Below are 95,690 nucleotides of genomic sequence, written 5' to 3'. Positions count from 1 at the left end.
CGTTACCTCGGCATGCACTTCTTCACGAACGAAGCCGGCGGCAACGCGATGCTGTACCTGAACCTGATCTGGGCGTGGGGCCATCCGGAGGTGTACATCCTGATCCTGCCGGCGTTCGGCATCTTCTCGGAAGTCATCGCGACGTTCTCGAAGAAGCCGCTGTTCGGCTACAAGACGATGGTGTACGCGACCTGCGCGATCATGGTGCTGTCGTTCCTCGTGTGGCTGCACCACTTCTTCACGATGGGCTCGGGTGCCAACGTGAACGCGTTCTTCGGCATCATGACGATGATCATCGCGATCCCGACCGGCGTGAAGGTGTTCAACTGGCTGTTCACGATGTATCGCGGCCGGATCGAATTCACGACGCCCGTGCTGTGGACGATCGGCTTCATGGTCACCTTCACGCTCGGCGGCATGACCGGCGTGATGATGGCGATCCCGGGCGCGGACTTCGTGCTGCACAACAGCCTGTTCCTGATCGCGCACTTCCACAACGTGATCATCGGCGGCGTGCTGTTCGGTTATCTCGCGGGCTTCAACTACTGGTTCCCGAAGGCGTTCGGCTTCAAGCTGAACGAGAAACTCGGCAAGGCTGCGTTCTGGTTCTGGCAGGTCGGCTTCTACGTCGCGTTCGTGCCGCTCTACGTGCTCGGCTTCATGGGCATGACGCGGCGTCTGAACCACTACGACAACCCGGCGTGGCATCCGTGGCTGCTGGTCGCCGCGTTCGGCGCCGTGCTGATCGCGATCGGCATCGCTTGCCAGCTGCTGCAACTGGTCGTCAGCATCCGCAATCGGAACCTGCCGGCGTACCGTGACACCACGGGCGATCCGTGGGGCGGCCGCACGCTGGAATGGGCGACCTCGTCGCCGCCGGCCGACTATAACTTCGCGGTGATCCCGCAAGTGCGCACGCTCGACGCGTACGCCGACATGAAGGCGCGCGGCGATGGCCGGCCGAACCCGGCGGCGATCCGCGACATCCACATGCCGTCGAATACGTGTGCGGGCCTCGTGGTCGCGATCTTCAGCCTGGTGCTGGGCTTCGCGCTGGTATGGCACATCTGGTGGATGGCGATCGGCGGCCTGGTCGGCATCGTCGCGACGCTCGTGATCTACAGCTCGCGTGACAACGACGGCTACTACATCCCGGCGACGAAGGTGCGCAAGATCGAAGAGAAGCAACCGGCGGCGCGCGTGGCCACGCGTGTCGACGACGTGGAACTGGAGGCCAACTGATGTTGCAGAAAACCTTGAGCGCAACCCTGCTCGAACACGACGACCATCCGCCGTCGCACTCGGTGTTCGGCTTCTGGCTGTACCTGATGACCGACTGCGTGATCTTCGCGGCGCTGTTCGCGACGTTCGCGGTGCTCGGCAACCAGTACGCGGGCGGTCCGACCGCGAAGGACCTGTTCGACATTCCGGGCGTCGCGGTGGAAACCGCCGCGCTGCTGCTGTCGAGCATCACGTACGGCTTCGCGATGCTGGCCGCGTACAAGCAGCGGCGCGGCGCGCTGCTCGCATGGCTCGCGGTGACGTTCGTGCTCGGCGCGGCGTTCCTCGCGATGGAGCTGCGCGAGTTCTCGCACCTGACCGCGGAAGGTGCGGGCCCGCAGCGCAGCGCGTTCCTGTCGGCGTTCTTCACGCTGGTCGGCACGCACGGGCTGCACGTGACGGCCGGCCTGCTGTGGATGATCGTGCTCGCCGGGCAGATCGTATTGCGCGGCGGCGACCTGACCGATCGCGACCTGCGGCGCCTGACGTGCCTGAGCCTCTTCTGGCACTTCCTCGACATCGTGTGGATCTGCGTGTTTTCCTTTGTCTATCTCGCGAGCGTGATCTAAATGGCTCATTCGCATTCGTCTCAACTCGAAGAAGGGCACGGCAGCGTCGGCGGCTATGTCGCGGGCTTCATTCTGTCGGTGCTGCTCACGGCCGCGTCGTTCGGCCTCGTGATGGGCGGCGTGCTGTCGCCGCACGCATCGCTGATCGCGCTGGCCGCGCTCGCGTTCGTGCAGATCGTCGTTCACCTCGTGTACTTCCTGCACATGAACGGTTCGTCGGGTCAGCGCTGGAACGTGATGGCGTTCAGCTACACCGTGCTGACCGCGGCGATCCTGATCGTCGGCACGCTGTGGGTGATGCACAACGTCAGCATGAACATGATGTCGCGTTGACATTGCGACGACGCACCGGCAGACCTGTTTGACCAAAAAATGGCTGATCCGACCTAGCGGCAATAGATGCCCGTTGGGCGAAATCATCGCAACTGGCCGGCAAGACCTCGACGCCTAGCCTTGAGCTTATCCCAAGTACCACGTGTAGTCCCTATGGTTCGTCAGTTAAACCGATCACCAGCTCTTGGGCAACACGTGAAGACGCAGTACAGATATGTTCTGAAGGAGAGTCATATGAGTATGCTGTTTCCGACGACACCTGAATTTGTCGGGCTTTACGAACCAAGCCGTGTTGAGGCCGACGTTGTGGATCTTGAGGTCGAAGGATCTCTGCCGGAGAGTATCAAAGGAGTCTTCTACCAAGTGGCTCCCGATCCGCAGTATCCCCCGATGCTTGGCGCCGATATCTTCTTTAACGGTGACGGTGCCGTCAGCGCATTTCGGTTCAGTGACGGTAAAGTCAGTCTGAAACGGCGCTACGTGCAAACCGAAAGATTGCTTGCCCAACGTCGGGAACACCGTTCCCTCACCGGGGTTTATCGTAACGTCTTTACGAACGACCCTTTGGCAGCGCGGAACAACAGCACTGCCAACACGACAGTGGTGAAGCACAATGGTGTCCTGTTGGCGCTCAAGGAAGACAACCTTCCATACGCGATGGATCCCGACACTCTTGAAACCATCGGCGTATGGGATTTCGGAGGGCAGGTGCGATCGGCCACGTTTACTGCCCATCCCAAAGTGGACCCGGAAACCGGTGACTTGCTGTGCTTCGCCTACGAGGCCAAGGGCGAGGGTACACCGGATATCGCGTACTACGAGATCGCCGCGTCAGGTGAGGTGAAGCGCGAAGTCTGGTTCAAAGCGCCGTATGCTGCAATGATTCACGATTTCGCCGTTACCGAGAACTACGTCGTATTTCCGGTGATCCCTTTAACTGTCGATCTCGAGCGAATGAAAAGGGGTGGCCAGCACTTTCAGTGGCAACCCGACCTTCCGCAACTCTTTGGAGTTCTTCCTAGACGCGGCAACGAAAGAGATGTGCGTTGGTATTACGGGCCGGCAAATGGGTTTCAGGGACACACGCTGAACTCCTTCGAAGAAGGAAGCCGCGTTTTCGTGGACATGCCGGTCGCGGACGGGAACGCTTTTTATTTTTTCCCGCAGGAAGACGGCTCATTCCCGCCACTCGAGACCCTCAAGGTGTCATTGATGCGTTGGACGTTCGATCTTGAATCGGAGATCGATGACGTTGAACCCGAAGCGCTGACGGACTTCCCGTGTGAGTTTCCGCGCTGCGATCCTCGATACATGGGAAAAACATATCGACACGGGTTTGTGCTCAAATTCGATCCGTCCTTGCCATATGATGGGAAGTCGCTTGGCGCACCCCCGTTCCAGTTTTTTAACACGCTGGCGCGAGTCGATGTCGTATCGGGCGATACTGAGGCGTGGTTCGCCGGCGACGCGGAGTGTTTCCAAGAGCCGATCTTCGTCCCGCGCAGCCCGGACGCGCCCGAAGGTGACGGATTTGTCATGAGCGTTCTCAACCACCTGCGATCTAAAACGACCGAACTTGTGGTACTTGACGCGATGAAATTGTCATCGGGGCCTGTAGCGCGTATCAAAATCCCGTTCCGGCTGCGAATGTCATTGCATGGCACCTGGTCACCGCTCTGACCCACCACTGTAAACCGCTTCCATTCTGATGTTTGAAAATGGAAGCGGTGACAAGTCTCCTCGCTATGCAGCGGCGGCCGCGTTCATGGCAGAATCGGCACCGCTGCTCCAATCGACAACAGCCATCCCACTCCGCTCGTGACCGTATTGGATCAATTGATTGGGAACCCGTGCCGCATTGCACCGGTGCAGCGTACGCAATCTCGGCTTACTCGTATGTAGCTGAGGCGTGAGGGGAATCACGCCGAACTCCCAATGCGCGCACCGTCTGTTAAAGTTTCTCAGTGCAGCCACGTCATCAAGATAGTCGCGAAGACGACCATCGCCGCACCGCCGATGCGTGTGGAAATCTGCGCGAAGGGCATTAGGCCCATTCGATTCGAAGATGACAAGATCGCCACGTCTCCCGTTCCTCCCAGTCCACTGTGGCATGCGGTGACAATCGCGGACTCTACTGGATACATCTTGAGCCAAGCACCGACGAAGAAACCGGAAGCGACCATCGAGAGGACAACCGATGTGCAGATCACAAAATAGCCGGGCGAGAAGGCGCTAACGAGCTTGTCCCAGGAGACGAACAACGCACCGAGCCCAACCAGAATGGAGAAAGTGAGATTCGTCGACATGAACTTGTACATTTGATACGCACCGACTTCCATCGACTCGGGAATCGCGCGGCACACTTTCAGTAGTGCTGCGGCGATGATCATGAGGACGGGGCCGGGTATTCCGGTCAGCGGTGCAAGAAGGCCACCCACAATAAAGAGCGTGCAGGAGAGGAGCAAACCCAACCCCATCAGTCGCAAATCCAATGCAGCTTCCGCTTTCTGCGCCTTCAGCAGTTCCTGGTCCTCGCCGGTTTTCACCAGCATTCCGTCTCCGCTGAAATGACGGTGTTTCTCGCCGAATCGGCTGAGAACACCGCTGGAGAGAATGGCAACGACGTTGCCGATCAGCGCAGCTGGCACCATAGTCGCGATGAGATGCCCCTGGGCTGCGCCGGTAATCTCCGAATAGCCGATGGAAAGCGGCAGAATGCCTTCACCGATGCCGCCACCAAGAATCGGCATAACGATGTAGAAGAACGTGTGCTTCGGGTCGTAGCCGAACATCAGGCCGGCAGCGACGCCCGCTGCGATCGCTGCAATGGTTCCTACGAGGAGCGGCACGAACATCTTCAGGAAGCCCTGAATCAGGATCTTCCGGTTCATTCCTAGGATGCTGCCCGCGACAAGACAGGCGATATAGAGATATTGAAGATTGGCGGTCTTCATGGTAGTTGTGATCGCCTTCATCGCGGCCTCGTCCATGAGCTTGTAGCCAAGCAGAGCTGATGGCACGAACAGACAGAGAATGGCAGGACCGCCTATATGCCGAAGAAGCGGAACTCTCCGGCCTATTTCTCCGAGCAGCATTCCTGATAGCATGAGCACCGCAAAGCCACCGATCATGTCGTTGGGCAGTTTCTTCGTCATGGCCGCCGCCGCAGTGACAACCACAAGCACGGCGAACATCGGAGCCGGCATGCCGCCGATTCTGAAGTTGACGACCGTCGAGCGTCGCGCTATCGGCGGAGAGCTTGTATCGGCACGAGAGGATTCCATCAGATGTCTCCAATATTTATATCTACATCGCCTGGCTAGCAGAGCCAGGCGGAACAGCATCTCAGTGCGTCTATGCACAACGCACCTGGCTGGAATCCGGTCAGGCGGTGCGTTGCTGCCGGGGCAGGTCGATCTTCATCCACGAATGATCTGCGTAGTGGCGGCGTTCGAACGCAGCGATGGCATCCTCCTCGCTGAGCGTCATGCCGATCATGTCTAGCCCTTCGACGAACATTCGCTTCTGCCGGGCCGGCAACTGGAACGGGTACTCGCTGCCGTCGAAGGTCCGGACTACTTGACGCTGCACATCAATCGTCAGCGCGGCCGTTGCGGCGTTTTCGGTCCGTTCGATGAGTTGCGACACGACGGACGGGGCCAGCATGATGAGCAGCAACCGATTGTTGAGCGCATTGAAATAGAAGATTTCGCCGAAGCTCGGTGCGATAACCGCCTCGAAGCCAGCCTGTTGCAGGCCCCATACCGCATGCTCCCGGCTAGAGCCGCACCCGAAGTTTGCTCCCGCCACGAGGATGTTTGCACGTTCATACCCGGGACGGTTCAGCACGAAGTCCTGTCGTGGCTCGCCGGATGGCTCGTAACGAAGGTCGTAAAGAACCCCGCGTGCAAGACCTGACTTGTCGATGCCGAATAGGAACTGCTTCGGCATGATCTGATCGGTATCGAGGTTGTTCAGCGGAAGCGGTGCCGCAACGCCTCTGATGGACACGTGTTTAGTCATGGCTGAATTCCTTGCGTACGTCTACGATGCGTCCGGCCAGCGCGGCGGCTGCCGCCATCGCGGGGCTCATCAGATGTGTGCGTGCCCCGCGGCCCTGACGGCCCTCAAAGTTTCGATTGGTCGTCGATGCGCAGCGCTGGCCGGGTTGAAGAATGTCGTCGTTCATCGCGAGGCACATCGAGCAGCCGGGTTGGCGCCATTCAAATCCGGCGTCAATCAGGATCTGCGCGATGCCTTCGCGCTCGGCCTGCTCGCGAACAAGGCCTGAACCGGGTACGACCATTGCACGCACCTCTTGCGCAACCTTTCGCCCTCGCACGATCTCCGCGACGGCGCGCAGATCCTCGATTCGCGCATTGGTGCAGGAGCCGATGAATACATGGTCGACTGGGAGGCCGTCGATGGGTTGTCCGGCATCGAGGCCCATGTAGGCGAGTGCCTTGGATGCGTTGCCGCGCTCGACAGGTTCATCTGACAGCGGCGGGATCTGTTCGGTCACCGCGATGGCCTGATCGGGACTGGTGCCCCAGGTGACGAATGGCGCGACGTCACTTGCGTCGAAACTATGCGACACGTCGAAGGTCGCGTCGGCGTCAGACTTCAGCTCCTTCCACTGTTCGGTCGCACGGGCGAGCTCCGTTGGTGAAAGATCCTTGATGCGTTCCGCGACGTAGGTCACCGTTGTGTCGTCAGGTGCGATCAGCGCGCCGCGTGCCCCGGCTTCGACGGTCATGTTGCACAGGGTCATGCGGGCTTCCGCGCTCAGCGCCGCGATCGCGGGCCCAGAGTATTCGACGACAAAACCTCGCGCACCCTGAGCGCCGATCTTCGAAATGATGTAGAGCACCAGATCCTTCGACGTCGTGCCGCGGGGCAAAACCCCCTCCACGTGGATGCGCATGTCGCGTGCGACGCGGTAGATCAATGTCTGCGTCGCGAGTACGTGTTCGACCTCAGACGTCCCGATACCGAAGCCCAATGCGCCGAGCGCGCCATAGGTGGTCGTGTGGCTGTCGCCGCACAGCACCACCATGCCGGGCCGGATTAGGCCGAGCTCCGGCGCGACTACGTGCTCGATGCCTTGCTCGCGGTCTTGTACGTCGAACAAATGAATGCCGTGTGCCCGGCAATTGCGCGTGAAATTGGCCGCCTGATGCGCCGCTGCATCGATGAGGATGGTGCGGTCCTGAACCGGCACCGGATGCGTCGGAATCACGTGGTCGACGATGCCCATCTGCTTCTCCGGACAACGGACGGAGAGTTTTTTTTCGCCGAGCCCGGCAAATGCCTGGGGGCTCGTGTACTCGTTCATGATATGCAGGTCGGCGTACAGGGCGACGTGCTGCTCGTCGACGTCGAAGACCGTATGGCGTGTCACGATCTTCTGGTAAAGCGTCTGTCCCATCTTTCCTCCAGTCTCCGTATCCCGTTGATGCGGATGTCCAACGAAGTGTAATTGGGCGACTGGAGCAGTAAAATGGATGACCACTTAACCTATTATTAAATATAACTTTAAAATGGACCCAATCGCAGACCTCGAATTCTTTGCACGGCTGGTGACACAGGGCAGTCTGTCCGCGTTGGCTCGCGATCTCGGTGTGACGCCGCCGGCCGTGAGCGCGCGACTGAGTCAACTGGAGCGCCGTTTGGGCGTGAAGCTGCTGAATCGGACCACGCGTCGGCTTGCGATGACGCACGAGGGAGAGTTGTATCTTTCGACTGGATCGAAGCTGCTCGAGCAGGTTCAGGAACTGGAGCGGATGGTGTCGAGCAGTCGCGAGCAGCCTCAAGGCCTGTTGAAGGTCAATGCGACATTCGGTTTTGGACGACGCCACATCGCTCCCGCACTATCCGAGTTTCGGCGGCAGTATCCGGAAGTGGATGTTCAACTGGAACTGACCGATCGCCCGATGAACCTGGCCGAACTGGCCTATGACGTCGGCATTCGTTTCGGAGAGCTACCGGATCAGCGGCTCGTGGGCAGAAAGCTCGCGTCGAACCGGCGCTTCGTCTGCGCGTCCCCCACGTACCTCAAGAAACACGGCATCCCGAAAACCCCCGGAGAATTGCGCAACCAGATGTGCATCGTCCTGAGGGAAAACGATACCGCGTATGGCACCTGGCACTTCACAAAGGGCAAGCGCCACGAACTTGTCAAAGTGCACGGCGCGATGAGCAGCAACGATGGGGAGGTCACGCTCCAATGGGCCATCGACGGTCATGGAATACTGGTCCGGTCCGAATGGGACGTACAGACGTCGATCGATTCCGGCAAGCTGACGCGCGTACTTGCCGACTGGTCGTTACCGTCGGCGGACATCTATGCGACTTATCCGGAGAGGTTGAACCTGTCGGCAAAGGTCCGCGTGTTTGTCGATTTCCTGGAGACCCACATCAAGCCGTAGATCGCGGCATTCGAGAGATGCATGTGACGTGCGGCTGCGATGAACAGGAGGTCGGCTCGAGAATCGCACGATACGTCGGAACGAGTGACGATGACTGAAGCGGCGGCCGAACTGATAGCTAGTTGATTCGGCAGCGCGGCAAGCGTGCAATGACCGTGAGACCGCCTCCTTCGCGCGGCGCGGCATGAATATCACCGTCGTGCAATGCGATTGCGCGACGGGCGATCGCTAGACCCAAGCCGGTACCCGACACAGATTGCATGATTGCATCTCGTTGCTGCGGCTCGAGGCGATGGAATGGTTCAAAGATGTCTTCGCAGGACCCGGCGGGTACGCCCGGCCCCCTGTCGCTCACGCGGACTTCGAGCCAGTCGGATTTCTCGCCTGCCTCGAATGACGTCAACGTACGTGCGCATACTTCGACGGCGGTGCAGGCCGCGGTGTACTTGATTGCATTGCGCACGACGTTTTCGAGTGCGCGATAGAGCGGTTCTCCGGCGACTTCCGCCACAAAGCTGACGGGTGCATCTAAGGTCACGATGCAGCCGCGTGACTGGGCCTCGAAGGCGGCATCCTGCACGATATCAGCCAGCAGTTCTATGATGTCAACACGCTCGCGCGGAGGCGACATCGCGCCGACCTCCAGTTTGTGCAGGGTCAGTAGTTCTTCGATGAGTTGGTTGAGCCGCTCCGTTTCGCGGCTAATGCGCTCTACCATGCCGGGCGCTGATTTCGCGTCCTGCTGCATGAGGCCGATCGCCGCCTGAATGCGGGCCAGCGGGGAGCGCAACTCGTGCGACACGTCATGAAAGAGTTGCCGCTGCCGCATCGAGGCATGTTGCAGGCGCGCGGCCATTTCATCGAACTCGCGGGCCAGGAACGTGAACTCATGAGGGCCACGGTTTCCGAGCGCGGGCAGGACGCGCACGTCGAAGCGAGCCTGAGCAGCGTCTCTCAGTGCCTGACTCAAATGGCGCACCGGCGTGGAGATATACCATGCCAATCCGACCGCGACGGGTAGGCTCACTGTGGCACCGGCAAGCAGCAGGATTAGCGCCATTGAAGGCGATCGATCGTCGGGCGGGTGGTGTCCGCTTGCGTAGAGATAGAGTCCACCGAATGCAAACGCCATGATCACCGCAAGCCAGAGCAGGAAGAAGATAGGCCAGAACAGGTGCCTGAAGCGCAATTGCATGGCTTAGTCCGTCAGAAGCTGGTAGCCCATGCCGCGCACGCTGACAATCCACGGCTGGCCGTCGGGGCGCGGCCCAAGCTTCTGGCGGATGCAGCTTATATGCACGTCGATGCGTCGGTCGAAACGCGTCAGTGGCTGCTCGAATGCCTGCAACGAAATTTCTTCCTTACTGACAAGTCGGCCAGCATGACGGGCCAGCACCTTGATCAGGCTGAATTCCGTTCCTGTCAGATCGAGCGGCATACCTTGCCAGGTGGCGCTGCGATTGGAGGGCCACAGCGAAAGCGGACCGGCGTGGATCGGGCCGATGGCACCGGCCGCGCTCGCGCCCCGCGCTCGCCGAAGAATTGCTCGCAGGCGGGCGACCAGTTCGCCGGGCGTACACGGCTTGGGCACATAGTCGTCGGCGCCGAGATTGAGGCCGGAAATCCGATCGATATCATCGCCGCGAGCAGTCAGCATCAGCACCGGCACCGGGCTAGCCACGCGGATGCGGCTCAGTGCCTCGATGCCCGACAGTCGCGGCATCATCACGTCGAGTACCACGATGGCAAAACGCCCCGACAGCGCATGGGCCACGCCGGTTTCTCCATCGTGCGCAATCTCGGCAGCAAAACCTTCGTTGGCCAGATACTGCGCCAGCATGCTGGTCAGCTCGGCGTCGTCGTCGACCAGCAGCACCGGTGTCAAGGAGGAGGGGACAGCGTTCGTCATATGGTCAGGATGCCATGTTAGTGATGCCGATCATAGCTAAGCGCCAGATTTTTACCCAACTTAACCCAGCCTTACGGCACTGAATCTTCCGCTGCGGACAATGGCGTGCATCGGCTCAGGACCGGGCCGGGGAGCTTGCATTGATGAGAGAATTGGAGCGACGACGGCCCCTCGCCATCTGGCTAGGCATGGTCATCGGCAGTGTGGGAGTATGCGCCTGCGCATTGCAGCCGGCTTACCTGCCGCCGCCGACGACCACGGCCACCGGCTGGCACGCCGAAGTGGCCCACGGCGGCAAGGTTGAAAACCTGATCGACTGGTGGAGCCGTTTCGACGACCCAGCGGTGGGCGAGTTGATCCGCGTGGCCGAGGCCGGCAGCCCGACGCTGGCCAAGGCGGTAGCCCGTATCAGCAGTGCACGTGCCACCCTGGCATCGAACAGCGCCGATGCGTGGCCGACGCTCACAGGCAGCGCCTCCATCGCGCGGGCCAAGTCCAACGTCTCCACGGGTAGCGCCACGTTTACTACCCTGGCGACCACTCGCAGCGGCGGGCTGGACGCGTCGTGGGAACTCGATCTTTTCGGCAAGGCACGCTCGGCGCGCGAATCGTCGCAGGCGCTCCTGCAAGCCCGTATCGACGATTGGCACGATGCTCGTATCTCTCTGGCTGCCGAGGCGGCGGACGATTATGTGCAATATCGTGCATGCCGCCAGCTCGTGCGTGCCTACCAACAGTCGGCGGCGTCGTATGCGAAAACCGAAAAATCGACGAACGCGGCGGTCACAGCCGGCATGTCGGCAGCCTCGGATGGCTACCTTGCGGAAGCCAACACGGCTGATATGACTCCCGCTGTCAATCGGGATTGGTGTTCGGGTTTTCCACGCGTTATTGTTCAAATTTCCTGAGGGCGGCGCAGCAGTACGTCTCGACGGTGGATCACGCTGATATCCGCGGGTTGGCTACCGCATTACAGAGGTCCGCCTGATGAGCCTGCCGCTATCTAGGGACGCAAATCGAATTGGATCCGTTGCGTAGCCGTGGCGCGGGTTACTCGTGTGCCGGGCTACGCCGCCCTCAGGAAACTCCTTGATTGATGGGTAAAGACTCTCGCTCGCCTGCTCAAGCCGCGTGCTTCTGCGGTTGCAACGCAAGTGACATGGCGAGTTGGCTAATGTCCCAGATAAACCCGCTTAGTTCGCGGGCGACCGCGACCACGGCGATGTTCTTCTGTTTACCGCGTGCCACAAGCGTTCGATAGCGTCGACACAGGCGCACCTGCGCATCCCAAGATCGATCCACGATGGGTTTAGGAATCCCTTCGTGGCGGCGCTGAATCTCGGGACTCACGCGCGCCGGATGCCGATAACTCCATGCCGATTCGACGAGCAGCTTTCTCGCGTAACTGTTGCCGTTCTTGGTGATGCTGCCCTGACGGCGTTTCTCGCCCGACGAGTGTTCGCTCGGTGTTACCCCCAGCCACGCCATCAACTGGCGCGGATGAGTGAAGCGTGACAGATCACCCAACTCAGCAAGCATGCCGACCGCCGTGGTGAACTGCATGCCGCGCATCGTTTGCAGACCCAGTACTGCCGGATAAAAACGCCAGGCAACCACGGCCTCGCGCAGCGCAGCTTCCAGTCGATCGCATTGCGCAAGACGATCCTCGATCGCGCGTCGATGCTCTTCGAACGCTAACTGCTGCCATGTGCTGTCGAACGCAAACGTGCTCAGCCAGCGCCGGTGTGCTGCCCTCCAGTCGGCGCGGCCGGTATAGCTGACCCCATGCGAAAGCAGAAAGGACTTCAGCCGCTGCCGCGCACGCTTCAGATCATCCTTGGCACTCACCCATGCCCGTGCCAGATCGCGAAAGGCTTCGTCTTCGACGGTAGGGACAAAGACCTCCGACAGGTCGCCAGCCCTGAGAGAACGCACCAGTTTGATCGCGTCACGCCGATCGGTCTTTACGCGTTCCCCCGGCTTCCTTGGAATCAGAGACGGTGCACACACCATGCAGTCGATTCCCTTCTGCTGAAGTTGACGGTAAAGTCCGTAACCACATGGGCCCGCCTCATAGACAATACAGATACGCGACGCCTTCGATTGCAGGCGCTTGCATAAGCGATCGATATCCGTCTTCGTGGTGCCAACCTTGCCGAGCAGTTCAACCTCGCCCATGCCGAACGCATAGGCGGCCGTGATCGACTCCTTATGGACATCGAGCCCGACGTACAGCGTGCTATCGTGTTCCATGCTGGCCTCCGTGCCGGAAATCGCCAGGTGCGGCCCTGTCCGCACCGTGCGGCTCTGGCAGCAATGCTAACCCGCGCTTGATTCCTCACGGCAGGCCAGCCTTTGCCCCGCGGGAGTCATACTGACTAGCGCGAATGCCACGGCTACGCAGCAGAAGGTAGCCTGCGAGGAACTGGTCAAGTCGCTGGCGGCGCTCACGGGGGCCGACGAGCCGACCTTGCGCGGAATTATCGACCGGCCGGGCGCCCCCGAATTGCCGGAGTCGGCAGCCTTCAGCGTGGAAACCATCCCGATCGATCTGGTTCGACAGAGGCCGAGCCTCGCATCGTCAGAACGTACGCTGGCTTCAGCCTATGCCGAGATCGGGAAAGCCCGCGCGGATCGCTTGCCGAATATTTCGTTGTCCGGTTCGGTCACGTTGTCCGCCACCAATCTGACTTCTCCACTTTCAGCCTGGTCGCTCGGGCCGAGCCTGTCAATCCCGATGTTCGACGCTGGCAAGCGCAAAGCAGCGGTAGATTCGGCAAGGGCCAGCTATGAGGCGCAACTTGCCGACTACCGTAGCTCCGTGCTCACAGCGATTAAAGAGGTCGAGACCGCGCTGGTCGATCTCGATGGCGCGGCCCATCGTAGCGATGATGCGCGACGTTCAGTCGAACAATACCGCCGTTACGAGCGGGCCACGGAAGCCAACTGGCGCGGCGGCTTCGACACACTACTGACGCTGGAGCAGGCGCGACGTTCGTTGACCAGCGCGGAAATCTCCTATATCGAACTGCAGCGGGATCGCGTCCGGAGCTGGATCGCGCTCTACAAGGCGCTGGGCGGCGGTTGGCAAACCGGCGGCGCTTCGACGTCGACTGCTGCTGCCGAGGCCGCCGCGATCGCCCCTGACGTTCAAGCCCTCTTGCAAGGAACCACCCCGTGAAGCTGACTCCCCGGAGCGCCGCATTGGCTGCCTTCATCATAGTTGCCGGAGCCGCCGCGTGGTGGCTGAGGTCTGGCGCGCTCGCACGCGCTGAAACGCAACCGCCGCCGGCCGCGCTGACCGTCAGCCTGGTCGCCCCCCGTTCTCAGGACTGGCCGCAGACCATCGAGGCCAATGGCACTACGACCGCCTGGCAGGAAGCGGTGATCAGCGCCGAGATCGGCAGCCTGCGCATCACGGAATTGCGCGTGGATGTCGGCAGCGAGGTCAAGCGCGGTCAACTGCTTGCGCGTTTGGCGGATGCCACGGCAACCGCAGACCTACGCAAGCAGGAGGCAGCCGTCGCTCAGGCCCGCTCAAACCTGGAGCAGGCCCAGGCAGATCTGAAGCGTTCCAGGCAAGTCGCCGATAGCGGCGCCGTGGCCGCTCAGAAACTCGACGAATACCGCATCACGGAAGCGGTGGATCGGGCCGCGCTGGCGTCGGCCGAGGCCGAGTTGCAGAACAAGCGAACCGTGCTGTCGCAAACGCGCATCATGGCCGTAGACGATGGCATCATTTCGTCGCGCGCGGCCCTGCTGGGCAACGTTGTCAGCGCCGGGACGGAGATGTTCCGGCTCATCCGGCAGGGGCGGATCGAATGGCAAGCCGAGGTCGATGCGCAACAGTTGGCGCGAATTCGCCCGGGCCTACCTGCGCGCGTGACCTTGCCGGGTGGCAAAGTGATCGACGGCAAGGTGCGGCTGGTGTCACCCACGCTGTCGACCAGTACTGGCCGCGCCATCGTCTACGTGGCGCTGGACGGGCATGACGCCCAGCCCGGCATGTTCGCAGGCGGAAGGATCGCACTGGGTACTACGCCGGCGCTGACGTTGCCGGAATCGGCGCTGGTGCCGCGCGATGGCCGCACCGACCTGTACGTGCTCAATTCCGACGGCGCCACGGTGACTCGGCGCACCGTCGTCACCGGACGTCACCAAGATGGGCGTGCCGAAATCCTCTCCGGACTCGATGCGGGCACACGCGCACGGGTGGTGGCTAGCGGAGGCGGTTTTCTGTCGGATGGCGCACACGTGAGGGTGTCGACGCAGAAGGATGCCGGGGGCGGGCAGGGGGGGCTGCTGTGAACATCTCGTCGTGGTCGATCCGCAACCCCGTCCCCGCGTTGCTGTGCTTCACTCTACTGACCGTCTTCGGGTTGATCGGATTTCACAAACTTCAGATCCAGGATTTTCCTGACATGGATCTGCCGACCATCAACATCTCTGCTTCGCTGGAGGGCACTGCGCCGTCGCAGTTGGAAAACGAGGTGGCGCGCAAGATCGAAGACAAGCTGACTTCGCTGTCGAAGCTAGACCACATCACCACCAAGATCACCGACGGCTCGGTCAGCATCAGTGTGACATTCAAGCTGGAGAAAGACCCGCAGGCTGCCCTCAGCGAAGTGCGCAACGCCGTGGATAGCGCGCGTGCCGACTTGCCCGGCGAGATGGCTGCCCCGACGGTGTCGAAGAACGATGCCGCAGGCTCGGCACTACTGACTTATACCGCAAAATCACGGTGGATTTGCGAGAATCGGGCGAGACGTGCAGCCGTCACCGCGTGTTCCGGTTAATGCGGACAGAAGGTTTGCGCGCCGAGGTTGGCTACGGCAGCAAGCCTCGCTATCGTGGCGGTCCGGTCGGCGTGGTGGCCAATGTCCTAAATCGGGAGTTCGCCCCCGACGCGCCGAACAGGGTCTGGGTTACCGACATCACGTATATCCGAACCTATGAAGGCTGGCTGTATCTGGCGGCGGTCATGGATCTGTACTCGCGTCAGATCGTCGGCTGGGCCACGCGATCAACGATGACCAGCGACCTGGTATTGCAGGCTTTGCTGGCTGCAGTCTGGAAACGCAAACCGGGCCTCGGCGTTATGGTGCATTCGGATCAGGGCAGTCAGTTCACCAGCGATGACTGGCAGTCATTCCTGAGGGCTCACCATATGGTGCCGAGCATGAGTCGTCGCGGTAATTGCCACGACAACGCCGTTGCCGAAAGCTTCTTCAGCGCATTGAAGAAGGAGCGAATTAAGCGGCGCATCTACCCGAACAGGGCTACTGCTGCCACGGACGTATTCGATTACATTGAGATGTTCTACAACCCGATTCGCCGGCATGGTTCCGCCGGCGACCTGTCACCTGTAGAGTTTGAGCGGCGCTACGCGCTAAACGGCTCGTGAGTGTCTATGAAACTCTGGCCGGTCCAAGCAGGCAAACGGGGATGTCGTTTGCGGGGTGTCTTCTAGACGCAGCTTCGCGACCGGCTCCTTGAGCCGCTCGTTCTCATCCTCGAGTTGCTTCAGTACGCGGACCTGGTTCGATTCCAGGCCCGCGTACTTGCTTCTTCCATCGATAATACGGCTGCTCTGATAGCCAGCGCTGCTCCTCGTGCGCGGCTGCAATCAATTGCTCGCCCAGACTTCGATCCTTCTCCGGTTGCTTAACCGTATAGGTCGCTACCCGGCGGCGCACTCCCGGGTAGCAACATGCCTTGCGTGCGCCCCCACCGAGTCTTCATCAAGTTCTTCTGATTTCTAGGGTAAGAGAGAACTCACTGGCCGGATGGCTACAAGAAACGTCCCAGGGCATGTTGAGTTGAGCTAGAGACAACGACGATAACCTTTGCAGAATTGCTTTGTTAGAAATTTGGCAATGGAAACGTATAGTTGGCCATCAGAGCCTACGTGAGTGTTTCATAGGCACGCGCTAGTTTCGCTCCCGAAGAATAAAGACAGACCGGTCTTTCTTCTTGTTTGGCATCGCATGATGGCAGCGATACCCCGCATGCGGGAGCGGATTGATTTGAATCGCTGTTTTCAGCATTGAAAGACCGAGAAGTCATGTCCGATTTCATCATTGTCGACACCACGCCTGCCGATCATCGTGCACGGCCGTTGATTGAAGCATTGATCGACGAGTATTCGACTCGTTATGCGCCGTACCGGGTAGATAGTCGGGGCGAGGCCGAGCACGAACTGGCGCGTTATCCGGCCGAACTATTTTTACCACCCGACGGCGCGTTCATTCTTGTCATCCGCGATGGGGAAACCGTTGGGGGCGGCGCTTTCAAGCGGTACGATGCGCAGACGGTCGAACTGAAGCGGGTATGGACACACCCTGAGTGGCGCCGACAAGGGCTGGCGCGGACGATCGTCGCAGCGCTCGAGCAGCGGGCAAAGGAGCAAGGGTATCGTCGCGCGTATCTGACAACGGGTGTCAGGCAACCGGAAGCGTGGGCGCTTTATGTCGATACCGGTTACACACCGTTCTTCGACGTTTCCAACGTACCTGAAATCGATGTCAGTCTCCCGTTTGGCAAGGATCTCCTCGATCCCCAGCGGACTGATTCGCTTTCCGATCTGACCGCACGGGGGTTCCAGAAAGCGACGCGCTGATACACGTTCTTTTACTCACCATCAAAAAAATGTGCTGAACAGAGCATTAAAAATTAAGGAATACATATGACAAAAAAGAAATGGATCGCCGGTATCGTGGCGAGAACATCGATTTTCGCGATGATTTGTGTTAGTGCCGCTGCAACGGCAGCAACGTTCGATCTCAGTCCGGAGCAGAACGGCCGGCCTCGAGCCCCAGTAGACCCGGTTGCCCTGCGTGCGTTGCCCGCTACAGCTAAGTTTGCGCAACCGGACACGTTGACGGTAGCGATCGGTGCGTACTTGCCCCCTCTGAGCACATACGCTACCGATGCGCGTACCGTGGTCGGATTCGATCCCGATCTAGCACAGCTTGTAGCAGACAGTCTCGGACGCAAGTTGAAGATTGTCCCGGTCGCATGGGCGGACTGGCCGCTGGCCCTCGAATCGGGGAAGGTAGATATCGTACTGTACAACGTGACAGTCACCGAGGAACGGAAGGAGAAATTCGACTTTTCGACGTACAGGAGGGATCAGCTCGGATTCTATGTGAAGTCGAACAGCAAGATCCCTGCGATTCGTGAGCCGAAGGACGTTGCGGGCTTGCGAGTCATCACGGACGCCGGCACAAATCAGGAGAAGATCCTGCTCGACTGGGATCGTCAAAATGTTACGCACGGCCTGAAGCCGATCTCGATCCAGTACTACGACGATTATGCGACTGCCGGGGTAGCGCTGAGGGCAGGGAGAGCCGACGCAATCTTCAGCGTGAATGCACAACTGGCCTACCAGGCTGCGCTTCGGGGAGATATCCGTCTAGTAGGTACCGTCAACGGCGGCTGGCCGCGCACGGCCGATATTGCAATAGCGTCTCGCAAGGGAAGCCGGCTGGCTGAGCCCCTGACCCTGGTGCTAAACGATTTGATCAAGGATGGCAAGTACCGTCAGGTCCTGGACCGATGGAGCCTTGCATCCGAAGCCATTGACACGGCACAGACAAATCCTCCCGGACTCCCTAAGCAATGATCGGTTTTGTGCTTGGTGACCAGTTGAACTGAACTTCAGTCACGTCTTATGACATATTCACTTTCCCTGCTGGACAAGAGCCCAATCGCCGACGGTGCGACCGCCGCCGACGCGCTGCGCTTCACGACGACCCTCGCGCAGCGTGCCGAACAGCTCGGCTACGCGCGCTTCTGGGTCGCCGAGCATCACGGCGCGCCGGGCTTCGCGAGCTCCGCGCCGGAGGTCGTCGTCGCGCACCTGCTCGCGAATACGTCGCGCATTCGCGTCGGCTCGGGCGGCGTGATGCTGCAGCACTACAGCCCGTTCAAGGTCGCCGAGACGTTCAAGCTGCTCGCCGCGCTCGCGCCGGGCCGCGTCGATCTCGGCATCGGCAAGGCGCCCGGCGGGCTGCCGCTGACCACGCGCGCGCTGCAGTGGTTTCACGACAAGGCGAAGAAACCCGACTTCGCGGGCCAGCTCGCCGAGCTCGACGCGTTCCTCGGCTGGGGCGTCGCCGAAGATCACCCGCTCGCCGGCGCGGTCGCGATGCCGGTGCCGCCGCACGCGCCCGAACGCATCCTGCTCGGCGGCTCGCCCGATAGCGGCGCGCTCGCCGCCCGCAACGGCTGGCGCTTCTGCTACGCGGGGCACTTCAACGGCGACGATGCGAATCTCGAACGCTCGCTGGCCGCGTACCGCGACGCAGGCGGCACGCGCCCGCTCGTCGCGCTGTACGCCGTCGCCGCACCGACCCGCGACGAGGCCGAGCAACTGATCGGGCCGCTGAAGATATTCAAGCTGCAATTCGCCGGCGGCCCGAGCTTCAACCTGGCGAGCGCGCAGGCCGCCGCCGAATTCGCGCGGCAAAGCGGCGCATCCGACTACCGGATCGACGAGTTGCGCCCGGCCGTGCTGGCCGACACGCCCGAGCGCGTGCACCGCGCGCTCGACGCGCTGAGCCGGCGGCTCGACGTCGACGCGTTCGTGATCGACTCGCCGGTGACCGATTATGCGGCGCGGCTCGCGTCGGCCGAATGGCTCGGCGGCGCGCAGTCGATCACGCCGCTGCAGGCGGCCCTCGCGGCCGACCATTCGGACCATTCCCTTTCCCCCGACCAGAACACGTGACGCGCCCATGACCACCCGACGATCGATTCCCTTCGGCCTGATGCTGCAAGGCGCAGGCAGCCACATGAACGCGTGGCGACACCCGAGCAACCCGCCGGACGCGAGCATCAACCTCGACTTCGCGATCGGCATCGCGCGCAAGGCGGAAGCCGCCGGCATCGCGTTCGCGTTCGTCGCGGACGGCCTCTACATCAATGAGAAGTCGATCCCGCACTTCCTGAACCGCTTCGAGCCGCTGACCGTGCTGTCGGCGCTCGCGGTCGCGACGAGCAAGATCGGGCTCGCGGGCACGATCTCGACGTCGTACAGCGAGCCGTTCACGGTCGCGCGCCAGCTCGCGTCGCTCGACGCGATCAGCGGCGGGCGCGCGGGCTGGAACGTCGTGACGACGCCGCTCGAAGGCACCGCGAAGAATTTCGGCAAGGCGCATCCCGAGCACGCGTTGCGCTACGAGATCGCCGACGAATACCTCGACGTCGTGCAGGGGCTGTGGGACAGCTGGGACGACGACGCGTTCGTGCGCGATCGCGCGACCGGGCGCTTCTTCGATCGCGACAAGCTCCACACGCTCGACCATCACGGCCGCTTCTTCCAGGTCGCGGGCCCGCTGAACATCCAGCGCTCGCCGCAGGGGCAGCCGGTGATCTTCCAGGCCGGCTCGTCCGACACGGGCATCGGGCTCGCGGGCAAGTATGCGGATGCCGTGTTCACGCATTCGCCGTCGCTCGACGAAACGGCCGCGTTCACGCGGCGCGTGAAGCAGAGCGCGGTCGAGCACGGGCGGCAGCCCGGCGACGTGAAGATCTTCCCCGGCGTCGGCCCGATCGTCGGCCGCACGGCCGCCGAGGCGGAAGACAAATATCAGGCGATCCGCGACCTGCTGACGATCGACGAGGCGCTCGCGTATCTCGGCCGCTATTTCGATCACCACGATTTCACGCAGTACGCGCTCGATGCGCCGTTCCCCGAACTCGGCGACCTCGGCCGCAACAGCTTTCGCTCGACCACCGACCGGATCAAGGCCGACGCGAAGCGCAAGCAGCTCACGTTGCGCGAGACGGCGCTCGCCGTCGCGACGCCGCGCCCGAACTTCATCGGCACGGCCGAGCATGTCGCCGACGAGCTGATCCGCTGGCACGACGCGGGCGCCGGCGACGGCTTCATCCTCGGCTTTCCAGTGCAGGCGCAGGGCGTCGACGACTTCGTCGACCTCGTGATTCCGGTACTCGAGGCACGCGGCCGCTACAGCCGCGACCTGCCGGGCAGCACGCTGCGCGACCACCTCGGCCTGCCGCGCAAGGCGAGCCGCCATGCGGCGCCCGGCGCGGTGCAGAAACAGGACGACGCGGCCGAAGCGCACGCGTGACGCCGACGCGCCGCTACGCGCGGCGCGTCCGACCGACCCGATCGAGGACCTTCACCGACATGAGCGACACGACCCATCTCGGCGGCGCACTGCCGCCGCTTCCTTCGTCCCGCGTCCGCGACGCCGGCACGCGCCTGCGCATCGTGCCGGCCCGCCACCGCTCGCGCACGGCCGGCACCGTGCTCGCGCTCGTGCTGATCGCGCTCGCGCTGCATTCGATCCTCGGCAACCCGCAATGGGGCTGGCCGGTATTCGCCGAATGGTTTCTGTCGCCGCCGGTGCTGTCCGGGCTCGCGCGCACGCTGGTGCTGACGCTGCTCGGCGCGGTATTCGGCTTCGCGCTCGGCGCGTTCGTCGCGCTGGCGCGGCTGTCGCGTTCGCGTCTGCTCGCCGCGAGCGCGTGGACCTTCGTGTGGCTGTTCCGGTCGATTCCGCTGATCGTGCTGCTGCTGATCCTCAACAATATCGGCTACCTGTACGAACACGTGCGGCTCGGCGTGCCGTTCACCGACATCGTGTGGTTCGACACGCCGACCACCGACCTGATCAGCCCGTTCCTCGCGGCCGTGCTCGGCCTCACGCTGAACCACGCGGCGTTTTCCGCCGAGGTGATCCGCGGCGGCATTCTCGCGGTCGACCAGGGGCAGCTCGAAGCCGCCGCGGCGCTCGGCCTGCCGCGCGGCCGCCAGACCACGCGGATCGTGCTGCCGCAGGCGATGCGCGCCATCCTGCCGACCGCGTTCAACGATCTCATCTCGCTCGCGAAAGGCACCTCGATGGTGTACGTGCTCGCGATGCCCGAGCTGTTCTATACGGTGCAGGTGATCTATCGCCGCAATCTCGAAGTGATTCCGCTGCTGATGGTCGCGACCGTCTGGTACCTGATCATCCTGACCGTGCTGTCGGCGATCCAGGTTCAGGTCGAGCGCCACTACGCGCGCGGCGCGCTGCGCAACCCGCCGCCGTCGGCGCTGACGTTCGTGCTGGCGCGCATCGGTGCGCTGTGGCGGCGTGCCGCGGCACGCCACGCGACAGCCACCGCAACGGCCCGCGGCGACGACGCGACCGCTCCGCTACCGAGCGCCGGCGGCGAAGTCGCCGTGCACAACGTATCGAAGCAGTTCGGCATGCAGCGCGTGCTCGACAACGTGTCGTTCGTCGCCCCGCGCGGCAGCGTGACGGCGATCATCGGGCCGTCCGGTTCGGGCAAGTCGACGCTGCTGCGCACGATCAACCATCTCGAACGCGTCGACGACGGCTTCATCGATATCGACGGCGAGCTGATCGGCTATCGGCGCGACGGCGACGTGCTGCACGAGCTGAAGGAGCGCGACGTGCTGAAGCGGCGCAGGGCGGTCGGCATGGTGTTCCAGAACTTCAACCTGTTTCCGCACTTGACCGTGCTCGAGAACCTGGTGGAAGCGCCCGTCGCCGTCGCGGGCATCACGCGCGAGGCCGCCGAGCGCACCGCTCGCACGCTGCTCGCGCGCGTCGGCCTCGCGGACAAAGCCGATGCCTACCCGCGCCAGCTGTCCGGCGGCCAGCAGCAGCGCGTCGCGATCGCGCGGGCGCTCGCGTTGCGCCCGAAGGTGCTGCTGTTCGACGAGCCGACGTCGGCGCTCGATCCCGAACTGGTCAACGAAGTGCTCGACGTGATCAAGGAGCTCGCGCGCTCTGGCACCACGCTCGTGATCGTCACGCACGAGATCGGCTTTGCACGCGAAGTCGCGGACAACGTGCTGTTCATGGAGCGCGGCCGCATCGTCGAGTCGGGCCCGCCCGCCGTCGTGCTCGACGCGCCGGCCCATCCGCGCACGCGCGCGTTTCTGTCGCGAGTGTTGTAGGCGACGCAAACGGTGGATTCATCAACCGCCCGCTATATTCAACTTTGGCCGAAGTACAATTGCCGCTCACGATCTCTGTCTATGCATTCGATGAACGCGTCTTCCAGCATACGTGACCATATCCTCGCTGTAGCGAGCGGACTATTTTACGAGCACGGGATCCGGTCTGTAGGAGTCGATTGGGTGATCAAGGATGCTGAAGTTGCGAAGGCGACGCTTTATCGTCACTTCCCCAACAAGGAGGAACTTGTTCTGGCCTATCTCGAAGGGAGGAGGGCCGCGGCGTTATCGGCGATCCGCGACACGATCGCAGCGGCTGGAGACGACCCCGTTAGGCGTGCAGTTAGTATTTTCGACAGATTGGCTATCGTGGCGCGGCACGGATTTCGTGGTTGCGCTTTTTTGCGCGCGCAGGCGGAACATCTCGAGTCCGGACCAATTCATGCGGTCGTCAAGTCCCACAAGGACGCCATCAAGGGAGTATTCGAGGAGGCCATTGCCGATTTTCCCGTCACGAGAACTCAGCGGCGCGAACTGGCGGCTATCCTTGCACTGATCTACGACGGCGCTTTGGCGGTCGTGATGGTCCAGCAAGATATCGCCGCGATCGAGTTCGCGCGGCGCGCGGCGCTCGCGGTGTTGTGCGCAGATCATGGCACTACCGCCCGATCCTGAAGATCGGGCGACTCATCATCCCCTTATTTCACGGCAATTCGCTCGATCTCGATCAATGCCGCCCCGAAGCCCACTCTGTCGCCGTCCGCGACGGCTATCTTGCCCAGACGGCCGCGAAACGGTGCGACAACTGGGAACAGCATGGAATCGACTTCGATGTAGGCGATATGCTGCCCCTCGTTCACAACGGTGTCTGCACCGGCCACTGGCTGATCACGGAACGGATGGACGCGGGCAAAATGTCCGCTGCACGGTGCACGAACATAGCTAAACGAAGGATCACCGTCTCCTGACATATGAGTGCCCCAAGACCCGCGATCCTCGTTCGCAATCGGACTTGTGTGACAATCGAATTCCAGCCGGATAGTTTGATTTCCAATGGTATAAACGCATTCCGCGACTCCCGCATGCTGCAGTGTCGCAATCAGTCGCTCAATGCGCTGAAGGTCCATCATCGTACCGCTCCCTGTAATGTGCCGTTTGCGAGGACGCGCTCGAGATGATGGATATCGAATCCGCCTTCTGAGAACGATCGCTCCTTCATCAGCGCCTGATGAAGCGGGATCGACGTGTCGACTCCACCGATCACGATCTCGTCCAGTGCGACGCGCATCCGTGCGATGGCCTCGTCACGCGTACGTCCGTGGGCGAGCAGCTTCGCTATCAGGGAATCGTAGTGCGGCGGGATTTCGTATCCGGGATACAAATGCGATTCAACGCGGATACCGGGGCCGCCGGGCGCGAGCCACGAGTCGACGCGTCCGGGCGACGGTGCGAACGTCCAAGGATGTTCGGCCGTCACACGACATTCGATCGCATGACCGCGCGGTTGAATGTCTTCTTGTGAGAAAGATAGAGGCAGGCCCATTGCGATTCGGATCTGTTCAGTTACGATGTCGACGCCAGTCACCATTTCCGTGACTGGGTGTTCGACTTGCACGCGCGTATTCATTTCGATGAAGTAGAACGCGCCATCTTCGTAGAGAAACTCGAAGGTGCCTGCACCGTGATAGCCGATGCGCAAACATGCCTGCGTGCACAGGGTGCCGATGCGTGCGATGTCGTCTCGGGAAACGCCCGGCGCTGGCGATTCTTCGATCACTTTCTGATGACGCCGTTGCATCGAACAATCTCGTTCGCCGAGCCAGATCACGTGGCCGTGCATATCGGCGATTACCTGAATTTCGATATGACGCGGATGTTCTAGAAATCGCTCGAGGTAGACCTCGGAGTTTCCGAAGGCTGCTGCAGCTTCCTCTCGCGTCGTCGACACGGCTAGCAGCAGCTCAGCGGGCTCGCGGACCACGCGCATTCCTCTGCCGCCGCCACCGCCGGCCGCCTTGATGATCAACGGATAGCCGACAGCGTCCGCCATCTCAATGATGAGTCGCTCATCCGTCGGTAATGCGCCCGGGGAGCCAAGTACGCATGGCACGCCGGCCGCTTGCATCTCGCGCTTCGCACTGACCTTGTCGCCCATCATGCGAATGGCTGTCGAGCTCGGCCCAATGAAGGTCAGTCCGGCCCGCTCGACCGCTGCGGAAAAATCGGCGTTTTCGGACAGGAAACCGTAGCCCGGGTGGATTGCATTCGCGTTCGTCAATTGCGCGGCGATGAGAATCTCGCTAGCTCGAAGATAACTCCGGGACGACGGTGGTGGCCCGATGCATAGCGCGTCGTCGGCCAATTGAACATGGCGGAGATCCGCGTCGGCTTCGGAGTGGATCGCGACAGTCTTCAGGCCCAGGGCGCGGCACGCGCGCAGCACGCGTAATGCGATTTCGCCGCGGTTGGCGATCAGTACGGTATCGAACATTGGATCTCTATGCTGGGTCAATGACGAAAAGCGGGGTATCGCGTGCGACGGGTGCGCCGTCCGCGGCGAGGATTTCGACTAGCAGTCCGTCGCGGTCGGCTTCGATCGGATTCAGCAGTTTCATCGCCTCGACGAGTCCCAGCGTCATGCCTGCATGGACGCGATCACCAGGAGACACGAATGGATGTTGGTTCGGGGCCGAGGCGCGATAGAAGGTTCCGATCATGCCTGCGGCGATCGTATGCGGGTGTGAACCGACGGCGCCAGTCTGGGCGTTTGCATCGACAACCGTACTCGCGATGTTCTGAGCTGGCAGCGCTGCTGGTGTATTCGCGGCCGAATCGCAAACGCGCTGGCCGCGCACGAGCCTGATCCGCTGGTCACCATTCGTATAGTCAATCACGCTGACGGACGCGCGGTCAAACAGCGCAACAAAGTCGTCAATAATGTCCAGATTCATGCGCGCCTCAGCTAAATGCCTTGACGGAAATGCCCGCCTGTTCGAGCGTGTCGCGAACACGGGCGGCCATGTCAATTGCCCCAGGTGTGTCGCTGTGCACGCAGATCGTATCGATCGGTACCTTCAGCATCCGGCCGGATACTGTCTCGATCGCACCTGCCTGAATCATCCGTAGCATCCTCGCAGCAGCTTGGCCGGCATCATGCAGGACAGCGCCTGGCAATTTCCGCGGTAGTAGATGGCCCTCCTCGTCGTAGGCGCGATCGGCGAACACCTCGCTACGCACACGCAGCCCCATGTCGCGGCACACGCGCTCCATCACGGCACCGGAAAACGTCATGCAGATCAGCTCGGAATTGACAGACTTGATCGCACGTGCGATTGCCATTGCGACATCCTCGTCCGTTTGTGTCATGTTCCCCAGTGCTCCGTGTGCCTTTACGTAGGTGATCCGGTGACCGGCATATCGAGCCAGTGCGTCCGCGGCACCTATCTGATACGCAATCAGGCGCTCGATTTCACCGGTGCTGAATGGAATGACGCGACGGCCGAAACCCCATACGTCGGGAAAACCGGGGTGCGCACCAACGGCGACACCGCGCTCTTTGGCCATCGCAAACGTGCGTGCCATGATTTCCGGATCGCCGGCGTGCAGGCCACACGCGATATTGGCCGACGTCACAATATTCAGGATGGCGTCATCATCGCCCATTCGGTAGCGGCCAAATCCTTCGCCCATGTCGGAATTCAGGTCAACTTCAATGTGTTGTCTAGCGTTCATACTTCATGTCCTCTTCGGAAAGCTTCATTGACGAGCGTCGTTGTCAGTCTCGATCGGCCATCATTGAAAGATTGCCGCGGATGCGGGCATATTCATCGGCCTGTTCGCGCAATGCGTTAACGGCCGTTTCGACGTCCGTTACCTGGAAGCGGACCTGGCATCCCACCGGCGCCTGCGCGAGTTTCCAGAGATCGGCCTCGATGACGGTCGCAATCTTCGGGTATCCGCCACATGTATTGGCTTCCGCCATCTGAACGATCGGCTGTCCGGATGACGGAACCTGAACCGTGCCGGGGACGATCCCGTGCGACAGCAGTTCGACGTGCTCGGTCAGCGGGAGCATTGGGCCGCTGAGGCGATATCCCACTCGATTGGCTTCCGCCGTCACTTCATATTCGGATTGCCCGAACTCAGCGCGGGCCGATTCCGTGAAGCGGTCATATTCGGCGCCCCGCAAGAATCTGACGGTCACGCAGCCTTTTGATAGTTCCTGCATGAATGAAGCCAGGCGTTGCGGAACAATGCCAAGCCCGGATGCCTTGCTGACTGGAGGAGTGCGGCGGCTTCGCACCTTCAGCACGTCGCCGCGTTTCAGGCCTCGACCCTCCATCCCACCGAAACCGCCTTTGAGATCGGTAGCTTCGGATCCCAAAATTGGCTCGATATCGATTCCTCCGCCGATTGCGAGATACGCGCGCGCCCCTCTCCTGGGATGTTCAATCACGACAGTTTGCCCAGCCTTGGCCGAGCGGCGCCACCATGGCGCGAGTGTCAGATCATCGAGGCGAACGGTGCAGTCGGCCCCGGTCGTCGCGAAATCGGTATCCTGCTGAAAGCGCAGCCGGAACGGGAACATATTGACCTCGATACCGGCCGCGCCGGGATCGTTGCCGACCAAAGCGTTTGCGAGCGTGAGCGCCATGGTGTCCATCGCACCGCCACGGCTGATCCCACTCTCAAGGTGTCCGCGCCGACCGAGATCCTGAATAAGGTTCGCGGCACCATTCGACAGTACTTCCATCACAGTTCAATCCTCGCTACGCTGAATCGAACCCGGTCGCCCGGCGACAACAAGCAGACCGGGTCACGTTTGACGTTAAACATTTCGAGCGTGGTCGTACCTAGCAGATGCCATCCGGACGGCGCCGTGCATGGCATGACGCCGGCCTGCGCGCCGCCAACGATCACCGTGCCGGCCGGGACCTTGATCCGCGGAACCTTCCGTCTTGGCACCCTCAATTCCGGCGGCAATCCCGTCATGTAAGCGAAACCCGGCATGGAGCCGATGCTGGCCACGCTGTACTCCGCTTCAGCGTGACGCCGGATGTATTCGCGGACATCCATCAGCGCGCCCGCTGCCAGTTGACGCAAGTCCTCACCGGCATCACCACCATATACGACGGGAATCTCGATCTCCCGGCCGAGCTGAACGAGGGGTTCCGTCGTTTCCCAGAGTCGGACCATCAAATCGCCGGCCTCTCTGGGAGCAAGCGACAGCGGGTCGAAAACGAACAGGAGATTGTTGACGCCCAATACCAGCTCCTGCGATCGTTTCGCGTCCCCTAACGAGCGGATTCGCTGTGCGAGCGCAAAAAGTCGCTGCTGCAATATGGGATCGAAGGGACCGTTCGATGGATCGAACAGAATCGCGCCAGCCCCGGCTGCATGAACGCGAGGTTCAGCGGCAGACCGACGATCGGACGCCACGAGTTCAGCAGGAGAGGTCATTCGGTTCATTTCGTCGCTCAGCTTGCTCGTTCGGAGGAGTGGGCGGCATGTGCCGCGGTTCGCTTCGTTCATTCCTGGAGCGGGTCGCGGGCGGTTTCCCGGGCCGCATACAGGGCGGCGAGCGTGATGGCGAGGCCGGTGCCGACGTATAGCGCAATTGGCACGACAGACAGATACGCCTTGTATAGAGCGGCGAAGGCCAACGGCCCGAACGCACCACCTACGATGCCGCCGAGCGTTGCCGCGAGCGAAGCGCCGGCATACCGGACACGGGTCGGAAACTGTTCCGTCACGAATGAAGCCTGCGGCCCATACATCATTGCCTGGAAAAGCATGCCAATCACCACCGCGGCGCAGATGCTTGCAGGCTGACGCGAATCCATCAGCGCGAAGTATGCGAACGCCCATGCGATCGACAGCACGGCGCCCGAACCATATACAATGCGTCGGCCCAGCCGGTCGGACAAGCCACCGAAGATTGGGACACAAATTGCATGCAATACAGACCCGAGCATCGTCGCGGTGAGTGCGAGCGAGCGTGGCAGATGCAGAATGGTCGTGATGTAGGTAAGCGAGAAGACGATCAAAAGGCCGTAGACGAGATCGGAACCGATGCGCACGCTGCCGGCGATCAGCAATCGTCGCCAATGTCCGGCAACGACTTCCTTGATCGGAAGCTGTGCCTTTTGACTGTGGCGTTCCAGTTGCTTGAACATGGGCGTTTCATCTACACCGCGCCGCAACCACAGGCCGAACGCCACCAGAATGGCGCTTGAGAGAAACGGAATACGCCATCCCCAGTACTGGAAATCGTGAGTCGACAACAACGTCGAGCACATGGCAAGAAATCCCGCGCCGAGCAATGTGCCGCACGCCGGCCCGACCTGGGCAAACGACGCATTGAGTCCGCGGTGACGTTGATCGCCGTGTTCCATGGACAACAGAACGGCGCCCGCCCATTCGCCACCAATTGCCGCGCCTTGTAGGAACCTCAGGGCGACCAGCAAGATCGGACTCCAGATACCCCACACCTGATAAGTCGGCAACAATCCCATCGCTCCAGTTGCCGCGCCCATCATGACGAGTGTTGCAACAAGCACGAATCGCCGGCCGAGCTTGTCCCCCAGGTGACCGAATACGATGCCACCGAACGGGCGCGACAGATAGCCAACGGCATAAGTTGAGAAGGCGAGGATGGTGCCCGTCATCGGATCGAACGACGGAAAGAAGATCGTGTTGAACACCAGCGCGGCCATCAGGTTGTAGATGGTGAAATCGAACCATTCGAGCGTAGTGCCGATTGAACTCGCGGCGGCGAGACGGCCCATGCGCGGCTTGAGGATGGAACCCTCATGCGAGGCATGCTTGTCCTGCGCGAACGTCGTCGAGTTTTCCATTACGCACACTCCTTGGCATCGAGGTTCCATGCAAGGCAATACCTTGCGGTATCCGCCATCGAGCCGTTAAGCGCGTTGATGGCAGTTTGCAGTGCCGATTCGCTTGATGACGCGCTGCTGCTCTCGATGATCAGAATCGGTCGCATTTGGCGACAAGACATGTCCTCTAGCGGCAGAGGCCTGCTTAACTCGTCGTTCGGAAGAAGCAGGTATGAGCGGACGAAACCGGTGCGTTGCGACAGCGTGTGTCCGAGCTTGATACATTGTTCAATGAGTCGCTCGGCTTCGTCCGACATGCCCAGCTGCAAAATCGCCAGCCATCCGCCGGACCCTTTGCCGATTTCGGCGTGCAGGGTGCCGATCCGCCGCACTGGTGAGCGCATCTTCGACAGTACGTCGATGGACCATGGCGTCTGGTGACGAAACGCGTGCGCGTATGCAGGAGAGTCGAAGGCAGATACCGCACGCGCCCAGTACAGCGCCAGGTAGCGCCGGCCACCGCTAACGGCGACGTAACGCGACGCGGACAAAACGCCGTCCATCCTGACTCGATCCTCGAGGTGTTCGCTGTCATACCATCGATTGAAGTCCTCTTCGTCCTGCGCATCGACATCGGATGCGACGAACAGCAACCCGCGCGGCTCCATACTTGTCTCCTTGAGTTTCCGAATGGATTAGACCGGTTCATCGTCTCTACCCAATAAATGCTGGGCAACCGGGAATTTGTTGGTAAAACTGATAAGTTTTTCTTGTTGACGGGGCCCCCGGGTACGCCGGAACGGGCAGTAGCGGTGATTGCCGCATCTGGCGACGTGGCAGCTGGGGCGGGTTTTCCCCGGGCACGTGATACCGGCAATGTAGGCGATAACGGCAGAGGGGACGGATGGGTGTCCGGTACTTGATCGCCAGTGGGGCGTCGTATTCGTCTGCGGTTTCCGGGGATTTACACGGAAAAATTTTCGGGCGAAAGTCCGTCTGCTATATCCGCACCAAGCGCTTTCGCGCGGCGGCTTACTCGCATACGTTTGCCAGGATTCCTTCCCCATGAACACCCGCTTTTTGGAAAGTTTCCTCGTTGCCGTCGAGCTTGGCAGCTTTCGCTCAGCCGCCGAGCGCTTGCACGTCACTCAGGCGGCCATCTCGAATCGCATCGCGGCTCTCGAAGAAGAGATCGGTGCGCGCGTGTTCGATCGGGATTCACGTGAGATGCGCCTTACTCCGGTCGGCGTGCGGCTGATTCAGTATGGCGAGCGCATGCTTGAACTTCAAAGTGAAATCATGCAACTTGGGCGAACTGACCGGAAACTGCTCGGGAGCGTGCGTATCGGCGCGATCGATACCATTGTTCACACCTGGCTTATTGGATTTGTCGAGCATCTGCAGTCGACGTATCCCGGGATCGAGGTTCAGTTGAGCGCGGAATCGTCGGAGCGGCTCAATCGGAGTCTGCGCGATGGAGATGTGGACGTTGCGCTGCAGACTGATCAATTGATCGGGCAGGGGATGTACAGCAAGGCCTGTCTGCCGATGGCAATGGGATGGATCGGCAGGCCCGGCTCGGCGTCGGTCGGTATGGACGTCCATGAACTGCTCGCGCGACCGGTTGTCTCGATGAGCCGTGGATCGCAGCCCTATCTCGTACTCCGGGACGTCTTCAAACGCGCGGACGTGCCGATGGGAAAAGTCCATTGCGCCAACTCGATCGATGCCATCGTGAGGCTGGTCAAGAGCGGTTTCGGCAACGCGCTGATTCCGTTGCCGCCGGTGCGGGATCAGGTGGAGCGCGGGGAGGTCGAGATCATCCCCTTTGGATTGCCCCTGCGGCCTCAAGGGCTGGTCGTCAGCTACATGGAAAGCCGAGCATCCGATGCAATCCGCTTTGTCGCGGATCTCGCCTGTCAGGAGGCTGATCGCTTCACCCGTTCGTTACCCGTGCCGTTCTCGCAGGTTTGAACGTTGCAGTCGAGAGGACGTGGGAATCGGCCATGCCGCCTCCCGGTTTCCCAACGTGGCATCGGCTCGCAATACAGCGAACAGCATCGGGGCAGTTCACCGGCATGGTGACGGCTCAGAGGCGGCGGGCCGGCTGTTGTTTCAACAAAGCAACCACTGCGTCCACCATTGGGTGGTAGCGGTTCGAGTTCCATACCAGTGCCGCCGTTATCACCATCACCCTTTCTTTCAAAGGTCTCACGACGACGTTTCCGGGTACCAGCTTGCGCATTGACGACGGCACCAGGGCAACACCTTGTCCGCAACCGACGTACGCGACCTGTGACGTAATCGATCGGACCTCGTGCATGACGCGAGGTGCCAGCCCATGGGATCGGCAAACGGACATCAGCAAGTCGAAATAGTCCGGCGCGACCTGTCGCGACGAAACGACCATTTGCTCACCCGCCAAGGATCGCAATCGTACTCTCGGCAACGACGCAAGCGCGTGATCCTTGGGAAGCGCGACGGCCAGGCGATCTTCGGCAAGCGGCATCGTAAGGATGCCGTTTCCGACCTCTCTGTCGACGCGCACGAATGCGAGATCCAGCTCTCCCGCTTCGAGCGCGGGAATTGCGTCGACGCTGTCAATTTCCTTCACGAAAACCGTCAGATCCGGATGAGCCCGCTTGAGCTCGTCCAGCAGGGGCGGGACAGTTTCGAGCATCGCGGACGTAATGGCTCCCACGTGCAGGACCCCGGACCGTCCCGATGCGACCTCACGGACGACGCGCTCTAGCCGTTCGACCTGACTCGTGAATTGTTGTACGGCAGGCAGGATCGCGGCGCCGGCGGGGCTGAGTTGCGTGCCCTGGCGGGAGCGATAAAAAAGCTGAAGCCCTAGCGATTGCTCGAGGATCTTTATCTGAGCCGTCAATGGCGGCTGAGATACGTTCAAGCGCTTCGCCGCTCGTCCAAAGTGCTGTTCTTCGGCAACGGCCAGAAACATCCACAGCTGGCGAATTAGCCTGAAGTCGATCGTATTGCTCATGCGGGTTTTCTCCGTCCTGAATGTTCGGCGATAGAAAAATTCGCAGGAAGGTGCACATTTTCCGCTCGCCTGACCCCAAAACACAGGTTTTCGCTGATTCGAAAATGGTATCAGCCAGATACGAAATTAGAAATTTACAGATCAACGTGGCAACGCGACGATTGTGCCACCTGTCAACGAACGCAACCGCGATGAACCTCACCTCGATCCTCGACCGCCTCGCCGCGCTCGACACCAACACCGTTTCCGATGCGCTCGATTTTCTCGATCTCCCGGGCGCGACTTACGGCCTTCGCCCTTTGTGGGACTGCCCGAAGATCGTTGGCCGCGCGAGCACGATTCAGCTTGGTCCCAAAGCGGATGCCAAGCCCACCGTGCATTTGATCTCGCCTGTCATCGATGCGGTAACCACGAACGACCGCGTGCTGGTGATTGCGGGCGGTGCTGACGGAATTTCGTGCTGGGGCGACATTCTCGCCAATGCCGCCACGGCAAAGCAAATCCGCGGATCCGTCATCGACGGCCTGAGCCGCGACATCGAGGGCAGCGAGTCGATCGGCTATCCGGTCTACGGTCGCGGCGTGACGATGATCAGCGCGCGCAATCGCGTGATCCAGGTTGACTCCGGCAAAGCAGTCCAGATGGGGGGCGTCACCGTGCACGAGGGGGACTACGTCATTGCCGATCGCTGCGGCACGGTGTTCGTGCCGGCAGCGCGTATCGAGGAGGTGCTGGATCTCGGCGAGCGCATTGCGCGTCGGCAGGATGGCATGGTCGCAGCCGTGCGCGCCGGCAGGTCCGTTGCCGAGGTCATGCATGACAAGGAATTCGAGGCCATCGCGGCCCGCTGATTCGACACCATTGGGGAGCTTTTTTGTATGACGAATCCGAACAGAGCGAGCGAGGAAGATCGGGAATTGGTCTCGTTGTTCGCCGGGCTGGACACCCCCGGTGTCTCCGACGCCATGGACAAGCTGGGCTTGCACGGGCAGTCGCTGGGCATCATGCCGCTGGCGAACTATACGAAGGTGGTCGTAGGGCCGGCATTTACCGTCAAGTACGTGCCGGCCAGCGATCCGCCCGGCACCGTCGGGGACTTCATTGATGAGGTCGCGGAGGGAGACGTGGTCGTCATCGACAACGACGGTCGCACCGATTGCACGGTCTGGGGCGACATCATGACCCAGTACGCAGGGCTGCGTGAGATCGCCGGCACCGTGATCGACGGTGTCTGTCGCGACGTGAACACGGCGCTGGCCGACAACTATCCGCTGTTTACGGCTGGTCGCTTCATGCGGACAGGCAAGGACCGCGTGCAGGTCGAATCGGTGAATACCACGGTGGGGATTGGAACCGTCCGCGTGGCGGCGCGGGACATTGTGGTGGCAGATGCGAACGGTGTCGTCGTCGTGCCGCGCGGCCGCGCCCGTGAAGTAGCCGAAATTGCCCGCACGATCGAGGAAGTCGAGTCGCGGATCCGCGAGCTGATCGCGGAAGGCAAGTCCCTCGGCGACGCACGCGCCGCACTCGGCTATCACAAACTTCAAACCAAGGGTTGAGTCATGATCAACGCCCGTTCGTACGACCCGCTTCTGCTGGCGCAAGCGTGCACGCTTGGTACATCGACGCTGCACGAAGCGTCCGGTCTTGCTACTAGCTCGGTCGATCCCGCGATTCGCACAGTATGGCAGGGGGCCTCGATTGCCGGGCCTGCGTATCCGCTGGAATGTTCCCCGGGCGACAACCTGTCTATCCACATTGCGATGGAACAGGTGCCGAGGGGGAGTGTGCTCGTCGTATCGACCGGTGGCTTCTTGTCGGGCTACTGGGGCGAAGTGCTGACCGTGGCGGCCGAGGCTGCCGGTGTCGTCGGTCTGGTCATCGACGGAGGTGTGCGGGACATCGCGGCCCTGATCAACCGGCGGTTTCCCGTGTTCACCCGCGGTATCTGCATGCGCGGCACGATCAAGGCCAGTGCACCGTCGGTTGGGCAGCCGATCAGCTTTGCCGGCACGCCGGTGGCGCCTGGGGATCTGGTCATTGCTGACGATGACGGTGTCCTCGTGATCCCGGCGGCACACGTCGGAGAGACGCTGGCTCAGGGGCAGATCCGTGCCGAGAAGGAAGCAAAGATGATGGACGCGTTGCGTGAAGGGCGCAGCACGCTGGAGCTGATGGGGCTCACCAGCTGGAGGGCCGCGCAATGACCGTACCAGCAGAAGTTCTGAATCGCTTCCTGGCCGAAGCCCGTCCGTCGGCCACGTATAAGGTGATGGATCGCGTGGCCGCACGGCGCGCCAGTGGTGCGGCGGTGATCTCGCTGAGCGCCGGCGAGCCGGATTTCGATACTCCGGAACACATTCGCGAAGCTGGCATCGCGGCGATCCGGGCAGGTCATACGCGCTACACGCAGGTCGCGGGGCTGCGCGCGCTGCGTGAGGCTATCGCCGCGAAGTTCGAGCGCGAGAACGGTCTGAACGTCGACTGGCGCGACACGCTCGTGTGCAATGGTGGCAAGCAAGTGATCTTCAATGCATTGGCCGCCACGCTTAACGAGGGCGACGAGGTTGTGGTGCCGGCGCCGTATTGGGTCAGCTACCCTGAAATCGTACAGCTCTGCGGCGCGATGTCTGTGATCGTTCCATGCGGGGCAGAAAGCGGTTTCAAACTTACGGCCGACGCGTTGCAAGCGGCGATCACGCCGCGCACGCGCTGGCTGATTCTGAATTCGCCGTCGAACCCGACAGGTGCGGTCTACAGCCGCGCGGAACTGCAGGCGTTGGCGGAGGTGCTGCTCGCGCACCCGAGGGTGCTGGTGCTCTCAGATGACATTTACGAGCATTTGATCTTCGACGGCATCGAGTTTTTTACGCTCGCCCAAGTCGAGCCGCGTCTACGCGACCGCGTGCTGACGATGAACGGCGTATCCAAAGCGTATGCGATGACGGGCTGGCGTATCGGCTTCGGCACGGGTCCCGGCTGGTTGATCGAAGCGATGGAGAAGCTGCAAGGGCAGCAGACGTCGGGTGCATCGACTATTTCGCAGCATGCCGCGGTCGCCGCATTGACGGGACCGCAAGACTTCATCCAACACTCGCGCATCGCATTCCAGCGCCGGCGTGAACTGGTCATTGAACAGCTCGCCCAAGCGCCGGGTCTGCGTTGCGCGGTACCACAGGGCGCGTTCTACGTGTTTGCGTCATGTGAAGGCCTGATCGGCAAGACGACGCGTGCGGGGGTACATCTCGACAGCGACGAGGCGGTGGTCAACGCGCTGCTCGACGAGGCCGGTGTCGCCACCGTGCATGGCAGCGCGTTCGGTCTTGGGCCTTACATTCGCATCGCATACGCCCTCGACGACAAGTCCCTGGCGCGCGCTTGCGCGGCCATTCAGGATTTCTGCACGACGCTTGCGGATTGAACGTAGTCGCGTGCGCGGGCTCGTTACCTTCGGTGAATCGAGGCCGCGCCGCGGCGATATTAGTGCAAGGTGATTTAGATGACTCGTGAATTTACCCGGTCGCAGTTCCGGTTTAACGTCGACGGCACGGCGCTGGACGTTTCGGCCATTCATCGTGACGGCGAAAAAGCGCCGATCGTGTTCCTGCACGGCTTCGGTTCCACGAAAGAGGACTACGCAGATATCGTGCGTCATGCCGCATTTGACGGGCATCCGTTTATTGCATATGACGCACCGGGGTGCGGCGAGACCCGTTGTGCCGATCTGTCGCAGATCAATATCCCGTTTCTTGTGAAGACTGCCAGAGCTGTTCTGGACCATATCGGTTTCGATCGCTTTCATCTGATCGGGCATTCGATGGGCGGTTTGACCTCATTGATGTTCGCACACCAGCAGCCCGAGCGTGTTCTAAGCTTTGTCGATATTGAAGGAAACATCGCTCCGGAAGACTGCTTTCTCAGCCGACAGATCGTCGACCATGCACGGGACGACGCCCAACGGTTTTTTGACGACTTCATTGAACGCACGCTGCATGCGCCTGCTTATGCAAGCGCCCTATATTCGGCGAGTCTGCGCCACAAGGTTCGCGCCGAAGCCGTCGGCGGTATTTTTCGATCGATGGTCGATCTGTCGGATAACGGCGATCTTATGACGAAGTTCCTCGGTCTGCCGATGCCTCGGATGTTTATGTATGGCGAGCAGAATGCATCCCTTTCCTATCTGAAGCACATCCAGGAGAACGGGGTTGAACTGGCCGAAATACCAGATTGCGGACATTTTCCGATGTATTCCAATCCGGTGTTGATGTGGGAGGCGATTGCAGCGTTTCAAAAGCGATCAAGCTGACATGGCGGCTTGAAGAAAAGACGTCGGACCAGAGGCTGACGGCGGAGACAATGATGAATTCAAAGAGAAAAGAAGGTGTAGTAGTTGGGCAAGGGGAGGGAGCCAGCCGCAAAGCTTGGCTCGAGTCTCACGAGTCCGGATATCACCAGACCCTGGGTAATCGACAGGTGCAGATGATTGCGATCGGTGGAGCGATCGGCACCGGCCTTTTTCTGGGTGCGGGCGCGCGCCTGCAAGCGGCTGGCCCCTCGCTGGCGATCGTTTATCTTGTGTGCGGCGGATTTTCGTTTCTCATTCTTCGCGCCCTCGGCGAGCTGGTGATGCATCGGCCAAGCAGCGGCAGCTTCGTATCGTACGCACGCGAATTCCTGGGTGAGAAGGCATCATTCGTCGCTGGCTGGATGTACTTTCTGAACTGGGCGATGACAGGCATTGTCGACATCACCGCGGTCGCGCTGTACATGCACTACTGGGGTGCGTTCGCAGCTGTTCCGCAGTGGGCGTTCGCGTTGATTGCGCTATTCATCGTCGCGGCGATGAACTTGATTGGCGTGAAATGGTTTGCCGAGATGGAGTTCTGGTTCGCCTTGGTCAAGGTTGCGGCGATCGTGATTTTCTTGATCGTCGGGACCGCGATCCTCGGCGGCGGGGGGGAGGTAGCGGGCAGCGCGACGGGTATGCATCTGATTGCTGATAACGGCGGCCTTTTCCCGCACGGAATGATGCCGGCGTTGGTGTTAGTGCAGGGAGTTGTATTTGCATTTGCTGGTGTCGAGCTGGTGGGAACTGCTGCAGGCGAGTGCAAGGATGCACGAAGCGTGCTGCCGCGTGCAATCAACAGTGTGATTTGGCGGATAGCGCTGTTCTATGTTGCGTCGATTGTATTGCTCGTATGCCTTCTGCCTTGGAGCGCGTACAAGGCAGGACAGAGCCCGTTCGTTACTTTCTTCAGCGCGCTCGGCATTTCCGGCGTGGGTTCAGTGATGAATATCGTTGTGCTGTCGGCCGCACTGTCGAGCCTCAACTCCGGGTTGTATTCGACCGGCCGTGTGTTGCGCTCGCTGTCAATGGGCGGGTCCGCGCCGAAATTTCTAGCGCGAATGAGCACGCAATCGGTGCCATATGCCGGGATTCTCGTAACGGTCGCAATATATCTCGTCGGTGTCATGCTGAACTATCTAGTGCCGACCAGCGTGTTCGAGATAGTTCTCAACGTTGCATCGATCGGCATCATCAGCACGTGGGGATTCATCGTTGTATGCCAGATGAGGTTCCGCGCAGCAGTCGCGCGCGGCGATGCGGAGGATGTTCCGTTCAAGATGCCGGGGGCGCCCGTCACGTCATGGCTCACATTGCTGTTCCTGGTCGGTGTGCTCGTACTGATGGCGTTCGATTATCCGGGGGGCACGTGGACCGTCGCGTCTATTCCGGTTCTTGCATTGCTTCTCGTCGTTGGTTGGATGTGGATGAGCAGGCGTACGCACCGAGGCGTACTGACGCACTCAATGTCGTCGGCCGTGCTTACGGAGAACGGGCTGGAGAGCGAAAAATACTGAAAGACGTGCGCGATACCGGTCGCGTTTGCGAGTCAGTATCGTCAAAAAATAGAACAATTCCAAAGCTGTTCTAGAAGATTACCGCCGTGTTTCAAGTGTACTGACTCATCCTGAGAGCGCAGCGGTTGTATGGTGCAGCCGCGTTATTTTAACTGTATGTAAGTCGACAAATCTCGATCGACCGTTCACTCGCGCTTGGCAATGAGACGGTGTTCGGTACAGTCAGAGATGACTTTACCTTGGAGACTAATGGTGGAGACCACGATGAATTTCACGACGAAAAAGCACGCGCTCCTCGCGGCCGCTGCGATGTTCTGCGCGACGATTGCAACACAGGCTGAGGCCGATCAAATTGTCAAAATCGGCCATGTCGCGCCGCTGACCGGCCAGATCGCCCACCTCGGGAAGGACAACGAGAACGGCGCGAGACTTGCTGTCGAGGAGATTAACAAGAAGGGGCTCGTTATTGGCGGTCAGAAGATTACGGTGATGCTCGATGCACAGGACGATGCGGCCGACCCGCGCCAGGCGACCCAGGTCGCTCAAAAGTTGGTCGATGACCACGTCGTCGCGGTAGTTGGGCATCTGAACTCGGGTACCTCGATTCCGGCATCAAAAATCTACAGCGATGCCGGCATCGTGCAGATATCGCCCTCGTCAACCAATCCGATCTTGACGCAGCAAGGCTTCAAGACGACGTACCGAATGGTCGCGACAGACGCGCAACAGGGGCCGGCGCTTGCCAACTACGCGGTGAAGAATCTGAAGGTCAAGTCGGTGGCCATCGTCGACGATGCGACCGCGTATGGCCAAGGGCTCGCGAACGAGTTCGAGAAGACTGCGAAGGCGCTCGGCGTAAAGGTCGTATCGCACGATGCGACGAACGACAAGGCGGTGGATTTCCGTGCGATTTTGACGAAGATCAAGGGTGAAAATCCGGACGTGATCATGTACGGCGGCATGGACGCGACGGGTGGTCCGTTCGCGAAGCAGTCGAAACAACTGGGGCTGCGCGCGAAAGTACTCGCCGGCGACGGTCTGTGCACCGAAAACCTGGCGGATCTGGCCGGCTCTGCAACCGACAACGTGATCTGCTCGCAAGCGGGGCTGGCACTCGAGAAAATGGCAGCGGGCAAGGAATTCCAGCAGAAATACGAAGCGCGCTTCCATCAGCCAATTCTGATCTACGCACCTTTCACCTATGACGCCGTGTACATCATTGTCGATGCGATGAAGCGCGCGAATTCGACCGATCCGGCGAAGATTCTGCGAGAAATGCCGAGGACAGATTACACCGGGGTGATCGGGGAAACGACGTTCGACTCGAAGGGCGACCTCAAGCACAGCGTGATTTCGCTTTACGACTATAAGGCAGGCAAGAAGATGCTGCTTGACGTTGTGAAGATGTAGTTTGGTGGGCGAGCTAGCGCGCTGAGACGGGTCGCCTCTAGGCGGCCTGTCATCAAGTACTTCGCTATTTCAACGGTCTAGCGTGGGATCGCTCAGTCATATGCACTCTGCCCGCTGCGCTTCAGCTGGCCGACGGGAACCTGTCTGTAGTGGTCTAATGAATCCGGACACTGATTTAGGCGAGAATGTCCGCCATGAAGAGGTGTCACCCATGGACGACCAGATTCGGATAGCCTTCCGCCTGCGTGGCGTACGGCTTGTCGTAATGGATGCGGTGTCCGTTGAAAGTCAGCGCGGAGTAACGGAACATCAACACTTCCGTCGGGACGATTTCCCTTTTCCACGAGGCGTTATCGGGCGCAGCGGTGGGTGCGGGCGCCGGTGCACCGCGAACGGCTGGCTCGCGATAGACGATGTCGTGTTCTTCGTCGATGGCGAGTTTGTGCGCGCGCCGGATCTGATAGCTGACGGTGACGAAGCTCAGTCTTCCGCTTCGGCCTTCCTTTTCGCTGACCTTCAGAACCTTCGACTCGCGGCTGATTTCGCTACCGACTATGAGCGAGACAGAAAACGCAAACGGCCGCCTGCCCACATGCGTCGTGGCAGCCCGAGATCAGGGAGGAAGCCGCCTTTTTGCGGATGCCCGTCTTCTGCAATGAGGTGCTGAGGCACGGTCGGCCTGAAAAAGATCCAGTGCCAGAGATGGGGGAGCGCTTCGCCGACTTGGGGAGGCGTCTCGTGGCCCAGTGTCGCGCTCAGGGCGGCTGCAGATGTCTGAGTGAGGATATCGCTGGCGTTTTCCCTACGCTCGCCGACTCCCGTGTCCTGGTCGTTCATGCGTGTCTCCGACGCGGCCTGGGCCGGCGGATTCGTTTTCGATACGGAGACTCTATGTGAACGTTCTGACGCGCGGAAATAACAGTTTCAAGTCGCGGTCATAAGTCAAACCTATTGCGGCTCGTCTTCCTTTTTTTGCGCATTTTCTTGGGGAGCGTAAGCCGGTCGAGCGGAAAGGCGTGCCTCGTCGGTTAGCAATTGTGCGGTCGTCCAGATACCGCGTCGCACCGCGTCCGAAATCTGCGCAACGAGCACATCGACGACACAGCGCACAGCCACGGGGATACGTCGATTTTGCGGCAATGCAAGCACGATCTTGCGCTGCAGACCGGCATCGACGAGGGGCGCCGCACGGAGCGCGCCCCGTGCGACATCATCCGGGATGGCAATGCCCGGCAGGATCGTGATGCCGACTCCGCCTAAGACGAGGCTTTTCTGGACGCTCATCGCGTTTGTCTCGGCCGCCACGTTCAACCCGATTCCTGCGCTGATGCACGCCTCCTGTACGAGCGTGCGGATGCCATGCGGCGCGTTAGGCAGGATCATTGGCAAGTGTGCGACCTGCGTGAGATGCACAGGAGAGCCCGAGCTGTACCCGGCATCCGGACGTGCGACGACCCACAGCTTCTCTTCGACGAGCGGCGTAACCTGGAGTATCGGAGACGGTTTGGGATCGTAGAGTAGTGCGGCATCCACCTCGCCGATTTCCAGCCAATTTTGCAGATGACCCGTGTACCCCATCGAAACCCGGATGCGTACGGCGGGAAATTGATATGCGACGGAAGTCACCAGTTCGCTTACAAGCAGGTCGCATGTGCTGGGCAACAGGCCGACCGTCACGGTGCCGCTCACGCCGCGCGAAGGCTGCATTTCGGATTTCGCGCGATCGAGTTCGGCCAGCGCGCGCCGCGGGTGTTCGACAAAGATTTCGCCAGCTTCCGTGAGATCCATGCCGTAGCGGCCGCGCGAAAAAAGCGGCGTGCCGATGTCCTCCTCGAGGAGTCGTAGTTGCCGGGAAACGGCCGGCTGCACGATGTGCAGCAATGCGGCCGCCCGCGTGACGCTTCCCGTCTCGGCGCCGGCGAGCAATGCTCGAAGCTGCTTGATATCCATGAAAACCCCGCCCAATACCAAAACCGTATAGAGGAATCAAATAATTCTATTTCTGGGGTTATCACAAAGCAAACTATGATTCCTGCACCAAATCGTTGCGTCCATGGAGACGAATTTATGAGTACGTCAGTTCAGGCGCCAGCCTGGCAGCAGGCCATTTTCGAGGTGCTAAAGGAAGGTGGCGTCAAACAGGTCGCCTATGTGCCGGATGCGGGCCATTCGCATGTGATCCGGAGCGTGATTGCCGACCCGGACATCGAGGACGTGGTGTTGACCACGGAAGAGGAAGGTGTGGCCGTCACCAGCGGCGCGTGGCTCGGCGGTCAGCGCGCCGTCCTGCTGATGCAGAGCAGTGGCGTCGGCAACTGCGTGAACATGTTTTCGCTGCTGCAAAGCTGCCGCTTTCCGTTCTTCACGCTAGTCACGATGCGCGGCGAGTACGCCGAATTCAATCCGTGGCAGGGACCGATGGGCAAGCAGACGCAGGCGGCGCTCGAACTGATGGGTATCACCGTGCTGCGTGCGGACGACCCCGATCAGGTGGGCGAAATCGTCAGCGCGGGGTTTGATGCCGCCTTCGAAGCGGGTGAACAGGTCGCGGTACTGCTGTCGCAAAGCCTTATCGGCCGCAAGAAATGGGAGAGAAAGTAATGTCCAAGCCATCTAACGCTGTCGATCGCCGCCAGTTCGTTGCGAGCCTGCTCGAGTCCGTGCCCGAAGCGCTCGTCGTGACGGGACTCGGTTCGGCCTCGTACGATGTGTTCGCCGCGGGCGATCATGACAGGAATTTCTATCTCTGGGGTGCCATGGGGGGCGCCGCGTCGCTGGGTCTCGGTCTTGCACTGGCGCAGCCCGACAAGCCTGTCGTGGTCGTGACGGGCGATGGCGAGCAGCTGATGGGTATCGGCAGCCTCGGGACGGTCGGCGTGAAGCAGCCGAAGAACCTGACCATCGTGGTTCTCGATAACGGCCATTTCGGCGAGACGGGGATGCAGCGCAGCCACACGAGTCTTGGCACGGACCTCGTCGCGGTCGCAAAAGGATTCGGCATTCAGGACGCGTTTGTCGTCGATCGCCTCGATGGCGTCGCGGCTGTGGTCGAGCGCGTACGCGCAAAGAACGGTACCACGCTCGCGCAGGTTTTCATCGCTGCAAACGAACCGCCGCGCGCGCTTCCTCCGCGCGACGGGGTCTTCGTCAAGAACCGCTTCCGCGCATCACTCGGTTACGCACCGTTCTGACATCGCGTATCTCAGGCAAACAGGCGTGGGTTGCACGTGCTCATCGCGTGGCGTTGCGCGCTTGCCTGACATCGCAGGTCGATATGCCTGAAACACTGGGAAGAGAATCTGATGGAACGCTATCGTCACTACATCGACGCAGAGCGCTGCGAACCGGCTTCCGGTGAGTGGTTCGAAAGTGAAAGCCCGTTTACCGGGCAGCCGTGGGCGGAGGTCGCTCGCGGCAACGCCGCCGACGTCGACCGGGCGGTCAACGCCGCTCACCGCGCGTTCACCTCGGGAAACTGGCCTGCGCTCGGCGCGAGCGCGCGGGGCCTGCTGCTGCACCGGCTAGGCGATCGGCTGGCCGAAGAGGCTGCGCGGCTGGCCGGGATCGAGGTGCGCGACAACGGCAAGCTGTACTCCGAAATGCACGCGCAGCTCAACTACCTGCCGCAGTGGTTCTACTACTACGGCGGTCTTGCGGACAAGGTGCAGGGGAGCGTCATCCCTCTCGACAAGTGACCCTAGCCCACAAAACTGTCCCATTTGGAAGTGGAAAATGCCGGCATGACGTTGTCATCGAGACCAGGAGGTCATGCCGTGAAGAAGAGCAAGTTCACCGAGGAACAGATCGCCTACGCGTTGAAGCAGGCCGAGCTGGGCACGCCGGTCGCGGAGGTGTGCCGCAAGATGGGGATCAGCGACGCGACGTTCTACAATTGGCGGACGAAATACGGCGGGCTGTCGCCCTCGGAACTGCGCCGGCTGAAGCAGCTTGAGGAGGAGAACGCGAAGCTCAAGCGGCTCGTAGCCGATCTGTCGCTGGACAAGGCCATGCTGCAGGATGTGCTGTCAAAAAAACTCTGAAGCCTTCTCGGCGCCGTGAGCTTGTCACGGACTTGATGCAGCGTTTCGGCGCAAGCCAGCGGCAGACCTGCGCGTTGTTGCAGCTGTCCCGCACGGTCTACCGCTACGAGTCGGTCGCGCGGGATCAAAGCGCCCTGGAAATGCGCATCAAGGAGATCACGGAAGTGCGAGTGCATTACGGTGCGCCTCGCGTGTACGTGATGCTTCGCCGGGAAGGCTGGAGAGACAACCACAAGAGAGTAGAACGCGTGTATCGCGAACTGGGTCTTTCGCTGCGCCACAAGCGACCCCGACGAAACAAGTCGGCTCGGCGACGACAGCCAAAGCAGTCGGTAAGCGCAATCAACGAAATCTGGAGTATGGACTTCGTCGCTGACGCGCTGTTTGATGGTCGGCGCTTGCGCACGCTCACGATCGTGGACAACTACACGCGAGAATGCCTGGCGATTGAAGTCGACGGCTCGTTGCGGGGCGAGCACGTTGTCGCCGCGCTGACTCGGCTCGCGCATCATCGTCCGCTTCCCCGCTATATCAAGGCAGACAATGGCAGCGAGTTCATTTCGAAGGCGCTCGACAAATGGGCGTACGAGAATGGCGTGGAGATTGACTTCTCGCGTCCTGGCAAGCCGACCGACAATGCGAAGAATGAATCCTTCAACGGACGCTTTCGGGAGGAGTGCCTCAACGCACACTGGTTCTTGTCGCTTGAAGACGCCAGACGCAAAATCGAAGTCTGGCGCGAGTACTATAACGAGGCGCGCCCTCACTCTGCGCTGCAGTGGATGACACCGGCGGAATTCGCCCGCCAGTGCACCGATCGGGCCGGTTCGGCCCACCCCGAAGAGCCGGAATTTTCCAACTAAGACTGGGACGGAAATTGGGCTAGCCTCAAGAGCCGGAATTTTCCAACTAAGACTGGGACGGAAATTGGGCTAGCCTCATACGATAGCTCGAAGCGCGTCGCGCTGTTGTGCGACAGCGGCTGCGCTGGCGCGCACGAGGAGGAGGTCGCGCTGGCCGACACGCTCGGCGCGGCAAGGAGCATGTCGAATGGAACAATCTGTTCGATGTCGGTATGACGGGCCTGATCGGCTTCAGCTCCGGCTATCATGCGCTGAAATCCTGCGACACGCTGGTGATGCTCGGCACCTATTTCCCGTATCGCAAGCGGGCCGGAGGTGAAATAGCGGTTGCGTTCGGTAGATGGTAAGCGGCCAGCCAACCCGTCTTGACGAGCGAGTTTAGGTGGCGGCCGAGAGTGGCTGCCAGCGATGCGGCAGCAGCGCGTCGATGTCGTTGGCCTTGTGGGTCGGCAAGCGCGTCAGCACGTCCTTCAGATAGGCGAGTGGTTCGAGCCCGTTCAGTTGTGCCGAGCGGATCAAGCTCATGATGGCGGCCGCGCGCTGACCCGCACGCAGTGATCCGGCGAACAACCAATTGGACCGGCCGACTGCCCACGGACGGATCTGGTTTTCGACCCAGTTGTTGTCGATCGGAACATTCCCGTCATCGAGATAGCGCGTGAGTGCGCCCCATCGTTTCAGGCTGTAGTCCAACGCCTTCGCAATCGCCGAGCCCTCCGCAACGAGTTTGCGCTGCGCCATCAGCCACTCATAGAGGGCGTCGCACACCGGCTTGGCCCGACGCTGTCGAAGCCGCTGCCGTTCGTCGGCATCCAGTGCTGCGGCCTCGCGTTCGATGTCGTAGAGCGCGGTAAAGAACGGCAGGGCCTGCCCCGCAACCTGGCTGCTGTGGTTGGCATGCAATTCAAAGAACTTGCGTCGGGCATGGGCCGCGCATCCGATCTCGGTGATGCCGTGCTGGAACGAGGCTTTGTACCCGCTGTAGTCGTCGCATACCAGCTTGCCGTGCCAGCCCTTCAGGAACGTGCGAGCGTGCGCGCCGGCGCGGCTCTCGGCGAAGTCGTAGACCACCGCGCGCAGTTCGCTGAACTGAGTCGACGTATACGCCCACAGGTATGCCCGGTGCGTTTTGCCCTTGCCGGGACTGAGCATTTGCACCGGCGTCTCGTCGGCGTGCAACACCGCCTGTTGCAGGATGGCCTGGCCGAGTGCGTCGACCAACGGCTGCAATTGCACGCCACACCGGCCCACCCAGGCACCCAGCGTGGATCTCGGGATGGCCAGTCCCGCACGACCAAAGATCTGTTCCTGGCGATACAGGGGCAAGTGGTCGCCGTACTTGGCGACCAGCACCTGCGCGAGCAACCCGGCGGTGGGCATGCCCTTGTCGATCACATGCGGTGGAACCGGCGCTTGGATCAGCGTCTCGCACGTCTTGCACACCCACTTGCCGCGGATGTGCCGTTCCACCGTAAACACGCCCGGCGTGTAGTCCAGCTTCTCGCTCACGTCCTCGCCGATCCGTATGCGTTCGCAACCGCACTGGCACGTTGTGCTGTCCGGTTCGTGATGGACGTCGGTGCGTGGCAGTTGCGGCGGCAGCGGTGCCCGTTTCGGCTGCTCGCGTTGCCGTTCAGCTCGCGTCGGCTCGAGTTGCTCGAGCTCCATCTCGATGGCAACCAAGTCGCCATCGATCGCCTCGTCGAGCAGGTTCATCTGCTCGCTGTTGAGCTGTTCGCTGCGCCGGCCGAACTGCTGGCGCTTGAGGATCGAGACCTCGTGGGTGAGTTGATCGATACGGGTCTGCCGGAAGCGTAGCTCGCGGTCTCGTTCACTCGCTTCCCGCTCCTTCTCCTTGACCTCGGCAATCAGTTGCGCGGCAAGGGCGCGCAACTGTTCCGGGTTGAGTGCGTCGAGGTCCGCGGGGTTCATGCAGGCCAGTCTGCCAGAACCCTGCCGACGGAGGAAGCGCGACTGTTTACCTCCCCGCCGGATTTAGACGACGCGGATCACGCCATCCTCGCCGATGCGTTGCCAGGGCAAGCCCAGCACCAGGCCGGCCAGTTGTTCGTGCGTCAAGACACGCTGCTGCGGTTCGCTGCCGATGTGCGGCCACGCGAACTGCCCTTGATTCAGGCGTCGCGCGGCCAGCCAGATGCCGATCCCGTCGTGAATCAGGACCTTCATGCGGTTGGCGCGCCGATTGGCGAACAGATAGGCATGGTGTGGGCGCGCAGCGCCGAACACCTTGACCACACGCGCCAGGGCCGTGTCGAAACCGGCCCGCATGTCCAGTGGATCGACCGCCAGCCAGATCTCGTCGACACGGATCACCGCAGCCACTCGCGCAGCCAGACGGCACACTGGGTTGCCTCGGATACCGGCCAACTCACCGTGATCGACTGATCTCCTCGGCGCATCTCAATGCGGATCTCCGGCGAATGCGGACTCGACGCTCCCAATGCCACCGGCACAAAGGCTGGCAGCGACGGTGGCGTGGCCGGCGGACGGCCCAGCGGTCTCTTGGGAAGTCGGCCTTCCGCCTGATCGATCCAGCGCCGCAGCAGATTCGCGTTGAGCCTGTGTTCCAGAGCGACCGCCGCAACCGATACGCCGATTCCCTGGCAGGCCGCTACCACCTGCGCCTTGAACTCCTCGCTATAGCGTTGCCGACGACGACGCTCCGGGAGTGATTCCGATTCGAAAGTGTTCACGTGTCCGCTTATTCGTTAAGTGGACACGATACTCCCAAGCGCCTCGACCAAACTCAAGACGGGTTAGCTGGCCGCTTACGGTAGATGCGAACCTGGTTGTATTGGGGATAGCACTCTCAGAATATTGGATGAGGCTGCAATTTCGTGCCATCCGTGATCCGGCTATAACGAAATGGACTCAAATCGATAGAAGAACGGTTGCCGAGTACCAGCGCCGCGATCGCGCTCCCGGCTCCTGGACCGACGCCAAACCCGTGACCACTGAATCCGGATGCGACGACAAGACCCGGTACGGAGTCAACCGCCGAAATCACGGGTACCGCATCTGGCATTGAGTCGATCACACCGCCCCAAGTCCTTTCAATAGTGAGATGCGCCAACGCGGGGTAGGCCCTCTTGACTTCCTCAAGCGCGCTGTTAAGTAATGCGAGATCCGGAGCAGGATCTAGCACGCGCTTGGATTCAAACGGCGATATGCTTTTTGACATGTACGCGTGTTCCATCCTCCACTGCCTCCAGAATTCTGTCGAGAGGCGCAGCTTGACTGCCTTTCTTCTCAACAGATACGTCGGAAAGAATCTGAAGGCGTTGCGAATCATCGATGGAGTGATATCGACCGTTCCTCGTCCGCTTTTCGCCACGACGAGTCCTGAATCTTCTCCGCTGCGTACCGAGACAGCAGGCATTGCAAGGCAGCTGTCGATGGAAACGTCCGTGGCCCGTGTCTTTGCAACCGATGCGTTCACGTAAGCCTGGGGGAATGAAACGCCAAGCTTACGTAGAAAGAGCGCCGTCCATGCACCCGCAGCGACAACGACGGAAGTGCATCCAATGAAGCCTTTTTCGGTTTGAACGCCGCTGATGCGGCCGTTCGTTCTTTCAACGTCTCTTACTGCACATGACTCGACCACTGTTGCACCGAGTTCTCTCGCTGCCTGAGCCAAAAAAGGCGCAACCCGAGAAGGCTCTGCACGACCGTCGGAGTCCGTCGTAAGGCCCGCGATCCATTTAATGCTCGAGTTACCCGGCGCCACACGTTGCGCTTCTTCTGCGCTGAGCATTCTGCTGGCGATTCCTTTCGGGCGCGCTTCTTTCATCCATTCGACCCAAGTAGCGGCTTCGGCCTCGCTGTCCGTGAGGAACGTTACGCCACACTGTTTGAATCCGATATCTTTTCGGAGCTTCTCCGAAAGGCTGGGCCATATCTGCAAACTCAGGCGGGCCAGTTCGAGCTCCTTGGGATCACGACCTTGTTGTCGGCACCAGCCCCAGTTTCTACTGGACTGTTCTGCGCCGATCAATCCTTTTTCCAGCAGGACGACCTTTACGCCACGTGATGCGAGCTCCCAGGCTGCACTTGCGCCGATGATGCCAGCACCAATTATGACAACGTCAGCTTTCACCGGAAGCGGGTCGTTGGCGTGAATTCGCTCGAGCGGTTGTCTGATTGTTGGCGTTGGTTTGGCGATCATGGGAAAAATCCTCGTTTAATAGATACAGGCCGATGCGATGCATGAACGGCATACAGCCTTTTCTCCATTACCTGCTTCCAGCACTCAGTCTTTGGTTACCCAAATTTTGCGGGTCGTCTCGATGACCCGCCATGTTCCCTCGAAGCCTGGCTTCATCACAAAGGTATCGCCCGCTTTCACAACGATGGGTGCTTGCCCATCTTCGGTGATTTCAGAAACACCGGAGAGGATGACGCAAAGTTCCCAGGTCGACCCTTTGATCGAGCGATAGGCACCGGGCGTAACTTCCCAAACGCCCGTGCGGACATCGCCGGTATTCGCCTGGTCGATATCCCATGTTGAGAATACTTGCGAGCCTTCGATTGCGCGCTCAGGAAGAGGAGCCCCGATGCGAGGCGTGCCGAGATTTTCAAAGTCGAAGCGGATGAATGACGACATATCAGTAGATCAGGAGGTCAACGATTGCAGGATGGCAATGCGGGAAGTTTATGAGCGTCAATTTTCCGGACGACAGCGAAAACGGAGGTTCAATCACTCAAAAGCTGCGTTTTCTGTGATATCACGCAGGATCTCTGCTTGATATCGGGATTCCGGTAGGCGTTTCGCACGCTTAGCCGACGCTGGTCAGCATAGGCATGGAACAGCGCACCAGATACTGCGAGAGCCGGCTATCTGTGACCCTTATATTCAGTTGGCTGCATCGTTCCGAGTTGAGTCGGCATCCACGCTGATGCCTGACATGCCACACACCCGCACCTCGCCCTGCTCGCGAACGGGGGACAGGGCACAAGCCTGAGTTGCCCGCTCCTTGGCTGCGCGTCGAAAAACATCGATTTGCTCGATAAATTTGCAGAAAAACTGCGCCAAGAATTCATTCAACGTTTCTTTTCGAAAATATTGCGTGAATAAAATTTTCACGTCGAAACGAAACGAGGTGAATCGTGGTTGCAAATCTTGCGTGTGCAGCGCTTGACTGCACTGAGGTACATCGGCTTTTTGCGTGCTCGGCCCTAGGAATCGAGTTGCTGCCGACAGAACCCGATGCAAGACACAGCCTGCCTTCGGACGAGGCGGAGCTGGTTCGAGACCCCGCTACGGGTAAATGTCTGGCCCGGGTCACTTATCACGGTCAAGACGCGATGCGTGCAGCGATCGATGAGGCTGATCGTGCGTTTACCGCTTGGCGGAGTCGTCTGGCGGAGGAGCGCCGCACGTTGCTGCGCGCATGGGCGGAGGCCATTCGTCGCGAGAGTCGGGTATTGGCGCAGGTCCTTAGCGCGGAGCAGGGAAAACCGCTAGCCGAAGCTGTAGGCGAGATTGCCTACGGTGTCGCATTCATCGATTGGTTTGCAGACGAGGCGATCCGGATCTGCGGTCAATCGATGACGGCCCATAAGCCGTCGAGCCTTGGATGGGTTTCGAAGCAGCCAGTCGGCATCACGGTCGCGATCACGCCGTGGAATTTCCCAATGGCGATGATTGCGCGCAAGGCGGCAGCGGCATTGGCGGCCGGTTGCCCGGTCATCGTCAAACCCGCACCGGAAACGCCGCTGTCTGCCTTTGCGCTCTACGCGCTGGCCAAAGACGCTGGCTTTCCCGATGGTGTTTTTCAAGTTCTCCACGGCGACGGTGAGCAATTTGCCGATGTCATCTCGGCGGACTGCCGCGTGCGCGCAGTGAGCTTCACCGGTTCGACTGCGATCGGAAAAAAGCTTTATGCGCAGTCCGGCGCAACAGTGAAAAAGATTTCGATGGAACTGGGCGGACATGCGCCGGCCATCGTTTTCGACGACGTCGATCTCGATGCCGCCGTCGATAGCTGCATGTCAGCCAAATTCGCAACGTCGGGTCAGGACTGTCTCGCGGCAAATCGCATCTATGTCCAACGTGGCATCTACGACGCATTCTGCGACCGGTTCGCGAGGCGAGTCAGTGCATTAAAGGTAGGCCCGGGTCTTTCTCCCGACACCGATATCGGCCCCATGACCAAGCAGACTGTCGCGGACAAGTGCAGGTCGCATATCGATGACGCGGTTCATCAGGGGGCGCGTGTTCTGGCAGGAGGCAGTTCGGGCATCTGCGGCAAGTTTGTCACGCCCACTGCCTTGTGCGATGTCTCCGACGACATGCTGATTGCGCGCGAAGAGACGTTTGGACCCGTTGCGGCCATCCTGCCGTTCAACGATGAGGCGGAAGTCGTCCGGCGCGCGAATGCGTCGGAAATGGGCCTCGCCGCATATGTCTTTACTGCCGACCTGAACCGCGCGCTTCGTTGTTCTTCAGCGCTGGAGTACGGAATGGTCGCCGTGAATACGGCTTCGTTCACTGGGCCGCCCGTCCCCTTCGGTGGATGGAAAGAATCTGGCCTTGGCCGTGAAGGCTCTACGTTTGGGATCGATGAATTCCTCGAGCCGAAATACGTTTGCTTTGGTGATCTCGCACGTGTCTGAAGTGGCCGGCTGCCGACAGTAAAGCTTTGATAGACCCATTACGAAAGGACTATTGTGGAAAATATCGATCAGATTGCTGAGATGGATCGACGCTCAGTGCTGCACCCGTTCACCTATCTCAAGGACTACGCGACGGGTGCGAGTGATCCGGTTATCGTCGAGACGGGGAATGGTGTGCGCATCAAGGACGCAACTGGTCGCGAGTATATCGACGGCTTTGCTGGGCTTTATTGCGTCAACATCGGATACGGACGAACCGAAGTGGCGGAGGCCATCGCACGTCAGGCGTATAAGCTCGCGTACTACCATAGCTATGCGTCGCATACGACGGAGCAACTGGCGAAGCTTTCGGACCGTCTCGTGAAGATGGCTCCAGGGAAGATGTCGAAGGTGTTCTATGGACTGTCTGGATCGGATGCCAACGAAACACAGGCAAAACTCGTGTGGTACTACAACAATCTACGCGGCCGGCCGACGAAGAAGAAAATCATCGCTCGCGAACGGGGATATCACGGTTGTTCGGTCGTATCGGGGTCGATGACCGGATTGAGTTTCTATCATGACCACATGGATCTTCCCACTTCGCGCATCCTTCACACGGGTGTTCCGCACCATTACTGGGGGGCGGAGCAGGGGGAAAGCGAGGCGGCCTTCGTGGCACGCCGGGCCGCCGAACTGGAGGCGATGATTCTGCGTGAAGACCCGGAAACGGTGGGTGCATTCATCGGCGAGCCCGTGCTTGGCACGGGGGGCATCATACCTGCCCCCGATGGCTATTGGCCGGCTATTCAGGCAGTGCTGAAGAAGTACGACGTGCTCTTGATTGCAGACGAAGTCGTCACCGGTTTTGGGCGCACCGGACAAATGTTCGGTTCGACGCTTTATGGCATCGAGCCGGATCTGATCACGGTGGCAAAAGGGCTAACTTCAGCCTATGCCCCGTTGTCGGCGAGCATTGTGAGCGAGAAGGTGTATGCAGTCATGGAAGGTGCGACGTCGAGCGTTGGCAGCTTCTCGCATGGCTACACCTATTCGGGCCATCCAATCAGCGTGGCTGCCGCAAACGCTGTTCTCGACATTGTCGAGGCCGAAAACATTCCCGCGAAGGCGGCATCCAACGGCGCCTACATGCTCGATCGCTTCAAGGATCGATTTGGCGATTTGCCGTTCGTGGGCGAAGTGCGAGGCGTCGGTATGCTGGCCGCGATCGAGTTCGTTTCTGATCCAGAAAAGAAGCTGCGTTTCGATCCGGCCTTGAAAGTCGGTGCACGCATTTCGCAGGCAGCGCGCGATCGCGGACTGATTGCGCGCGCAATGCCTCACGGCGATATTCTCGGTTTTGCGCCGCCGCTGACGATGACCCGAAGCGAAATCGACGAGATGGTCGACATCACCGGGAGGGCTATCGATCAAGTCACGCGCGAGCTGAGCAAATCAAGCTGACTTTGATAAGTCGCGGGATCAGATTGGAAATTTACCTGACCCAGGATTCGTTCCATCAACGTGACCTTGAACATGACAGCCACTCCTATTCTCGAAATCCACGATCTGAAAAAACGCTTCGCAGCAGATCTGGTTCTGAACGGTATCAATCTAAAGGTGAAGCAGGGCGAAGTCATTTCTCTGATCGGATCGTCTGGGTCGGGTAAAAGCACACTGCTTCGCTGCATCAATTTTCTCGAGATGCCGACTTCCGGATCGATTAGTTTGCGCGGCCAGACCGTCAAGATGGAGGCCGACCGTAAAGGCGTTTTCAGATCGGTCAATTCAGCGGCGATTCCCGAGTTCAGGAAACAGATCGGTATGGTCTTCCAGAACTTCAATCTCTGGCCACATCGAACCGTGATTCAGAACGTGACCGAAGCGCTGAGATTTGTCAAAAAAATGAGCTGCGGCGAAGCGGAGGTGATTGCCATGGAAATGTTGGCAAAGGTCGGGATGGCAGAAAAGCGCAACGCCTACCCATCCCAGCTTTCGGGCGGGCAACAGCAGCGCGTCGCCATCGCTCGATCCTTGGCAATGAAGCCGGGTGTCGTGCTCTTCGACGAACCGACTTCCGCTCTCGATCCGGAACTGGTGGGCGAGGTCCTCAAGGTCATTCGCAAGCTTGCGGATGAAGGCAATACGATTCTGCTGGTCACCCATGAAATGCGCTTTGCCCGTGAAGTATCGTCCCGAGTGATTTTTCTGCATCAGGGGAAGATTGAGGAAGACGATACGCCGGAGGCGATCTTCACCTCTGCAAAATCTGGTCGAGTGCGTAATTTTTTGTCGCAACACTAGCCGCTAATCTGATTGGCCTGGTGAATATTAAAACGTTGATCACTGTTTGGAGAAAACTGTATGAAATGGTCTTTTCTCTCGCTCCTTATGGGCGCCGCAGTATTGGTCTCGACTTATGCCCCTGCTCAGGCAGCTACCTTGTCAGTCGGGACAGAGGGCGACGCACCTCCCTTCAGCATGGCTGATGCCAGTGGTAACGTAACCGGTTATGACGCCGACGTCGCGAGTGCGATCTGCACTGAATTGAAAATGCAGTGCAAATTCGTTGTCCAGTCCTTCAATACGCTGATTCCCTCGCTTTCGGCGGGTGAATTCGACGTGGTCATCTCAGGGTTGGGAATAACGGACGCGCGCAAGAAGCAGATCGACTTTTCGATTCCCTATGCGGGCGTCACGAAGTACTTCGCGGTCAAAAAGGGTTCGCCCCTCCTGCAGGCAACGTCGCTCGACGCGATAGGAAAAGCGCTCGACGGAAAATCCGTGGGCGTCGTCAATGGCACGACCTACGCGAAGTATGTGGCTAAACACTTCGCCAATGCCGACATCAAATCCTACGACTCGGTGAATCAGATGGTAAGCGACCTGAAAAGCGGCAGGCTCTATGCAGCGTTCAGTGATTCCCCGACGTGGGCCGACGTGATGAAGACTCCGAGCGGCGCGGCGATTACGCGTGTCCCTGTTGCTGTCAGGCAGAAAGAAGATCCTGAAATTCTCGGCACGGGGATGGGTGTTGGAATCCGGAAGGGCAATGCTGAGTTCAAGAAGCGCGTGGACACTGCGCTGTGCACGTTGATCAAGGATGGCACGATGAAGAAAATCAGCATCAAATGGTTTCAGGAAGATTACACGATCCCGTGTGCGCCTTGACGTTTAAAGCAAACCGGACTCGCGGGTGTGATCTATTGGTTCCGCCTGCATACGATCAATAAAAGTTTGGACGTGACCCGCCGCGATGCTGATCGAAACCCTAAAGTTGCTGACTCAACAAGGCTGGCTGACATCGATTCTCAAGGGCAGTATTGTCACCATCCTTCTTGGACTACTGGGCATGCTGATCGGCATCGCCATAGCGGTACCACTCGCAATTGCCCGATGGCGAAGGATTCCGATTCTGTCTCCTGGGGTCGATGCTTTCACTGGAGTGATTCGCAGCATTCCAGGGCTACTGGTAATTTATTTACTGTTTTTCGGTTCGGTTGAAACAGTAGATCGAATTGGCGCCTTTTTTGGCTTTCGAGACGAATTGCGTTCAGCCTACAGCTTTATCATGGGAACACTGTCGATTGCTGCGATTTCAGCCGCCTATTCGATCGAGGTACTGCGAGGAGCGCTGCAGGCAATTGCACCCGGGGCTATCGAGGCAGCGCGAGCGCTCGGCTTTTCTCGCCTGACGACCTATCGGCGTGTGATCGCACCACTCATGTTCCGTTATGCACTGAGCGGCCTGAACAATGTTTGGCAGATGACCATAAAGGACACGTCTCTGGTTTCTGTCGTGGGTTTGCAGGAGCTCATGCGGATCTCGGCGATTGCAGCGGGTATTACGCACAGTCCGCTCTTGTTTTACATGATCGCCGGCTTTGTTTTCCTGTTCATTACCTGGACGAGCCAACGAGCGTTCGCTTTTCTCGAGCGAAGCCTGAACCGTGGATTTGTAGGAGGTAGGTGATGGATGAACTGATTGCCATGTCCTTGCCCTTGCTGTTTCAGGGAGCAAAGGTCACCTTGATGATTGGCCTGGCTGGCGTCGTTGCCGGCTTTCCCCTCGGGGTGCTGCTTGCGCTTTTGCGGATCGGTCCTCGGCGCATGCTTGCGGCATTGGGCGACGCATACAGCGCATTTTTTCGCGGCACGCCGATGCTCGTCCAGATCTTTATCATCTACTATGGCTTCGGTCAGGTGCAGTTCGTGCAAGATACGACTGTCCTGTGGTGGCTATTCGGTGACAGCCTGCACTGCGCGATGATGACAGTGCTTCTGAATACCGTGGCATATACCTCGGAGATTTTCCGCGGTGCATTTCTCGCGGTGCCCAAGGGGGCAATGGAAGCCGCCCTCGCATCCGGCATGTCGCCTGGCACTGTCTTGCGTCGGATCATGTATCCGCTTGCGCTACGCCAGGCGCTTCCGGCATACGGCAATGAGGTGGCCATTGTGATCAAGGAGTCCAGTCTGGCGTCGACCATTACAGTACTGGAAATCACGGGGCAGGCGAAACGCCTGATGAGCGAGACCTTCGCCATTATCGAAATCTTCGCGATAGCCTCGGCGTTGTACCTGCTGATTAATTTTTTCGCGCTGCTTGCGGTACGACTTGTCGAGCGACAGCTTTCAAACAGCGATGCAACGGCGCACCGACCCGCAATAATTTGAGCGCGAAGTCAGTTCGCGACGTGGCGTGGCAGGCGCCTCAGCAATCTGGAACGCTGGGGAGCGCTTCGCCACTATTCATCGACGATGTCGGAAAAGTCGATTGGCACGGAGAAGCCGACCTTGACCCGATCCATGATCACCATGGTTTTGAATCCCTTGATATCGGGATTTTCATAGAAGAATTTGCGCGTGAACTGCTCATAGTCCTCCATGCTTCGGGCCGTGACGATCAGGAGAAAGTCGGAATCGCCGGTCACGTAAAATCCGTTCATGACCTCGGGGGTCTGCCGGATCGACTGCTTGAAGCGATCGACAATGTCCGCTCTTTCCCGCTCCAGCGTTACCATCACCACGATCGAAATGGGTCTGCCCACGGCCTTGGGTTGAACAATCGACACATCCGCTTCAATCACGCCGTCCGCGCGAAGTCTCTTGAGGCGACGCTGCACGGCCGTCGGCGATAACCCGGCTGCGTTGCCGATTTCCTCGGACGTCAGGCGATTATTGTGCTGGAGTAGGCTGAGTATGTTGGCGTCGATGCGGTCGATAGACATCTGTCTTGGCCTTCGGAAAGCGGGAATTCGACCGGGTCCGGTCATTTTGTCGAGTGTGCATTCACCGAAAAGCAAATGGACACGCACAACAGAGGCTTGCGTACTTGACTGCGAAAGTCACATCGGCATCTCGTCGTTGAGCCGTCGCCTCCGCTATCAAAACGCCGACGCGCGGCGGTGATGGCAGAGGACACGAAAGAAGTGCTCTGGATCATGCGCGTGGAGCAGCGCAGAATCGCGGGGGAAATGCAGGTCCACCAAGCGCGATAGCCAGAACCGCAATGCCGCTCCTCGGAGCACTGCGAGCAAGTAATGCCGCTCCAGCGATGTCAAAGGGCGGACGCGCTCGTACGCTTCGACGAACGCACGGGACAAGGCGGGCAGCAGTGCCCCGGACCGGAGATCGATACACCAGTCGTTCAGGCACACCGCCACGTCGAATATCACTACGTCGGTTCCCGCGAAGTAAAAGTCGAAGAAACCCGTCAGCTTCTCGGCCCCTGTTGCATGGCCGGTCTCTGCCGCACGCGCGAACAAGACGTTATCGCGGAAAAGATCACCGTGTACGGGGCCTCGAGGTAGTCCCCGGTAATGACTATCATTGGCCAGCGCGCGCTGGAATTGCAGCTCGTCGAGAAGAACGTCGCGTCTTTCGTCGTCAAGCAACGGTGCGATCCGATCAGCGGCCCAGAACCACCAGTCATAGCCTCGCGAGGGGATTTGCTCCATTGAGAAGTCGTGACCGGCTTGATGCATACGCGCCAGCATCTCGCCGACCTGATCACAATGTTGCCGCTCCGGGTCGAGGCAATGCCGCCCATCCAGTTTGGTCACGAGACAAGCGGGTTTCCCGTTCAGTTCGAACACGATACGACCGTCGTCATCGGCCCTTGGCTCCGGTACGGGAATTCCCTTTCGTGCCAAGTGCTGCATCCAAAGCAGGCTGAACGACAACTGCGTATCGCCCAGGCGCTCGAACAGCGTGAGCACGAATTCACCGGCGCGCGTCGTCAGAAAATAGTTGGTGTTTTCGATTCCGCTTGGAATACCGCGCAGCGATATCACCTCTCCCAGTGCCAGCGGCGCGATGAAAGCTGAAGCTTCTTCCTCGGAGACCGGAGTGAATACAGCCATGGCAACCCTCTCTCAACGGATCAACGGCCTCAGGCGTTCCAATGCCGGGCGATGAATGCCATCACCTCGTCGGCCGACGGCGCGATGACCTCACAGCGCCGGGGGCGTCGTTCGAGGTCGGCCACCGCTGCCGGCCGCGGCACGGTTTGGCCGATCGCCTCGTGAATGATGTCTGCGAATTTCAGCGGCAATGCGGTCTCCAGCACTACCGTGCGAATGCCCGGCCGAAGATGTTCGCGCGCAACTTTGACGCCGTCGGCGGTGTGCGGGTCGATAATGGTGCGATGGTGTTCCCAGGTCTCGGCGATGGTGCGCAGCCTGTCCGCATGCGTACTCTTGCCCGACACAAAACCGTAGCTGGAAATGCGCGATGTCTCTTCTGCGGTGAGCGTGAACTGGCTACGCTGCGCAAGCGCCGTGCCGAACAACTGCGCGACACGTTGAGCATCCCGGCCCAGCAGGTCGAATACGAAGCGTTCAAAGTTCGATGCTTTTGAAATGTCCATCGACGGGCTGGACGTCACCATTGTTTCGCTGCTCGCGCGAACACGGTATCGGCCGGTCTTGAAGAATTCGTCGAGCACATCGTTCTCATTGGTCGCCAACACCAGCTTATCGATGGGCAGGCCCATCATGCGGGCGACGTGGCCGGCGCAGATGTTGCCGAAATTGCCGGACGGGACGCAGAACGAGACGCGATCGCTGTTCTCATTCGTTGCCTGGAAATAGCCGGCAAAGTAATAGACGACCTGCGCGAGCAGGCGCGCCCAGTTGATCGAATTCACCGTGCCGATGCTGTATTGCCGTTTGAAGGCCAGATCGGCGGAAACCGCCTTGACGATGTCCTGACACGTGTCGAAGCTGCCCTCGATCGCGAGGTTGTGGACGTTCTCGTCCTGCAGGCTGAACATCTGCGCCTGCTGGAACGGACTCATGCGGCCATGAGGGCTCAACATGAACACTCGGACATTGCGTTTGCCGCGCATCGCGTATTCCGCCGCGCTGCCGGTGTCGCCGGAGGTCGCGCCGAGGATATTGAGCTGCACGCCGCGACGCCCCAGCTCGGATTCGAACAGGTTTCCGAGAAGCTGCATTGCCATGTCCTTGAAGGCGAACGTCGGGCCATTGGACAGGTTCAGCAAGGCGATCGAGTCGTCGAGCGTGCGCAAAGGAACGATCTGCGCCGAGCCGAAGACTTCCGGAGTGTAGGTGCGGCCGATGATGGCACGTAGTTCGTCGGCCGGAATATCGTCGATATACAGCGAGAGAATCTCGAAGGCGAGTTCGACATACGTCAAGTCGCGCCAACGCCGGAGCGTTGCGTCATCGACCTTGGGGTAGGCGGCGGGCACGTATAGGCCACCGTCCGGTGCCAACCCTTCCATCAGGACCTCGGAAAACCGCCGATCGGCGCTGGCGCCTCGGGTCGAGACGTACCTCATGACATCGCTCCTGTTAATAGATTTCAATAAAACGGAAACGCTTTACAGCGGGATGTGGCAGTTGTATTCAACAACCGTCGAGGCCCCGCCAAAATGGTCATGCGCGCGCTTGATGAGGGCCGTGCGAGAACGCTCGACATGGCGAAGGGCGGGTCCGTCGCACCCGCCGCGAGTCGTAAGCGACTAACGGAACAGTGCCAACAACATGCGCTGTCACATCATTTCCGGAATCTTGATGGACGTGCCGTCCGTGAAACGGCTCAATCGGTAAGGAGAAACATCCATCAAGGGTTTCGCGCCCGTGACCATATCGGCAACCAGTTCTCCAGCCGCCGGGCCCAACGCGAACCCATGACCGCTGAATCCGGTGGCGACGTAGAATCCCGGAAGTGTCGCGATATCGGAGATGATGGGAATGAGGTCGGGCGTCGTGTCGATCGCCCCGGCCCAAGCATGCACCACCCGCAGGTCGCCCAACTGTGGGATAGCGCGCTTGACGTTGTCCAAAGCAACTTTCACGAACTCGAGATCGGGCTTGGGGTCGAGCACACGGCAGCGTTCAAACGGAGAGGTCTGGTCGAATTGCCAAGTTGCCGATGCCTCGGGACCTTCGAACCAGGGCGTTGCAAGGCGGTACTTGAGCTTCTTGCCAATGTCGTTCCGATAATTGCGGTAATACCGCAACGCGTGTTTCAGGCCAAGCGGCGCCAAGTCGATGCGCCCAAAACCCGGAACAGCCAGCGTATATCCGCCATCCAGGCGGCGACGAAGTGCAAACCCGGGACCGCTGAAGCAACCGTTGACCACGTTTGCTGCGACGGACGTACGCATAGCCGTTCCAATGACGTTGACGGCTGGGAGGTCGATTTCGTGACGCCTGCAAAAGCGTGAACTCCACGCACCTCCGGCGCATACCACCGTGCTCGCCTTGATCAGGCCGCGCTCTGTCCACACACCGCTAACGCGCCCTGCACTGAGTTCCAAACCACGTGCCGCGCAATTTTGATAGAGCAGGGCACCCCGGCGCTTCGCGCCCTCGGCAAGGGCCGGGGCTGCACGCGAAGGCTCAGCGCGGCCGTCGTCGGGCGACCAAACCCCACCAGCGTACCGAGGACCGCCCTGGGGCGCACGGCTGTTGACCTCGCTCGAACTGAGCATATGACTGACAAACCCGATCTCGCGCGCTTGCCTGCACCAGGCTTCCCATTGAGCGATGGCTTTTGCGTCGTCGCTGACATAAAAAATACCTTCGCGGCGAAAGCCCGGGTCGATCTGAATTTCGTCTCGCAATTCACTCCAGCGACGAAGGCTGCGCATCGCAAGAGGCAGTTCGAAGATGTCGCGGTTCTGCTGGCGCACCCAGCCCCAGTTGCGCCCGGATTGCTCCCCGCCCACGATGCCTTTGTCGACCAGTGCGACAGAGACACCGCGTCGCGCCAATTCGTACGCGGTGGATGTCCCGATGATCCCGGCGCCGATCACAACCACCTCGGCTGCACCCGTAAATTCAGGGGTGTCGTACACCTCTTCGATTCTAAGCATCACAAACTTCCATCGTTCGATTGACAGCGTACCCGTTCATGCCACGGCTCCGGTGCCACCGTCATGCGCGTGCGGGTCCTCGGCGCGGTGCGTCAATACGTGCCGCAGAAATTCCCGGGTCCGCGCTTCGCGTGGCGAACCCAGTACGTCGTTGGCATTGCCCTCTTCGATGATGAGGCCAGCATGCAGGAAGCACACGCGATCGGCCACTTCACGGGCAAAGCCCATTTCGTGCGTGACGACCAGCATTGTCATCCCTTCGCGCGCCAGCGTGCGCATCACGCTCAGCACTTCGCCCACAAGTTCGGGGTCCAGCGCTGAAGTGGGCTCGTCGAATAAAATGGCCCTCGGCTTCATCGCCAGCGATCGCGCGATCGCCACCCGTTGCTGCTGGCCGCCCGACAGTTGATGGGGATAAGCATCGATTTTCTGGCCGAGTCCAACCTTATGCAGCAACTCGATCGCCTCGCGTCGCGCCTGCTCGACCGGCTCGCGCTTGACATGCACCGGCCCCTCCATCACGTTTTCCACGGCGGTACGGTGCGGGAACAGGTTGAAGCGCTGGAACACCATGCCGACTTGAGTGCGAAGCTGATTGATATGGCGTGAGCGCTGCTCGACTATCTGATCCAGCAATTTGATCTCGCCCGAATCGTACGACTCCAGGGCATTGATGCATCGAAGCAGCGTCGACTTGCCGGAGCCCGATGCCCCGATCAGACACACCACCTCGCCCTCGTTCACCTTCAACGTAATGCCTTTGAGCACAGGCACGTCGCCAAAGCTCTTATGTACGTCCTTGATCTCGATCATTTGCCGCCTCACTTCACCTTGTGTTTACCGAAGCGCCGCTCGAGCGCCTTCGTCAAACTCATCAACGGAAGGCTCATGGCGAGATATCCGATCGCCACGAGCGTGTAGACCTCAAGATTCTGGAAGGTCGCGGCCGCGATCAGTGAGCCTTGACGCGTCATCTCGGAGACGGTGATCGTCGATGCCAGTGACGAATCCTTGAGCATCGACACGAGCGTGTTGCTATAAGGCGGCAAGGCGACCTTGATGGCTTGGGGAAGAATCACCCGCGTCATCGTCTTGATGCGCCCCATTCCGATGGATTGGGCTGCTTCGTATTGACCCGGATCAACGGATTCGATGCCGGATCGAATGATTTCGGCGACGTACGTGGAGTACCCAAACGCCAAGCCGATGATGCTCGCCTGCAAGGCACTCATTTGTAGCCCGATCGAGGGCAGTACAAAGTAGATATAAAACAGCAACACGATCATCGGCAGCCCCCGCACCACGTTGATCAACGTGGTGGCCGCGCGCCTGACCGGCGCGTGCCGCGACATCTTCAGAAGCGCCCAAACGAGACCCAGCACGGTACTGAGAATCAGGCAGCTGATCGTGATAAAGACGGTCATCCCGGCCCCTTGCAGCAGGATGGGGACAAAATCGACCATGTCGCTCCAACGCATGTTTCGCCTTTCCAATAATCGTTTGTACTTAAAGACCGGCGCCGTTTTTAATTGTAGCTATCAAGAGCGGATGATCTCGATAGCTACGCTCGGACTATGCGGCAGACCGGCCGTCTCCTTACCCAACGGTCATACTCATGCGCATCTGGCAAGTCGGATCGAGTCCCATTCGATCCGACCGAAGACGCGCATCACTATGCCCTCCTGTCATCGTCCATCGACATCCGGCACGTCAATCCACGTAATTCCATTTCTTCAGGATCTTGTCCAACGTTCCGTCCGCCTTGATCTTGGCCAGCCCGTCGTTGATCTTTGACAGCAAGGCGGCATTTCCTTTCTTGACGCCGAATGCAATCGGTACCTTTCGAAGCGGTTTGAAGCCATCGACGACACGACAACCCTGCAGCGTACCGGCAGCCTCCTGTGCCTTCCAGATCGGATAATCATTGAATCCTGCCGTAATGCGACCAAGCGTGACATCACGGGCCATATCGGCGGCAGTGTTATACAACTTCACTTCCTTGAAGATGCCGAGCTTCACAAGCTCGTCCGAGGTTTCCTCGCCGGCGCCGGCGCCGATCACCGTGCCTTTCAGATCGTCAATTGTCCGATAGGTATTCTTATCGGAGGCGCTGACGATGATCCCCTTGCCAAAAAAAGCCACGGGTTGAGAGAAAGCGATCACCTCTTCTCGCTTCGGCGTCGGTGTCATACCGGCCACGATGAGGTCGATCTTGTCGGAAACGACTGACTGGATCAATGCGGAGAATGGAATGACATTGAACGACACGTCGAAGCCCTCGCGCTGCCCAATTGCGCGAATGACATCCGGCATGACGCCTTCAATCTGATTTGTCTTGATGTTCAAGAACGCGTTGGGAACGCTGGACGGCGTGGTTCCGGCGGAAACGTTGATTTGCGCTGCCCATGCCTGGCTGGCTCCGCAGACCGTTGCTACGGCTACGGCGGCAGCAACGAGAATGCGCTGGAAGAAACGGACGTGCTTCCCCGAAGCACTTTGCGGCGTATATTGGAACATGGTCTATCCTTGAGAAAATTGCTTCATCCACGTGCGGCAAAAGCATGCATACAAGACGTTCGGCCTCCTTCACACCCCGGTGTCAAGCAACGAGCAAAACCATTCATTGCGGTGTCGATCAACTTCTACCCACCGTCACATTCGATCAAAATCGATCAGCACGCTCTTGTATCGCATGCTGGCTTCCAGCGCTTGGCGCCCGAGATCTTTCCCGATACCCGACTGTTTGAATCCCCCGGTGGGAATAATCATGTCCCCGCTGCGACCATAGCGATTTATCCAGACGGTACCAGCAGCAATTCGGCGCATAGCGCGCATCGCTTGCCCAATGTCGCTCGTATGGACACCCGCACACAACCCGTATGTCGGGTGGCCGGCAAGTGCGATGCCTTCATCCTCGTCCTCAAAGGTCTGAACGGTCAGCACCGGACCGAACAATTCCTGCTGCACCGCCGGCGTCGAATCGGTCACATTCGCCAGGAGGGTCGGTCGGTGGAAATAGCCGCCGTCTGTATCTTCGAAGTAGCCACCTCCGAAGATGAGTTCGGCGCCGCTCGCTAGACTCTCGTCGATGAGGGACTCTATCCGATCAGCTTGGCTTCGGCTGATGATGGGTGAATAGTGAGTCGTGCTCCGCCATAGTGGCCCTGGGGCGATATTCGCCAAGTTGCGCTGTACCGCTTCGAGCAGCGGCTCGGCGATGCGCCTGTGCGCGATAAGCCGCGTACCGGCAACGCATGCTTGGCCCCCATTGCTGGTGAATCCTCGCGCTATACAGCGCGCTGCGTGCTCCAAGTCCGGTACTTGTTCGAACACGAGTTGGGGGCTTTTCCCGCCCAGCTCGAGCGTCACGGGCTTCGTGCCATGCAAAGCCGCGTCGCTCATGATCGCAGCACCGGTTCGCGTGGAACCGGTGAAGCTGATCTTCGAAATATCGGGGTGGCGGGTAATCGCGGCTCCGGTCGTTGCACCACGGCCGTTCACCACGTTGAAGATGCCGGGCGGCATGCCCGCTTCGACTGCCAGTTCCGCCAACCTGAGCGTAGAGAACGGCGTCAGTTCCGACGGCTTCAACACGACCGCGTTCCCGGCGGCGAGCGCGGGTCCGCACTTCCAGGAGCACATCGACAGCGGGAAATTCCACGGTGTGATTGCACCGATCACCCCATAGGGTTCCGATGTCACGAATCCCGCACTTTCGCGGCGCGTTGCCGCGAACTCGCCGCCAAGTTTGTCGGCGAGCTCAGCGAAAAAGCGGATCGCCTCTGCGGTAAATGGCACATCGGATGCGTACGCCTCGGCGACGGGGCGCGTCGAGCTGACCGCCTCCAACTGCGCGAGGCTCACAGCATTCCGATCGATTAAATCTGCCCAGCGACTCAGTACTCTCGCTCGCTCGCGTGGCGGTTGCGTTGCCCAGTCGCTCGTCTTCCATGCCTGCACCGCGGTGCTCACCGCATAGTCAATAGTGTCTGCGGAGGCATCGGGGATATGGCCGAGCAACTGACCGTCGGAAGGTCGGTAAACAGCGATCGGCGTCTCATTGGTTGAATAGTACCTGCCGCCAATGAAATGCCCCTGAGGCAACGAGACTGTAGCCGGATCAAAATCGAGTGGCGGGGTAGACATGCTCGACCTAACCTCAAAATCTGGAGTAGCGGCGACGCCAGGTTTCATTCCCCACGTCACCGCAAGTTGCACGGCTTGTCAGGCGCGGGACATGCAATGAACAAGCATCTGATGGCGTTCATTATATTGATCGTTCAGTGAATTGCTAGCGATCAAAAAAGAAATCGGGAAATTTTCGTTGTGCGGTGCGGTAGGGTTCGTTTGCCGCCAGTCAATCCAAATGCCGCTCACGCGGCAATGGCGACAGTCAGTTGAGACTGACCATCGTGCGCTGCGTCGCAAGGCGAATCGGCGATGCGGCAAGTCGTCGTGCCCGACTCCGGTGCCTCACGAGCAAGAGCGCGGGACTCACAAATGAACGACTGGTGGCTGCGTGTTCATGACCCACAGCACGCGCGCCATCTCGTTGCTCTCGTTGCGCACGCTGTGCGGCACAGTGCTCTCGAACTGGAAGCTATCGCCAGCGCGCAGCACGGCGCGGCGGTCACCGACATTCAGGACGATTGTGCCTTCGAGCACGAGCCCTGCTTTTTCACCCACGCCAACGAGCACTTCATCGGACCCTGCTCCTGCTGGGAGCAGGATGATCATCATCTTGAGGTCATGATTTCCGTGCGGCGACAGTAGCTCTTTTTGCACGCCTTGCTTGCCGACGTCGAACAGCGGCCGCTCGGTCGCCTTGCGCACGAAGTCGCCGACGATCGGATCCGACGCTGCGTCATCGTCCTCCAGCAGCGCGGAAAGCGGTACCGACAACGCCTGCCTTAGGCGCTCGAGAATTCGCACCGACGGATTCGCCTTGTTGCGCTCGACCTGACTCACCGTACCGACCGACACACCGGCGCGCATGGCAAGTTCGTTGACGGACAATCCTTGCTCGATGCGCAGGGCCCGTAGGCGGCCTCCGACGTCAGAATGATGCAGTTCAGTTACGTCTTTCTTCCTCACCGGTGCTGGCTTCATGCAAACCTCTGTTGAAACGGTTCAATACCCTTCCCGGGGCGCATCGCAGTTGACCTTCATTCGCTGGCTCGCTCGTGCCGGCATTCGACCCGAGGCGGCGCGACCTCCCGTCAGCGCGATGAACGGGAAGAATCTCTTGATCATTATATTGAATAGTGCCATATTTTGCCGAACACTCGACTGTGACTCTATCGCAGTTAACAACGATGCACCGACCCGCTTCGCGGCGATGGATCTGTCGAGGCCGACATGCCGCTGCAGGAGTTCTCGTGTCCACACTATCCGTAAAGAATGCACCGACCTACCGTGCTTTCGAGTCCACCGACATCATTGCTGCGCATGCACTGTCACTGGCCGCCGGCTGGCCCCATCGAGCGGAAGATTGGCAATTGATGTTCGCCGCCGGCAGCGGGTTCGTCGCGCAGGATGACGGCGAAGTGATCGGCACGGCACTCTGCTGGCAGTGCGGTACCGATGGTGGCACGCTCGGCCTGGTCATTGTGTCTCCCGAAGCGCAGGGGCGCGGTATCGGCCGGCAGTTGATGGAACTGGTGCTCGAGGTGCTCGGTAACCGCGTCACGTTCCTACATGCTACGCCCGCCGGCAAGCCGCTCTACGAAAGACTCGGTTTCGAAGCGTGCGGCACGGTCGATCAGCATCAAGGCGCCGTCAGCAATGTCCCGCGCGTCACGCCCCCGGCTGGAGAGCAACTGCGTTCGCTGAAACGCGACGACGTACCACTGGTCATCGAACTTGCGTCGCGTGCGAGCGGGCTGGATCGCAGCCAAATCATCCCCGTACTGCTCGATGTTGCGCAGGGTGTCGTGCTCGAACGCGCCGGTGAATTAGTGGGTTTTGCGCTGTTTCGCCGCTTTGGTCGCGGTTACGCAATTGGTCCCGTCGTGGCAGCACACTCGCCAGGCGATGGGCGAGCGAAGGCGCTGATCGCCCACTGGCTCGCGATGTACTCCGGCGAATTCGTGCGCATCGACGTGCCAAGGGAGGGCGGCCTCACCGATTGGTTGAACGCGGTTGGCGTGAAGCGCATCGACACGGTTGTGAAGATGGTGCGCAATGAGCCGGCAGAGCGGCACAGCGGCAAACCGGACGCGATATATGGCGTATTCGGCATCATCAATCAGGCGATGGGGTAAGCGGCGATGACCGTGCTATACAAGTCCGATCCGGTGCGAGGTGCGGTATGGGCCGAGCGCTTCGCTCAACTCGCCCCAGACCTTGCGTTTCGCATATGGCCGGACATCGGCGACCCATCCGCGATCCGCTATTTAATTGCCTGGCAACCGGATGATCTCCCCGTCACGCTGCCCAATCTGGAAGTCGTGTTCTCAATTGGTGCGGGCGTCGACCAGCTCGATCTCACCCGCATTCCCACCCATCTGCCCGTCGTACGCATGATCGAGCCAGGCATTGTCGACGGCATGGTCGAGTACGTCACGGAAGCGGTGCTCGCGATTCATCGCGATCTGTTCGATTACGCGCTGCAGCAACAGGTACGCGTTTGGAAGCCGATGCCGCTGCGGCCGGCCGCCACACGGCGCGTTGGTGTGCTGGGGCTTGGCGTGCTCGGGACCGCGGTACTCGAACGACTGCGACTCTTCGGGTTCGCATGCGCCGGATGGAGCCGTTCGCGGCGGGACATCGAGGGCGTTGAATGCTTCGCTGGCGACGCCGCACTCGATGCGTTTCTCGCGCGCACCGACGTGCTCGTTTGCCTGGTCCCGCTCACCGACGCGACACGCGGTTTGCTTTCCGAACGCATTTTTTCCGAGTTACCCGAAGGCGCGTCGATCGTGCATGTAGGCCGCGGGCCGCAGCTGGTAGCGGGCGATCTGCTCGATGCAATGGAGCGCGGTCACATTCATAGTGCGGTCGTCGACGTAACTGATCCGGAGCCCTTGCCTCCAGACCACCCGCTTTGGATTCAGCCTCGGGTACGCATCACACCGCATATCGCGAGCGCGACGTGCGCCGTTACAGCCGCCGACGCAGTGCTGGAAAACCTGCGCCGTCACTGGGCGCGCAAACCGATGATCGGTGAAATCGATCGGGCGCGCGGATATTAAGGCCATCGAACTGCTGTTGCCACGCAGCACAAACTCATGCACAGGAAGCGTTCCAATGAGCATCAATCTCGAACAGCAAGCGCGCGCACTGATTCGCGCGGAGAATTTCATCAATGGGCAATGGGCCGCCGCGGCGAGTGGACGTCGCTTCGCGGTGATTGATCCCGCTACTGGAAAACTGATCGCCGAGGTAGCCGATAGCGGCCCCGCCGATGCGCGTGCCGCAGCAGACGCCGCCGCCGCGGCGTTGCCTGCGTGGCGCGCGATGCTACCCAAGGAACGCGCGGCCATACTGCGCCGCTGGCATGCTCTCATCGTTGAGCAGCAAGATGCGCTTGCCGCGCTAATCTCTCTCGAACAAGGGAAGCCGCTCGCCGAGGGGCGCGGCGAGGTTGCGTACGGCGCTTCGTACGTCGCGTGGTTCGCCGACGAAGCCACGCGCATCTACGGCGACCTCATTGCTCAGCAGCAGCGCGGCAAGCGCATGAGCGCAATCAAAGAGCCGGTCGGTGTCGTGGCGGCTATTACGCCGTGGAATTTCCCGATGGCGATGATCGCGCGCAAGATCGCGCCGGCGTTGGCCGCCGGCTGCACCGTCGTCGCGAAACCTGCCGAAGATACGCCGCTCACCGCGATCGCGCTGGTCATGCTCGCTCATCAGGCGGGTGTGCCTGACGGCGTGCTCAATTTGATTTCAGCGTCGCGCGAGTCGACCGTCGAGGCCGTTGGCGAATGGCTCGCGGATGGGCGCGTGCGCAAGATCACCTTTACTGGCTCCACGCCGGTGGGTAAGTATCTCGCACGTGAGTCGGCCACCACGCTGAAGAAGGCCTCCCTGGAGTTGGGCGGCAACGCGCCGTTTATCGTATTCGAGGATGCGGATCTCGACGCGGCGGTGGCGGGCCTCCTTGCGGCTAAGTTCCGAAACGGCGGCCAGACCTGCGTCAGCCCTAACCGCGTGTACGTTCAGCGTAGCGTCTACGCGCGCTTTTCTACCCTGTTGAGTGCAAAGGTAGCCGAACTGCGCGTTGGTCCCGCCAGCGATGCGACTTCGCAGATCGGTCCGATGATCAACTTGCGTGCAATCGAGAAAATCGCACAGCACGTTGATGATGCAGTCGCAAACGGTGCGCGCGTGTTGACGGGCGGCAAGGCGCTCACTGAACTCGGACCGCGGTACTACGCACCAACGGTGCTCGCCGACGCAACATCGGACATGCTGCTTTTCAACGAGGAAACGTTCGGCCCGGTCGTGCCGCTCTTTCCATTCGATACGGAACAACAGGCCGTGCAGGCCGCGAACGATACGCCGTTCGGCCTCGCGTCGTACTTCTATAGCCAGGATATGCGTCGCATCGATCGCGTCTCGCGGGCGCTCGAGGCCGGGATCGTCGGTATCAACGAGGGCGCGCTGGCGTCGGAAGCGGCACCGTTCGGCGGCGTGAAGGAATCGGGTTATGGCCGCGAAGGGTCGAAGTATGGACTCGACGATTATCTGTCGATCAAATATCTATGTCAGGGCGGCCTGGAATGACGATGGATGCCTATCCGATCGAAATCGACTTTCCCGATATCTCCGCACATGCCTCTGGTAATACGGGCGTCCCTTACGTCTATACGTTTGATTCCGGTGTAACCGGCCCGCACGTGATGATCAACGCTCTGACACACGGTAACGAGGTGTGTGGCGCGATCGTCGTCGACGAACTGTTGCGCGCGCGGTTACGGCCCCGTCGCGGCAGCATGACGCTGTCGTTTGCGAACGTGGCCGCCTATGCGCGTTTCGATCCCGCAGTGCCGGACAAGGCCCGTTTTGTCGACCAGGACTTTAATCGGGTATGGGCCGCTTCGACGCTCGACGATCTCGCGATGCGCTCGTCGGAGCTTGATCGCGCCCGCGCAATGCGGCCAGTGCTCGACACCGTCGATTTGCTGCTCGATCTGCACTCGATGCACGAAAAGAGCGCGCCGCTGATCGTGGCTGGCCCGCTGCGAAAGGGCACCGAGTTCGCGATAGATTTGGGCACGCCAGGCACGGTCATCTGTGACGAAGGCCATCCCGAAGGACGGAGGATGCGCGATTACGGAGGCTTCGGCGATCAAACAAGCGCGAAAAGCGCCCTCCTCATCGAATGCGGGCAGCACTGGGAGAGGAGCGCGGTCACGGTGGCCCGCGACTGTACCGCTCGATTTCTCTTGCTGACAGGTGTGGCCGACAAAAACGATTTGCCGGCCGGATGGCTCGTAGCGCTTCCCGACGCAATGTCCGTTGTGCGTGTGACGGAACCGGTTGTTGCGCAGAGCATGGATTTTCGTTTCGCGGGGCCGTACACGGGCCTCGAAGTCTTCTCGAAGACCGGTACGGTGATCGGTTGGTCAGACGGACAGGCCGTTACCACGCCGTACGACGACTGCGTCCTCGTCATGCCGTCTCTGCGTCAATTGCGGCCGGGTGTGACCGTCGTGAGACTTGGCCGAACCTTACAGCGCATCGATCATTCGGTGCGCAAACTGGAGGAAGTAAAGTGAAAGTTGAACGAGACCTATCCAACGGTGCCATGCCCGAAATGCAGCGACTAGCAGCGCTGCAAAGCCGCCCTCGATCCTTCATCGATATGAAAGTATTCGCGTCGGATGCGAGCCAGGGTGTCGCATCTTGCGATTTGCCTAGTGATGATCGCTTCCAGTCCAGCCGCCGCTTACTGGATTTGCCACCAGGCCTGGTAACCGCTGGTGCCATTACGCTCGCACAAGACAGTGGGACAGTGTCGTTCCAGCCAGCAGACGAATTCGTCGTCGTCTCGGAAGGAGCGGTAACCTTCACGCAAGGTGAGCACGCGCTCATGCTGCGGCCGGGCGATAGCGCGGTGCTACGTCAGGGAGCGGCGTATTCTTGGGCAGCGACAGGGCCCACATCAATCATATTCATGCGTTACCAGAACGGCGGCAGTGCCGACGGCACCATCGTGCCGATCGACGGTGCCCCGCAGTTAGCGCCATCGGGCGCGCCCCTCGCGGAACTGCTACTCACGCCGACTCCCCAATGCCGCAATCAGACCGACTATCGTTCGGCCGACGGGCAATTTACCTGCGGGACCTGGGATTCAACTCCCTATCATCGGACCGCAATGCTTTACCACCATTACGAACTCATGTACCTGCTCGAAGGCAGTGTGACGTTTGTCGACGAAGCAGGTCGCCGTGCAACGTTTTCTCGCGGCGACATCTTTCTCGTCGAGCAAGGTGCGAAGTGCAGTTGGGAAAGTCTTGGGCACGTCGCAAAGGTATACGCGATTTTTCGTCCGGCGTGACGGCGCGAATCGTCCGCAAAATCTGTTCCTGACCGGCATGATGCTGTTGTCCGAAGTCGCGCGTCGTGAAGGGCTGTTCGACTGGGTCGCGACGCACGTCGTCAATCTCGCGCAGGGGTCGCCCCGGCGATTGTTCGCGCTCGTCTATCTGGTCGGCACCGTGACGACGATTTTTCTGTCGAACGATGCAACCGCGGTCGTGCTGACGCCGGCCGTCTTCGCGGCCGCCCGTCGCGCCAAGGCCGACCCGATGCCGCTGCTGTACATCTGTGCGTTCGTCGCCAACGCGGCAAGCTTCGTGCTGCCGATCTCGAACCCGGCGAATCTCGTGCTGTACGGTTCGCGCATGCCCGCGCTCGGCGAATGGCTGGCCCATTTCGCACTACCGTCCGTCGCGTCGATCGCGTGCACGTTCGTGATGCTTCGGATGACGCAGCGACATGCGCTTCGCGGCCGTTGCGCGTCGGGTTTGCCGGTGCTGCCGCTCACCGGCGGCGCGCGCATTGCGCTGGCCGGCATCGCGGTCACGGCCGTTGCGCTGATGGCGGTGTCGATGATGGATCGTCCGCTCGGGTTACCGACCGCGGTCGCGGGATGCGTCACCGCCGCGTGCGTCCTGTATCGGGATCGCGCGGCGTGCGTGCCGATCGTTCGCGAAATTTCATGGAGCGTGCTGCCGCTCGTCGCGGGATTGTTCGTGCTCGTCGAGGCGCTCGACCGGAACGGTGCGGTGCGCTCACTGGCCGGGCTGCTGCGCGCGTGGACGGCCAGCGGCGAGCAGGCTGCCGCAGCCGCATCGGGCATCGCGCTCGCGTCGAACCTGGTCAACAACCTGCCCGCCGGACTGATCGCGAGTTCGACGATCGGCGCCGCGCACAGTCCGCAGACGGTGATCGGCGCCATTCTCATCGGCGTCGACCTGGGCCCGAATCTGTCCGTCACCGGATCGCTTGCGACGATTCTGTGGCTCGCGGCGATCCGGCGCGAAGGGCAGCGGGTCGGCTTCGGGGAATTTCTCGCGGTCGGGGTGTGCGTGATGTTGCCGGCCTTGGTGGCCGCGCTGGTGACACGGCTCACGCTTGGCGCCTGACAAGCGACTAGTGCGTTGGAATCGGCGAACGCGAACATACGGGAAACCAGGGCTCTGCGCTTTCGAGGCGCGGGGTACCATACAATTCTCGTTTGAGCAAGATTTTCTTATCTTGAAACGGATCGGCAAAGCAGCAATCGAACTGCCGTCCCGGCTCGGGGCCGAGAACTCCGGGTTTCGCTACGTTACGGCAGGGAGCAGGCTGGTCACCCGTGCATCGCCATGCAGGCGTCTACTCAGTGATGCACGGGGCCCGGTTGCTGTTGTTGTGCGGCCCGACAGGCATCGCTGCCGTTGGCCGCATGCCGGCCGTGTTGCCGCCGGCTGGGGGCGCCGGAACGAGAATGATGCGAAACGTGCTTCATGTGCACGAAAATCAGCGCCCCCGTTCCATCTGAAGACTCAACGCTTTTCCGACCTGCCGGATTGCGTTTGCGCCGCCTGATGTCGCACGCATAAGCGCCGAAGTGTGCGTGGATGAACGTGGAAGCGTTCCGCTACCGAAGTAACGGAATGTGTTTCGAGCAGACGAAGTGCCTGGCGCTCCTGCGATTCGGTCAGCGCGGGTTTTCGTCCGAGCTTTGTGCCTCTGGCCCGTGCCGCGGCCATGCCGGCACGCGTGCGCTCGCTGATCAGGGCCCGCTCGAACTGAGCGAGTGCCGCCATCATATGGAATACGAGCATTCCCCCGGATGAGTCGGTCGAGATCGCTTCGGTAATGGACGCGAACTTGATTTTGTGTCGTTCGAGATACGAAATCAGGTCGACTAACTTGGATAAAGATCGGCCGAGCCGATCGAGCCGCCATACGACAAGCGTGCTCCCGGCCTTCAAGTGTTTGAGCGCCTGATCGAGTCCTGGACGGCTGAATCCCGATCCGGACAAGCCCTGGTCGGTGTAAATGATCTCGCATCCTGCGCGGCGGAGAGCGTCTTTCTGAAGGGCGAGGTTCTGCTCTTGAGTCGAGACGCGTGCGTATCCAATTTTCACGGTGAACTCACGCGGTTCTGAATGACGACGACTTGACACAGGCCATTCTCAAACATGGCTGAACTATGCATGAAAAATCGAGAAAACAATTGCAAACGTTTGCGGTGTCGTTCTTCATTTGATTTGAATTTGACGGGCCGGTTGTTGATTGGGAAATGAAAAGAAGTGTTAACGACGACGATATTGTAGTGGACAAAAAGGAACCTTTTTGTCCGGCCCGGCCGGGTCACGCAAAACTCTTATCGAAACAATGGCTTAGTCGATGGGCGGTGACCTTCTTCGTAGATTCTCACAAAGGTTCCTTTTTGGGTCGGCGTTCATGAACGCAACATGTGTGAGCGGTGCCGACGTTGAACGAGCGATGCGGCTTACCGGCACGGGGTGTGAAATGTTTTCGTCGGCAGATGGAAGGACCGCGTGGCATGAGCGTTGCGGCGGTGCGCTTGAACAGATTGCGCGGGACCTGGCTGAGCGTGCATTCGTCCTGTCTGAGGAGGGCGGCTACGGTGCAGGCAGCGACCTTGAAGGGAGGCAGCGGTATCTGCTCGCCCGCGAATGGGTCCAAACGCTCGGGCGCGGTGTGTCGCAATACACGCCGATGGCGCACGGCGGTTCCAAAGGAAGCGAGTTCGATAACGCTGTGCCGGGTTGCGATCTGGATGCGAGTGTGCGTCGCGACCTGCACATCGCAACAGCGGCCTATGAAGCGCTGAGCCGAGGCGATGTGGTGTTGCGGCGTCGGCCGATCCGCGGTCTCGGTGATCCAACGAAAGTTCTTTATCAAGAGTGTGAAACGCACCTTTCGTTTAAATCAAGTGACGGCCCCTTTCGGTCGGCGGACATATTCTCCGCGATGGAGCGTCTTGGGCTGACGAATCGGATTGATTGTCACGTCGTAGAGATGGCAATTGCCAGCTTGGCGAGCAATCCGGATTTGGCGCTGGGTGTGAACATTTCAGGGAAAAGCGCGGTAGAGACCAAATGGTGGGAGCCGTTGTTTATTTCTCTGGAGAAATTCCCTGATGTGGCATGCCGGTTGACGATAGAAATATCGGAGCGAGCGAAATGTGTGCCGAACCATACGCGCCGCTTTCGCAACCGATTGAGGCATCTGAAATGCCGGGTCGCGATCGATGATTTTGGCGCCGGATTCGGCTTGTCGTCCAGTATCGAGTTGCGCGAGCCGGATATCGTGAAAATCGACAGTTCGATCCTGCGTCGGGCGTCGGAAACGGGGGTGCGGAGGCTGCGTGGCCTTGTTCGGCTCGCAAGCGAGCTCGCGTCGATTGTTGTAGTTGATGGTGTGGAATCCGAAATGGATTTGCATATGGCCGGAGAGGCGGGCGCGCATTGGATACAGGGGGGCTATTTCGCCTGTCCGTTCGGCACCCGGATATAGATCCCCGACGTGTGCTCAGGAGACGCGAGGAAGGCATATGCAAGTTAAAGGGACGAGCAAGGATGCGGTGCTGCGCGAGGGGATGCTTTACTTCCTGCAGGAGAGCACGAAGCGGGTGCTGTCGCAGTTTGCGAGCGGACAGCTGCTGGACGATGTGGATGGTGCCTATAGCGGCGGTTTGATCGGCGGATTCTACGGAGGGCAGGCAGCGGTCGCGCAGCTCGGACGAAGACGGATGAGGGAAAGGATAGGCGCCCTCAGGTCGATTCGGTCACGCCGGGAATACAGGCGAATGATATTGACGATTTATTGCCTTGGAGTTCAGCACGGGAGGGCAATCCGAAGAGGCGAAGTATTGCCGACTTGAAAGGCCGGAGAGCTCGCGAGAAATGGTCGAGGGTGCAGGTTATGAGCGGTCCGATGGATGGCAGTTATTTAGAGCTGCTTAAGAAGAAGGAAAGGTTGCAATCGACGATCGATCTGGCCAGGCGGCGGGAGGTGTGCGGTGTTCTGCAAGAAATAGTGCATCGGATGACGACGTATGGAATATCGCTCGACGACATCGCGATGGCTTTGTACGCGGGCCGGGATTCGGGCAGGAAAGGCCGTAGGCGCGCACCCAAATACCTGGATCCGGAGAGCGGAAAGACGTGGGCAGGTGTGGGGCGTACGCCGACGTGGCTGCAGGGAAAAAATCTGGATGACTATCGATTGCCGACAGGCGGCGATTGATTGAGAGATGTGACGAGGGGTGTGTCGCCACGAAAACAGACGTGTGTCGGCGCGGGGCAAAACAGAACAGGAATCGCTGCGCCGGGGTGCGCGGTCTGGAGAAAACTAAAATGAATCGAATCTATCGGACGGTTTGGAATCGGGCGCTGGGACAGTTGGTGGTGGCGTCGGAGTTGGCGCGCGGCGACAGTGCCGGGGCAACCAACGGGCAAGGAACCGTGGGGGCCGTGTCGAAGCGGTTGTCTCTCAAGTCGCTGGTGCTGGCCTTGGCGTCGATCGGGTTGGCGGGCGGGGCGGCGCCAACACTTGCGCAGTCCAGTGGCTTGTACGTCAATGATGGAAGGGACAGTACTTGCTGGGGTATTTTTGACGGCGGGTCGGCAGGGCAGGTGATCAATGCAAACTGCGCGCTAGACCCGGCAACACAGACGAACGAGTCTCTGTTCTTCGGGCCTGCAGGCACAACCATCAGTGGCAGCCACGCATCTTACGGTCTTAGCCTGGGTGGCCAGCTATTCGTCAATTCCGGACGGATCGGGGTTACGGACATTGGCGGTGGTACCTATTCAATGCGACTTGGCAGCGTCGCCACGCTGAATGGCGTCGCAGGTACGAATGCGATCGCAATCGGTTCTGCACAGTCCTCTGGTTCGGACGGATCTTCCAGCGCGGCTACTGTTGCGTCGGGAAGTCAGGCGATTGCGATTGGATCGGCTGCGTCGGCGACTGGAGGAAATTCGATCGTGATCGGCCAAGCGACGACGGCCAATTCGACGAACACCATTGCGATCGGCAAAGGAGCAAAAGCGACCGCGCCCAGCACCGCCGGAGGCGGGGTCTCGATTGGGATGGGTGCCGTGACGTCGGCTTGGCGGACAGTCGCGTTGGGGGAGAGTTCCGCCTCGACGCAGGTCGCTGCCACTGCTTTGGGAACCTATTCCCAGGCGACCAATACCGGTGCGACTGCGATAGGTGCGGTTCAAAACTCGACGTCGGCTACGACCGTAGGCGCGACGGCGAGCGGTGTAGGCGCGACGGCAATCGGCGGCGGTGCGGGCGCTGGCGGAAACAACTCGATCGCGCTCGGCGCGCAGGATTTCGTTGCCGAAGGCGGCGCGGCTTCTCCTGTCGCCGTGGCAGGCGCACAGGCTGGCGGTACCCGGGCGATCGCCATCGGGTCGGGTTCCAGTTCGACCGGTAGTTCTTCGATTGCATTGGGGGATTCGGCCCAGGCGACAGGTTCGAGTAATGCCGTTGCACTTGGCACAAGCGCGGTTGCGTCGGGTGCCAACGCGGCGGCCGTCGGTTTCGGTTCGACGGCAGCGAATGTCGGGTCGATCGCGATCGGCAAATCCGCGATCGCAACGGCACAGGGCGCAACAACGATCGCGATCGGCTATGAAGCGTCGGCCTCATCGTCGTCGACGAGCAGTCAGGGCGATTCGATCGCTTTCGGCACCAGGGCAATTGCCAATGGCCAGGATTCGAACGCAATAGGCGCGCAGACGACCGCGAGCGGAATGAATTCCCTCGCCATCGGCAACAACGGCACTGTCGCCAATGCGACAGGCGCGCAAGCAATCGGTGTTGCCGCCTCGGCGACCGGCGCATACGCCACGACGTACGGCACCAATGCCGTTGCATCGAATGCAGGATCGATTGCGATCGGCAGCAATTCAAGCGGTGGCGCAACGTCGGGGGCCGCGGACGGCATTGCTATCGGCGGTCAATCATCCGTCGCTTCCGCAGCGACCTCCGGCATCGCTCTGGGCCGCGGCGCGACCGTCAATGGCGCTTACGGAATCGCGCAGGGCGATGGGGTGTCGTCAGGCGCCACAGGCCAGAATGTGGCGATCGGCTCGGCGGGGACTGTCGCAAATTCCGCAACGTCCAATGGTGGTGCGGTCGCGATCGGTCGGGGGCAGAATGCAAGCGGCGATGGCGCCGTTGCGATCGGCGATCCGAACAGCGCAACCGGCACGGGTGCGCTGGCGATCGGTGCGAACAACACGTCGAACGGTTCCGGTGCGCTTGCGCTCGGCAACGGCAATTCGGCGAGCGGCACCGGCTCCGTCGCGCTGGGCAACACCAGCACGGCAAGCAGCAGCGCGGTTGCAATCGGCAGTTCCGCAAACGCGACGGGCACGAACGGCTCCATCGCAATCGGCAGTTCCGCCACGTCGACAGGCACGGGTGCAATTGCAATGGGCACCGCCGGCAGCTTTGCCGCCACCACGCGTGCGACAGGCGCAGACGCCATCGCGCTCGGCAACGGTTCGACAGCCAGCGGCGCGTCCGGCTCGGTCGCCGTCGGCTCCGCCGCCGTGGCCTCGAACAACTATGCGACGGCCCTCGGCTCGAACTCGACCGCGTCGGGGGCGGGTTCGGTCGCGTTTGCACAGAACGCCCATGCTTCGGCTTCGAATGCCATCGCCATCGGCGTGGGCTCGACCGCGAACGTCGCGAATTCGATCGCCCTCGGCAGCAACTCGGTGACGAGCAGCGCCGCGTCGACAACGACCGGCGGCAACACCGCGGTCAGCAGCACCACGATCGGCGGCCAGACGTTCGGCAGCTACCAGGCCGGGACGCCGGCGGGCGGCATTGTCAGCGTCGGCCAGCCGAACGCGGAGCGCCGCATCCAGAACGTCGCGGCAGGCCTCGTCAGCGGGACCAGCACCGACGCCATCAACGGTAGCCAGCTCTACGCGGTTGCAAGCACGACGACGTCGAGCATCACGAGCCTGTCGACGTCGACCTCGACCGGTATCGGCTCGCTGTCCACTGGCCTGAGCAGCACGAACAGTTCGGTGACGTCGCTCTCCACGTCGACCTCGACCGCGATCAACGCCGCGAAAACGCACTACTACAGTGTCAACGACAACGGCGTGCAGCAAGCCAACTACGCCAACGACGGTGCGACGGGCATCAACGCCCTCGCAGCCGGCGTGAACGCCCGCGCTAGCGGTGCCAACTCCACTGCGGTCGGCTACGATACGACAGCCAGCGCTGATGGTGCGGTTGCGTTGGGCAACACCAATAGTGCCACCTGGAACAATGCCATTGCGATAGGGCATAACAACGTCGCCAGTTGGAATGAATCCATGGCGATAGGTGCTTACAACAGTTCGAGCGGCAGCGATTCTCTGGCAATCGGAGGAGAAAATAATGCGTCTGCAAGCACTGCTGCTGCAGTCGGTTTCCACAATCGTGCAGAAAACTGGGACGCACAGGCTATTGGCTCATACAACATTGCCACAGCGCGTCAATCCGCTGCCGTTGGGAATGCAAACAATGTAAGTGGAGATAATAGCGCGGCATTCGGTAACGAAAATGGTGTGACCGGCACCATGAGCAACGCAGTGGGATACAGTAACGAGGTCGGTGGTGCATCGTCCGGCGCCATAGGCAAGTCAAACACTGTGAGCGCCGCAAATAGTTACGCCGTCGGCAACAACAATGCCGTTGGCTCGGGCGGCACGCAAAACTTCGTCGCAGGAGCGGGTAATACGGTCGGCAACAATGCGTCTGGCAATGTGCTGATAGCGACAGGTGCTAACGTTGCCAGCAATGTGGCAGGGACCGTCGGGTTGGGCCAGAGTGTAGCGTTAGGAGGCGATAATGCGATTGCTGTGGGTACGAACGCGTCCACACAATTGAACGGAGTTGCGATTGGCTCAAATGCGACGGCATCGGGCGTGAGCAGCGTGGTGCTTGGTGATACTGCGACGGCAAGCTCGGATGGTGCGATCGCGATCGGCAAGGCGGCGGTAGCATCTGGCGGCCAGGCGGTATCAATCGGTGTTGCGAACACGGCAAGCGGCGACGGCGCGGTCGCGATCGGCGACCCGAGCGTCGCATCGGGTACCGGCGCGGTGGCGATGGGCGCGAACGACACGGCGACCGGCAACGGCGCAGTGGCGCTCGGCAACGCGAACACGGCCAACGGCGCGAGCGCGCTCGCCCTCGGCAGCTCGAACCAGGCGCTCGCCGACAACACGATCGCGCTGGGCAGCCAGGCCACGGCCAACGCCGTCGGCGCACAGGCGTACGGCTCGGCTGCGAAGGCCACCGCCGCCGACGCACTCGCCTTCGGCGCGAACGCGCAGGCCAACGTCGCCAACTCGATCGCACTCGGCGCGAACTCGGTCACGAGCACCGCGAACCCGACGTCGAGCGCCACAATCGGCGGTGTCACGTACTCCTTCCAGGGCAGCTCGCCGGTCGGCGTGGTGAGCGTCGGCGCACCGGGCAAGGAACGACAAATCACCAACGTCGCCGCCGGCCAAGTCACTGCGACCAGTACCGACGCGATCAACGGCAGTCAGCTCTATTCGGTCGCCGCACAGGTTGGTACCGCAACCAGCGCCATTTCGTCGCTGTCGACGTCGACGTCGACGGGTCTCTCGTCGGCGAATAGCTCGATCACGTCGCTGTCGACCTCGACCTCAACCGGCCTGTCGTCGACGAACAGCTCGATCACCTCGCTCTCGACCTCGACCTCGACCGGTCTGTCGTCGGCGAATAGCTCGATCACGTCGTTGTCGACCTCGACCTCGACCGGCCTGTCGTCGGCTAACAGCTCGATCGATTCGCTGTCCACGTCGACTTCGACCGGCTTGTCGTCGGCTAACAGCTCGATCACGTCGTTGTCCACCTCGACCTCGACCGGCCTGTCGTCGGCCAACAGCTCGATCACCTCGCTGTCGACTTCGACCTCGACCGGCTTGTCGTCGGCGAACAGCTCGATCACCTCGCTGTCGACCTCGACATCGACCGGCCTCTCGTCGGCTAACAGCTCGATCGATTCGCTGTCCACCTCGACCTCGACCGGCCTGTCGTCGGCTAACAGCTCGATCACGTCGCTGTCGACTTCGACTTCGACGGGTCTGTCGTCCGCCAATAGCTCGATCGATTCGCTGTCGACCTCGACCTCGACGGGCCTCTCGTCGGCGAACAGCTCGATCACCTCGCTCTCGACCTCGACCTCGACGGGTCTCTCGTCGGCCAACAGCTCGATCGGCTCGCTCTCGACCTCGACCTCGACGAGTCTCTCGTCGGCGAACAGCTCGATCAGTTCCCTGTCGACTTCGACCTCGACGGGCCTCTCGTCGGCAAACAGCTCGATCGGCTCCCTGTCGACCTCGACCTCGACGGGCCTCTCGTCGGCCAACAGCTCAATCGGCTCGCTCTCGACCTCGACTTCGACGGGCCTCTCGTCGGCTAACAGCTCGATCAGTTCGTTGTCGACTTCGACCTCGACCGGCCTCTCGTCGGCAAACAGCTCGATCACGTCGCTGTCGACCTCAACCTCGACCGGCATCAACTCGCTGTCCACCGGCCTGAGCAGCACGAACAGCTCGGTGTCGTCGCTGTCGACCTCGACCTCGACCGCAATCAACGCCGCGAAGACGCACTACTACAGCGTCAACGACAACGGCGTGCAGTAAAGCAACTACGCCAACGACGGCGCGACGGGCACCAACGCCCTCGCAGCCGGCGTGAACGCCAGCGCGGCAGGCAACAGCAGCGTGGCAGTCGGCGACGGCTCGAACGCACAGTCGGCAGGCGCGGTCGCGATCGGCCAGAACGCATCGGCAACGGGCGGCAAGGCCGTGTCGATCGGCTCCGGCAACACGGCAAGCGGCGACGGCGCAGTCGCGATCGGCGACCCGAGCATCGCAACGGGTACCGGCGCGGTGGCGATGGGTGCGAACGACACGGCGACCGGCAACGGCGCAGTGGCGCTCGGCAACGCGAACACGGCCAACGGCGCGAGCGCGCTCGCCCTCGGCAGATCGAACCAGGCGCTCGCCGACAACACGATCGCACTCGGCAACCAGGCCACGGCCAACGCTGTCGGCGCACAGGCCTACGGCTCGGCTGCGCAGGCAACCGCCGCCGACGCACTCGCCTTCGGCTCGGGCGCAACGGCCAACGTCGCCAACTCGATCGCACTCGGCGCGAAATCGGTCACGAGCACCGCGAACCCGACGTCGAGCGCCACGATCGGCGGTGTCACGTACTTCTTCGCGGGCAGCTCGCCGGTCGGCGTGGTGAGCGTCGGCGCACAGGGCCAGGCACGCCAGATCACGAACGTCGCCGCCGGCCAGATCTCGGCCAGCAGCACGGACGCGATCAACGGCAGCCAGCTCAACGCGACGAACAACGCGGTGAATGCGCTGTCGACGTCGACCGCGTCGAACGTCGCGTCGCTGTCGACGGGCATCAACTCGCTGTCCACCGGCCTGAGCGCGACGAACAGCAACGTGGCCTCGCTGTCCACGTCGACCTCGACCGCGATCAACTCGCTGTCGACGGGCCTGAGCGCGACGAACAGCAACGTGGCTTCGCTGTCCACGTCGACCTCGACCGGCATCGGCTCGCTGTCCAGTCGCAGCATCATGGGCATGATGCGCGAGGAAGGTACGGCGATTGGCCGCTTCAAGGTCAGCCGCTTGATGGAAGAACTCGGGTTGATCTGCAAGCAGCCGGGCCGCCATGCCTACAAGCAGGCCACGGTCGAGCGGATCGATATCCCGAACCATCTCAATCGCGAATTCGAGGTTGGTACGCCGAATCAGGTGTGGTGACATCACGTATGTCTGGGCGCAGGGCCGTTGGCATTATCTGGCCGCAGTACTCGACCTGTTCACGCGTCGGGTTGTTGGCTGGGCGTTCTCGACACGCCCTGATGCCGATCTGGTCGTGCAGGCGTTGGAGATGGCCTATGAGCAACGTCGTGGTCGACCGCAAGGCTTGCTGTTTCACTCGGATCAAGGCGGCCAATATGCAAGCCGGAAATTCCGTCAGCGCCTCTGGCGCTATCGGATACAGCAGAGCATGAGCCGTCGAGGAAATTGTTGGGATAACTCCCCGATGGAGAGGCTGTTCCGCAGCTTCAAGACCGAATGTCTACCGTCAGTGGGCTACATGTCGGCGCAGGAGGCACACCGGGACATCAGCCACTACCTGATGCACCGGTACAACTGGATACGACCGCATCAGTTCAATGACGGACTGGCGCCGGCGGTTGCGGAAGAAAAACTTAACGCAGTGTCCGGGATTAGTTGACCACTACATAGGACATCCTTACAGGATATTCATTCTCAATTGAAGACGCAGGGTGCTCAGCCAGTCTTCCTGGAAATGGGGCTGCAGGTTGTCCAACTGCTTGCGCCCAACGCCCGCACTTTGTCCGAGTTGCTGCAGAGATGTTACCCGATCCAAAAGTGTTAGCACGTGTGTGGCACGTATCGCGGCGCGGTCAGCCGTGGAAATTGCGGTCAGAACGGCATCGTCGGGATTCGCATGGAGCCAAGCCATTAGATGATGCTCACCGTCGTCCAGTGCAGGAAGATGCGGGCAATCGAGCCGGAGCATTGCCAGCATTGTGTCATCAACGGCATGCACTCGCGCCAAGCCACCAATGAGTTCGGGGCGAGGAATCTGTACGCGACCGGGCTGAAGCGGGTCCCCAGTGCAGCATTCAATTACACAGCATTCGACGGTTTCAACTTCGAAATGGTGACATAGTGCCTTCCAGCAATTGATGCGAAAAGCCTCAATGATCACGCATGTGTCAACCAATACTCGCGGCTTAGCCATTTACAGGACCTACATCGAAAACGGCACGGCCTTCCCATGCTCCGTCATCAGTTCTGCAAGCTGATCAAGTCTCATCGAAAGCGCCTTGGCGGCCTTACGAGCAGAAACGTGACCATGTGCGATTCCGTCGTGCAACAGAGTAGCGAACGAAGCAGAGAGCAGCTTCGGCATTTCCGTACGAGCCTTCGGGGTGTAAACCTCGCGCAACGCATCACAGATTGATTTGTCGATCATCTTCGCATTGAGCAACCGATAGGCGAGTGCACCGGTGGAAACCTGCAACTCACGCGCAACGCTCGCTAGATACGCCGCATCTGTCAGATGCTCCTGCGGGATTAGCTTGTCGAGAGTAGCCTTGGGCATTAGCACCGCGGCAGCGAAATTATCTGCGAGTTGCTCGATGCGTGGGACACGCTTTCCAGCAGGCTGATCACTTGGATCGCGCCGATCCGGCGGCATGGCGTCCCACGTGAGCGCATGAAACAACTCGTGCGCCACATCGAAATTGCGGCGTACGGTCGACTCCTGACGGTTAATGACGATCACCCCTAGATCTGATAAGCGACACATCGCTCCCGAAATATCTTTGGGATCCATAGCGACTTCTGCGTCAATGAAGAGCACAGAAATGTCGAGCTTGCGTTCGATGTGATCGACCAGCTTCTCAGACGGAATAGTTCCCAGTTCTAGCTCCTGAGCCACCGCTTCCCCCCAAGCCCAAGCATCCTCGAATGTGGGATGGGGAGGTATGCGAAGCATCGGCGTGAGTGCTCTGGAGGGACCGTGAAGTGCAACTTTGAGATGCCGCATAAGGCCGACGAGTTGGCCGATACGAGACTCGAACTCGTCTAGGAGCGCGTCAGGCACCGTTTGTGCAACTCGCCACGAAAAGCGAGCCTCACCGGTGACAACAAATGGGTCAATAAACCAGTCAATCGCGTGACCGAGTACTTGACTTGCCCGCACGAGCTCCGCAGCTTGCACACGTCGATCGCCATTTTCGATAGTCGAAAGCGTTTGCCGATCTGCGAAGCCAAGTGCCTCTGAAAGCTGTGCTTGCGTCATACCCGCGGATTCGCGGGCCGCACGAATGCGTGCCCCCATCCTACGGGCGGAGTCTTGAAGGATATGCTCGTGCGTACTCATTCACGCATGATAATCTTGCACCATAAATTTTGCAAGATTTGTGGTGGCGATCCGCTTAATGAGGGAGCAGTGAAGTTGTCTTGTCGCGCCCGCTGGTACAGATGTCGAAACTGTCCGACCTAAAGTTGACATAATTAACATTATCGATTAAATGGGGTCGGAAGGATTATTCGCCTCTCTGGAGGCGACCTCGCGCATTTCCACGCCCTCGACACATTTCCCCTCGGCCGCTGTAACTCGTCGCAACGGCCACCGCGGCCAAGGTCGGGTTCGAACTCCGGTTGCGCGTCGAGACCGTAGAGGCGCGTATCGCGAACTTTTGATGGCACCGGCCACGGGCCGCCGACCGGTTTCAGCATATCGACATAGCGGTTGACTTGCCAACTATGCGCCAATGGCGTATAGTATTCGCCATGTACACCATCATCGAAACCCCGATTTTTCAGCGGTACGCAGATGAAATCTGGCGCAACGACGAGCGAGAGGCGTTCATCAACTGGCTCGCGGACAATCCTCTAGCCGGCGACGTGATTCCCGGCACGTCGGGACTGCGCAAAGTGCGCTGGTCGCGCGCCGGGATGGGGAAACGCGGCGGTTCGCGCGTCATCTACTACAACCTGCTCGATGACGGCGAAATCTGGCTACTGATTGCGTACACGAAAGCGAAGTTCGACAACCTGCCGACGAGCTTTCTCAATCAACTTCGTGAGGAAATCGATCGTGGATAAGGAAATGGAACAGTTTCAAGCGGACCTGCTGAAGTCGGTCCGCCAAATGAAGGCTGGTGTTGCTGGCCGCACGACGCGCGTACAGCCGACTGAGGCATCCATTGCGCGCGCAAAGGTCGGCTTGTCGCAATCGGAGTTCGCCAGCCTGCTCGGCGTATCGGTACGCACCTACCAACAGTGGGAACAGGGCCGCCGCAACCCAACCGGCGCGGCGCAGACGTTGCTGCGCGTCGCCGTGCAGCACCCCGAAGCCCTGAAGGATCTTCAGCTGGCCGGCTGATCGCCACAGCGGACAAGACAGGAGATCCTACCGAACAGGGCTTTCGCGTGCGACGACCGATGACGGTGTGAACACAGCGACAACCTGGTCTACGCGATGACGACGATCACTGGCAACGCCGATGAGCACCGCTGTGCAATGAGCTCGATCGACGCCTCGAATGTCTCGACCTTAACGCGCGCGAGGACTGTAATCGTGCACCGCTATTAAAACAGGGAGAGTTGGCGTGGATCTCGTGTGGCTACCGAGATGCAGTCGACATCCTTCCCGAGACGTTGCATCCAGGCAATCACGGGGACGCGCGTCCCATCAACGATTAAGTCGAAGGCAAACGCTTCGAACCCCTCCCGGACAAGATGCGTCAGAGGGCGCCACGCTGGCGCCCAACCTCGCGCGCGCGTACGCGCTAGTAATTGACGTTTGGTCAGACCCGGCACGCACTCGCGGACGAAACGGGAGCAGGCGTCGGGCACCGACTCAGGAGGGAACGTCGGTGGTAACGCGAAAGCCGATAACCGTAAGATGTCTGTCATCGTCAGTTCTCTACAACAACGACAACTGACCCGGGATGCCTGGGCGGCCTGCTTGATTGCTTTCTTTTGCAGCTGAGCTCTGCTGGTTCGTGGACTGAGTGCCCTCGGCGCCCGATTGATGCTTCCGTACCCAATCGGCGCCAAGCACATCGGACGAGAACACAACGCCAGGTGCAATCTGCACAAGTTCGCTCATCTGCGGATGTTCCTAAGCGGATTGAATGTCGAAGTGAGCCGCAGCATACCGCGCGCTGCAGTTCCACACTTCGACGCCGTTTCGGGTGAAGGTAGCCCATCCATCCTTGACGATCATCTCAGCGTACGGAAATACTTCGCCGTGTCCCATTGCCTTGGCCGCCAAGACCGTCCGTTCACGGCATATCGCCCGATAATTTCCATCATGCAGGGTTAACGGCGTCGAGCTCAACCCCACTCACTGCTCGATCAAAAACCGGTCGCGGTTCTTCGCGTTTGCAATCCAGTGAGGTGCCTTGCCACGCCCGCTCCAGGTTGCTCCCGTTTTCGGGTCGCGATATTTCGGCGCGACCGGTGCCCGCGTCCCCGACACCGGAGCGCGCCGACGTCCGAAAAGTTGCTCAGGCGTGATGCCATATTCGGCGATCTGCTCACGGATGATTGCGATGATGCTTTCCAGCTCGGCAACGCGTGCTTCTTCCGCTTGCTGCGCCAGTGCTTCTGCCTGAGCTTTCAGTTCGAGATAGGTAGCCATGTATGTGAAGGAACTCCGACTTAGAAGGTTGGCCAGTGGTCGAGATGGCTTGGAGCGTAGATGCAAACCCTCTGTCCACAACCGACACATTATATTCCTGCGATGAGGAAAAAAGACCGTTTCATCGGGGTGCATGGCGATCATGGGCAGCCCCCGTGACCACCGCCTATTCGAGCTGCACACGGCTCTCGAAGAGCGGTTAAATTGCATTCCGAGTTAGGATTCACAAAATTGTATCTAGCGAATTTTTCATTGCGATAGCAAAGTTTTAATGTCGCATCCGGCGCGCAGACATGGACGATGCCGCGGCTTGATGTTGTTTTCCGAGTCACCAGCTCGCGCCGTTACGAGATTCAAACTCCGCGCCGAGGACAATGGGCCGCCATTTGTACGGGATTCGATTCTGTTTCAAATAACGTCGTACGACGTTCCATTGACGATGCCCAATCAAGTGTTCTACACAACCACGTGGGACAGCGCCGTCTTCGCCGCCTGACATATCTGCGCAGCCGAAAACCCTGTAGAGAGAATTCTCGCTTTTCAACTGGATGCCAATATCGGCGCTTGCGTTGTTGCCGGTGAGAAGTCGCCTATTCGATTTACCCATACTGTCCTCACTATTCTGATTTGCCACGTTCATCTCATATGACGCATAATTTTCGCGTTTTCCAGTATCAAATCCCGACGGTGCAAGGCAGGTCTGCGTGCAGTGTGTCGATCACATCGAAACGAATTCGACGATACCTGCCGCCGCGGTTCCGATTACGGTACCGAAAGCGCACACTGCTAGGACTTCCCACATCTTTCTTTGAGCAATTGCTCGGCGAATTGAGGCCTTGTCTGCGACCCGGGGCCCGATGAAGCATGCGGTGCGCCGTTCCTCATTGACGGAGGTACGCACTCTACCGTCGTCAATCGCCTCAGCCAATACTGAAGGCATTGGCAAATACGTCGCCAAGATCCATCGAATCGTCTTCATTCGTGCTCTCGCTGATTGTCCCTATCGTTCGCGTTCGATTTCGAGCGCTAGTGCCGATCTCGACCCGCGAGAATGCCGTGAATAGCGAACCCAAACAGAGCGATGTTGAGCGCCATGCCTGCCGGCCACGGGATGACGCCGGTTCTCGCGAGAAGAATGCAGCCGATGGATACCATCAAAAAGGCAAGGTAGGACCATGGCGAAAATTCTTCGAGGAACTTGTCGATGTGTCGAAACATGTGACGGCCCAAAGGTAAGATCGCAACGATTCATCGGGTTGCTAGGGGCGTCGTGTGACGCTAATCGTACTCACTGAGCATTTTTTGTATGCCCACAGGCCCCGAATAGCCTCTCCATCCGACCATCGATCACTTTGCGGATGGCGTCCTGCGAGGTTCTCGAGCCCAGACAAAACGACGACAAGCAGGACCCCTGCTTGCGAGGCGGTCTGTCCCTGGAGTGGAAAGAAGCAAACTACCGCCGCTGCCAGAAACGTTGCTCCCACCCCTGCAGCGTACACCGCGATGCGCCGTGGCCGGGATATTGGCAGCCATTTGAATTCGACGTGACCGGTGAATGGCAACCAACCAAGCAGGAGCCGGAAATTCGGGCCGAACTGAAGGGCCAAGCGCAGCTTTCCGCCACCAAGTCTAAGCTCCGAAGCGGGCATGCCGAAGGCGATCCCCATCAGCAGATGCCCAAGCTCGTGAATGACCGTCGATACCGGAACGGAAAGCCAAGCTGACGCCACTAACATGAGCGCAGGGTCGCGGTACGCCGGATAGAGATAAGCTGCAGTCGCGCTTGCGTAGATAAGCAAAATTGTGACTATGGCCCCAACGCTGAAAGACCATATTCGACTGAGTTTTCCTGTCGCTATCCCGTCCACCGGTTACATGACCCAGAAGTATGAAGCGGCAAGAAGTCCCAACGCTACGCTGGCGGTTGCGGCCGCGATCAAGACGAACCGATCACCTTCTCTCAATGGGCCGTTTTCGTTCCAGACGGTTACGGTGAATGCCGTCGCGGCTAGGTAGGCAACAGTAAGCGTCAGAAAGGCCGCGACACCGTTCTTCGGCATCGGGTGCCCAAACATTGAGCCGATCGAGAACATCACTATGAATGTCGAAATCGGAAGTGAGAGTGCGATCAAGCGTGTCACGCCCCCGACCCGAACGCCATCCATGGTCGCAAAAATTCTCTTGCTCATCGTGGTCGTGTTTGACATTCTCAGTTTCTCCGTAACTCGAATCGGATTGGAACAACGCGATGGTAGTCCATTCGTGTGCGCTCGTTTTTCCAAAAGCTGCATGAAATAGGCCCTCTTTCGAGGGTTGCGACAGGCTGGCAGCTTGTAGTAGTAGCCGGGGCCCGGGCGGGACCACGGAGCTGTTGTACACATCAGATCCTATATCGGCAGTTGTGATTCAAGCTTGAGAGACCGGTGGGAAAAATCGGGCAACGAACCGATCATCCGTTACCATTCCGCCGTGTTGCAATAACCCGGCGATGATCGTGATCAATGAACTACAAGACCTACAGGCCCAACTCCGTGAATTGAACATTCGGCTCGCGGATCTGAAGAAGGACGAGAAGCAGGCGTATTTGGCAGATATCCAGGAGCGCGTGGCGCTCTACGGTATCACCGAAGATGAACTTCTGCGCGCGGCAGGTTTCCGGAAATCCCGCAAACCACGGGCGCAAGCGAAGTACTACGATCCCTCGTCGGGTAAGCAATGGTCTGGATTCGGGCCGCGACCGAAATGGCTGGAAGGCAAGAATCTCGATGACTATCTGATCGAGCGTGCTGCAAAACCGTGGTGGCCGGGAGAGGATGCCTGACGACTCATCCCCGCGTCGATCGTGCCGGGAGAACGTTCGGCGGTCGGCCGACCGTAGCGACAGTGGTAGGTCCATGCTCAAAGCTTGCGGTACCCTGTCCCTGAACGGTTGCTTATGGGGCACGGCAATGTGCTATTCCGCAAAGATCCAAGCCAACTACCGGGAGTATGTGCGGCGCTATGGCGCCGACATGGACATCGAGACGTTCAGGCGCATCTTCTTCGCGCGTGCGGCCGGGAGCGACATCAAGATCCCGAAAGCGGTCGACGCCGCGTTCGCTGGTGTCGACGACGAAATCTCGGCCGCGATCGCCGCGTATCGGAGCCGGTGGACACGAAAGCTGGAGACCGCTCTGTTCGAGCAGCGAGCGCGGCTCGTCGCGGCCGAGAAAAAGCTCGCCGTGAAGATCACGAAGAAGGCCAGCGAGGACGTCCGAATCGCCACGAACAAGATCGATGCGGCAACGCGCGGGCTCGACGATCTTCGCCGGCAGGACCTACAGGAGCGCGATTCGCGGATCTTCCCCGGTTGGTATGCGCCCGTGCTGATCGAGCTCGACGGCAAGCGCCTGATCGTACCGATGCGGTATCGATGCCGCATTCCCGGTTGGACCGAAACGGACGAGCGTGCCAAGGACGGTTCGTATAACGCCAGGACCGATTCGCTCAGTACCGCCTGGCGGAAGGTGTTTGGCTTCACGCATGGCCTCTTGCTCGTCGACGCTTTTTTCGAAAACGTGAAGCGCGACGGCCAGAATGTCGTGCTTCGCTTCGACCCAACGCCTCCGCAACACATGCAGGTCGCCTGCCTGTGGACCCGCACCGAGATCCCTGGCGCCGACGATTTATGGTCCTTCGCGGCGATCACCGACGACCCACCCCCGGAAGTGGCGGCTGCCGGACACGACAGGTGTATTGTCCCCATTAAATCCTCGAACGTCGACGCCTGGCTCGCGCCGGATCCAAGCCGGCGCGCGCAACTGCGCGAGATCCTCGCCGACCGCGAGCGGCCGTACTACGAGCACCAACTCGCAGCGTAAACGCGGGGGTTGGTGGGCCGGTTATCTCTGTCATATACTGTACAAACATACAGTGTTTTGCGTAACCGACCCCATGCATCCCGCCCTCGCCCATCCAGAAGCAATCCATCCCAGTTTATGGCGCGCCAGCCAACTGGCGCGCTCAAGCGTGCGCGGCGTCGACACGGGCCATCCGGACTTGACGCCCGAACTGCCCGGCGGCGGCTGGCCGGCCGGCGCGCTGATCGAGCTGCTCGCAACGCAGCCTGGTATCGGCGAGCTTCGGCTGCTGGCGCCGGTGCTCACGCGTGCGGCCGGCAAGCCGGTCATGCTGATCCAGCCGCCACACGCGCTGCAACCGTTGGCGCTCGCGTATTGGGGTATCGATCCGGCCGGCTTCGTAACGCTGCCGGCGCCGCGCACGGCCGACGCGCTGTGGGCAGCCGAACAGGCGCTGCGTGCCGGCACGTGCGCTGCCGTGCTGCTCTGGCAGTCGCACGTCCGTGCTGACGCATTGCGGCGGCTCAATCTGGCCGCGCAGAGCGGCCAGGCGCTGTTCTACCTCTTCCGGTCTGCGGCCGCCGCGCGCGATGCGTCGCCGGCACCCTTGCGGCTCGCGCTGGCGCCCAAGCGCGACGGCATCGACGTCACGTTCGTGAAGCGCCGCGGGCCGGCACGCGACACGCCGCTGTTCGTTCCCCTGTCCCCCTCGCCGATTTTGTTGAACCGCCATGCAAGTCTGGATCGGCGTGCTGCTGCCCCACGTCAACATAGAAGTGTTCCGGCCGCGATCGCCGGCGCCGTCGCCTGACGATGCGCGCGGGCTCGTCGTGCTCGAGGGCGGCCGCGTCGTGGCGCTCGATCGCGCCGCACGCGCGCTCGGCGTGGTCGCCGGCATGCGCCGCGGTGGCGTGCTATCCCTCGCGCCGGACGCGCAGATACGCGAGCGCGACGCCGCGCGTGAGCGCGAGCTCGTGCTTGGCGTTGCATATTCGCTTTTGCAGTTCACGCCAAGCGTCGTCGACGCCGACGAAGCCGTGGTGTTGCTCGACGTGACGGCGAGCCTGCGCCTGTTCCACGGCATCCGCGCGCTGCGCCAGCGCGTGCGCGACGTTGTCGCGTCGTTCGGCGTCACGGCGGCGATATCCGTCGCGTCGTCGGGCCCGGCCGCGTGGATGGTCGCCCGCGGCCTGCGCGGCGGCCTCGCGCTGTCTGCGCGATCGCTGCGCCGCGCGCTCGCGCGCGTGCCGCTCGTCGTGGCGCCGGACGCCCGGCGCTACGCGAACTGGTTTGAGGATCTCGGCTGCGAAACGCTGGCCGATCTGCAGCGCTTGCCGCGCGCCGGGCTGAAAAAGCGCTGCGGCACGCAGCTGCTCGACTGGCTCGACCAGGTCGCCGGCGCCGCGCCGGCCGCCTACGACTGGCTCGAAATGCCGCCGTCTTTCAACACGCGCGTTGAACTGATGGATCGCGTCGAGCACGCCGAGGCGCTGCTGTTCGTCGCGCGCCGGCTGATCCTGCAGCTGACCGGCTGGCTCACCGCGAAGCAGCTGGACGTCGCCGCGTTCGCACTGCTGCTCGAGCACGAGCGCGGGCGGGACGCGATCGCCCCGACCGAGATCGAAATTTCGTTGGGCGCCCCTACCCGCTTCGAGGAACACCTGACGCGACTGGTCAAGGAGCGGCTCGGCCACGTCGAGCTCGTCGGGCCCGTGATTGCGGTGCGCCTGGTCGCCCGTCGCGTGCAGGAAGCGGCCGCGCCGAGCGACTCGCTGTTCCCGGAACCCGGCGGCAAGCCGCAGGATCACGCGCGGCTGCTCGAACTGCTGACCGCGCGGCTCGGCGCCGAGAACGTGCTCGTCCCGGCTCCCATGGCTGACTACCGTCCGGAGCCGGCCGCCCGATGGGTGCCGATGCGCGACGCGCCGAAGCCGGCGCCGCTGCCGGCGGATCTGCCACGCCCGGCGTGGCTGCTTGCCAAGCCGGTGCCGCTGCTCACGCGCCAGCATCGCCCGTTCTACGGCACGCCGCTGCGCATGGTGTCGCCCGGCGAGCGCATCGAAGGCGGATGGCAGGACGGGCAGACCGTGACGCGCGACTACTTCGTTGCCGAGGACGACCACGGAGTCTGCTACTGGATCTACAAGGAGCGGCCGACGGCCAGTGACGAAAGCGAATCCCGCTTTTTCCTGCACGGCCTCTTCGGCTGATCGTCATGGACGCCGGCAGTTTCGGCGCCCTGCCCGCATACGCGGAACTTCAGGTCGCCTCCGATTTCTCGTTCCTGCACGGCGCGTCGCGCGCGGAGGAATACGTGGCACGCGCGGCGCAGCTCGGCTACAGCGCGATCGCGATCACCGACGAATGCTCGCTCGCCGGCGTCGTGCGTGCGCACGTCGAAGCGAAGGCGGCGAACATGCCGCTGATCATCGGCTCGCACTTCCGGCTGACGGCCGCCGACGGCTCGCCCGCGCTCGCCTTCACCGCGCTGGCGATGAATCGCGATGGTTACGGCAACCTCTGCGAATTCATTTCGCTCGGTCGCATGCGCAGCAAGAAAGGCACGTACCGCCTAGCGCCGCTCGATCTCGAGCACCCGGAAACTCCGTACAGCCACCTCCGGAGCCTGCCCGACTGCATCGCGATCCTGTCGCCCGACTTCCCGGCCAACGAGCAGCGCTTCGACGCGCAGGTCGAATGGTTCGCGCGCGTGTTCGGCGATCGCGCATGGGTCGCGCTGACGTTGCACGCACGCGCGATGGACGACATCCATCGCGGCGTGGTGGAGCGCGTCGCCGCGCGCCACGGCGTGCCGGTGGTGGCCACCAGCTGGCCGCTGATGCACGTTCGGTCGCGCAAGCCGCTGCAGGACGTGCTGACGGGAATTCGCGTCGGCCGACCGGTAACGGAGTGCGGGTACGAGCTCGCGCCGAACGCGGAGCGTCACCTGCGATCGCGTCTGCGGCTCGCCAACCTCTATCCCGCCGGCGCGCTCGAGGAAACCGTACGCGTCGCACGGCGCTGCACGTTCTCGCTCGACGACCTCAAATACGAGTATCCCGACGAACTGGTACCCGCCGGCACCGACCCGGCGACGTACCTGCGCGAGCAAACCTACATCGGCGCGCGACGGCGTTTCCCGGATGGCATCCCGGTCGACGTCCAGGCGCAGATCGAGCACGAGCTGCAGCTGATCGCCGACCTGAAATACGAGGCGTATTTCCTGACCGTCTACGACATCGTGCAGTTCGCGCGCGAGCAAGGCATCGTGTGCCAGGGACGTGGCTCGGCCGCGAACTCGTCCGTTTGCTACTGCCTCGGCGTGACCGAGGTCGACCCGTCGCGGCAATCGATGCTGTTCGAACGGTTCATCAGCAAGGAGCGCAACGAGCCGCCGGACATCGACGTCGATTTCGAGCATCAGCGCCGCGAAGAGGTCATGCAGTACATCTACCGCAAGTACGGCCGCGATCGCGCAGCGCTGACGGCCGCCGTCACGACGTACCGGCCGCGCAGCGCGTTACGGGAAGCCGGCAAGGCGCTCGGCGTGGATCCGGCGATCGTCGAGCGCGTGGCAAAGCAGCATCACTGGTTCGACTCGCGCGCCGATCTGCTGCAGCGGTTTGCCGAGGCCGGCCTCGATCCCGAAGCGCCGCTGAACCAGCAGTGGGCCGGATTTGCCGCGCAGCTGCTCGGCTACCCACGGCACCTGTCGCAGCACTCAGGCGGCTTCGTGATCAGCCGCGGCAAGCTCACGCGACTCGTGCCGGTCGAGAATGCGGCGATGGAGAATAGGTCGATAGTCCAATTTGATAAGGATGACCTGGAAGCGCTCGGGATCTTGAAGATCGACGTCCTGGCGCTCGGCATGCTGTCGATGGTGCGCCGCGCGCTCGACATGATCTCGGAGAAACGCGGCGAGACATTCGAACTGCAGGACATCCCGGCCGAGGACAAGGCGACCTACGACATGTTGTGCGACGGTGACAGCATGGGCGTGTTCCAGGTGGAATCGCGCGCGCAGATGTCGATGCTGCCGCGCCTGCGGCCGCAGTGCTTCTACGATCTGGTGATCGAAGTCGCGATCGTGCGGCCGGGCCCGGTGCAAGGCGGGATGGTGCATCCGTTTCTCCGCCGGCGCCAAGGACTGGAGCCCGTCACATTTCCGTCAGAAGGCATGGAGAAGGCACTGGCGCGCACGCTCGGCGTGCCGATCTTCCAGGAGCAGGTGATGCAGGTCGCGATGCTGGCGGCCGGCTTCTCCGCCGGCGAAGCCGACCAGTTGCGCCGCGCGATGGCGGCATGGAAGCGCAAGGGTGGGCTCGAGCCGTACCACGAACGTCTCGTGAGCGGCATGCTGGAGCGCGGCTACGATCGCGAGTTCGCCGAGTCGATCTTCGCGCAGATCAAAGGCTTCGGCGAATACGGCTTCCCGGAGAGCCACGCGGCCAGCTTCGCGCTGCTCGTCTACTCGAGCGCCTGGCTGCGTCGACACGAACCTGCTGTGTTCCTGGCCGCCCTGCTCAACAGCCAGCCGATGGGCTTCTACACGCCCTCGCAGCTGCTGCAGGACGCGCGACGCCGCGGCGTTGAGGTGCTGCCTGTCGACGTCAACGTGAGCACATGGGATTCAACGATCGAAGGGCCGACGACGTCGGCACCCGTGCGCCTCGGCTTCTCGCTGTTGCGCGGCATGCGCGAGGACGTCGCCGGCCGCATCGAGCTCGCACGCGCAGCGCGGCCATTCGTCGACGTCGCGGACCTCGCGCGCCGCGCGCAGCTGGATCGCCACGACCTGCAGGTGCTCGCGCGCGCAAACGCACTTCAATCGTTCGCCGGCGGCACCCGACGCGCGGCGCTTTGGCTCGCGGCCGCTGCCGTGCCTGATCGCGACCTGCTGCGCGGCACCGAACGCGACGACGCGGTGCCGGCGTTGCCTCAAGCGTCGGAGGGCCACGAGATCGTGACGGACTATCGCGCGATGGGCTTCACGCTCGGCCGGCATCCACTGGCGCTGCTGCGCGATCGCCTCGCGTTGGATCACCTGCAGTCGGCCGAGCAGCTGGCGACGTTGCGCAGCGGCCAGCTCGCGCGCGCGTGCGGCCTGGTCACGGTTCGGCAACGGCCGGGCACGGCGAACGGCGTGCTGTTCATGACGCTCGAGGACGAGACAGGCACGGTGAACGTGATCCTCTGGCCCGGTCTGTTGGAGAAGTTTCGGAAGGAAGCGCTCGGCGCTGCGTTGCTCGCGGTCTACGGCGTGTGGCAAGCCGAAGGTAAAGTGCGACACCTGATCGCTAGCAAGCTCGTCGACCGCAGCGACTTGCTCGGTGCACTGCCGACGACGTCACGGGAGTTTTGCTGACTTTGACGCACGACTGCTTTCGGTTGCTACCGGCCGCCATTTAGTCGACTCCCCGGTAAAGGAGAGCAGTTGGCGGACGTGGCAAAACGACCGAGCCTGTCCCATGCTTGAAGGTAGCGGTACTTCGGAACGGTGGCAACGAGTGCGTCCATTCTTAAAAGCAACTGCTCGATCTCTGGCAGGCGGTTGGTGGGCACATGCCACTCTCGTCCGTCAGCAGCAGAATCGATGCTGTCTTGCAGCACGGTCTCGGCTCCAAGGAAGAGCGCCAAGTCACTGTCGGACACGTCAGGCTCGACAAGAAAG

88 protein-coding genes and 8 pseudogenes are annotated in these 95,690 nt (G+C 60.7%); 54 read left to right on the top strand and 42 right to left on the bottom strand.

The window, feature by feature from the left end; genetic code table 11:
* The 4 genes from ACTJLD_RS26525 to ACTJLD_RS26510 all read left to right on the top strand — a co-directional run.
* On the top strand, positions 1 to 1,242 hold a 1,242-nt coding region (locus tag ACTJLD_RS26525; RefSeq protein WP_440659934.1), incomplete at its 5' end, for a cbb3-type cytochrome c oxidase subunit I.
* The gene (cyoC, locus tag ACTJLD_RS26520) at positions 1,242 to 1,850 is read left to right on the top strand and encodes a cytochrome o ubiquinol oxidase subunit III (protein ID WP_151062509.1); all 609 of its coding nucleotides are present in this window, start codon (positions 1,242 to 1,244) and stop codon (positions 1,848 to 1,850) included. The genes ACTJLD_RS26525 and cyoC, both read left to right, overlap by 1 nt.
* Entirely contained in the window at positions 1,851 to 2,183 is a 333-nt protein-coding gene (gene cyoD, locus ACTJLD_RS26515; RefSeq protein WP_006759069.1) for a cytochrome o ubiquinol oxidase subunit IV, read from the top strand.
* Between the two features lie 234 nt (positions 2,184 to 2,417).
* A complete protein-coding gene (locus ACTJLD_RS26510; protein WP_151062510.1) occupies positions 2,418 to 3,863 on the top strand; it encodes a carotenoid oxygenase family protein in 1,446 nt (481 codons plus the stop codon).
* Positions 3,864 to 4,144: 281 nt separating this feature from the next.
* Here ACTJLD_RS26510 and ACTJLD_RS26505 read toward each other — a convergent pair whose 3' ends face one another.
* The 3 genes from ACTJLD_RS26505 to leuC all read right to left on the bottom strand — a co-directional run bounded on the left by ACTJLD_RS26505 (position 4,145) and on the right by leuC (position 7,611).
* Positions 4,145 to 5,467, bottom strand: a complete 1,323-nt coding sequence (locus ACTJLD_RS26505) for a 2-hydroxycarboxylate transporter family protein (protein WP_151062511.1) — start codon at positions 5,465 to 5,467, stop codon at positions 4,145 to 4,147.
* 100 nt (positions 5,468 to 5,567) lie between these two features.
* On the bottom strand, positions 5,568 to 6,206 hold the full coding sequence (gene leuD, locus ACTJLD_RS26500; RefSeq protein WP_151062512.1) for a 3-isopropylmalate dehydratase small subunit: 639 nt from the start codon (positions 6,204 to 6,206) through the stop codon (positions 5,568 to 5,570).
* A complete protein-coding gene (gene leuC / locus ACTJLD_RS26495) occupies positions 6,199 to 7,611 on the bottom strand; it encodes a 3-isopropylmalate dehydratase large subunit (RefSeq protein ID WP_151062513.1) in 1,413 nt (470 codons plus the stop codon). Before leuC ends, leuD begins: the two co-directional genes overlap by 8 nt.
* A 112-nt stretch (positions 7,612 to 7,723) precedes the next feature.
* On the opposite strand from leuC, the gene ACTJLD_RS26490 reads away from it, so the two are divergent.
* Positions 7,724 to 8,611, top strand: coding sequence for a LysR family transcriptional regulator (locus ACTJLD_RS26490; protein WP_151062514.1), 888 nt, complete (start codon positions 7,724 to 7,726; stop codon positions 8,609 to 8,611).
* A 118-nt stretch (positions 8,612 to 8,729) separates the two neighbouring features.
* On the opposite strand, the gene ACTJLD_RS26485 is transcribed toward ACTJLD_RS26490, so the two are convergent.
* Complete coding sequence (locus ACTJLD_RS26485; RefSeq protein ID WP_151062515.1) at positions 8,730 to 9,806, bottom strand: HAMP domain-containing sensor histidine kinase; 1,077 nt, start codon at positions 9,804 to 9,806, stop codon at positions 8,730 to 8,732.
* A gap of 3 nt (positions 9,807 to 9,809) precedes the next feature.
* Positions 9,810 to 10,496, bottom strand: coding sequence for a response regulator transcription factor (locus ACTJLD_RS26480; RefSeq protein WP_151062703.1), 687 nt, complete (start codon positions 10,494 to 10,496; stop codon positions 9,810 to 9,812).
* A gap of 167 nt (positions 10,497 to 10,663) precedes the next feature.
* On the opposite strand from ACTJLD_RS26480, the gene ACTJLD_RS26475 reads away from it, so the two are divergent.
* A complete protein-coding gene (locus ACTJLD_RS26475; protein WP_151062516.1) occupies positions 10,664 to 11,428 on the top strand; it encodes a TolC family protein in 765 nt (254 codons plus the stop codon).
* 214 nt (positions 11,429 to 11,642) lie between these two features.
* Here ACTJLD_RS26475 and ACTJLD_RS26470 read toward each other — a convergent pair whose 3' ends face one another.
* The gene (locus ACTJLD_RS26470; RefSeq protein WP_048984156.1) at positions 11,643 to 12,773 is read right to left on the bottom strand and encodes an IS110 family transposase; all 1,131 of its coding nucleotides are present in this window, start codon (positions 12,771 to 12,773) and stop codon (positions 11,643 to 11,645) included.
* A 118-nt stretch (positions 12,774 to 12,891) separates the two neighbouring features.
* On the opposite strand from ACTJLD_RS26470, the gene ACTJLD_RS26465 reads away from it, so the two are divergent.
* The 4 genes and pseudogenes from ACTJLD_RS26465 to ACTJLD_RS26450 all read left to right on the top strand — a co-directional run.
* Entirely contained in the window at positions 12,892 to 13,701 is an 810-nt protein-coding gene (locus ACTJLD_RS26465) for an efflux transporter outer membrane subunit (RefSeq protein WP_151062517.1), read from the top strand.
* Positions 13,698 to 14,828: an efflux RND transporter periplasmic adaptor subunit gene (locus ACTJLD_RS26460; RefSeq protein ID WP_151062518.1), complete on the top strand. Its 1,131-nt coding sequence runs from the start codon at positions 13,698 to 13,700 to the stop codon at positions 14,826 to 14,828. Before ACTJLD_RS26465 ends, ACTJLD_RS26460 begins: the two co-directional genes overlap by 4 nt.
* A pseudogene (locus ACTJLD_RS26455) lies at positions 14,825 to 15,274 on the top strand (efflux RND transporter permease subunit); the annotation flags it as partial. The gene ACTJLD_RS26460 and the pseudogene ACTJLD_RS26455, both read left to right, overlap by 4 nt.
* Positions 15,247 to 15,924: pseudogene (locus ACTJLD_RS26450) on the top strand (IS3 family transposase); the annotation flags it as partial. The pseudogenes ACTJLD_RS26455 and ACTJLD_RS26450, both read left to right, overlap by 28 nt.
* Positions 15,925 to 15,984: 60 nt before the next feature.
* Here ACTJLD_RS26450 and ACTJLD_RS26445 read toward each other — a convergent pair.
* A pseudogene (locus ACTJLD_RS26445) lies at positions 15,985 to 16,216 on the bottom strand (transposase); the annotation flags it as partial.
* 368 nt (positions 16,217 to 16,584) lie between these two features.
* Between ACTJLD_RS26445 and ACTJLD_RS26440 the strand changes: the two are divergent.
* The 6 genes from ACTJLD_RS26440 (at position 16,585) to ACTJLD_RS26415 (ending at position 23,136) form a co-directional block, all read left to right on the top strand.
* Positions 16,585 to 17,139: a GNAT family N-acetyltransferase gene (locus ACTJLD_RS26440; protein ID WP_151062519.1), complete on the top strand. Its 555-nt coding sequence runs from the start codon at positions 16,585 to 16,587 to the stop codon at positions 17,137 to 17,139.
* Positions 17,140 to 17,259: 120 nt separating this feature from the next.
* Complete coding sequence (locus tag ACTJLD_RS26435; RefSeq protein WP_151062704.1) at positions 17,260 to 18,144, top strand: ABC transporter substrate-binding protein; 885 nt, start codon at positions 17,260 to 17,262, stop codon at positions 18,142 to 18,144.
* A 48-nt stretch (positions 18,145 to 18,192) separates the two neighbouring features.
* Positions 18,193 to 19,251 carry an LLM class flavin-dependent oxidoreductase gene (locus ACTJLD_RS26430; protein ID WP_151062520.1) on the top strand — a complete coding sequence of 353 codons (1,059 nt, stop codon included), beginning with the start codon at positions 18,193 to 18,195 and terminating at the stop codon, positions 19,249 to 19,251.
* Between the two features lie 7 nt (positions 19,252 to 19,258).
* Positions 19,259 to 20,617 (top strand): LLM class flavin-dependent oxidoreductase, encoded by a 1,359-nt coding sequence (locus tag ACTJLD_RS26425; RefSeq protein ID WP_151062521.1) that lies wholly within the window; start codon positions 19,259 to 19,261, stop codon positions 20,615 to 20,617.
* A gap of 59 nt (positions 20,618 to 20,676) precedes the next feature.
* A complete protein-coding gene (locus ACTJLD_RS26420; protein WP_175883530.1) occupies positions 20,677 to 22,461 on the top strand; it encodes an amino acid ABC transporter permease/ATP-binding protein in 1,785 nt (594 codons plus the stop codon).
* A gap of 81 nt (positions 22,462 to 22,542) precedes the next feature.
* Positions 22,543 to 23,136 carry a TetR/AcrR family transcriptional regulator gene (locus ACTJLD_RS26415; RefSeq protein ID WP_151062523.1) on the top strand — a complete coding sequence of 198 codons (594 nt, stop codon included), beginning with the start codon at positions 22,543 to 22,545 and terminating at the stop codon, positions 23,134 to 23,136.
* A gap of 23 nt (positions 23,137 to 23,159) precedes the next feature.
* Here the strand turns inward: ACTJLD_RS26415 and ACTJLD_RS26410 are convergent, their stop codons facing one another.
* The 8 genes from ACTJLD_RS26410 to ACTJLD_RS26375 form a co-directional block, all read right to left on the bottom strand.
* Entirely contained in the window at positions 23,160 to 23,591 is a 432-nt protein-coding gene (locus ACTJLD_RS26410; protein WP_151062524.1) for an acetyl-CoA carboxylase biotin carboxyl carrier protein subunit, read from the bottom strand.
* Positions 23,588 to 24,952, bottom strand: coding sequence for an acetyl-CoA carboxylase biotin carboxylase subunit (gene accC, locus ACTJLD_RS26405; protein WP_151062525.1), 1,365 nt, complete (start codon positions 24,950 to 24,952; stop codon positions 23,588 to 23,590). The genes ACTJLD_RS26410 and accC overlap by 4 nt, the downstream gene beginning before the upstream one ends.
* A 7-nt stretch (positions 24,953 to 24,959) precedes the next feature.
* Positions 24,960 to 25,412, bottom strand: coding sequence for an acetyl-CoA carboxylase biotin carboxyl carrier protein (locus tag ACTJLD_RS26400; RefSeq protein WP_175883529.1), 453 nt, complete (start codon positions 25,410 to 25,412; stop codon positions 24,960 to 24,962).
* Positions 25,413 to 25,419: 7 nt separating this feature from the next.
* On the bottom strand, positions 25,420 to 26,193 hold the full coding sequence (locus ACTJLD_RS26395) for a LamB/YcsF family protein (protein WP_151062527.1): 774 nt from the start codon (positions 26,191 to 26,193) through the stop codon (positions 25,420 to 25,422).
* Positions 26,194 to 26,236: 43 nt separating this feature from the next.
* Positions 26,237 to 27,214 (bottom strand): biotin-dependent carboxyltransferase family protein, encoded by a 978-nt coding sequence (locus tag ACTJLD_RS26390; protein ID WP_200076937.1) that lies wholly within the window; start codon positions 27,212 to 27,214, stop codon positions 26,237 to 26,239.
* Positions 27,214 to 27,930, bottom strand: coding sequence for a 5-oxoprolinase subunit PxpB (gene pxpB, locus ACTJLD_RS26385; protein ID WP_235349549.1), 717 nt, complete (start codon positions 27,928 to 27,930; stop codon positions 27,214 to 27,216). The genes ACTJLD_RS26390 and pxpB overlap by 1 nt, the downstream gene beginning before the upstream one ends.
* Before the next feature lie 59 nt (positions 27,931 to 27,989).
* Positions 27,990 to 29,249, bottom strand: a complete 1,260-nt coding sequence (locus ACTJLD_RS26380) for an MFS transporter (RefSeq protein WP_233629366.1) — start codon at positions 29,247 to 29,249, stop codon at positions 27,990 to 27,992.
* Positions 29,250 to 29,317: 68 nt separating this feature from the next.
* The gene (locus ACTJLD_RS26375) at positions 29,318 to 29,965 is read right to left on the bottom strand and encodes a DUF4286 family protein (protein ID WP_151062531.1); all 648 of its coding nucleotides are present in this window, start codon (positions 29,963 to 29,965) and stop codon (positions 29,318 to 29,320) included.
* A 397-nt stretch (positions 29,966 to 30,362) separates the two neighbouring features.
* Here ACTJLD_RS26375 and ACTJLD_RS26370 point away from each other — a divergent pair, with 397 nt between their 5' ends.
* Positions 30,363 to 31,271 (top strand): LysR family transcriptional regulator, encoded by a 909-nt coding sequence (locus tag ACTJLD_RS26370; protein ID WP_151062532.1) that lies wholly within the window; start codon positions 30,363 to 30,365, stop codon positions 31,269 to 31,271.
* Between the two features lie 115 nt (positions 31,272 to 31,386).
* On the opposite strand, the gene ACTJLD_RS26365 is transcribed toward ACTJLD_RS26370, so the two are convergent.
* A complete protein-coding gene (locus tag ACTJLD_RS26365; protein WP_151062533.1) occupies positions 31,387 to 32,301 on the bottom strand; it encodes a LysR substrate-binding domain-containing protein in 915 nt (304 codons plus the stop codon).
* A 191-nt stretch (positions 32,302 to 32,492) separates the two neighbouring features.
* Here ACTJLD_RS26365 and ACTJLD_RS26360 point away from each other — a divergent pair, with 191 nt between their 5' ends.
* The 7 genes from ACTJLD_RS26360 to ACTJLD_RS26330 all read left to right on the top strand — a co-directional run bounded on the left by ACTJLD_RS26360 (position 32,493) and on the right by ACTJLD_RS26330 (position 39,573).
* Positions 32,493 to 33,152 (top strand): RraA family protein, encoded by a 660-nt coding sequence (locus ACTJLD_RS26360; protein ID WP_151062534.1) that lies wholly within the window; start codon positions 32,493 to 32,495, stop codon positions 33,150 to 33,152.
* Positions 33,153 to 33,179: 27 nt separating this feature from the next.
* Complete coding sequence (locus ACTJLD_RS26355; RefSeq protein WP_151062535.1) at positions 33,180 to 33,860, top strand: RraA family protein; 681 nt, start codon at positions 33,180 to 33,182, stop codon at positions 33,858 to 33,860.
* 3 nt (positions 33,861 to 33,863) lie between these two features.
* Entirely contained in the window at positions 33,864 to 34,508 is a 645-nt protein-coding gene (locus tag ACTJLD_RS26350; RefSeq protein ID WP_151062536.1) for an RraA family protein, read from the top strand.
* On the top strand, positions 34,505 to 35,722 hold the full coding sequence (locus tag ACTJLD_RS26345; protein ID WP_151062537.1) for a pyridoxal phosphate-dependent aminotransferase: 1,218 nt from the start codon (positions 34,505 to 34,507) through the stop codon (positions 35,720 to 35,722). The genes ACTJLD_RS26350 and ACTJLD_RS26345 overlap by 4 nt, the downstream gene beginning before the upstream one ends.
* A 78-nt stretch (positions 35,723 to 35,800) precedes the next feature.
* Positions 35,801 to 36,607, top strand: coding sequence for an alpha/beta fold hydrolase (locus ACTJLD_RS26340; protein ID WP_151062538.1), 807 nt, complete (start codon positions 35,801 to 35,803; stop codon positions 36,605 to 36,607).
* A gap of 53 nt (positions 36,608 to 36,660) precedes the next feature.
* Positions 36,661 to 38,163, top strand: coding sequence for an L-asparagine permease (gene ansP / locus ACTJLD_RS26335; RefSeq protein WP_151062705.1), 1,503 nt, complete (start codon positions 36,661 to 36,663; stop codon positions 38,161 to 38,163).
* Between the two features lie 264 nt (positions 38,164 to 38,427).
* Positions 38,428 to 39,573 carry a branched-chain amino acid ABC transporter substrate-binding protein gene (locus tag ACTJLD_RS26330; protein WP_151062539.1) on the top strand — a complete coding sequence of 382 codons (1,146 nt, stop codon included), beginning with the start codon at positions 38,428 to 38,430 and terminating at the stop codon, positions 39,571 to 39,573.
* A gap of 205 nt (positions 39,574 to 39,778) precedes the next feature.
* Here the strand turns inward: ACTJLD_RS26330 and ACTJLD_RS26325 are convergent, their stop codons facing one another.
* The 3 genes from ACTJLD_RS26325 to ACTJLD_RS26315 all read right to left on the bottom strand — a co-directional run bounded on the left by ACTJLD_RS26325 (position 39,779) and on the right by ACTJLD_RS26315 (position 41,523).
* Positions 39,779 to 40,165, bottom strand: coding sequence for a hypothetical protein (locus tag ACTJLD_RS26325; RefSeq protein ID WP_233629361.1), 387 nt, complete (start codon positions 40,163 to 40,165; stop codon positions 39,779 to 39,781).
* Positions 40,126 to 40,410, bottom strand: coding sequence for a hypothetical protein (locus tag ACTJLD_RS26320; protein WP_233629362.1), 285 nt, complete (start codon positions 40,408 to 40,410; stop codon positions 40,126 to 40,128). The genes ACTJLD_RS26325 and ACTJLD_RS26320 overlap by 40 nt, the downstream gene beginning before the upstream one ends.
* A gap of 111 nt (positions 40,411 to 40,521) precedes the next feature.
* Positions 40,522 to 41,523, bottom strand: coding sequence for a LysR family transcriptional regulator (locus tag ACTJLD_RS26315; RefSeq protein WP_151062540.1), 1,002 nt, complete (start codon positions 41,521 to 41,523; stop codon positions 40,522 to 40,524).
* Between the two features lie 117 nt (positions 41,524 to 41,640).
* Here ACTJLD_RS26315 and ACTJLD_RS26310 point away from each other — a divergent pair, with 117 nt between their 5' ends.
* The 5 genes and pseudogenes from ACTJLD_RS26310 to ACTJLD_RS26290 form a co-directional block, all read left to right on the top strand.
* Entirely contained in the window at positions 41,641 to 42,174 is a 534-nt protein-coding gene (locus ACTJLD_RS26310) for a thiamine pyrophosphate-binding protein (RefSeq protein ID WP_151062541.1), read from the top strand.
* The gene (locus ACTJLD_RS26305; RefSeq protein ID WP_333975592.1) at positions 42,159 to 42,764 is read left to right on the top strand and encodes a thiamine pyrophosphate-dependent enzyme; all 606 of its coding nucleotides are present in this window, start codon (positions 42,159 to 42,161) and stop codon (positions 42,762 to 42,764) included. The genes ACTJLD_RS26310 and ACTJLD_RS26305 overlap by 16 nt, the downstream gene beginning before the upstream one ends.
* 111 nt (positions 42,765 to 42,875) lie before the next feature.
* On the top strand, positions 42,876 to 43,268 hold the full coding sequence (locus ACTJLD_RS26300) for an aldehyde dehydrogenase family protein (RefSeq protein ID WP_151062543.1): 393 nt from the start codon (positions 42,876 to 42,878) through the stop codon (positions 43,266 to 43,268).
* A gap of 78 nt (positions 43,269 to 43,346) precedes the next feature.
* Positions 43,347 to 44,476, top strand: a protein-coding gene (locus tag ACTJLD_RS26295; RefSeq protein ID WP_151062544.1) for an IS3 family transposase whose coding sequence is annotated in 2 segments (ribosomal slippage) — positions 43,347 to 43,608 and positions 43,608 to 44,476 — 1,131 coding nt in all. Because the reading frame shifts where the segments join, the coding sequence is not laid out codon by codon here.
* Positions 44,477 to 44,548: 72 nt separating this feature from the next.
* Positions 44,549 to 44,778, top strand: a pseudogene (locus ACTJLD_RS26290) (ubiquinone-dependent pyruvate dehydrogenase); the annotation flags it as partial.
* A gap of 76 nt (positions 44,779 to 44,854) precedes the next feature.
* Here the strand turns inward: ACTJLD_RS26290 and ACTJLD_RS26285 are convergent.
* The 6 genes from ACTJLD_RS26285 to ACTJLD_RS26260 form a co-directional block, all read right to left on the bottom strand.
* On the bottom strand, positions 44,855 to 46,408 hold the full coding sequence (locus ACTJLD_RS26285; RefSeq protein ID WP_012337402.1) for an IS66-like element ISBcen19 family transposase: 1,554 nt from the start codon (positions 46,406 to 46,408) through the stop codon (positions 44,855 to 44,857).
* A gap of 63 nt (positions 46,409 to 46,471) precedes the next feature.
* The gene (gene tnpB / locus ACTJLD_RS26280; protein ID WP_151062545.1) at positions 46,472 to 46,819 is read right to left on the bottom strand and encodes an IS66 family insertion sequence element accessory protein TnpB; all 348 of its coding nucleotides are present in this window, start codon (positions 46,817 to 46,819) and stop codon (positions 46,472 to 46,474) included.
* On the bottom strand, positions 46,807 to 47,190 hold the full coding sequence (tnpA, locus tag ACTJLD_RS26275; RefSeq protein WP_012337400.1) for an IS66-like element accessory protein TnpA: 384 nt from the start codon (positions 47,188 to 47,190) through the stop codon (positions 46,807 to 46,809). Before tnpA ends, tnpB begins: the two co-directional genes overlap by 13 nt.
* Before the next feature lie 116 nt (positions 47,191 to 47,306).
* Positions 47,307 to 48,662: an NAD(P)/FAD-dependent oxidoreductase gene (locus ACTJLD_RS26270; RefSeq protein ID WP_151062547.1), complete on the bottom strand. Its 1,356-nt coding sequence runs from the start codon at positions 48,660 to 48,662 to the stop codon at positions 47,307 to 47,309.
* 84 nt (positions 48,663 to 48,746) lie between these two features.
* On the bottom strand, positions 48,747 to 49,100 hold the full coding sequence (locus ACTJLD_RS26265) for a cupin domain-containing protein (protein ID WP_151062548.1): 354 nt from the start codon (positions 49,098 to 49,100) through the stop codon (positions 48,747 to 48,749).
* 249 nt (positions 49,101 to 49,349) lie between these two features.
* Positions 49,350 to 49,580, bottom strand: a complete 231-nt coding sequence (locus ACTJLD_RS26260; RefSeq protein WP_151062549.1) for a hypothetical protein — start codon at positions 49,578 to 49,580, stop codon at positions 49,350 to 49,352.
* 104 nt (positions 49,581 to 49,684) lie between these two features.
* On the opposite strand from ACTJLD_RS26260, the gene ACTJLD_RS26255 reads away from it, so the two are divergent.
* The 6 genes from ACTJLD_RS26255 (at position 49,685) to ACTJLD_RS26230 (ending at position 55,768) form a co-directional block, all read left to right on the top strand.
* On the top strand, positions 49,685 to 51,112 hold the full coding sequence (locus ACTJLD_RS26255) for an NAD-dependent succinate-semialdehyde dehydrogenase (RefSeq protein WP_208455057.1): 1,428 nt from the start codon (positions 49,685 to 49,687) through the stop codon (positions 51,110 to 51,112).
* Between the two features lie 54 nt (positions 51,113 to 51,166).
* Positions 51,167 to 52,555 carry an aminotransferase gene (locus ACTJLD_RS26250; protein WP_151062550.1) on the top strand — a complete coding sequence of 463 codons (1,389 nt, stop codon included), beginning with the start codon at positions 51,167 to 51,169 and terminating at the stop codon, positions 52,553 to 52,555.
* Positions 52,556 to 52,621: 66 nt separating this feature from the next.
* On the top strand, positions 52,622 to 53,395 hold the full coding sequence (locus ACTJLD_RS26245) for an amino acid ABC transporter ATP-binding protein (RefSeq protein WP_428839506.1): 774 nt from the start codon (positions 52,622 to 52,624) through the stop codon (positions 53,393 to 53,395).
* Positions 53,396 to 53,455: 60 nt separating this feature from the next.
* Positions 53,456 to 54,262, top strand: coding sequence for a transporter substrate-binding domain-containing protein (locus ACTJLD_RS26240; protein ID WP_151062552.1), 807 nt, complete (start codon positions 53,456 to 53,458; stop codon positions 54,260 to 54,262).
* A gap of 85 nt (positions 54,263 to 54,347) precedes the next feature.
* A complete protein-coding gene (locus ACTJLD_RS26235; protein ID WP_151062553.1) occupies positions 54,348 to 55,064 on the top strand; it encodes an ABC transporter permease subunit in 717 nt (238 codons plus the stop codon).
* A complete protein-coding gene (locus tag ACTJLD_RS26230; protein ID WP_151062554.1) occupies positions 55,064 to 55,768 on the top strand; it encodes an ABC transporter permease in 705 nt (234 codons plus the stop codon). The genes ACTJLD_RS26235 and ACTJLD_RS26230 overlap by 1 nt, the downstream gene beginning before the upstream one ends.
* A 71-nt stretch (positions 55,769 to 55,839) precedes the next feature.
* On the opposite strand, the gene ACTJLD_RS26225 is transcribed toward ACTJLD_RS26230, so the two are convergent.
* From ACTJLD_RS26225 to ACTJLD_RS26185, 9 genes are all read right to left on the bottom strand, one after another.
* Entirely contained in the window at positions 55,840 to 56,322 is a 483-nt protein-coding gene (locus ACTJLD_RS26225; RefSeq protein WP_151062555.1) for an Lrp/AsnC family transcriptional regulator, read from the bottom strand.
* Positions 56,323 to 56,478: 156 nt separating this feature from the next.
* Positions 56,479 to 57,456 carry a homoserine kinase gene (locus tag ACTJLD_RS26220; RefSeq protein WP_151062556.1) on the bottom strand — a complete coding sequence of 326 codons (978 nt, stop codon included), beginning with the start codon at positions 57,454 to 57,456 and terminating at the stop codon, positions 56,479 to 56,481.
* A 29-nt stretch (positions 57,457 to 57,485) separates the two neighbouring features.
* Positions 57,486 to 58,898: a threonine synthase gene (gene thrC / locus ACTJLD_RS26215; protein ID WP_151062557.1), complete on the bottom strand. Its 1,413-nt coding sequence runs from the start codon at positions 58,896 to 58,898 to the stop codon at positions 57,486 to 57,488.
* Positions 58,899 to 59,111: 213 nt separating this feature from the next.
* A complete protein-coding gene (locus ACTJLD_RS26210) occupies positions 59,112 to 60,440 on the bottom strand; it encodes an NAD(P)/FAD-dependent oxidoreductase (protein WP_151062558.1) in 1,329 nt (442 codons plus the stop codon).
* Between the two features lie 36 nt (positions 60,441 to 60,476).
* A complete protein-coding gene (locus ACTJLD_RS26205; protein ID WP_151062559.1) occupies positions 60,477 to 61,253 on the bottom strand; it encodes an amino acid ABC transporter ATP-binding protein in 777 nt (258 codons plus the stop codon).
* A gap of 8 nt (positions 61,254 to 61,261) precedes the next feature.
* On the bottom strand, positions 61,262 to 61,918 hold the full coding sequence (locus tag ACTJLD_RS26200) for an amino acid ABC transporter permease (RefSeq protein ID WP_151062560.1): 657 nt from the start codon (positions 61,916 to 61,918) through the stop codon (positions 61,262 to 61,264).
* Between the two features lie 232 nt (positions 61,919 to 62,150).
* A complete protein-coding gene (locus ACTJLD_RS26195) occupies positions 62,151 to 62,957 on the bottom strand; it encodes an ABC transporter substrate-binding protein (RefSeq protein ID WP_151062561.1) in 807 nt (268 codons plus the stop codon).
* Between the two features lie 135 nt (positions 62,958 to 63,092).
* Positions 63,093 to 64,586, bottom strand: a complete 1,494-nt coding sequence (locus ACTJLD_RS26190; RefSeq protein ID WP_151062707.1) for an aldehyde dehydrogenase family protein — start codon at positions 64,584 to 64,586, stop codon at positions 63,093 to 63,095.
* A 348-nt stretch (positions 64,587 to 64,934) separates the two neighbouring features.
* Entirely contained in the window at positions 64,935 to 65,549 is a 615-nt protein-coding gene (locus ACTJLD_RS26185; protein ID WP_151062562.1) for a cupin domain-containing protein, read from the bottom strand.
* 269 nt (positions 65,550 to 65,818) lie between these two features.
* Here ACTJLD_RS26185 and ACTJLD_RS26180 point away from each other — a divergent pair, with 269 nt between their 5' ends.
* The 6 genes and pseudogenes from ACTJLD_RS26180 to ACTJLD_RS26155 all read left to right on the top strand — a co-directional run.
* Entirely contained in the window at positions 65,819 to 66,703 is an 885-nt protein-coding gene (locus ACTJLD_RS26180; RefSeq protein ID WP_151062563.1) for a GNAT family N-acetyltransferase, read from the top strand.
* 6 nt (positions 66,704 to 66,709) lie between these two features.
* On the top strand, positions 66,710 to 67,633 hold the full coding sequence (locus tag ACTJLD_RS26175) for a 2-hydroxyacid dehydrogenase (protein WP_151062564.1): 924 nt from the start codon (positions 66,710 to 66,712) through the stop codon (positions 67,631 to 67,633).
* A 55-nt stretch (positions 67,634 to 67,688) separates the two neighbouring features.
* Positions 67,689 to 69,167: an NAD-dependent succinate-semialdehyde dehydrogenase gene (locus ACTJLD_RS26170; protein WP_151062565.1), complete on the top strand. Its 1,479-nt coding sequence runs from the start codon at positions 67,689 to 67,691 to the stop codon at positions 69,165 to 69,167.
* Between the two features lie 2 nt (positions 69,168 to 69,169).
* Positions 69,170 to 70,162 carry a succinylglutamate desuccinylase/aspartoacylase domain-containing protein gene (locus ACTJLD_RS26165; RefSeq protein WP_174904701.1) on the top strand — a complete coding sequence of 331 codons (993 nt, stop codon included), beginning with the start codon at positions 69,170 to 69,172 and terminating at the stop codon, positions 70,160 to 70,162.
* Positions 70,159 to 70,944, top strand: coding sequence for a cupin domain-containing protein (locus tag ACTJLD_RS26160; RefSeq protein WP_151062567.1), 786 nt, complete (start codon positions 70,159 to 70,161; stop codon positions 70,942 to 70,944). The genes ACTJLD_RS26165 and ACTJLD_RS26160 overlap by 4 nt, the downstream gene beginning before the upstream one ends.
* 22 nt (positions 70,945 to 70,966) lie before the next feature.
* Positions 70,967 to 72,034, top strand: a pseudogene (locus ACTJLD_RS26155) (arsenic transporter); the annotation flags it as partial.
* 402 nt (positions 72,035 to 72,436) lie between these two features.
* On the opposite strand, the gene ACTJLD_RS26150 reads toward ACTJLD_RS26155, so the two are convergent.
* Entirely contained in the window at positions 72,437 to 73,024 is a 588-nt protein-coding gene (locus ACTJLD_RS26150) for a recombinase family protein (RefSeq protein ID WP_151062569.1), read from the bottom strand.
* Positions 73,025 to 73,358: 334 nt separating this feature from the next.
* Between ACTJLD_RS26150 and ACTJLD_RS26145 the strand changes: the two genes are divergently transcribed.
* The 6 genes and pseudogenes from ACTJLD_RS26145 to ACTJLD_RS26120 all read left to right on the top strand — a co-directional run.
* On the top strand, positions 73,359 to 74,423 hold the full coding sequence (locus tag ACTJLD_RS26145; protein WP_170297398.1) for an EAL domain-containing protein: 1,065 nt from the start codon (positions 73,359 to 73,361) through the stop codon (positions 74,421 to 74,423).
* A gap of 408 nt (positions 74,424 to 74,831) precedes the next feature.
* Positions 74,832 to 75,155, top strand: a complete 324-nt coding sequence (locus ACTJLD_RS26140) for an H-NS histone family protein (protein ID WP_151062571.1) — start codon at positions 74,832 to 74,834, stop codon at positions 75,153 to 75,155.
* A gap of 110 nt (positions 75,156 to 75,265) precedes the next feature.
* Positions 75,266 to 75,946 (top strand): annotated as a pseudogene (locus ACTJLD_RS26135) (ESPR domain-containing protein); the annotation flags it as partial.
* 177 nt (positions 75,947 to 76,123) lie between these two features.
* Entirely contained in the window at positions 76,124 to 80,605 is a 4,482-nt protein-coding gene (locus tag ACTJLD_RS26130; RefSeq protein WP_440659939.1) for a beta strand repeat-containing protein, read from the top strand.
* Positions 80,606 to 80,656: 51 nt separating this feature from the next.
* Positions 80,657 to 81,361, top strand: a pseudogene (locus tag ACTJLD_RS26125) (YadA-like family protein); the annotation flags it as partial.
* Positions 81,362 to 81,538: 177 nt separating this feature from the next.
* Positions 81,539 to 82,229 (top strand): annotated as a pseudogene (locus ACTJLD_RS26120) (IS3 family transposase); the annotation flags it as partial.
* Between the two features lie 18 nt (positions 82,230 to 82,247).
* Here ACTJLD_RS26120 and ACTJLD_RS26115 read toward each other — a convergent pair.
* Complete coding sequence (locus ACTJLD_RS26115) at positions 82,248 to 82,763, bottom strand: hypothetical protein (protein WP_175764485.1); 516 nt, start codon at positions 82,761 to 82,763, stop codon at positions 82,248 to 82,250.
* Positions 82,764 to 82,772: 9 nt separating this feature from the next.
* Positions 82,773 to 83,867, bottom strand: a complete 1,095-nt coding sequence (locus tag ACTJLD_RS26110; RefSeq protein ID WP_265096721.1) for a helix-turn-helix domain-containing protein — start codon at positions 83,865 to 83,867, stop codon at positions 82,773 to 82,775.
* A 455-nt stretch (positions 83,868 to 84,322) separates the two neighbouring features.
* Here ACTJLD_RS26110 and ACTJLD_RS26105 point away from each other — a divergent pair, with 455 nt between their 5' ends.
* Both ACTJLD_RS26105 and ACTJLD_RS26100 read left to right on the top strand, forming a co-directional pair.
* Positions 84,323 to 84,637 carry a hypothetical protein gene (locus ACTJLD_RS26105; protein ID WP_012464916.1) on the top strand — a complete coding sequence of 105 codons (315 nt, stop codon included), beginning with the start codon at positions 84,323 to 84,325 and terminating at the stop codon, positions 84,635 to 84,637.
* On the top strand, positions 84,630 to 84,917 hold the full coding sequence (locus ACTJLD_RS26100; protein WP_151062575.1) for a helix-turn-helix domain-containing protein: 288 nt from the start codon (positions 84,630 to 84,632) through the stop codon (positions 84,915 to 84,917). The genes ACTJLD_RS26105 and ACTJLD_RS26100 overlap by 8 nt, the downstream gene beginning before the upstream one ends.
* A gap of 966 nt (positions 84,918 to 85,883) precedes the next feature.
* Here ACTJLD_RS26100 and ACTJLD_RS26095 read toward each other — a convergent pair.
* The 4 genes from ACTJLD_RS26095 to ACTJLD_RS26080 all read right to left on the bottom strand — a co-directional run bounded on the left by ACTJLD_RS26095 (position 85,884) and on the right by ACTJLD_RS26080 (position 88,387).
* On the bottom strand, positions 85,884 to 86,180 hold the full coding sequence (locus ACTJLD_RS26095) for an H-NS histone family protein (RefSeq protein ID WP_151062579.1): 297 nt from the start codon (positions 86,178 to 86,180) through the stop codon (positions 85,884 to 85,886).
* A gap of 328 nt (positions 86,181 to 86,508) precedes the next feature.
* Complete coding sequence (locus ACTJLD_RS26090) at positions 86,509 to 86,814, bottom strand: hypothetical protein (RefSeq protein WP_151062580.1); 306 nt, start codon at positions 86,812 to 86,814, stop codon at positions 86,509 to 86,511.
* A gap of 625 nt (positions 86,815 to 87,439) precedes the next feature.
* Positions 87,440 to 87,847 (bottom strand): hypothetical protein, encoded by a 408-nt coding sequence (locus ACTJLD_RS26085; RefSeq protein WP_414842384.1) that lies wholly within the window; start codon positions 87,845 to 87,847, stop codon positions 87,440 to 87,442.
* A 204-nt stretch (positions 87,848 to 88,051) separates the two neighbouring features.
* Entirely contained in the window at positions 88,052 to 88,387 is a 336-nt protein-coding gene (locus ACTJLD_RS26080; RefSeq protein ID WP_151062582.1) for a hypothetical protein, read from the bottom strand.
* Between the two features lie 287 nt (positions 88,388 to 88,674).
* Between ACTJLD_RS26080 and ACTJLD_RS26075 the strand changes: the two genes are divergently transcribed.
* The 5 genes from ACTJLD_RS26075 to ACTJLD_RS26055 all read left to right on the top strand — a co-directional run bounded on the left by ACTJLD_RS26075 (position 88,675) and on the right by ACTJLD_RS26055 (position 95,384).
* A complete protein-coding gene (locus ACTJLD_RS26075; RefSeq protein ID WP_062911871.1) occupies positions 88,675 to 89,001 on the top strand; it encodes an H-NS histone family protein in 327 nt (108 codons plus the stop codon).
* A 127-nt stretch (positions 89,002 to 89,128) separates the two neighbouring features.
* Positions 89,129 to 90,040, top strand: coding sequence for an SOS response-associated peptidase family protein (locus ACTJLD_RS26070; protein WP_151062583.1), 912 nt, complete (start codon positions 89,129 to 89,131; stop codon positions 90,038 to 90,040).
* 73 nt (positions 90,041 to 90,113) lie between these two features.
* Entirely contained in the window at positions 90,114 to 90,830 is a 717-nt protein-coding gene (imuA, locus tag ACTJLD_RS26065; RefSeq protein WP_151062584.1) for a translesion DNA synthesis-associated protein ImuA, read from the top strand.
* The gene (locus ACTJLD_RS26060; RefSeq protein ID WP_170297401.1) at positions 90,751 to 92,229 is read left to right on the top strand and encodes a Y-family DNA polymerase; all 1,479 of its coding nucleotides are present in this window, start codon (positions 90,751 to 90,753) and stop codon (positions 92,227 to 92,229) included. Before imuA ends, ACTJLD_RS26060 begins: the two co-directional genes overlap by 80 nt.
* A gap of 5 nt (positions 92,230 to 92,234) precedes the next feature.
* On the top strand, positions 92,235 to 95,384 hold the full coding sequence (locus tag ACTJLD_RS26055; RefSeq protein WP_151062585.1) for an error-prone DNA polymerase: 3,150 nt from the start codon (positions 92,235 to 92,237) through the stop codon (positions 95,382 to 95,384).
* 26 nt (positions 95,385 to 95,410) lie between these two features.
* Here the strand turns inward: ACTJLD_RS26055 and ACTJLD_RS26050 are convergent, their stop codons facing one another.
* Positions 95,411 to 95,671, bottom strand: coding sequence for a hypothetical protein (locus ACTJLD_RS26050; protein WP_233629096.1), 261 nt, complete (start codon positions 95,669 to 95,671; stop codon positions 95,411 to 95,413).
* Positions 95,672 to 95,690: the final 19 nt, after the last annotated feature.

The sequence above is a fragment of the Burkholderia sp. 22088 genome (genome assembly GCF_052045915.1).
GTDB classification, from domain to species: Bacteria; Pseudomonadota; Gammaproteobacteria; order Burkholderiales; family Burkholderiaceae; genus Burkholderia; species Burkholderia cepacia.
Note: the sequence above shows the minus strand (reverse complement) of the source record. Positions and strands in the feature narration are given on the sequence as shown.

Excerpts from the sequence above, each read along its gene's own strand:
- ACTJLD_RS26365 (WP_151062533.1), bottom strand. The coding sequence starts at position 32,301 with ATGAGCAATACGATCGACTTCAGGCTAATTCGCCAGCTGTGGATGTTT.
- ACTJLD_RS26190 (WP_151062707.1), bottom strand. The coding sequence starts at position 64,586 with ATGTCTACCCCGCCACTCGATTTTGATCCGGCTACAGTCTCGTTGCCT.
- ACTJLD_RS26105 (WP_012464916.1), top strand. The coding sequence starts at position 84,323 with ATGTACACCATCATCGAAACCCCGATTTTTCAGCGGTACGCAGATGAA.
- ACTJLD_RS26170 (WP_151062565.1), top strand. The coding sequence starts at position 67,689 with ATGAGCATCAATCTCGAACAGCAAGCGCGCGCACTGATTCGCGCGGAG.
- leuC (WP_151062513.1), bottom strand. The coding sequence starts at position 7,611 with ATGGGACAGACGCTTTACCAGAAGATCGTGACACGCCATACGGTCTTC.
- ACTJLD_RS26415 (WP_151062523.1), top strand. The coding sequence starts at position 22,543 with ATGCATTCGATGAACGCGTCTTCCAGCATACGTGACCATATCCTCGCT.
- ACTJLD_RS26395 (WP_151062527.1), bottom strand. The coding sequence starts at position 26,193 with ATGAACGCTAGACAACACATTGAAGTTGACCTGAATTCCGACATGGGC.
- ACTJLD_RS26205 (WP_151062559.1), bottom strand. The coding sequence starts at position 61,253 with ATGATCGAGATCAAGGACGTACATAAGAGCTTTGGCGACGTGCCTGTG.
- ACTJLD_RS26220 (WP_151062556.1), bottom strand. The coding sequence starts at position 57,456 with ATGGCTGTATTCACTCCGGTCTCCGAGGAAGAAGCTTCAGCTTTCATC.
- ACTJLD_RS26435 (WP_151062704.1), top strand. The coding sequence starts at position 17,260 with ATGATTTGTGTTAGTGCCGCTGCAACGGCAGCAACGTTCGATCTCAGT.
- ACTJLD_RS26140 (WP_151062571.1), top strand. The coding sequence starts at position 74,832 with ATGAGCGGTCCGATGGATGGCAGTTATTTAGAGCTGCTTAAGAAGAAG.
- ACTJLD_RS26425 (WP_151062521.1), top strand. The coding sequence starts at position 19,259 with ATGACCACCCGACGATCGATTCCCTTCGGCCTGATGCTGCAAGGCGCA.
- ACTJLD_RS26080 (WP_151062582.1), bottom strand. The coding sequence starts at position 88,387 with ATGTCAAACACGACCACGATGAGCAAGAGAATTTTTGCGACCATGGAT.
- ACTJLD_RS26400 (WP_175883529.1), bottom strand. The coding sequence starts at position 25,412 with ATGAATCTGGACATTATTGACGACTTTGTTGCGCTGTTTGACCGCGCG.
- ACTJLD_RS26350 (WP_151062536.1), top strand. The coding sequence starts at position 33,864 with ATGATCAACGCCCGTTCGTACGACCCGCTTCTGCTGGCGCAAGCGTGC.
- ACTJLD_RS26165 (WP_174904701.1), top strand. The coding sequence starts at position 69,170 with ATGGATGCCTATCCGATCGAAATCGACTTTCCCGATATCTCCGCACAT.
- ACTJLD_RS26210 (WP_151062558.1), bottom strand. The coding sequence starts at position 60,440 with ATGCTTAGAATCGAAGAGGTGTACGACACCCCTGAATTTACGGGTGCA.
- ACTJLD_RS26380 (WP_233629366.1), bottom strand. The coding sequence starts at position 29,249 with ATGGGCCGTCTCGCCGCCGCGAGTTCAATCGGCACTACGCTCGAATGG.
- ACTJLD_RS26330 (WP_151062539.1), top strand. The coding sequence starts at position 38,428 with ATGAATTTCACGACGAAAAAGCACGCGCTCCTCGCGGCCGCTGCGATG.
- ACTJLD_RS26360 (WP_151062534.1), top strand. The coding sequence starts at position 32,493 with ATGAACCTCACCTCGATCCTCGACCGCCTCGCCGCGCTCGACACCAAC.
- ACTJLD_RS26475 (WP_151062516.1), top strand. The coding sequence starts at position 10,664 with ATGAGAGAATTGGAGCGACGACGGCCCCTCGCCATCTGGCTAGGCATG.
- ACTJLD_RS26440 (WP_151062519.1), top strand. The coding sequence starts at position 16,585 with ATGTCCGATTTCATCATTGTCGACACCACGCCTGCCGATCATCGTGCA.
- ACTJLD_RS26230 (WP_151062554.1), top strand. The coding sequence starts at position 55,064 with ATGGATGAACTGATTGCCATGTCCTTGCCCTTGCTGTTTCAGGGAGCA.
- ACTJLD_RS26310 (WP_151062541.1), top strand. The coding sequence starts at position 41,641 with ATGAGTACGTCAGTTCAGGCGCCAGCCTGGCAGCAGGCCATTTTCGAG.
- ACTJLD_RS26175 (WP_151062564.1), top strand. The coding sequence starts at position 66,710 with ATGACCGTGCTATACAAGTCCGATCCGGTGCGAGGTGCGGTATGGGCC.
- ACTJLD_RS26185 (WP_151062562.1), bottom strand. The coding sequence starts at position 65,549 with ATGAAGCCAGCACCGGTGAGGAAGAAAGACGTAACTGAACTGCATCAT.
- ACTJLD_RS26320 (WP_233629362.1), bottom strand. The coding sequence starts at position 40,410 with ATGAACGACCAGGACACGGGAGTCGGCGAGCGTAGGGAAAACGCCAGC.
- ACTJLD_RS26085 (WP_414842384.1), bottom strand. The coding sequence starts at position 87,847 with ATGGGGATCGCCTTCGGCATGCCCGCTTCGGAGCTTAGACTTGGTGGC.
- cyoC (WP_151062509.1), top strand. The coding sequence starts at position 1,242 with ATGTTGCAGAAAACCTTGAGCGCAACCCTGCTCGAACACGACGACCAT.
- ACTJLD_RS26470 (WP_048984156.1), bottom strand. The coding sequence starts at position 12,773 with ATGGAACACGATAGCACGCTGTACGTCGGGCTCGATGTCCATAAGGAG.
- ACTJLD_RS26060 (WP_170297401.1), top strand. The coding sequence starts at position 90,751 with ATGCAAGTCTGGATCGGCGTGCTGCTGCCCCACGTCAACATAGAAGTG.
- ansP (WP_151062705.1), top strand. The coding sequence starts at position 36,661 with ATGAATTCAAAGAGAAAAGAAGGTGTAGTAGTTGGGCAAGGGGAGGGA.
- ACTJLD_RS26390 (WP_200076937.1), bottom strand. The coding sequence starts at position 27,214 with ATGGAAGTACTGTCGAATGGTGCCGCGAACCTTATTCAGGATCTCGGT.
- ACTJLD_RS26300 (WP_151062543.1), top strand. The coding sequence starts at position 42,876 with ATGGAACGCTATCGTCACTACATCGACGCAGAGCGCTGCGAACCGGCT.
- ACTJLD_RS26315 (WP_151062540.1), bottom strand. The coding sequence starts at position 41,523 with ATGGATATCAAGCAGCTTCGAGCATTGCTCGCCGGCGCCGAGACGGGA.
- ACTJLD_RS26235 (WP_151062553.1), top strand. The coding sequence starts at position 54,348 with ATGCTGATCGAAACCCTAAAGTTGCTGACTCAACAAGGCTGGCTGACA.
- ACTJLD_RS26240 (WP_151062552.1), top strand. The coding sequence starts at position 53,456 with ATGAAATGGTCTTTTCTCTCGCTCCTTATGGGCGCCGCAGTATTGGTC.
- ACTJLD_RS26055 (WP_151062585.1), top strand. The coding sequence starts at position 92,235 with ATGGACGCCGGCAGTTTCGGCGCCCTGCCCGCATACGCGGAACTTCAG.
- imuA (WP_151062584.1), top strand. The coding sequence starts at position 90,114 with ATGCATCCCGCCCTCGCCCATCCAGAAGCAATCCATCCCAGTTTATGG.
- pxpB (WP_235349549.1), bottom strand. The coding sequence starts at position 27,930 with ATGAACCGAATGACCTCTCCTGCTGAACTCGTGGCGTCCGATCGTCGG.
- ACTJLD_RS26070 (WP_151062583.1), top strand. The coding sequence starts at position 89,129 with ATGTGCTATTCCGCAAAGATCCAAGCCAACTACCGGGAGTATGTGCGG.
- ACTJLD_RS26200 (WP_151062560.1), bottom strand. The coding sequence starts at position 61,918 with ATGCGTTGGAGCGACATGGTCGATTTTGTCCCCATCCTGCTGCAAGGG.
- ACTJLD_RS26345 (WP_151062537.1), top strand. The coding sequence starts at position 34,505 with ATGACCGTACCAGCAGAAGTTCTGAATCGCTTCCTGGCCGAAGCCCGT.
- ACTJLD_RS26095 (WP_151062579.1), bottom strand. The coding sequence starts at position 86,180 with ATGGCTACCTATCTCGAACTGAAAGCTCAGGCAGAAGCACTGGCGCAG.
- ACTJLD_RS26355 (WP_151062535.1), top strand. The coding sequence starts at position 33,180 with ATGACGAATCCGAACAGAGCGAGCGAGGAAGATCGGGAATTGGTCTCG.
- cyoD (WP_006759069.1), top strand. The coding sequence starts at position 1,851 with ATGGCTCATTCGCATTCGTCTCAACTCGAAGAAGGGCACGGCAGCGTC.
- ACTJLD_RS26270 (WP_151062547.1), bottom strand. The coding sequence starts at position 48,662 with ATGATCGCCAAACCAACGCCAACAATCAGACAACCGCTCGAGCGAATT.
- ACTJLD_RS26340 (WP_151062538.1), top strand. The coding sequence starts at position 35,801 with ATGACTCGTGAATTTACCCGGTCGCAGTTCCGGTTTAACGTCGACGGC.
- accC (WP_151062525.1), bottom strand. The coding sequence starts at position 24,952 with ATGTTCGATACCGTACTGATCGCCAACCGCGGCGAAATCGCATTACGC.
- thrC (WP_151062557.1), bottom strand. The coding sequence starts at position 58,898 with ATGAGGTACGTCTCGACCCGAGGCGCCAGCGCCGATCGGCGGTTTTCC.
- ACTJLD_RS26305 (WP_333975592.1), top strand. The coding sequence starts at position 42,159 with ATGGGAGAGAAAGTAATGTCCAAGCCATCTAACGCTGTCGATCGCCGC.
- ACTJLD_RS26370 (WP_151062532.1), top strand. The coding sequence starts at position 30,363 with ATGAACACCCGCTTTTTGGAAAGTTTCCTCGTTGCCGTCGAGCTTGGC.
- ACTJLD_RS26195 (WP_151062561.1), bottom strand. The coding sequence starts at position 62,957 with ATGTTCCAATATACGCCGCAAAGTGCTTCGGGGAAGCACGTCCGTTTC.
- ACTJLD_RS26225 (WP_151062555.1), bottom strand. The coding sequence starts at position 56,322 with ATGTCTATCGACCGCATCGACGCCAACATACTCAGCCTACTCCAGCAC.
- ACTJLD_RS26420 (WP_175883530.1), top strand. The coding sequence starts at position 20,677 with ATGAGCGACACGACCCATCTCGGCGGCGCACTGCCGCCGCTTCCTTCG.
- ACTJLD_RS26510 (WP_151062510.1), top strand. The coding sequence starts at position 2,418 with ATGAGTATGCTGTTTCCGACGACACCTGAATTTGTCGGGCTTTACGAA.
- leuD (WP_151062512.1), bottom strand. The coding sequence starts at position 6,206 with ATGACTAAACACGTGTCCATCAGAGGCGTTGCGGCACCGCTTCCGCTG.
- ACTJLD_RS26110 (WP_265096721.1), bottom strand. The coding sequence starts at position 83,867 with ATGGGGGCACGCATTCGTGCGGCCCGCGAATCCGCGGGTATGACGCAA.
- ACTJLD_RS26410 (WP_151062524.1), bottom strand. The coding sequence starts at position 23,591 with ATGATGGACCTTCAGCGCATTGAGCGACTGATTGCGACACTGCAGCAT.
- ACTJLD_RS26375 (WP_151062531.1), bottom strand. The coding sequence starts at position 29,965 with ATGGAGCCGCGCGGGTTGCTGTTCGTCGCATCCGATGTCGATGCGCAG.
- ACTJLD_RS26505 (WP_151062511.1), bottom strand. The coding sequence starts at position 5,467 with ATGGAATCCTCTCGTGCCGATACAAGCTCTCCGCCGATAGCGCGACGC.
- ACTJLD_RS26490 (WP_151062514.1), top strand. The coding sequence starts at position 7,724 with ATGGACCCAATCGCAGACCTCGAATTCTTTGCACGGCTGGTGACACAG.
- ACTJLD_RS26430 (WP_151062520.1), top strand. The coding sequence starts at position 18,193 with ATGACATATTCACTTTCCCTGCTGGACAAGAGCCCAATCGCCGACGGT.
- ACTJLD_RS26485 (WP_151062515.1), bottom strand. The coding sequence starts at position 9,806 with ATGCAATTGCGCTTCAGGCACCTGTTCTGGCCTATCTTCTTCCTGCTC.
- ACTJLD_RS26265 (WP_151062548.1), bottom strand. The coding sequence starts at position 49,100 with ATGTCGTCATTCATCCGCTTCGACTTTGAAAATCTCGGCACGCCTCGC.
- ACTJLD_RS26115 (WP_175764485.1), bottom strand. The coding sequence starts at position 82,763 with ATGGCTAAGCCGCGAGTATTGGTTGACACATGCGTGATCATTGAGGCT.
- ACTJLD_RS26285 (WP_012337402.1), bottom strand. The coding sequence starts at position 46,408 with ATGAACCCCGCGGACCTCGACGCACTCAACCCGGAACAGTTGCGCGCC.